General features: G+C 35.7%; 106 protein-coding genes, 4 tRNA genes and 1 riboswitch (1 of these 111 only partly in view). Of the genes, 31 read left to right on the forward strand and 79 right to left on the reverse strand.

Annotated features, from left to right (window positions below):
• Window positions 1–12 precede the first annotated feature (12 nt).
• From FC70_RS04375 to FC70_RS04435, 13 genes are all read right to left on the reverse strand, one after another.
• A tRNA-Gly gene (locus FC70_RS04375) sits at window positions 13–84 on the reverse strand.
• Between the two features lie 202 nt (window positions 85–286).
• Window positions 287–359: transfer RNA gene (locus FC70_RS04380), tRNA-Thr, on the reverse strand.
• A gap of 5 nt (window positions 360–364) precedes the next feature.
• Window positions 365–447: transfer RNA gene (locus FC70_RS04385), tRNA-Leu, on the reverse strand.
• A gap of 40 nt (window positions 448–487) precedes the next feature.
• Window positions 488–560 (reverse strand) — tRNA-Val (locus FC70_RS04390).
• Between the two features lie 120 nt (window positions 561–680).
• Window positions 681–1,322, reverse strand: coding sequence for a deoxynucleoside kinase (locus FC70_RS04395; protein WP_057889788.1), 642 nt, complete (start codon window positions 1,320–1,322; stop codon window positions 681–683).
• A 131-nt stretch (window positions 1,323–1,453) separates the two neighbouring features.
• The gene (locus tag FC70_RS04400; protein ID WP_057889789.1) at window positions 1,454–2,923 is read right to left on the reverse strand and encodes an amino acid permease; all 1,470 of its coding nucleotides are present in this window, start codon (window positions 2,921–2,923) and stop codon (window positions 1,454–1,456) included.
• Between the two features lie 127 nt (window positions 2,924–3,050).
• Window positions 3,051–3,228, reverse strand: a riboswitch (Lysine riboswitch).
• Between the two features lie 47 nt (window positions 3,229–3,275).
• Complete coding sequence (locus FC70_RS04405) at window positions 3,276–3,809, reverse strand: GNAT family N-acetyltransferase (RefSeq protein ID WP_057889790.1); 534 nt, start codon at window positions 3,807–3,809, stop codon at window positions 3,276–3,278.
• 110 nt (window positions 3,810–3,919) lie between these two features.
• Window positions 3,920–4,111, reverse strand: a complete 192-nt coding sequence (locus FC70_RS04410) for a PspC domain-containing protein (protein ID WP_057889791.1) — start codon at window positions 4,109–4,111, stop codon at window positions 3,920–3,922.
• Window positions 4,112–4,185: 74 nt separating this feature from the next.
• A complete protein-coding gene (locus tag FC70_RS04415; RefSeq protein WP_057889792.1) occupies window positions 4,186–4,851 on the reverse strand; it encodes a phosphatase PAP2 family protein in 666 nt (221 codons plus the stop codon).
• A gap of 77 nt (window positions 4,852–4,928) precedes the next feature.
• Window positions 4,929–5,387 (reverse strand): threonine/serine exporter family protein, encoded by a 459-nt coding sequence (locus FC70_RS04420; protein ID WP_057889793.1) that lies wholly within the window; start codon window positions 5,385–5,387, stop codon window positions 4,929–4,931.
• 10 nt (window positions 5,388–5,397) lie between these two features.
• Window positions 5,398–6,147 (reverse strand): threonine/serine exporter family protein, encoded by a 750-nt coding sequence (locus tag FC70_RS04425; RefSeq protein ID WP_057890281.1) that lies wholly within the window; start codon window positions 6,145–6,147, stop codon window positions 5,398–5,400.
• 118 nt (window positions 6,148–6,265) lie between these two features.
• Window positions 6,266–6,466 (reverse strand): cold-shock protein, encoded by a 201-nt coding sequence (locus FC70_RS04430; RefSeq protein WP_057889794.1) that lies wholly within the window; start codon window positions 6,464–6,466, stop codon window positions 6,266–6,268.
• 226 nt (window positions 6,467–6,692) lie between these two features.
• Entirely contained in the window at window positions 6,693–7,340 is a 648-nt protein-coding gene (locus FC70_RS04435) for a metal-dependent transcriptional regulator (RefSeq protein ID WP_057889795.1), read from the reverse strand.
• 201 nt (window positions 7,341–7,541) lie between these two features.
• On the opposite strand from FC70_RS04435, the gene FC70_RS04440 reads away from it, so the two are divergent.
• Window positions 7,542–8,441, forward strand: a complete 900-nt coding sequence (locus tag FC70_RS04440; protein WP_057889796.1) for a cation diffusion facilitator family transporter — start codon at window positions 7,542–7,544, stop codon at window positions 8,439–8,441.
• 90 nt (window positions 8,442–8,531) lie between these two features.
• On the opposite strand, the gene rnjA is transcribed toward FC70_RS04440, so the two are convergent.
• Both rnjA and FC70_RS04450 read right to left on the reverse strand, forming a co-directional pair.
• The gene (gene rnjA, locus FC70_RS04445; protein WP_083478640.1) at window positions 8,532–10,232 is read right to left on the reverse strand and encodes a ribonuclease J1; all 1,701 of its coding nucleotides are present in this window, start codon (window positions 10,230–10,232) and stop codon (window positions 8,532–8,534) included.
• Window positions 10,233–10,497: 265 nt separating this feature from the next.
• Window positions 10,498–10,938 carry a MerR family transcriptional regulator gene (locus FC70_RS04450; protein ID WP_057889797.1) on the reverse strand — a complete coding sequence of 147 codons (441 nt, stop codon included), beginning with the start codon at window positions 10,936–10,938 and terminating at the stop codon, window positions 10,498–10,500.
• A gap of 173 nt (window positions 10,939–11,111) precedes the next feature.
• Here FC70_RS04450 and FC70_RS04455 point away from each other — a divergent pair, with 173 nt between their 5' ends.
• The 5 genes from FC70_RS04455 (at window position 11,112) to FC70_RS04475 (ending at window position 15,532) form a co-directional block, all read left to right on the forward strand.
• Entirely contained in the window at window positions 11,112–12,590 is a 1,479-nt protein-coding gene (locus FC70_RS04455) for an MDR family MFS transporter (RefSeq protein ID WP_057889798.1), read from the forward strand.
• On the forward strand, window positions 12,590–13,318 hold the full coding sequence (locus FC70_RS04460) for a DUF4811 domain-containing protein (protein WP_057889799.1): 729 nt from the start codon (window positions 12,590–12,592) through the stop codon (window positions 13,316–13,318). The genes FC70_RS04455 and FC70_RS04460 overlap by 1 nt, the downstream gene beginning before the upstream one ends.
• Before the next feature lie 106 nt (window positions 13,319–13,424).
• A complete protein-coding gene (locus FC70_RS04465; RefSeq protein WP_057889800.1) occupies window positions 13,425–14,129 on the forward strand; it encodes an AzlC family ABC transporter permease in 705 nt (234 codons plus the stop codon).
• On the forward strand, window positions 14,119–14,454 hold the full coding sequence (locus FC70_RS04470) for an AzlD domain-containing protein (protein ID WP_057889801.1): 336 nt from the start codon (window positions 14,119–14,121) through the stop codon (window positions 14,452–14,454). The genes FC70_RS04465 and FC70_RS04470 overlap by 11 nt, the downstream gene beginning before the upstream one ends.
• A 115-nt stretch (window positions 14,455–14,569) precedes the next feature.
• The gene (locus tag FC70_RS04475; protein ID WP_057889802.1) at window positions 14,570–15,532 is read left to right on the forward strand and encodes a 2-hydroxyacid dehydrogenase family protein; all 963 of its coding nucleotides are present in this window, start codon (window positions 14,570–14,572) and stop codon (window positions 15,530–15,532) included.
• A gap of 50 nt (window positions 15,533–15,582) precedes the next feature.
• On the opposite strand, the gene FC70_RS04480 is transcribed toward FC70_RS04475, so the two are convergent.
• Both FC70_RS04480 and FC70_RS04485 read right to left on the reverse strand, forming a co-directional pair.
• Window positions 15,583–16,464 (reverse strand): RluA family pseudouridine synthase, encoded by an 882-nt coding sequence (locus tag FC70_RS04480; RefSeq protein ID WP_057889803.1) that lies wholly within the window; start codon window positions 16,462–16,464, stop codon window positions 15,583–15,585.
• Window positions 16,465–16,547: 83 nt separating this feature from the next.
• Complete coding sequence (locus FC70_RS04485; protein WP_057889804.1) at window positions 16,548–17,510, reverse strand: alpha/beta hydrolase; 963 nt, start codon at window positions 17,508–17,510, stop codon at window positions 16,548–16,550.
• Window positions 17,511–17,663: 153 nt separating this feature from the next.
• Here FC70_RS04485 and FC70_RS04490 point away from each other — a divergent pair, with 153 nt between their 5' ends.
• Together FC70_RS04490 and FC70_RS04495 are read left to right on the forward strand one after the other, a co-directional pair.
• Window positions 17,664–18,062 (forward strand): fluoride efflux transporter FluC, encoded by a 399-nt coding sequence (locus FC70_RS04490; protein ID WP_057889805.1) that lies wholly within the window; start codon window positions 17,664–17,666, stop codon window positions 18,060–18,062.
• Window positions 18,062–18,409: a FluC/FEX family fluoride channel gene (locus FC70_RS04495; RefSeq protein WP_057889806.1), complete on the forward strand. Its 348-nt coding sequence runs from the start codon at window positions 18,062–18,064 to the stop codon at window positions 18,407–18,409. Before FC70_RS04490 ends, FC70_RS04495 begins: the two co-directional genes overlap by 1 nt.
• A 62-nt stretch (window positions 18,410–18,471) precedes the next feature.
• Here the strand turns inward: FC70_RS04495 and FC70_RS04500 are convergent, their stop codons facing one another.
• From FC70_RS04500 to FC70_RS04570, 15 genes are all read right to left on the reverse strand, one after another.
• Window positions 18,472–26,901: a KxYKxGKxW signal peptide domain-containing protein gene (locus FC70_RS04500; protein ID WP_057889807.1), complete on the reverse strand. Its 8,430-nt coding sequence runs from the start codon at window positions 26,899–26,901 to the stop codon at window positions 18,472–18,474.
• Window positions 26,902–27,070: 169 nt separating this feature from the next.
• Window positions 27,071–27,760: an amino acid ABC transporter permease gene (locus FC70_RS04505; protein ID WP_057889808.1), complete on the reverse strand. Its 690-nt coding sequence runs from the start codon at window positions 27,758–27,760 to the stop codon at window positions 27,071–27,073.
• Window positions 27,761–27,784: 24 nt separating this feature from the next.
• Window positions 27,785–28,615 carry a transporter substrate-binding domain-containing protein gene (locus tag FC70_RS04510; protein WP_420835988.1) on the reverse strand — a complete coding sequence of 277 codons (831 nt, stop codon included), beginning with the start codon at window positions 28,613–28,615 and terminating at the stop codon, window positions 27,785–27,787.
• Between the two features lie 249 nt (window positions 28,616–28,864).
• The gene (locus tag FC70_RS04515) at window positions 28,865–29,812 is read right to left on the reverse strand and encodes a substrate-binding domain-containing protein (RefSeq protein WP_057889810.1); all 948 of its coding nucleotides are present in this window, start codon (window positions 29,810–29,812) and stop codon (window positions 28,865–28,867) included.
• 12 nt (window positions 29,813–29,824) lie between these two features.
• Window positions 29,825–30,793: an ABC transporter permease gene (locus FC70_RS04520; protein ID WP_057889811.1), complete on the reverse strand. Its 969-nt coding sequence runs from the start codon at window positions 30,791–30,793 to the stop codon at window positions 29,825–29,827.
• Window positions 30,786–32,276 carry a sugar ABC transporter ATP-binding protein gene (locus FC70_RS04525; protein ID WP_057889812.1) on the reverse strand — a complete coding sequence of 497 codons (1,491 nt, stop codon included), beginning with the start codon at window positions 32,274–32,276 and terminating at the stop codon, window positions 30,786–30,788. Before FC70_RS04525 ends, FC70_RS04520 begins: the two co-directional genes overlap by 8 nt.
• A gap of 12 nt (window positions 32,277–32,288) precedes the next feature.
• A complete protein-coding gene (rbsD, locus tag FC70_RS04530; RefSeq protein WP_057889813.1) occupies window positions 32,289–32,684 on the reverse strand; it encodes a D-ribose pyranase in 396 nt (131 codons plus the stop codon).
• Between the two features lie 105 nt (window positions 32,685–32,789).
• A complete protein-coding gene (gene rpiA / locus FC70_RS04535) occupies window positions 32,790–33,470 on the reverse strand; it encodes a ribose-5-phosphate isomerase RpiA (RefSeq protein ID WP_057889814.1) in 681 nt (226 codons plus the stop codon).
• A gap of 18 nt (window positions 33,471–33,488) precedes the next feature.
• Window positions 33,489–34,409 carry a ribokinase gene (rbsK, locus tag FC70_RS04540; RefSeq protein ID WP_057889815.1) on the reverse strand — a complete coding sequence of 307 codons (921 nt, stop codon included), beginning with the start codon at window positions 34,407–34,409 and terminating at the stop codon, window positions 33,489–33,491.
• Window positions 34,410–34,506: 97 nt separating this feature from the next.
• Window positions 34,507–35,511, reverse strand: coding sequence for a ribose utilization transcriptional repressor RbsR (gene rbsR, locus FC70_RS04545; RefSeq protein ID WP_057889816.1), 1,005 nt, complete (start codon window positions 35,509–35,511; stop codon window positions 34,507–34,509).
• Window positions 35,512–35,696: 185 nt separating this feature from the next.
• Window positions 35,697–36,281, reverse strand: coding sequence for a peptidylprolyl isomerase (locus FC70_RS04550; RefSeq protein ID WP_057889817.1), 585 nt, complete (start codon window positions 36,279–36,281; stop codon window positions 35,697–35,699).
• 74 nt (window positions 36,282–36,355) lie between these two features.
• The gene (locus tag FC70_RS04555; RefSeq protein ID WP_057889818.1) at window positions 36,356–37,504 is read right to left on the reverse strand and encodes an Mbeg1-like protein; all 1,149 of its coding nucleotides are present in this window, start codon (window positions 37,502–37,504) and stop codon (window positions 36,356–36,358) included.
• A 100-nt stretch (window positions 37,505–37,604) separates the two neighbouring features.
• Complete coding sequence (locus FC70_RS04560) at window positions 37,605–38,510, reverse strand: serine hydrolase (RefSeq protein ID WP_112278648.1); 906 nt, start codon at window positions 38,508–38,510, stop codon at window positions 37,605–37,607.
• A gap of 202 nt (window positions 38,511–38,712) precedes the next feature.
• Entirely contained in the window at window positions 38,713–39,297 is a 585-nt protein-coding gene (locus tag FC70_RS04565) for a uracil-DNA glycosylase family protein (protein ID WP_057889820.1), read from the reverse strand.
• Between the two features lie 11 nt (window positions 39,298–39,308).
• Window positions 39,309–39,926, reverse strand: a complete 618-nt coding sequence (locus tag FC70_RS04570; protein WP_057889821.1) for an HI_0552 family protein — start codon at window positions 39,924–39,926, stop codon at window positions 39,309–39,311.
• Window positions 39,927–40,143: 217 nt separating this feature from the next.
• Here FC70_RS04570 and FC70_RS04575 point away from each other — a divergent pair, with 217 nt between their 5' ends.
• On the forward strand, window positions 40,144–40,998 hold the full coding sequence (locus FC70_RS04575; RefSeq protein ID WP_057890282.1) for an agmatine deiminase family protein: 855 nt from the start codon (window positions 40,144–40,146) through the stop codon (window positions 40,996–40,998).
• A 51-nt stretch (window positions 40,999–41,049) separates the two neighbouring features.
• Here FC70_RS04575 and FC70_RS04580 read toward each other — a convergent pair whose 3' ends face one another.
• From FC70_RS04580 to FC70_RS04595, 4 genes are all read right to left on the reverse strand, one after another.
• Window positions 41,050–42,006, reverse strand: a complete 957-nt coding sequence (locus tag FC70_RS04580) for a DUF5692 family protein (protein WP_057889822.1) — start codon at window positions 42,004–42,006, stop codon at window positions 41,050–41,052.
• A gap of 97 nt (window positions 42,007–42,103) precedes the next feature.
• Window positions 42,104–42,655 (reverse strand): TetR/AcrR family transcriptional regulator, encoded by a 552-nt coding sequence (locus tag FC70_RS04585; RefSeq protein ID WP_235804073.1) that lies wholly within the window; start codon window positions 42,653–42,655, stop codon window positions 42,104–42,106.
• Between the two features lie 91 nt (window positions 42,656–42,746).
• On the reverse strand, window positions 42,747–44,216 hold the full coding sequence (locus tag FC70_RS04590; protein WP_057889823.1) for a family 43 glycosylhydrolase: 1,470 nt from the start codon (window positions 44,214–44,216) through the stop codon (window positions 42,747–42,749).
• A gap of 72 nt (window positions 44,217–44,288) precedes the next feature.
• Window positions 44,289–45,194, reverse strand: coding sequence for a helix-turn-helix domain-containing protein (locus tag FC70_RS04595; protein WP_057889824.1), 906 nt, complete (start codon window positions 45,192–45,194; stop codon window positions 44,289–44,291).
• A 184-nt stretch (window positions 45,195–45,378) separates the two neighbouring features.
• On the opposite strand from FC70_RS04595, the gene FC70_RS04600 reads away from it, so the two are divergent.
• The 3 genes from FC70_RS04600 to FC70_RS04610 all read left to right on the forward strand — a co-directional run bounded on the left by FC70_RS04600 (window position 45,379) and on the right by FC70_RS04610 (window position 49,699).
• Window positions 45,379–46,764 carry an MFS transporter gene (locus tag FC70_RS04600; protein ID WP_112278647.1) on the forward strand — a complete coding sequence of 462 codons (1,386 nt, stop codon included), beginning with the start codon at window positions 45,379–45,381 and terminating at the stop codon, window positions 46,762–46,764.
• Window positions 46,765–46,851: 87 nt separating this feature from the next.
• Window positions 46,852–48,027 (forward strand): glycoside hydrolase family 5 protein, encoded by a 1,176-nt coding sequence (locus tag FC70_RS04605; protein ID WP_057889826.1) that lies wholly within the window; start codon window positions 46,852–46,854, stop codon window positions 48,025–48,027.
• Window positions 48,028–48,046: 19 nt separating this feature from the next.
• On the forward strand, window positions 48,047–49,699 hold the full coding sequence (locus tag FC70_RS04610; protein ID WP_057889827.1) for a glycoside hydrolase family 43 protein: 1,653 nt from the start codon (window positions 48,047–48,049) through the stop codon (window positions 49,697–49,699).
• A gap of 50 nt (window positions 49,700–49,749) precedes the next feature.
• On the opposite strand, the gene FC70_RS04615 is transcribed toward FC70_RS04610, so the two are convergent.
• A complete protein-coding gene (locus tag FC70_RS04615; RefSeq protein WP_057889828.1) occupies window positions 49,750–50,184 on the reverse strand; it encodes a MarR family winged helix-turn-helix transcriptional regulator in 435 nt (144 codons plus the stop codon).
• Between the two features lie 150 nt (window positions 50,185–50,334).
• On the opposite strand from FC70_RS04615, the gene FC70_RS04620 reads away from it, so the two are divergent.
• On the forward strand, window positions 50,335–52,002 hold the full coding sequence (locus tag FC70_RS04620; RefSeq protein WP_083478645.1) for an MFS transporter: 1,668 nt from the start codon (window positions 50,335–50,337) through the stop codon (window positions 52,000–52,002).
• A 62-nt stretch (window positions 52,003–52,064) separates the two neighbouring features.
• Here FC70_RS04620 and FC70_RS04625 read toward each other — a convergent pair whose 3' ends face one another.
• The 9 genes from FC70_RS04625 to FC70_RS04665 all read right to left on the reverse strand — a co-directional run bounded on the left by FC70_RS04625 (window position 52,065) and on the right by FC70_RS04665 (window position 60,068).
• Complete coding sequence (locus FC70_RS04625) at window positions 52,065–52,700, reverse strand: DUF6287 domain-containing protein (RefSeq protein WP_057889829.1); 636 nt, start codon at window positions 52,698–52,700, stop codon at window positions 52,065–52,067.
• A 27-nt stretch (window positions 52,701–52,727) separates the two neighbouring features.
• On the reverse strand, window positions 52,728–53,267 hold the full coding sequence (locus tag FC70_RS04630) for a DUF6287 domain-containing protein (protein ID WP_057889830.1): 540 nt from the start codon (window positions 53,265–53,267) through the stop codon (window positions 52,728–52,730).
• 18 nt (window positions 53,268–53,285) lie between these two features.
• The gene (locus FC70_RS04635; protein WP_057889831.1) at window positions 53,286–55,115 is read right to left on the reverse strand and encodes an acyltransferase family protein; all 1,830 of its coding nucleotides are present in this window, start codon (window positions 55,113–55,115) and stop codon (window positions 53,286–53,288) included.
• Window positions 55,105–55,494, reverse strand: coding sequence for an MORN repeat-containing protein (locus FC70_RS04640; RefSeq protein ID WP_057889832.1), 390 nt, complete (start codon window positions 55,492–55,494; stop codon window positions 55,105–55,107). The genes FC70_RS04635 and FC70_RS04640 overlap by 11 nt, the downstream gene beginning before the upstream one ends.
• Window positions 55,495–55,635: 141 nt before the next feature.
• Window positions 55,636–56,139 (reverse strand): hypothetical protein, encoded by a 504-nt coding sequence (locus FC70_RS04645; protein WP_057889833.1) that lies wholly within the window; start codon window positions 56,137–56,139, stop codon window positions 55,636–55,638.
• 74 nt (window positions 56,140–56,213) lie between these two features.
• Complete coding sequence (locus tag FC70_RS04650) at window positions 56,214–57,056, reverse strand: hypothetical protein (RefSeq protein ID WP_057889834.1); 843 nt, start codon at window positions 57,054–57,056, stop codon at window positions 56,214–56,216.
• Between the two features lie 42 nt (window positions 57,057–57,098).
• Entirely contained in the window at window positions 57,099–57,299 is a 201-nt protein-coding gene (locus tag FC70_RS04655) for a hypothetical protein (RefSeq protein ID WP_057889835.1), read from the reverse strand.
• Window positions 57,300–57,361: 62 nt separating this feature from the next.
• A complete protein-coding gene (locus tag FC70_RS04660; RefSeq protein ID WP_057889836.1) occupies window positions 57,362–59,002 on the reverse strand; it encodes a hypothetical protein in 1,641 nt (546 codons plus the stop codon).
• Window positions 59,003–59,090: 88 nt separating this feature from the next.
• A complete protein-coding gene (locus FC70_RS04665) occupies window positions 59,091–60,068 on the reverse strand; it encodes a LysM peptidoglycan-binding domain-containing protein (RefSeq protein ID WP_057889837.1) in 978 nt (325 codons plus the stop codon).
• Window positions 60,069–60,239: 171 nt separating this feature from the next.
• Here FC70_RS04665 and FC70_RS04670 point away from each other — a divergent pair, with 171 nt between their 5' ends.
• Window positions 60,240–60,566, forward strand: a complete 327-nt coding sequence (locus FC70_RS04670) for a helix-turn-helix domain-containing protein (protein WP_057889838.1) — start codon at window positions 60,240–60,242, stop codon at window positions 60,564–60,566.
• A gap of 48 nt (window positions 60,567–60,614) precedes the next feature.
• Here FC70_RS04670 and guaA read toward each other — a convergent pair whose 3' ends face one another.
• The 4 genes from guaA to helD all read right to left on the reverse strand — a co-directional run bounded on the left by guaA (window position 60,615) and on the right by helD (window position 67,956).
• The gene (gene guaA / locus FC70_RS04675) at window positions 60,615–62,171 is read right to left on the reverse strand and encodes a glutamine-hydrolyzing GMP synthase (RefSeq protein ID WP_057889839.1); all 1,557 of its coding nucleotides are present in this window, start codon (window positions 62,169–62,171) and stop codon (window positions 60,615–60,617) included.
• A gap of 88 nt (window positions 62,172–62,259) precedes the next feature.
• Window positions 62,260–63,180, reverse strand: coding sequence for a type I pantothenate kinase (coaA, locus tag FC70_RS04680; RefSeq protein ID WP_057889840.1), 921 nt, complete (start codon window positions 63,178–63,180; stop codon window positions 62,260–62,262).
• A gap of 130 nt (window positions 63,181–63,310) precedes the next feature.
• Window positions 63,311–65,416: an LTA synthase family protein gene (locus FC70_RS04685; RefSeq protein ID WP_057889841.1), complete on the reverse strand. Its 2,106-nt coding sequence runs from the start codon at window positions 65,414–65,416 to the stop codon at window positions 63,311–63,313.
• A gap of 248 nt (window positions 65,417–65,664) precedes the next feature.
• Window positions 65,665–67,956, reverse strand: coding sequence for an RNA polymerase recycling motor HelD (gene helD, locus FC70_RS04690; protein ID WP_057889842.1), 2,292 nt, complete (start codon window positions 67,954–67,956; stop codon window positions 65,665–65,667).
• 179 nt (window positions 67,957–68,135) lie between these two features.
• Between helD and FC70_RS04695 the strand changes: the two genes are divergently transcribed.
• The 3 genes from FC70_RS04695 (at window position 68,136) to hflX (ending at window position 70,812) form a co-directional block, all read left to right on the forward strand.
• Complete coding sequence (locus tag FC70_RS04695) at window positions 68,136–68,786, forward strand: VTT domain-containing protein (protein WP_057889843.1); 651 nt, start codon at window positions 68,136–68,138, stop codon at window positions 68,784–68,786.
• 72 nt (window positions 68,787–68,858) lie between these two features.
• Window positions 68,859–69,512 carry a histidine phosphatase family protein gene (locus FC70_RS04700; RefSeq protein WP_057889844.1) on the forward strand — a complete coding sequence of 218 codons (654 nt, stop codon included), beginning with the start codon at window positions 68,859–68,861 and terminating at the stop codon, window positions 69,510–69,512.
• 25 nt (window positions 69,513–69,537) lie between these two features.
• On the forward strand, window positions 69,538–70,812 hold the full coding sequence (hflX, locus tag FC70_RS04705; protein ID WP_057889845.1) for a GTPase HflX: 1,275 nt from the start codon (window positions 69,538–69,540) through the stop codon (window positions 70,810–70,812).
• Between the two features lie 38 nt (window positions 70,813–70,850).
• Here hflX and FC70_RS04710 read toward each other — a convergent pair whose 3' ends face one another.
• From FC70_RS04710 to FC70_RS04745, 8 genes are all read right to left on the reverse strand, one after another.
• Window positions 70,851–71,732, reverse strand: coding sequence for a hypothetical protein (locus FC70_RS04710; protein WP_057889846.1), 882 nt, complete (start codon window positions 71,730–71,732; stop codon window positions 70,851–70,853).
• A gap of 127 nt (window positions 71,733–71,859) precedes the next feature.
• Complete coding sequence (locus FC70_RS04715; protein ID WP_057889847.1) at window positions 71,860–72,846, reverse strand: D-2-hydroxyacid dehydrogenase; 987 nt, start codon at window positions 72,844–72,846, stop codon at window positions 71,860–71,862.
• 3 nt (window positions 72,847–72,849) lie between these two features.
• Window positions 72,850–74,022 carry an aminotransferase class I/II-fold pyridoxal phosphate-dependent enzyme gene (locus tag FC70_RS04720; RefSeq protein ID WP_057889848.1) on the reverse strand — a complete coding sequence of 391 codons (1,173 nt, stop codon included), beginning with the start codon at window positions 74,020–74,022 and terminating at the stop codon, window positions 72,850–72,852.
• 174 nt (window positions 74,023–74,196) lie between these two features.
• Window positions 74,197–75,213 carry a DUF4767 domain-containing protein gene (locus FC70_RS04725; protein WP_057889849.1) on the reverse strand — a complete coding sequence of 339 codons (1,017 nt, stop codon included), beginning with the start codon at window positions 75,211–75,213 and terminating at the stop codon, window positions 74,197–74,199.
• A gap of 102 nt (window positions 75,214–75,315) precedes the next feature.
• Window positions 75,316–75,879, reverse strand: coding sequence for a cysteine hydrolase family protein (locus tag FC70_RS04730; protein WP_057889850.1), 564 nt, complete (start codon window positions 75,877–75,879; stop codon window positions 75,316–75,318).
• Window positions 75,880–75,990: 111 nt separating this feature from the next.
• On the reverse strand, window positions 75,991–77,493 hold the full coding sequence (gene xylB / locus FC70_RS04735; RefSeq protein WP_057889851.1) for a xylulokinase: 1,503 nt from the start codon (window positions 77,491–77,493) through the stop codon (window positions 75,991–75,993).
• A 106-nt stretch (window positions 77,494–77,599) separates the two neighbouring features.
• The gene (gene xylA / locus FC70_RS04740) at window positions 77,600–78,937 is read right to left on the reverse strand and encodes a xylose isomerase (RefSeq protein ID WP_057889852.1); all 1,338 of its coding nucleotides are present in this window, start codon (window positions 78,935–78,937) and stop codon (window positions 77,600–77,602) included.
• A gap of 167 nt (window positions 78,938–79,104) precedes the next feature.
• Entirely contained in the window at window positions 79,105–80,280 is a 1,176-nt protein-coding gene (locus FC70_RS04745) for an ROK family transcriptional regulator (RefSeq protein WP_057889853.1), read from the reverse strand.
• Between the two features lie 271 nt (window positions 80,281–80,551).
• Between FC70_RS04745 and FC70_RS04750 the strand changes: the two genes are divergently transcribed.
• Window positions 80,552–81,580, forward strand: a complete 1,029-nt coding sequence (locus FC70_RS04750) for an aldose epimerase family protein (RefSeq protein WP_057889854.1) — start codon at window positions 80,552–80,554, stop codon at window positions 81,578–81,580.
• A gap of 70 nt (window positions 81,581–81,650) precedes the next feature.
• Here FC70_RS04750 and FC70_RS04755 read toward each other — a convergent pair whose 3' ends face one another.
• From FC70_RS04755 to FC70_RS04805, 11 genes are all read right to left on the reverse strand, one after another.
• Window positions 81,651–82,304, reverse strand: coding sequence for an amino acid ABC transporter permease (locus tag FC70_RS04755; RefSeq protein ID WP_057889855.1), 654 nt, complete (start codon window positions 82,302–82,304; stop codon window positions 81,651–81,653).
• Window positions 82,305–82,318: 14 nt separating this feature from the next.
• On the reverse strand, window positions 82,319–82,957 hold the full coding sequence (locus FC70_RS04760) for an amino acid ABC transporter permease (RefSeq protein WP_057889856.1): 639 nt from the start codon (window positions 82,955–82,957) through the stop codon (window positions 82,319–82,321).
• Complete coding sequence (locus tag FC70_RS04765) at window positions 82,957–83,793, reverse strand: transporter substrate-binding domain-containing protein (RefSeq protein WP_057889857.1); 837 nt, start codon at window positions 83,791–83,793, stop codon at window positions 82,957–82,959. Before FC70_RS04765 ends, FC70_RS04760 begins: the two co-directional genes overlap by 1 nt.
• A 16-nt stretch (window positions 83,794–83,809) precedes the next feature.
• Entirely contained in the window at window positions 83,810–84,553 is a 744-nt protein-coding gene (locus FC70_RS04770; RefSeq protein ID WP_057889858.1) for an amino acid ABC transporter ATP-binding protein, read from the reverse strand.
• 207 nt (window positions 84,554–84,760) lie between these two features.
• On the reverse strand, window positions 84,761–85,957 hold the full coding sequence (locus FC70_RS04775) for an aminotransferase class I/II-fold pyridoxal phosphate-dependent enzyme (protein ID WP_057889859.1): 1,197 nt from the start codon (window positions 85,955–85,957) through the stop codon (window positions 84,761–84,763).
• Between the two features lie 177 nt (window positions 85,958–86,134).
• Window positions 86,135–86,950 (reverse strand): DUF6681 family protein, encoded by an 816-nt coding sequence (locus FC70_RS04780; RefSeq protein ID WP_057889860.1) that lies wholly within the window; start codon window positions 86,948–86,950, stop codon window positions 86,135–86,137.
• A 14-nt stretch (window positions 86,951–86,964) separates the two neighbouring features.
• The gene (locus FC70_RS04785) at window positions 86,965–87,351 is read right to left on the reverse strand and encodes a hypothetical protein (RefSeq protein WP_057889861.1); all 387 of its coding nucleotides are present in this window, start codon (window positions 87,349–87,351) and stop codon (window positions 86,965–86,967) included.
• 141 nt (window positions 87,352–87,492) lie between these two features.
• On the reverse strand, window positions 87,493–88,104 hold the full coding sequence (locus FC70_RS04790; RefSeq protein WP_057889862.1) for a hypothetical protein: 612 nt from the start codon (window positions 88,102–88,104) through the stop codon (window positions 87,493–87,495).
• Window positions 88,105–88,133: 29 nt separating this feature from the next.
• Entirely contained in the window at window positions 88,134–88,583 is a 450-nt protein-coding gene (locus tag FC70_RS04795) for a Fur family transcriptional regulator (protein WP_057889863.1), read from the reverse strand.
• An 86-nt stretch (window positions 88,584–88,669) separates the two neighbouring features.
• Window positions 88,670–89,224: a guanylate kinase gene (locus FC70_RS04800; RefSeq protein ID WP_057889864.1), complete on the reverse strand. Its 555-nt coding sequence runs from the start codon at window positions 89,222–89,224 to the stop codon at window positions 88,670–88,672.
• A gap of 9 nt (window positions 89,225–89,233) precedes the next feature.
• Complete coding sequence (locus FC70_RS04805; RefSeq protein ID WP_057889865.1) at window positions 89,234–89,659, reverse strand: bis(5'-nucleosyl)-tetraphosphatase; 426 nt, start codon at window positions 89,657–89,659, stop codon at window positions 89,234–89,236.
• Between the two features lie 118 nt (window positions 89,660–89,777).
• Between FC70_RS04805 and FC70_RS04810 the strand changes: the two genes are divergently transcribed.
• The 4 genes from FC70_RS04810 to FC70_RS04825 all read left to right on the forward strand — a co-directional run bounded on the left by FC70_RS04810 (window position 89,778) and on the right by FC70_RS04825 (window position 94,785).
• The gene (locus tag FC70_RS04810) at window positions 89,778–91,166 is read left to right on the forward strand and encodes an APC family permease (RefSeq protein WP_057889866.1); all 1,389 of its coding nucleotides are present in this window, start codon (window positions 89,778–89,780) and stop codon (window positions 91,164–91,166) included.
• A gap of 115 nt (window positions 91,167–91,281) precedes the next feature.
• Entirely contained in the window at window positions 91,282–91,704 is a 423-nt protein-coding gene (locus FC70_RS04815) for a MarR family winged helix-turn-helix transcriptional regulator (protein WP_057889867.1), read from the forward strand.
• A gap of 9 nt (window positions 91,705–91,713) precedes the next feature.
• Window positions 91,714–93,117: an MFS transporter gene (locus FC70_RS04820; protein ID WP_420835989.1), complete on the forward strand. Its 1,404-nt coding sequence runs from the start codon at window positions 91,714–91,716 to the stop codon at window positions 93,115–93,117.
• Between the two features lie 261 nt (window positions 93,118–93,378).
• Window positions 93,379–94,785 (forward strand): DHA2 family efflux MFS transporter permease subunit, encoded by a 1,407-nt coding sequence (locus FC70_RS04825; protein WP_057889869.1) that lies wholly within the window; start codon window positions 93,379–93,381, stop codon window positions 94,783–94,785.
• A gap of 54 nt (window positions 94,786–94,839) precedes the next feature.
• Here the strand turns inward: FC70_RS04825 and FC70_RS04830 are convergent, their stop codons facing one another.
• The 4 genes from FC70_RS04830 to FC70_RS04845 are packed head-to-tail and all read right to left on the reverse strand — an operon-like array spanning window position 94,840 to window position 98,632.
• Window positions 94,840–95,910, reverse strand: a complete 1,071-nt coding sequence (locus tag FC70_RS04830) for an ABC transporter substrate-binding protein (protein ID WP_057889870.1) — start codon at window positions 95,908–95,910, stop codon at window positions 94,840–94,842.
• Window positions 95,907–96,731: an ABC transporter permease gene (locus tag FC70_RS04835; protein WP_057889871.1), complete on the reverse strand. Its 825-nt coding sequence runs from the start codon at window positions 96,729–96,731 to the stop codon at window positions 95,907–95,909. Before FC70_RS04835 ends, FC70_RS04830 begins: the two co-directional genes overlap by 4 nt.
• Window positions 96,728–97,543, reverse strand: coding sequence for an ABC transporter permease (locus FC70_RS04840; RefSeq protein WP_057890284.1), 816 nt, complete (start codon window positions 97,541–97,543; stop codon window positions 96,728–96,730). Before FC70_RS04840 ends, FC70_RS04835 begins: the two co-directional genes overlap by 4 nt.
• Before the next feature lie 3 nt (window positions 97,544–97,546).
• Entirely contained in the window at window positions 97,547–98,632 is a 1,086-nt protein-coding gene (locus tag FC70_RS04845) for an ABC transporter ATP-binding protein (protein WP_057889872.1), read from the reverse strand.
• A gap of 126 nt (window positions 98,633–98,758) precedes the next feature.
• Here FC70_RS04845 and FC70_RS04850 point away from each other — a divergent pair, with 126 nt between their 5' ends.
• Window positions 98,759–101,191: a Xaa-Pro dipeptidyl-peptidase gene (locus tag FC70_RS04850; RefSeq protein WP_057889873.1), complete on the forward strand. Its 2,433-nt coding sequence runs from the start codon at window positions 98,759–98,761 to the stop codon at window positions 101,189–101,191.
• Here the strand turns inward: FC70_RS04850 and FC70_RS04855 are convergent.
• Both FC70_RS04855 and FC70_RS04860 read right to left on the reverse strand, forming a co-directional pair.
• Window positions 101,154–101,702 carry a biotin transporter BioY gene (locus FC70_RS04855; protein ID WP_057889874.1) on the reverse strand — a complete coding sequence of 183 codons (549 nt, stop codon included), beginning with the start codon at window positions 101,700–101,702 and terminating at the stop codon, window positions 101,154–101,156. The genes FC70_RS04850 and FC70_RS04855 overlap by 38 nt on opposite strands.
• Window positions 101,695–102,669, reverse strand: coding sequence for a biotin--[acetyl-CoA-carboxylase] ligase (locus FC70_RS04860; RefSeq protein ID WP_057889875.1), 975 nt, complete (start codon window positions 102,667–102,669; stop codon window positions 101,695–101,697). The genes FC70_RS04855 and FC70_RS04860 overlap by 8 nt, the downstream gene beginning before the upstream one ends.
• A gap of 114 nt (window positions 102,670–102,783) precedes the next feature.
• Between FC70_RS04860 and FC70_RS04865 the strand changes: the two genes are divergently transcribed.
• The 4 genes from FC70_RS04865 (at window position 102,784) to FC70_RS04880 (ending at window position 107,702) form a co-directional block, all read left to right on the forward strand.
• A complete protein-coding gene (locus tag FC70_RS04865; protein ID WP_057889876.1) occupies window positions 102,784–103,695 on the forward strand; it encodes a proline-specific peptidase family protein in 912 nt (303 codons plus the stop codon).
• Window positions 103,696–103,913: 218 nt separating this feature from the next.
• Window positions 103,914–104,447 carry a TetR/AcrR family transcriptional regulator gene (locus tag FC70_RS04870; protein WP_057889877.1) on the forward strand — a complete coding sequence of 178 codons (534 nt, stop codon included), beginning with the start codon at window positions 103,914–103,916 and terminating at the stop codon, window positions 104,445–104,447.
• A gap of 38 nt (window positions 104,448–104,485) precedes the next feature.
• Window positions 104,486–106,945, forward strand: coding sequence for a YhgE/Pip domain-containing protein (locus tag FC70_RS04875; protein WP_083478675.1), 2,460 nt, complete (start codon window positions 104,486–104,488; stop codon window positions 106,943–106,945).
• Between the two features lie 130 nt (window positions 106,946–107,075).
• Entirely contained in the window at window positions 107,076–107,702 is a 627-nt protein-coding gene (locus tag FC70_RS04880; RefSeq protein WP_057889879.1) for an HAD family hydrolase, read from the forward strand.
• A 45-nt stretch (window positions 107,703–107,747) separates the two neighbouring features.
• Here the strand turns inward: FC70_RS04880 and FC70_RS04885 are convergent, their stop codons facing one another.
• The gene (locus FC70_RS04885; protein WP_057889880.1) at window positions 107,748–109,292 is read right to left on the reverse strand and encodes an ABC-F family ATP-binding cassette domain-containing protein; all 1,545 of its coding nucleotides are present in this window, start codon (window positions 109,290–109,292) and stop codon (window positions 107,748–107,750) included.
• A gap of 119 nt (window positions 109,293–109,411) precedes the next feature.
• Between FC70_RS04885 and FC70_RS04890 the strand changes: the two genes are divergently transcribed.
• Together FC70_RS04890 and FC70_RS04895 are read left to right on the forward strand one after the other, a co-directional pair.
• Window positions 109,412–109,861: a GNAT family N-acetyltransferase gene (locus FC70_RS04890; RefSeq protein ID WP_057889881.1), complete on the forward strand. Its 450-nt coding sequence runs from the start codon at window positions 109,412–109,414 to the stop codon at window positions 109,859–109,861.
• Between the two features lie 27 nt (window positions 109,862–109,888).
• Entirely contained in the window at window positions 109,889–110,269 is a 381-nt protein-coding gene (locus tag FC70_RS04895; protein ID WP_057889882.1) for a VOC family protein, read from the forward strand.
• A gap of 61 nt (window positions 110,270–110,330) precedes the next feature.
• On the opposite strand, the gene thrC is transcribed toward FC70_RS04895, so the two are convergent.
• On the reverse strand, window positions 110,331–111,818 hold the full coding sequence (gene thrC, locus FC70_RS04900; protein ID WP_057889883.1) for a threonine synthase: 1,488 nt from the start codon (window positions 111,816–111,818) through the stop codon (window positions 110,331–110,333).
• Between the two features lie 109 nt (window positions 111,819–111,927).
• Between thrC and FC70_RS04905 the strand changes: the two genes are divergently transcribed.
• Both FC70_RS04905 and thrB read left to right on the forward strand, forming a co-directional pair.
• Window positions 111,928–113,211 (forward strand): homoserine dehydrogenase, encoded by a 1,284-nt coding sequence (locus tag FC70_RS04905; protein WP_057889884.1) that lies wholly within the window; start codon window positions 111,928–111,930, stop codon window positions 113,209–113,211.
• Between the two features lie 40 nt (window positions 113,212–113,251).
• Window positions 113,252–114,118, forward strand: coding sequence for a homoserine kinase (gene thrB, locus FC70_RS04910; protein ID WP_057889885.1), 867 nt, complete (start codon window positions 113,252–113,254; stop codon window positions 114,116–114,118).
• 206 nt (window positions 114,119–114,324) lie between these two features.
• Here the strand turns inward: thrB and FC70_RS04915 are convergent, their stop codons facing one another.
• Both FC70_RS04915 and FC70_RS04920 read right to left on the reverse strand, forming a co-directional pair.
• Entirely contained in the window at window positions 114,325–114,891 is a 567-nt protein-coding gene (locus FC70_RS04915; protein ID WP_057889886.1) for an NAD(P)H-dependent oxidoreductase, read from the reverse strand.
• A gap of 114 nt (window positions 114,892–115,005) precedes the next feature.
• On the reverse strand, window positions 115,006–115,343 hold the 3' portion of the coding sequence (locus tag FC70_RS04920; RefSeq protein WP_057889887.1) for a TetR/AcrR family transcriptional regulator. It continues 262 nt past the right edge of the window; the window shows 338 of its 600 coding nt (coding positions 263–600); its start codon lies beyond the right edge, outside the window — the gene reads right to left on this strand; the stop codon is at window positions 115,006–115,008.

Below are 115,343 nucleotides of genomic sequence, written 5' to 3' on the forward strand. Positions count from 1 at the left end.
AACTATTAACAAAGCGGAAGACGGGATTCGAACCCGCGACCCCCACCATGGCAAGGTGATGTTCTACCACTGAACTACTTCCGCAAATGCTTTGTTATCGGCTATCCGACTTAAAATATATTACGCTATATCCTTAATTATGTCAACGAAATGAGGGAAGTTTATACTAAAAATCTAGTGTTTTAATAATAAACTATCAAAGATATCTACTATATAGCATATTAGGAGAAAAAGAGTAAAAAAAAATGACCATCATAAGATAGTCAATTCCTTTAAAGGCGTAACATGCCGACTAGAGGATTCGAACCTCCGACCCCCTGTTTACAAGACAGGTGCTCTGCCAACTGAGCTAAGTCGGCAATTATGCGGATGAAGGGAATCGAACCCCCACATCTAAAAGATACAAGAACCTAAATCTTGCGCGTCTGCCAGTTCCGCCACATCCGCAAATGTGTATTAAATTATTGCTTTCACTATCCGAGTGAAATGGAGGATACAGGGTTCGAACCTGTGACATCCTGCTTGTAAGGCAGACGCTCTCCCAGCTGAGCTAATCCTCCATTGATCACATCGCCATAAGACAACTATATTACTTTATCATGGTCTAAAATGCTTGTCAACGGTATTTAAACACATTTCTTTGAAAAATTATAGTTTCAACCTGACGATATGAGCAAATATTACTTAATTGCTAATTCTTTAAGCTTTTCGTCAATAACAGCTAACACTGCTACTTCAGCTTCGTGACTTTCCACAAAGTTAAATTTATCGCCATCAATGGACAATTTAGGGCTCTTATCATACTTTTCAAACCATTCTGCATAACGTTCATTCAATGATTTGTAATAATCATACAAGCTTGGATCTTCATCAATTTGCTCATATGAACGCCCGCGTTTTTTAATTCGTTCCAACATCGTATCAAATGAAACTTGAACACAAATTAGTAAATCAGGGTTTTTCTTTTGTGGAACTGATGGTAATTCTTCCATCATATTTTGAACTAATGACTCATGAATTTCAGCTTCAGTAGTCGTTGCACGACCAAGATCAGCATTTAATCTAAATAACAACGGATCTTCAAAAATTGAACGATCTAACACATCAGTTGCGTGTGCCGAAGCATTCTTAATTTCTCCCAATCGTTTGTTTAAAAAATACATCTGTAATAAGAAACCATACTTCTTAGGATCTTTATAAAATAATGGCAAAATTTCATTGTCATCAACTGATTCATAAAAAGCTTGGCTATCTAAATGCTCCGCAATCATTTTCGTTAAACTAGTTTTACCAGCACCAATTGTTCCAGATAATACAATCATTATTAAGTCTCCTTGTTCAAATACGTCCGAATATTATTGTATCATCTTATTTTGTGTTTCGAGATTACCAGAATGTTACAAAACTAAAAACAGTGATTCATCGCATTTTAAACGAAGAATCACTGCAATATTTATTCAGAAATTGATTCTGATTTAGTTTTAGAAGTTAAATCAACATCTTTTAGTGGAATCAAATGTGTTTTATGTCGAATTTTATAATAGAAAAATAAAATTGCAAACAATGGCACACTCATGTAGGTAAACATGATTTTAGTCCAGTCCAGTTTAGCAAAAGCTGTCATATCTTGGCCAACAATTACTAACACACATAGAACTAAAGCTAGAATTGGTCCTAACGGGAACCAAGCAGCATGATACTTTAATTCACTCACTGAATGTCCTTGGGCAATAAAAGCGCGACGGAAACGTAAATGAGAAATTGCAATTCCGAGCCAGGCAATAAACCCAGTCAACCCACTGGCGGCAATCAAAAACTGATAAACTTGATTACCAAATATTCCAGTTAAAAAGGTCAACGCTCCAATCACAGTGGTTGCAACCACGGCATACATTGGAATCCCACGTAAATTAGTCAATCGGAATACTTTGGGTGCATAACCATCAAGTGAAAGTGAATACAACATTCTTGATGATGCATATAACCCTGAATTAGCAGATGAAACCACAGCCGTTAAGATAACGGCATTCATCACACTAGCAGCAGCTGCCAAACCAGCACGTTGGAAAACCAACGTAAAGGGACTCATTGCGATGTCAGTTTCTGATGAACCAAGTAAATTAGAACTAGTGTATGGCAAAATGCATGCAATCACGAAAATTGAAAGAATATAGAAAATTAAAATCCGCCAAAAAGTTGATTTAATTGCTTTAGGAATACTTGTCTGTGGATCATCAGATTCACCAGCAGTAATTCCGACTAGTTCAGTTCCTTGAAATGAAAATCCAGCAACTAAGAAAACTCCCAGTATTGGTCCAAAGCCGCCCACAAACGGAGCGTCTTTAACGGTTAAGTTCGATAATCCAACTGGTTTATCACCACCCAAAATCCCAACAATAATCAGTAATCCCACTACTAAGAAAATCACAACTGTAATAATTTTGACAATTGCCATCCAGAATTCCGCTTCACCAAAAGTGCTAACTGATAAACCATTAATTGCAAAAATAATCACCAGCGTAATTAAACTAAAAATCCAGCTTGGAACGTTGGGTAACCAGAAATTAACAACTACGCCAGCCGTCGTTATTTCGACGGCAATTGTAATCGCCCAATTAAACCAATAGTTCCATCCCATCGCAAATCCTAAAGCTGGATCTACAAATTTAGTGGAGTAGGCTGAAAACGAACCAGTCAGTGGCATATAAGTTGCCATCTCACCTAAACTAGTCATTAAGAAGAATACCATCATCCCCATAATTGCATACGCAACTAGTGCGCCACCTGGACCTGCTTGATGAATCACGGATCCACTGGCAATAAATAAGCCAGTTCCAATTGATCCACCTAACGCGATCATTGATAGATGTCTTGTCTTCAATCCACGCTTAACTTCGCTGTTCCCTGTATCTTGTGCTGCCATTTTAATCTCCTCCTTGCATAAAATGCAATGTGTTTATTTGATATAAAAGAGAGAGAAATGCCAAAAAATAAAAAAAAGATCCTTTTGTTTGTCACGCAAACAAAAAGACCCCTATTATTCCGGTCAAATCGTCGATAGCGCCCCGCAATTATCATTGCGACAGTCCCTGATTTATTAAACCAGGGCCCAACAGAATACTAAAATAAGTAGCCTTCCATTTCGGCATGGCACCCTTTCGATAATCCTCCAACGCTTATTCCGTCTAAGACTACCTAATGATGAGTCATGCAACCTCTTCTTTCGATATTAAAAATAATTATACACTATTTAATTAAAACCTCAATAGATTAAACTATTTTGGTTGTAGTAAACAAAAATAATCTAGTTCCAAATTAAATTGGTTTTCGTTCAAATTATTTGGTAGCTCACAAGGCTCAAATTTCATTCGTTTTAATACCGCTTTCGATGCTAAGTTATTAGTATGAGCCCCTGCATAAAGCACCGTAAACTTAGTTTCATCAAAATAAGCAACTATTAATTGAGTTAGCGCTTCACTCATTAATCCTTGTTGTCGCGATTCACGACGAAGTACAAAGCCAATTTCACATTCTCGGTTTGAATACTGATAATCCACTAAATACATTCGATAAAATACAACTAACCCCACTACTGTTTTCGCTTGTTTATCTCTTAAAATATAAACAACTGAACTGGGTGTTTTGGATAACATTGTTAATGCCAATATCCGTTCCGGATTTGAAGTTGGCAGCTTCAATCCACTAGTGACATTAAGCTCTTGATCTTCAAACATTGCCGAAAGGTCTTCAATATCAGCTAATGAAAATTTAGTAAGTACTAACCGTTCTGTCAGATACGTATCTTCCATAAGATATAAACTCCTAGCTAATAATAATGCCCCATAATTATTAGCTTTAAACTCTAATAATTATGGAGCATTTGTATTTATTTCATTAATTTAAACCAGGTATTACTTAATTAAGCATCTGCTTCTGGCATTACCACTGCGGCAATAATGTAAATTAAACCTAATGGAAAGAACCCAGTAAAGACCATTGCGGCTGCATAGAAGATTCTAATCATCGCTGCATCCCAACCATAGTGTTCTGCAAAGCCACCACAAACGCCTGCTAGTACTTTATCATGAGAACGATGTAATTTGTTATTCATTTCAAGCACCTCCAATTAAGCTAATTTTATTACTATATAAATCATAGCATAACTAGTGTCTACTACCAAATGATTTAAACTTCGGAATTAGCGACAAACTTCCATTTTTTAAGAATTGGCGCTAACCAGACATATAACCATTCAGATACTTGTAACCAAGCATAAGCTAATAAAATTGCCGCAATTGTATCACTTGGGTAATGAGCAAATAGGTACACTCGTGAAATTGCTAATAGAATCAAGAAGATTACCAATATTGCTGATAATAAGAAACGTTTAACACTACTTTGAATCAATGGAACTACAATAATAAATAAAATAGCAATTACTAAAAACATTCCAAATACGTGCCCACTTGGGAAACTATAACCATCATCAGCTTTTAAATGTTGTACTGGACGAGCCCGCTTAACAATTTCCTTTAATAGATAGGCAACAATATCACCACCCGCAACGGTCCCTAAAGCCCATATTGCTGGAATTTTATATTTAAATCCCCAGAGTAGAAATGCTAATATGACTGTATAAACAATCGCTAATTTCGGCTCACCCAGAAACGACACGATCGTCATTAACTTATCGCGAAAGCCAGTTTGTGTGGTTACAAAAAATCCTTGAATCAATGAATCTACTAGTTGAAATACAACTGAATTAAACATTACTAAACACGCAATGATAACTACAAAGATCCCTGACCACAGGAATCGTTTAATTCGATCTTGATCTTGTTCAATAAACATTTTAGTGCCCCCAAATAATTAGTTAGTCTTATCTTAGCATAGGTGACTATAAAATTTTTCTCAACTTTTAGTTAAGATTATATTTTTCGCAAAAAATTAGTCCTAAAATATAGCGAAAATTTATGATATAACTCACCTAACACAAATCCCATTGCCAGTGCACCGGCAATTACGATGACCTGGGCACAAAACGACCAGGCAGTTTGCGTATTCCCAATCGCAAAATTACGTACCATTTGATACGACTGCCCTCCAGGGACAAAGGAAACCAGGCTAGGAATATTAAAAATCATCATTGGCATTTTTTTGTACTTGGCTGCATACAGACTTGCCACACTAATTAAAAAGGCCGCCACCAAATTACCAAACGCAATCCCAACGCCTAAATGACTCATGGCTAAATAAATCCCCCATGATCCAGCGCCAATTAATCCAGCAACGTTAAATGCCTGATGCGGAATATTTAGTATAATACCGAAACAAATTGTGGCAATATAGGCCATAATCAGTTGAAAAATCATATTATCAAGTATCATTGGCTTCCTCCTAAATAAAATTCAACACGCAGACAATGCCACCAGCAATGGCAACGGCAGAAATCAGCGCTTCAAATGCTCGTGCCGGTCCGCTAATCAGATTACCACTAACTAGGTCCCTGACAGCGTTCGTAATTGGTACACCGGGAACTAACGGCATGATACCGCCAATAATAATATTATCAAAATGAACACCGAGACCAATTTTAACAGCAATCGCAGCCAAAATACCGATTATAAATGATGCAAAAAACTCGCTTAAAAATTGAACCTTAAATTTATGATTTAAAAAATAAAAAATAGCAAAGCCAATTCCACCAACGACAAATCCCGCTGGAGCATCAACATATTCATGAGTAAAAATAATTAATAAAACTGCACTCAACATAGCAGCGGCCAAAAACCGAATCCAAAAAGGAAAAGTCGCAGTTTCATTATCGATTCGATCCAACAATCTTACTAATTCTGGTAAATCAATCTCCCGTTGAGCGAATTTTCGCGATAATTCATTAACTCGCGCTACTTTATCTAAATCAATTGTACGATGATCAATACTTGCCACTTGGGCATTCGGATGATTATCAATTGAGATTACAATACCTGTAACCGTTACAAACATTTGAGCATTTTTAACACCAGCATTAAACGCAATGCGCTGCATCGTGTCGATAACTCTGGCCATTTCTGACCCATTTTCGATTAAAATTCTACCTGCTTGTAAACAAGCATTTAAAATATGTGTTTGTTTATCAAAACCCATATCCATGTAATCTCACCACCTTTAATTTGTCATCTTTTATTTTAGCTTAGTTTGTTCAACATGAAAACAAAAAAACTCCCAAAGCCGGACGGCTTTGGGAGTTAAGGATTAATTAAAATTAAGCCTTGTTTACGTTAACTGCTTGTGGTCCACGGTCGCTTTCTTCTACGTCGAAAGTTACTGCTTGGCCTTCATCAAGAGTCTTGAATCCGTCACCTTGGATAGCTGAGAAATGTACGAATACATCATTGCCATCTTCGCGAGTAATAAAACCAAAACCTTTATCTGCGTTAAACCATTTTACTGTTCCTTGTTCCATGTTGAAAATCCTCCTGTGCAATTGCACGTACGTTTTTTTGTAATTCATGTTCCGGTGCAAATTGGGGATATTCCAAACAATGAAACGATCGAACCAAAATTACCTTACTTAAACTACAAGACATAGTATAGCATACCAATTTTTAAAAAGATAGCTGATAACCACGACTTTATTAAGAAAAATGATATTTTTTAAGGTTAGCATGTAAGTTAACTAATTATCAGTCTTATTGAACAAAAATATTATGGGCTGCTTTAAATGAAATATTAATTTGATCACCGTCAACAAGCCGTTTAACAATTATGGGTCCCTCAAATGGTTCATGTTTCAGCACTTCAATTTTGGTATGAGCCATTACGCCAAGATCATGTAAATAAATTAATAAATCATGATTATCAATAATTCTTGCAATTTCAACTGTTTGACCATCCACAACATCTGCTAAAACGGCATTTGAGCTTTCTGGATAATTACCATCCTCATCCGGAATCACACCACCGTGTGGACAAAACTCTGGTTTACCTAAAAAGGTATATAGTGCAGCAGCTAACTTATCACTGGTTTGATGCTCCAATACTTCCGCTTCTGAATGAACGTCAGCAACCTCATACTTTAAATCATCAACCAAGAAGGTCTCCCATAAACGATGTTTTCTCACTAGCTCAATAGCCAATTGATGACCTAATTCAGTCAATGTAATCCCAGCATATGGTTCATGAATCACTAATTTTTCTTCAACCATCTTCGCAACCATTTCAGTAACTGATCCTGCTGCAACATCTAACCCGATGGCGATTTCTTTATTTGAAATCTTTCGTTCCGTCCCACCTAGTTCAAAAATAATTTTGATATAGTCTTCTTTCATCGGTGTCATAAGTTTAATTCGTAATTCTCCTTAGTTGTTCTTATATGATAGAATAAGCATATATATTCAATCGTGTTATTGTATTCAAGTTGCAAATAGCATATCATAATATTTAAGTTAGGACTACCTAAAAATAATTTCAACATAGATAATATTGCGTCATCAGGATAATTTACATAAACAAATCAACTAACTAGTGGAGGCTAAGTTGTGAAAGAGCAAATAACGGGTAAAAGATTTTTATGGGTAACAGTTCTTAATTTAATTATTACTTTTGTTGAAATTATTGGGGGCTTATTTTCCGGTAGTCTAGCATTACTTTCTGATGCTTTCCATAACTTGGGTGATTCGCTATCAATTATGCTTGGTTTCTTTGCTCAATTAATTGGGAAGCGACCTGAAACTGAACGTCAAACTTATGGCTATCGACGAGCTGAAATATTGTCTGCCTTACTTAACGCCCTATTTTTAATTATCGTTTCGGCTTTTCTCCTTATTGAAGCAATTAAACGTTTTTCAAGACCATCAACCATTGATGGTCCAGTGATGTTAACCGTGGCAGTGATTGGATTGCTAGCTAATTTAATTTCAGCCTTACTTCTCCATAAAGGTAGCAAAGGTAGTTTAAATATAAAGGCCACATACTTACACATTCTGAGCGATTCATTATCATCAGTTGGGGTAATTATTGGGGCTATCATCGTCACCATTTGGCACATTGATTGGATTGATCCGCTATTAACGATTGCGGTTGCCATTTTCATTTGCTTTGAAGCTTGGCCAATCATCAAACAAACTGTTACTATCCTAATGCAAGCATCCCCAAAATTAGACTATGATAGCATTAAGCAAGATATCGTTAATATTGAAGATGTTAATTCCGTCCATCACGTTCATGCTTGGATGATTGATGAACATCGAATTATCTTTTCAGCACATATTAACGTTTGTGATTTACCTATTAGTCAGGTAGAACCAATTTATATTAAAATAGAAACCCTGTTAAAAGATAAATATGACATTGGTCATGTCACTATTCAAGCAGAAGTCGGCCGTGGAATCGATGAAACATTATTTAATACTCCCGCTGACAAAAATGAAGATCAATAAATATTAGTTCAAAATTCAAGTTAGAATTTTGAACTATTTTTTCACAAAAAAACAGTACTAACCAAAATACGGTTAATACTGATATAAAATCTAGTCTTCATTATTAATAATCGTTACCATTGGAATAATTACAGGTCGGCGACCAGTTTGAGCATACAATAATTTTTGAAGACGACTAACAATCGTCCGGTTAAGTGCACGTTCATCAATTTTCTTTCGACTCTTGAAAGTATTCAAGATAGCCCAGAAAACTTCATGATTAGCAGCTTTAATTAATTCTTGTGATTCATGCATATACACAAAGCCACGAGAAACAATATCTGGACCAGCTACAATCTGGTGATCTTTAAGGTCAACAACTGCAATTGCAGTAACAACCCCTTCTTCTGACAATAGTCGACGTTCCCGAATTTCAGGATTACCAACACTATCACCAACATCACGACCATCGATGTAAACATCGCCAGCAGTTTCAATATGATCAGCAATTCGTGCAGAGTCCTTAGTTAAGGCTAGCACATCACCATTTTCCATCGTGAAGCGATTTTCTTTAGGAATACCCGTTAATTCAGCTAGTTTTGAATGAACTTCAAGCATTCTAAACTCACCATGAATTGGCATAAAGAATTTAGGCTTCATTAATCGAAGCATCAATTCTTGTTCAAGTTGACCACCATGACCAGAAGCATGAATATTGTTCAAATATCCATGAACTACTTCAGCACCAGCTTCATCCAGTTTATTAATTAATTGGTTAACACTAGTAGTGTTACCAGGAATTGGATTACTTGAAAATACAACTGTATCCCCTGGTTGAATCGTAATCTGACGATGTGTTCCAGCCGCAATTCGGCTAAGCGCAGCCATTGGTTCACCTTGCGATCCAGTACACATAATCAATACCTTTTCAGGTGGGTATGAATTAATCTCATTAGGATCAATCAGAACTTCTTCTGGAATATTTAAATATCCAAGTTCTTGTCCAGCAGCAATAGCATTTTCCATGCTTCGTCCAACGACAGCAATCATCCGTCCTTGACGCATTGCTTCATCAGAAGCTTCACGCAAACGATATACATTAGAAGCAAATGAAGCAAAAATAATCCGACCCTTAATTTTTTCAAATACTCGACGAATATGAACGTCAACCCATTGTTCTGATTTAGAGAACTCTGGTCGTTCAGCATTAGTACTATCAGAAGCTAGTAATAACACACCATTTTCACCGAGGGCGGCCATTTTTTGTAAGTTAGGTGAAGGAAGTCCACCTACTGGAGTCAAATCAAATTTAAAATCTCCAGTTTCAACAATTGTTCCTTGTGGTGTATGAACTGCAACTCCTAATGCATCCGGAATTGAATGAGTGGTTCGGAAGAATGATACTGACATCTTATTGAATTTAAGAATTGTGTCTTCTTGAACTTCAATCAATTCAGCCGTACGGAGTAAGTGTTTTTCTTCTAACTTACCCTTAATCAATGACAACGCAAATGGTCCTGAATAGATAGGAACGTTCACTTGTTGTAAGAAGAATGGCAATCCACCAATGTGATCTTCATGTCCATGGGTAATAACGATGGCTTTGATTTTGTCTTTGTTTTCAACTAAATAAGTATAGTCTTGGATAACATAATCCACACCTAATAGTTCATCTTCGGGAAATAAAACCCCACAATCAATGACAATAATTTCATCTTGAAATTGCACACAATACATGTTTTTACCGATTTCACCCAGTCCACCCAGTGCATAAAACGCAACTTCATTGTTGTTAATATTTAATTTTTGCATATCTACCTTGTTCCTTTTTAAGTTTATTTATATATGTATTTCGTTTTAACACGAATAACTGCTATGTTCCCAATATTAAAATGGTCCCCGCCCTATTTTTAAATGTAAACAATCCTAATAGTGTTCCCAATCAATTTAACCTTGAAAACTTCATTTATTTATCCGTTCGTTCGCTATCATCAAGTATATCATAATGCTTTCTAAAATGATAACCCTAGCGATTTAAAATAAAAAAAGCAATCAATTCAATTAGATTGATTGCTACCTATTGTTCTTCATCAATTAACTGCATTTTGACACCATCTAAGCCAACCATGGCAACGAGCTTTTTATCTGGTATTCCTTCAACTTGTCCCATATTAACAGCACATTTTCCATCAATCTCTTCTATTGAAACAAATCTTTCAACCATTACTTTGCGTAAAACTTCAATTGTTTCTTTTTTTCCATTAGCTTTTTCCACGGAAACGGGCAATGTGTACCCTTCATCAGAAAAATGTTTAATCATATGAACCCGAGCTAATGTTTCCATTGAATATTTACGGTTTTGGCCACTTTGAATTTGAATGGGATGGATGTAGCCTTTACTTTCCCAATAACGTAATTTGCTTTGGGAAACTTGCGTAACTCGTGCTAAATCACCAATTCCAAACTGCATCATTTTTTTATCAAAGACTTCTTTTAACTCTGTAGGAACTGCAATCAACTTTTTACTTCCTTTCGAAAACTAATAGTGGTATTATATCAAAGTTGTTTTCATTTTAATAGCTTATATAAAATTAGTATATATTTCCTAACGTCTTTGTCAAGTTATTTGACAAAGATTGAAAATAAGTTTAAAGTAGCAAACATGCAAATTTAGAAAAGAGGTATTTTACGTTGACAAAAAATGTAGACGTTAACGGAAAGCCTTATAGTCGTGGAGTATTAATCGCTCTTCTATTAGTAGGTGTTTTCTGTACTGTATTGAACCAAACTATTTTAACCACTGCTTTCCCTGCTTTAATGAAAGCTTTTGATATTAGCACCTCAACCGTTCAATGGTTGACGACCGGATTTCTAATGGTCAATGGGATTATGATTCCCGTTAGTGCCTTTTTAAGTTCACGTTTTCCAACTAAATGGTTATACATCATTGCCATGGTTATTTTCGAAATCGGAACTATTATGGCCTGGGTTGCTCCTAGCTTCCAAGTCCTACTCGCTGGACGTTTAGTTCAAGCCGTTGGGGTTGGGATTACAATGCCACTAATGCAAACAATTATGTTAAGCATTTTCCCCGCAAGTAGTCGTGGTTCTGCCATGGGAATGGCTGGAATCGTGGTTGGTCTTGCACCGGCTCTTGGACCTACCCTTTCTGGATGGGTTATTGATAACTTTACTTGGCGTGATTTATTTGGAATGATTGTTCCAATCGTCGCTGTTGTTATTATTTTAAGCTTTTTCTTTATGAGAAATGTTATTAAAACCACTAAGCCAAAATTAGATGTCTTATCATTAATTCTTTCAACTGCTGGATTCGGTAGCTTACTATTTGGATTCTCTTCTGTTGGAACTGATGGATGGACTAGCTTTAAAGTTCTTGGAACAATTATTCTGGGTGTGCTATTAATCGCATTCTTTACTTATCGTCAATTACACGTTAAAAATCCATTCTTGGAACTTCGCGTATTCAAGTCTAAAGAATTTACAATTGCCACCGTTTTAAGTTCTGTTGCCATGGTTGCAATGGTCGGAGCCGAAATGATCTTACCACTATACCTTCAAAATGTTCATGGTATGTCAGCCTTTGACTCTGGTCTTGCGCTCTTACCTGGTGCATTAATGATGGGTGTTATGAGTCCAATCACTGGTAATTTATTTGATAAATATGGTGCTAAACGCTTAGCTATGGTTGGTATGTTCTTACTAACCGTTGCTACAATCCCATTTATCTTCATTACTCCTGATACACCAACGATTTATATCACTATGTTATATGCCGTACGTTTATTCGGGATTTCAATGGTTATGATGCCAACAACTACTGCTGCTATGAACTCATTATCAATGGATATGATTTCTCACGGAACAGCAGTTAATAACACCACTCGTCAAATCGCTAGTTCAATGGGTACAGCTGTGTTAGTTTCAGTTCTTTCGAACGTTACTACTAATAACATGCCTGCTAAGAGCTTACTTAAGATCACCCCATTTGATTATAAAGTTAAAGCAGTTGATGCTGTTATGAACGGTTATTCAGCAGCCTTTATTATCGCCGTTGCCTTTAGTGCAATTGGTTTAATCATCGCTTTCTTCTTAAGCAGCAATAAAAATAGAATTAAAGTAAATATCGATATGAAAGGAGATGCTAAATAATGGTCTTAATCACATTAGTTATCGGTGCAATTGCATTTTTCCTTGCATTCATGTTTACCTTTAAACCTGTTAGTCGAGTAATCGCATTATTGGTTTCTGGGATCATATTAATCGGTTCAATCGTTTTAATGGTTGCCAATTACCAAAATCACTTTGGGATGGAAAAGGAAACGACGACGACTTCAACTGAAATTTACTCAGCATCTAACTCTGATACCATGCCAATGATGCTTTATAAGCAAGTTGGTACTTCAGGTAAGAACAATGTTTATGTTTACAACTTGAAATCAAGTCAAAAAACTCCTAACCATACTAACGCAGATGAATATACTACTAACAAAGTTACAACTACTAGTAGCACCACTGCCAAACTTCAAACTAAAACAACTCGTTGGGTTTGGAAAAGTGACTTTTACAAGAATCTCTACCTATGGTCAGGTATGAATAACACAATTGTTAAACGTGTAAATAACTTTGAATTACCAAAAACTTGGGTAACTGTTTCAACCACCCAAGCTGCTACTTTACAAAAAGCAATGGCCAGCATGACGACTGAACAACAAACTGCTAGCAAAACTGCTGGAACTCAGTATGTTAACCAAGCAGTCACTGCAGCCATGACTAAAAATCCAACCATGTCATCATCTGAACAAGTTGCGATTGCCAAAGAAGCACAAATTGAATATTCATCACAAGTTCTAAAACAAGCACTTGCATCAAGTAAATAATAATTTCTAGAAGAGACTTTAATTAAGTCTCTTTTTTTGTGCTTTTAGTCTGCTGATTTATGTTATAGTTTTAGCTATCGATATTTATTAAGAAAGGCATTTAATTATGAATACAGAGTTAACTTTCCAAGCTGGAATTAAAGATGTAATTCCAACCCTGCTTGGCTATATCGGCGTCGGACTCGCCTATGGAATTGTTGCCCAAACTTCACATTTAAGTCTCTTAACGGTTGCTTTACTATGCTTAATCGTCTATGCGGGAGCTGCACAATTTGCCATTACAACGATGTTGGTTAGTGTTAGTCCCATCACAACCATCATCTTGTCCGTTTTCCTAATTAATTCACGGATGATTCTTATGAGCACCTCAATGGCCCAATATTTCAAACAAGAATCCCTCAAAGCTAATATTGCCATTGGCACGTTGTTAACTGATGAAACCTTTGCTTTAGGTATGAATAAAGCTTCCATTACGAATGGTAAATTAAATTTTAAATGGTTTAATGCCACTAACTTAGTCGCTTATTTTGTCTGGTGTATTGCTTGTTTAATTGGTGTTTTAGCGGGAAATTTAATTACTGATCCACAGGCATTGGGTCTTGATTTTGCAATCATCTCAATGTTTATTGGCTTGCTATATCTCCAAATGATCAGTGATCGTCGCCGAAAATTATCAATTCAATTATCAGTTGTGTTAGTCGTATTAATCTCATTCATCATTTATGGTCGTTTCTTAAATACTGAAATTTCCCTCTTATTATCAGTTTTAACCGCATGTTTAGTTGGGATGGTGCTCGAAGATGAACATTAATACTTATACTCTATTGACCATTCTGGGCTGTGGTTTAGTTACTTGGTTATCAAGAGTTATTCCATTTATTTTAGTTAAAAATTTTACAGTGCCACGACCAGTTATCCGTTTTTTATCTTTTGTCCCGGTCGCAATAATGGCAGCACTATTCATTGAAAGCGTCCTTTCTTTTAAACCAGGTCATTGGGCAACCATTGAATGGCCCCAAATGTTAGCCTCAATTCCAGCATTTGCGACTGCCATTATTACCAAAAGTTTATTAATGATCTGCATAGTTGGAATTATTTCGATGGCCGTAATTCGCTATTTTAATTTAGGAATGTAGTAAGAACTAATTATATTAGTTCTTTTTTTGTCCAAACGATTAGTTTCTTGCACTAACAAAGAAAGCGCTTTATACTTCTGTTGTAAACCTACATTATAATCGAGGAGAAAATATTATGAGCAAAGTTTTTGTATCAGCTAAATTACCAGCAATTACGATTACGAAGCTGGAAAATGCCAATATTAATACCACTGTTTATTCAGGTAATACTTTAATTTCTCAAGCAGAATTATTATCGTCAGTTACCGATATTGATTTTCTAATTACCGCTTTATCAACTAAAGTTGACCAAGAAGTTATCGATAATGCTCCAAATTTAAAAATCATTGCTAACTTTGGTGCTGGTTTTAACAATATCGATATTGAATATGCCAAACAAAAAGGAATTTTGGTCACTAACACCCCTTTAGTATCAACTAATTCAGTTGCTGAAGTCACCATTGGCTTACTACTTGCCTTAAGTCACCGAATCGTTGAAGGTGATGCCTTAATGCGAGCAGATGGTTTCCCTGGCTGGTCACCACTATACTTTTTAGGCCATGAAATTGCTGGTCAACGACTTGGAATTGTGGGTATGGGAAGTATTGGTCGAGACGTTGCTAAAAAAGCTCGTGCAATGTCGATGGACGTTCAATATTGGCAACCACATCAATTATCAGATCCAGAAGAAAGAAGTCTGGGAGTTCATTACGTTTCATTTGAGCAACTAATTAACACTAGTGACTTCATTAGTATTAATGCCCCTCAAACGAAAACCAATTTCCATCAATTCAATCAAGACGTTTTTAAGCAAATGAAATCAACTGCATCAATTATTAATGTTGGGCGTGGTCCCATTATCGATGAAAAGGCCTTATTAAAAGCTCTACAAGATAAAACCATAGCTGGAGCTGCACTTGATGTTTATGAACATGAGCCTAACATTGAAGACGGATTAGCCGATCTTAAAAATGTAATCATTACTCCACATATTGGTAATGCCACCGTTGAAGCCCGTGATGCCATGGGAACAATCGTGGCTGATAATGTAGTGGCGGTTTTCAAAAATGAATTACCAAAATATATTGTTAACAAATAACCATCAAAAAACAGTGATGAGCAAAAATGCTCATCACTGTTTTAATTTAATTAACGATTCAAAATATCACTCATATCTTTTGGTAGTTCAGCTTGAAATTCCATTGGTTGTTGCGTAAATGGATCAACAAAACTTAATGATTTTGCATGTAAGGCTTGTCTTGCAATCAAATCTTGTGGGCCACCATATAATTCATCTCCAAGTAACGGATGACCTATATGAGTTAAATGGACACGAATTTGATGTGTCCGACCCGTATGCAATTTGACTTCTAATTCAGTCCAATCTGCGCCGGTTTGTTTAACCCAGTATTCAGTTTTAGCTTTTTTACCATCAGGTCGCACAACTCGTCTTGGTGAATTTTCGATTTGTCCAATCGAAGCTTCAATTAAATCATGTTCAGGTTCCAGAATTCCACTAACGATTGCAGTATAACGCTTATCAAGTTCATGATTTTCGACTTGATGTGAAATCATACTTTGCGAAACACGATTTTTAGCAATTAACACTAATCCTGAGGTAAATCGATCCAATCGAATAATTAAGGTTGGTCGTAAATCAGGCGCATTATTTGTTACCAAATATCCCTTTACGCGATTCAATAAAGTATCGGTTGAATTCGTTGGCCCGGGAATTGAGCTTAATCCGGCTGGTTTATTAACCACCAACCAATTTGCATCTTCAAAAACAACCTCAATCGGTTCATTACTAATCTCAACTTCTGAATCTTCAGTAACTGGTTTCGTCACTAGAGTCACCACTTCGCCGGGTTCAATGATAGTTGTAATTGGTTCCACCTTCGCATTCATGCGAAACACGCCATCACCATATTTAATGTCAGCTAACAACCGATGACCTAAACCAACCTGTGACATGAATCTTTTAATCGTAACCGGTTTATCACCTTTGTATTGCCATTGATATTCAGCCATATTTTCTCTTTTCTCTCACGTTCAATTATTTAGTCATCTTTAATTATACATAAAGATTCGCTAGATACGAATAATATTTATACTTACTTTTGTTTCGAGTTAACTTCATAGGTTAAATATTTATCTAAGAAGGTCCGAACTTGCTGTTTATATTCAGCCTGATTAATCCAAAAACTTTCAGCGTGTGTAGCATTTGGCACCAGCCATTTTTCTTTAGGCGCTGACGTTGCCGCAAAATTTTCATTCAACATATTTGCTGGTACATACACATCCTTTTCACCATGAATAAAGAAAATCGGCCGTGTATTCTTTTTAAGCTGATCAACTGAAGAAACATTACGCAAATCAAATCCTTGGCGCCGATGATTAATTAAATTAACAGCTGGTACAAATGGATATTTAGGTAAATGGAAGATTCTCTTAAGTAAGTAGCTTAATTCATCACCAATATTAGAATAGCCACAATCAGCAATAATTGCACGTACTTGTTCTGGTAATGGTTCACCACTCACCATTTCGACCGTCGCGCCACCCATTGAAACACCAAATAAGATAATTCGTGAATTTCTTCCATTTTGTTCAATAACCGTATGAATCCAATTTAGGTAATCTAACCGATCAAGCCAACCAAACGTAATATACTTTCCGGCTGACCTACCATGTGCTCGATTATCTGGTAATAGTACGTTATATCCTAACTCATGGAACATCCGAGCGTAACTAGACATTGTCTCCCCATTACCTTTATAACCATGGGCAATAATTACCGTATCAGTTGTCCGAAATGCTGCCGGAACATACGTCGCAGTCAAACGTTTATTTTTATCGTCTTCATTTAATAACCATTGTTCCGTATCTGGTTGATCATTTAGCCAATCTACACCTTCAAAGTAGCTTTCCGCGTACTTTTGTTTATCGGCTGATGTTTCTGGTACCTTATCCACCCGATCAAAAACAAATGAAAATAATTTTTCAGATATTCCCGCAACCCCTGCAGCTACAATAAATGGTGCTGCAATTCTAGTTAACTTTCTCTTTTTCCCCATGATAACTTCCCTAGCCTTAATTTTTATTACATCGATAATTATGTGTTCCAATATTCTACCACAACTATTTTTAAAAGTGCTTAAGAAAGAATTACAGTTTACAATCATCATCAACACTCGTAAACTCAATAGTATCTAATAATCTACGAAAGTGTGATTACAATTAAACGATACATAAATGTTTTTTTATTTGGGATTATCGGTGGCGGCGCACGCTACCTAATTGAACTTTTAGTGATCTCTCCTAATGGCTTTCCATATAGTACTTTAGGGATAAATTTAGTTGGCTGCTTTTTGTTTTCAATTCTCATTGACTATATTCCTGCCCGCTTCTCACTTAGTAATGCCACTGCAACTGGGATGAGTGCTGGTCTAATTGGTTCATTTACCACCTTTTCAACATTTAACTTAGATGCTGTTAAATTAGTTGTCCATCATCAAATTACTTTTTTTATTATCTATTTATTTTGTACCATTTTTGGTAGTTTACTAATGAATTGGACTGGTCAAAGATTTAGTCAAAAGCTACGACGTCAAATGGAGGTTTGGTAATGCTCACACTTTACGTTGGAATTGCATCAGGCCTTGGTGCTTGTCTTCGCCTCTTACTCATGGATTTATTTAAACTAAGTTCATTTTTTAGTAACTTACATTTTCCTGTGGTTACTTTTTTAATTAATATTATTGGTTCAGCACTACTTGGATTATTATTTTGGTATGTTCCTAGTTCGGATTTAAATACCATTCTATCAGTTGGTATTATTGGTGGATTCACTACCCTCTCAACGTTTAACAATGAACTACTCCTACTATGGAAAAAACACAAAATCATCTGTCTTTTGTATGGAACATCGACTTATCTTTTCGGCATTATCGTAGTCTTAATAACAATTAAATAAAAAAAATCCTCAATCTTGGTTAAACCAGATTGAGGATTTTATTTATGTTGAAGATAAATCAATTAAATTTGACTATCATCGTCATCATCTTTATTTCTGCGTTTTACGGCAATGATGATACCCATACCAGCAAGGATCACAAGGATGCTTGCAATTGCAGCGATGTATTCTGCTTCATGACTATCATTAATATCTGTGTTCTTCTTAGAATTAGTTTCTTTCGAATCATTGTCCTTAGTAGAATTTTTGTGCGATTTCTTAGAAGTTTTTGAACTTGAATCGTTAACTGACTCAGCGATTTCACTAGATGCAGTTGTAGCATTACCCAATGATGATACACCATTATTAGTTGATGCTGTGTGAGCTGTTAATAGTGCATTCGCAGTTGCAACACGATTTGCTACTACAATATTATTACTATTCTTTATCGATACAGAACCGCTTAATGACTGCGCAATCGAGTTTGAGTTACTCTTAGAATTTGATTGAACGACATTATCTGATTGTTGCGTTGATTCTGAAACCGAATTCGATACACTCTTAGACTGAGATTGATTTACATTATCTGATAGACTGTTCGACTCTGAATTGCCACTGTCGATTGATTCTGAATCTGATTGTGAAGCTGAAGTTGATTGTGAAGTTACATCAGATATAGAATTTGAATCTGATTGTGAAGCAGAATCTGATTCTGATACAACATTTGAATTAGATGTTTGATCAGAATTATCAGCAGATGTTGACTTACTTTGTGACTCTAAGTCTGATAATGATTCTGAGTCCGATACTGATTCACTTTGCGATGGATTCAATGATGGATTCTTTTCAAGTGATTCACTCTTCGAAATTGATGCTGAATCTGATTGAGAGTAAACCGCTGATAACGAACCTGCCTTAGAAACACTAGCTGAAGTTGATGCTGAGGCTGATGTTGAAAGCGAAGTACTCTTCGATGATGAATCTAGAGCAGAATCACTCTTTGAATTAACTAATGAATCTGATTTAGATGTATTTGCAGAAACTGAATCAGATTTAGATGCAGCATCTGATTCTGAACTTGATTCTGAACTGACATTATTCAATGACTTCGAACGTGATGTTGAATTAGAAGCTGAATCAGAAATTACAATTGACTTCGATTCTGACTTACTTGTTGAAGTAGATTCGGATATAACCTTATTTTCTGAGACTGACACAGAAGTTGATGTTGAGTTACTTCCTGAAACTGATTTTTCTATAGATACAGAAGCTGAACCAGATTTACTTGCAGAATCACTTGCCAACGAGGTTGATGTTGAGGCTGATACTGAAGTACTTTCAGAAGCAACTTCTGACACACTAGCTTCATCACTAGTAGAAGTTTCTACAGATTCTGATGTCGATGCTGACTTACTTTCAGAATTATCAGTTGAAACAGAATCAGATGCTGAAGCAGATTTAGATTGACTGTTTTCACTATCAGTTGACTGACTATCTGAATCTGAAGATGACTTACTTTCAGATTGATTTGAATCAAGTGAATCACTGGTTGAATCACTAGCTGATTTACTTTCTGATGCTTGACCAGAATCGGATTCAGAAGAAGAGTTTTCAGCTGATTCTGATTGTGATTTAGATACTGAATCAGATGTAATAATTGAATCTGAAACTGAATCGGATTCTGATGGTGTCAATGAAGCTCCAATTGATTTCGAAGTCGAGGCTGAATCAGAAGCTGATGTTGAGGCTGACTGTTGTGCTGACTCAGAAATTGATGCTGATTTTGATGCTGATTTCGATACTGAAACACTTGCTGAGTCAGACTTAAGTGTTGAATCACTAACTAAATCAGACTTAGATGCTGATGCTGACTTACTTGCTGACGTTGAAGCTTTAGCTGATGTTGATCCAGAAGCTGATTGTTTAAGTGACGTTGACGTTGATGCTGAATTTGATGTTGAAACTGAGTCAATAGATGACTTAGAACCACTAGCTGACTTACTTGCTGAAACACTTTCACTCATTTGTTTAGAAAGTGATTCTGAAGGGGCAACTGATCCGGTGTCATCACTCTTACTTGCTGATGCTGAATCACTGTCAGACTTAACATCTGATTCTGAAATTGAATTCGATGTTGAGGCTGATTCACTATGGGCTTTTGATTCTGAATCAGCTTTTGATTTGTCTTCTGAAATTGACTTAGAAGCTGAATCACTTACTGATTTCGAAGTTGATGCACTTTGTGAAGTAACCACTGAATCGGAATTTTGATTTGATGTTGAATTACTCTTTGAAGCACTACCAGATTCAGAATCTGATGTGTTGGTTGAGTTTGAGTCAGAATCTGAAGCTGAACCAGATTTACTGTTTTCACTATCAGTCGATTGACTATCGGAATTTGAAACTGACTTACTTTCTGAATTGTTTGAATCCAGTGAATCGCTGCTTGAATCACTTGACGAATCACTCAGTGATCCTTGACCTGATTCCGATTCAGATTTTGATTGTTCTGCGGAAACAGATTCTGATTTTGACTTTGAATCAGATTCAATTGTTGAATTTGAAACTGAGTCAGATTCTGAAGGCGTCAATGAGGTCCCAATTGATTTCGAAATCGAAGCTGAATCAGAGGCTGATGTTGATGCTGATTGTTGTGCTGATTCCGAAATTGATGCTGAATCTGAAGCTGATGTTGATGCTGAAACACTCGCTGAATCAGACTTAAGCGTTGAATCACTTGCTAGATCAGACTTAGAAGTTGAAGCTGACTTACTTGCCGACTTCGAAACTGATGCTGATTTTGAGTTTGAAGCAGAAATTTCAAGTGATTTTGATTTAGAATCTGAGGCTGAATCCGAGTTTGATTCAATTGCTGAATCCGAATTATCAGCTGACTTACTTGAAGATTCACTATCACTAATTGATTCTGATGGTGTCATTGAACCACTGTTATTACTCTTACTAGTTGAAACTGACGTGCTTTCAGATTTAACTTCTGATTTCGAAGTCGATGTTGATGTTGAGGCTGATTCACTATGGGCTTTTGATTCTGAATCAGCTTTTGATTTGTCTTCTGAAATTGAATCATAAACTGAATCACTTACTGATTTAGAAGTTGATGCACTTTGTGAAGTAACCACTGAATCGGAATTTTGATTTGATGTTGAATTACTCTTTGAAGCACTACCAGATTCAGAATCTGATGTGTTGGTTGAGTTTGAGTCAGAATCTGAAGCTGAACCAGATTTACTGTTTTCACTATCAGTCGATTGACTATCGGAATTTGAAACTGACTTACTTTCTGAATTGTTTGAATCCAGTGAATCGCTGCTTGAATCACTTGACGAATCACTCAGTGATCCTTGACCTGATTCCGATTCAGATTTTGATTGTTCTGCGGAAACAGATTCTGATTTCGACTTTGAGTCAGATTCAATAGTTGAATTTGAGGCTGATGTTGAGGCAGAAGGATTTTCTGACGTAATAAGTGATTTAGAAGTTGATAGCGATACCGAAGTTGATGCTGATATCGATGCCGATTGTTGTGCTGATTCAGAATTTGATGTCGATGTCTTAACCGATGTTGATTCTGAAACACTAACTGCATCTGATAAGCTAGTAGATTCACTTGCTAAATCTGAAGCTGATGTTGAAGTTGACTTACTTAATGATTTCGAAGCTGCTGCTGATTTAGAAGCCGATCCTGAAACTTCAAGTGATTTTGATTTAGAATCTGAGCCTGAAAATGAGTTTGAGTCGATTGCTGAATCTGAATTATCAACTGACTTACTTGCAGACTCACTATCGCTAATTGATTCTGATGGCGTCATTGATCCACTATTATTGCTCTTACTAGTTGAAACTGATGTACTTTCAGATTTAACTTCTGATTTTGATGTTGAAGTTGAAGTCGAAGCTGATTCACTATGAGCTTTTGACTCAGAATTAGCTTTAGATTTATCTTCTGAAATTGACTTAGAAGCCGACTTACTTAACGAATCAGCTGTTGATTTACTTAATGAATCAACTGTTGAATCTGATGTTTGAGTAGAATTTGATGTACTCTTTGATGCACTTCCCGATTCTGAGTCAGAATTATTAGTTGAATTAGAGGTACTATTCGATGCACTACCAGACCCTGAGTTTGAGTTATCTGTTGAAGTTGAATCCGAATCTGAAACAGATTTTGACTGACTAGTTTCACTATCAGTTGAATCACTATCTGAAGTCGAGCCAGATTTACTTACTGAATCATTTGAATTTTGCGAATCAACATTCGATTCACTCGATGACTTACTGTTTGATTCTTGAGTTGATTCTGAGTCTGAGTTAGATTGATCCACTGATTCTGATTGTGATTTAGATTTTGAATCAGATTCGATTGTCGAATTTGATAATGATTCAGATTCTGAAGGATTCAATGAAGTCCCAGCAGATTTTGAATTTACAACTGAAGTTGATGCTGATTCTGAAGCCGACTGTTGCGCCGATTTAGAATCAGATTTTGATGATTCAATTGAAGTTGAATTAGCTTTACTTCCATTATCTGAATTCATTTTGGAAGTACTTACTGATTCTGAAGCTGATCTTGATGCTGACATACTTGATGATTTAGAATCGGATGTTGATGTTGATTCTGATTCTGAAATCTCCAATGAGCTAGATTTAGAATTCAAATTAGAAGTTGACGTTGAACCAATTGACGACTTAGATTCTGAAATTGATTTACTAATTGAATCACTTTCACTAGTTGATTCAGCTGGTGTCATTGAGCCGCTATTAGAGTTCTTACTTGTTGATGCAGACAAGCTATCTGACTTAGCTTCAGATTTAGATAATGATGTTGATTTTGAAGCTGATTCACTTTGTAACTTCGAATCTGAATCTGATGTTGATTTGTCTTCTGAAACTGAAGTTGAGTCCGATTCCAAGTCTGAAGTTGAACTTGAATCACTCTTAGAAGCTGACTCAGAGGATAAAGAATCATTTGAAGTTGAAGTACTATTTGAAACGCTTCCCTTGTCAGAATCAGAATTAATTTCTGATTCTGAATCTGATGATGAAGCGCTCCCTGAAGTACTATTTTCTGAGTTTTCTGACTTACTCTTAGAAATAGATTCGGAATCACTTTCACTTTGAACTAGCGATTCTGATTCTGAATTAGAGTTAACAACTGATTCTGATTTTGAATTTTCAATATCTTTTGAATCAGATGAAGATGTTATTGCTGATTCTGAATCACTAACTGAAGCTGAATTACTTTCATCTGTAGATTTAGAAGCTGAGTCTGATTCTTCTGGTGTTGTTGAACCATTAGTAGATTTTGAAGCTGAAACAGATGTTGATGCAGATTCACTATCAGATTTTTGCATTGATGCAGAATTACTTACTGATTCAGAAATTGAAATTGATTTTGATACAGATGAAATTTCTGAGTTATCTTTTGAAGTGCTTTCAGACAATGATTTACTATCAGAATTTGAATCTTTCAGATCATCGCTTGTCGAAATTGAATCTGAAATACTTTCTGACTTACTTGACGAAGCAATGATCGAATCACTCTTAGAGGTACTTGCTGAATCAGAAGTTGATTTATGTGCCGACTCAGATTCAGAAGTTGATTTACTTGCTGAAACCACAGTTGACTTCGAAGCGGAGTCAGATTCTTCTGGTAATAAAGAAATCCCCTCAGATTTTGATGTTGAAATTGATTCAGAACTTGAGTCTGAAAGTGACTTATTATCTGAAACAGATGTTGAAACTGAAATTGATGATGAATCAGATAATGATTCATCAGTTGAAACTGATTTACTTTCACTTTTTGAAGTTGCTTCAGACAAATCCGAATTAATTGATTTTGAAGTTGATACTGATTTAGAAGCTACTTCGGATTTACTTGCTTGTTCGGAAATTGATTCAGATTCAGAAACGCTATTTGAATCTGATTTAGAACCATTTTCTGATTTAGAAGCAGAATTATTTGTAGAAATTGATTCACTCTTTTGACTATCAGTTGATCTACTATCAGAAGTTGATGCTGATTTAGAAGTTGACTCCACAGCTGATTTTGAATCATCAGTTGATGTTGAAGCACTATCCGAATTAGATGTAACAGAATCAATTAAATTAGATTTCGAATTAGATGCTGATACAGAATTTTCATCAGACATTGATTTTGAATCTGCAATTGATTTTGATGCAGAAGCTAAATCAGACGGATTTAATGAAATTGATTCTGATAATGATTTACTTACTGAGTTTGAAGCTGATTCACTAAAACTATCCACTACAGATTTTGATGTAACATCAGAACTTGAAGCAGATACTGACGTTGAATCAGAAATAGCTTCTGACTTTTCTTTAGAAGCTGATGCCGAAGTTGATGCCGACTTAGAATTATCTGTAGAAGTTATGATTGATTTTGATGCAGATTCACTTAATAACTTAGATGCAGAATTTGATTCATCAATTACATTTGAGTTAGATATCGACTCTGATTTATTTGAAGAATCCGATAATGAACTAGACGTGCTTCTTGAAAGAGATGTCGATGTTGACTTAGATAATGATTCAGTTGGTGTCATCGAATCACTATCTGATGATGTCGATGTTGAAGCAGACTTCGACTCTGAATTAGCTTCTGACAGTGATAATGATTTTGATGATGAAGCTGATTCTGAAACAACTTTAGAGGTTGATTTAGATTCAGACATTGATTTTGATGATGATTCTGAAAGATCAGTATTTTTAGATTCAGAAGTTTCTTTTGAAGTCGATGCTGAATCTGAAGCTAATGAATCAATATTCTTAGAATCACTATCTGATGTTGAAGCGCTATCTGATGTTTTACTTTCGGATTTTAATGAATCTGAAGCTGATTCAGAGGCTATCTTACTTGCTTCTGAAGTTGATTCTGAATTTGTCTTTGAAGCTGAGTTAGAAAGGCTGTCAGTAATTGCTTGTGATTCAGTAGTTGATTCATCAGCACTATCAGATTGTGAAACTGAATTTTCTGTAGACGTTGACGTTGAGTCAAGATCAGATTTACTTTTAGATGTTGCCTTGTTTTCAGAATCAAATTTAGATGTTGAGGCTGAATTAGATAATGAGTTGTATTCATTTTCAGATAAAAGGCCTGAATCATTAGCTGATTTACTATTACTAATGCTATCAGCTGTTGATGCAGCATCTGAAACAGAAGCCGATGTATTTTTAGACAAGCTATCGGCAATAGAAGTAACCAGTGACTTAGAAGCAGACTCTATCGCTTCTGAACTTATAAGTGGGTTTTTAGATTTAGAAACTGATAATGAAACAATTGCCGAAAGAGATTGTGAAACTACTCCCGAAGCTGAAGCGACTTTAGAAACCGAATCAAGAATCGACTTAGAACTAGCAATACTATCTGAAGCCTCAGTTGACTTACTAATTGATAACATATCACTATTAGAAGCGGACAATGATAATGCATCAGATAACGAAGATGACATCGAGTCTGACGCTGAATAAGTTAAAGATGCCGAATCAGATAATGAAGCTGATAACGATTTTGATTTTTCAATTGATAACGATTCAACCATCGATTGTGAGGCAGAAGCTGCCGCATTTTTAGACTTAGAAACTGATCCAGTATAATCTAATGATTCACTATCTGATGCTTGAACTTTACTATTAGAAGTCGAAACTGACAATTGTGCATTTTGGGATGCTGAAGCAACTCCAGATATTATCTTAGATGAGACTTCTGATTCAACAATTGCTTGTGATTTTGAAGTAGAAATTGCAATGGATTCAGAATTGTTTGCAACTAGTGAATCAATTCTTGAAGTTGAAGCGGAAGTTGATGCTGAAATTGCCGTTGATTCTGAAATACTGTAGTCAACAATCGATTTTGAGGCGCTATCAGAGGTAACAATTGATTGTGAAGCTGAAAGACTAACAGAATCATCAACATAAACAGTGGCCATTCCAGATTTTGGCTTTGTGTCACCACTGAAGGTATAATCAGCAGTAATATGATATGTACCCTTTTTGGTATTATCAAAACCATCATCTGACCTAATTGTAACTACAGCATTGGGATCTATAACGCTATTAGCAGCATCAGTTTTAACATCAAACAAATCTTGAAAGTCTATCTCTTCACCAAGTTGAATGGTTACAGTTTTCCCACTAACCATAGATTTTGCTAAATCCCCTCGATTAGAAGTTGATTGTGAGTTTGATTGAATACTACTTTGTGAATCAGTTAATGAACTTGATGGTATCGTTGCGCTAGTATTAGTAGCCAATAAATCACCAGTGGTTGTTTTAGATACACTATTATCTGTGTCTGCTTTAACAGTTGACGTTGAAGCAATTGATCCACCCAAGATACTACCTAAACCTAAAACAATCCCACTAAGGGTTGTTGTTCCGGCAACAAGCCAGTTTTTACCTGCCTTATACATTCTAAACCGTTCTTTACCATTGTTTTTAAATAACTCTGACGAGTCCTTTGAATTATATTTCACGTGATTTCCTCCCAAAAATTGCGTTTATTTAATTTCACATATCCCACGAGTTTAACATAGATTAATTCAAAGACAAATAATATAAGCCGAAAAAAGAGTCCATATTTTTACTAAAATTTAGCAAAATAATGAACTCTATAATCACAACTTTTTTATAAATAATTTAGGTTTAACTAGTTGATCGAATATATTTATTACCCATATGCTTTTCTACATATGACATTCCAAGTGACATAATTCCGGTTAATACAAAATAGATAACAGCTGCCACAATTAGTGGTGGTACAAAGTCGTATAAAGTTCCACCAACGCCTAAAGCCTGAGCTGTAACTTCTTGAACTCCAATATAGAATAAAACGGATGATTCCTTAATCAAAGTAATAAACTCATTTCCCAATGATGGTAAAATGTTGCGAATTGCTTGTGGTAACACAATCGAAAACATGGTTTGATTATTATTCATCCCCAATGACATTCCAGCTTCCGTCTGTCCCCGATGAACTGAGATAATTCCTGAACGGAAAATTTCTGATACATAGGCTCCCGAATTAATTCCTAAAGCAATAGAACCTGGGATAATTCGATCTAGTCCCGATCCTAAAAACTCAACTTGTGGAATTGGTAAAACTTTTGACAATACATAATAAGTTAACATTACTTGAATCATTGACGGTGTCCCACGCACAATCGCTACATAAATTTTTGCGATCCATTGAAATAACTTAACTTTTGACAATCGTAACAATACAATCAGCAGCCCCAAGGCAATCCCAATTAGGACACCAATAATGGAAATAATAATTGTTAATGCAGTGCCATCAAGAAACACTGGATAGTAGTGCCCTAAAAAATCAAACATTTAAATCACCCCTAATCAATAAGTTTATTTACCATATTTAGCTTGTAAATTTTGAGCCTTGGCTAAAAAAGTATCCATTTTACCATTACTCTTTAATTCCTTAACCGACTTGTTAACTTGCTTCAATAATTTCTTATCATCCTTACGAACAGCAATATTAATATGTTGTTGTGATTCAGGAGTGCTCAATTTAACATTTTTGGCAATTGCATATTTTTCTGGATATTGTTTTACATAATTATCAGCAATTTCATTTTCTAACACGACACCAGCTAATTTTCCTTGTGTTAATTCAGTCGTTAAACTATTAGCGTTAGCTTCGGTCACCGTTGTGGCATTCTTAATTTGTTTCTTCGCAATTTGTTCTTGAGTCGTTGTTTGTTGTGCCCCAACTTGTAATCCCTTTAAATCAGAAATTGAATTATATTTATTTTCATCAGCTTTATTAACTAATAGGACGTTTTCAACTTTATAGTAGCTATCTGAAAATGAAACTTGTTTTTTACGTTCATCAGTTGATACCATTCCAGCTAACACAATATCAACTTTTTTATTCTTTAAATCTGTAATCAATGATGGAAATTCAGTATTTGTAATTTTTAACTTAACACCCATGTCCTTCGCAATTTGTTGAGCAATAAATATATCGTAACCAGTAACGGTTTTCTTTCCATTTTTTACAATTGGAAATTCAAATGGTGCATAATCAGCCGATGTTCCCATGACTAGAGTGCCTTTGTCTTTAATATTTTTAACACTATTGTCTGAAGAATTACTGCATCCAGCCAACCCAATCGTAAGTAATGCCAACCCCGCTACAACCACTAAACCTTTTTTTAAATTTTTCATTTCCATTCCTCCTAAATAAATATCCAGTATTATGATTAATATATGTATAAAAATCATCTTTTTTAATAATGTAATTATAATATTACATCTTAATACAAAAATCAAGTTAAAAATGAATATTTATTACAAATAAATTGATATTTTTGCATTTTATTAGATTTTTCAGTGGATAATCAGCTTATTTATACATCTATATACGAAAAAATACCTATCAGCTCGAAAGCCGATAGGTATCTGATCAAAATATTTTAATAATTATTGTGCATTAGGCGATTTAACTAAGTGAATTGGTGAGGCAATATGTTTAGATATTTTTTCACCACGATAATGTTTGTATGCAGCTTTCACTGCTAACTCACCTTCAGTTTTAGGTTGTTGAGCAACAATTCCTGTAATTGTTCCTTTTTTAACAGCAGCTAAACCATCTGGCGTACCATCAATTGACACAATTTTAATGTCTTGTCCTTGAACTGCTTTCACAGCACCTAAGGCCATTTCATCATTTTGTGCAAAGATACCTTTAACATCTGAATGTGCTTGTAACATATTTTGGGTAGTATTTAATCCCTTTGCACGATCAAAGTTCGCACTTTGTTTAGCAACTAAATCTAAGTTACCTTTAATTTGGTTATCAAATCCTTTTCCACGTTGTACAGCAGCATCGGCACCCGGTGTTCCTTCAAGTTCAGCAACCTTAGCATTTGTTCCAACTTGTTCTTCCAAGAATTCAGCAGCCATCTTACCAGCTTTAACGTTATCTGAAGCTACGGTAGTTAATAATACCCCACCATTTGAACCACGATCACAGGCAATTACTGGAATTCCAGCTTGATTAGCCTTCTTAATTGAAGGTACAATTGCATCTGAATCAACCGGGTTAACAATAATTACATCAACATCTTTAGTAATTAAATCTGAAATTTGGTTATTTTGTTTTGAACTATCATTTTGAGCATCAAAAGTTTCAACCTTTGAATTATTCTTTTTAGCTTCACTATCAATTCCTTTTTTCAAATTAACGAAGAAGGGATTACTAAGCGTTGAAACAGAAACACCAATTTTAACATCTTTGGCAGCTTTCTTTTCGATTTTAGTCGTACTCGTTGGTCGCCCAATTGTTGCATATTGGCAACCCGATGCAACCATTAAAAATACTGCAAAGACTGTAAATAAACCAATTAATTTCTTCATACCAATTTTCATCAACTTATCCTCCTATGCTTTTGCTTGCTTACGGTCTAATAACACCGCAATCAAGATCACGATACCCTTAACGATTTGTTGATAGAAACTTGAAATTCCAAGTAAGTTCATCCCGTTATTCAAGACCCCGATAATCAACGCACCAATTAAAGTACCAAACATCTTACCTTTACCACCGGCTAGTGAAGTTCCACCCAAGACAACAGCGGCAATGGCATCCATTTCATATCCAGTCCCAGCATCAGGTTGAGCTGATGAAAGTTGTGAAGTTAAAATCATTCCGGCAACTGATGATAAGAATCCAGCAATAATATAAATCCAAATCGTAATCTTTTTAGTATTAACTCCAGCAACAAAGGCCGCTTTTTCATTACCACCAACAGCATAAGTTTTACGACCAAATGTTGTTTTATGAAGTAGTAAGTAAGCAAGTGCATACAAGACAACCATGACATAAACTTGGAATGGAACCCCAAACAAGTATCCTTGACCTAAGAATAAGAATGAGAAATCATTATTCATTGTCTTACCCGTGATTGGGTTACCATTAGTTAACACATAAGTTGCCCCACGGAAGATGGCAGACGTAGCTAAGGTAGCAATAAATGGTGCTGCCTTACCATACGCAATCAAGACCCCATTAACAGCACCAAAGATGGCACCAGTAATCATCCCAATAGCAAAGGCAAAGATTGGTGGGCAACCCATCAAAATTAATTGGGCCATAAAGGCACCACTCAATGCTAAGATTGATCCAACCGATAAATCAATTCCGGCTGTTAAAATAACAAACTGCATCCCGAACGCAATCAAGGCGTTAATCGAAATTTGTTGTAACAAGTTCATGATGTTATTAATATTTAAAAACGAACTGTTTAAAACGCTTACAAAAATTACTAGAACTAACAATGCTACTAATGGACCTAACTTCGAATAAAAATTACCAATACTAAACTTCTTTTTCGTTTCCGCGTTATTCATTTATTTCTCCTCCAGTTGCAAGCGTCATAACTTTATCTTGTGTGGCATCTTTGGTTGCAATTTCGCCTTGAATTTTACCTTCATAGACAACAACGATATTATCGCTAAATCCAAGAACTTCATCGAGATCACTTGAGACCATGATAATCGCTGTTCCACGATCAGTTAATTCATTCATCAAATCATAAATTTCCCGTTTGGCACCAACATCCACTCCACGCGTTGGTTCATCCAAAATCAAAATTTGGGCTCCTGAACCAACCCATTTAGCTAATACGACTTTTTGTTGATTACCACCAGATAAGCTTGATGCTAAATCTTGTGAGCTTTGAGCTTTAACACCCAAGCGTTTCATCAACATATCAACAAAATCTTTGTCAGCCTTTTCATCAATAAAGCCTTTTTTAGTAAAACCATCAATACTTGGTAAATCAATATTTTCAGATAAAGTACCGTCTAAAATTAGTCCTTCATCTTTACGATTTTCAGTTAAAAAGCCAATGTTATGTTTAATCGCTTGTTCCGGTGTTTTAATTTCTACCTTTTCACCATCAACAAAGATTTCACCACTATCTAGCTTATCAACACCGAAAATACCACGCATGATTTCAGTACGTCCGGCACCCATCAAACCTGAGAAAGCTAAAATTTCACCTGATTTAACTGAGAAATCAATATCTTTAAACGTGTCTCCACTATTTAGACCTTTGACACTTAGTAATTCCTTACCAAACTCAGGTTTACGCTCGGGATAAAAATCACCCATATCACGACCAACCATGTCATGAACAATTTGTTTAACATCGGTTTCCGATGTTTCATAAGTATTAATCGTGAGTCCATCACGCATGACCGTTAAGCGATTACTAATTTCAAATATTTCTTCCATTCGGTGAGAAATATATATAATAGCAACACCTTGTTCTCTAAGTGAATCAATAATTTTAAATAATTTAGCAATTTCGTTTTCACTTAACGCTGCGGTTGGTTCATCCATGATTAGTACTTGGGTCTTGTTCATTAATGATTTAGCAATTTCAATCGTTTGTTGACGACCGACACTCAATGATCCAACAAGCGTATCAACCGAAATATCAACCCCTAATCGATCTAGCGCCGTTTTCGCCTGTTCTTTCATCGCCTTCGTGTCTAACACCCCGAAGCCTTTTTTTAATTCACGATTCAAGAACATGTTTTCAACCACTGACATATCAGCAAAGTTATTCATTTCTTGATGAATAAATGCAATCCCATGTTGTTCAGCATCTAGTGCATTTTTAAATGTCGTCTTCTTACCATCAACAGTAATTTCACCACCATCTGCATTAAGCAAACCGGTTAAAATGTTCATCATTGTTGACTTACCAGCTCCATTTTCACCCATCAGCGCATGAACCTCGCCACTGTGAATTGAAAAGTTAATATCTCGAAGAACTTTGTTATTTCCAAATGATTTCGAGATGTGCTTCATTTCAATTTCCATGATATTCCTCCTTTAAAATGTTACGCCACTCACCAAAATAATATTCGAGAACGGACTCATTTCCCCCGTACGAACAAATGCTTTAGCATCCACTAAATCATGCTTCATTTGTTCATGTGGGATAAATGAAATCTTAATTTCTGGAAATAAATTTTGAATTGCCGTTAGTTGTTGGGGATTATTGGTCCGGATTTCGTTGGCTAAAATGATTTCTTGGACTTCTAACTCCGTAATAATATTGCTAACAACATCGATAAAACTTGGTAGATCTCGGGTGACTGCCAAGTCAATCTTTTCGGTTGTTGCTGGGACAGGCATCCCCGCATCCCCAACAGCAAGCGTATCAAAATGACCCATTTGGCTAATTACTCGTGATAAATCTGAATTAATAACTGTTGTTTTCTTCATAACTAATTTCTCCTTTGTAATTTCATAAAACGTTTTACTCTTTAAATGAAAGCAGATTATTTTAGTAACCGCTTTCAAATTGATGTAAGATAAAAAGTTCTTTATCTATTTTTCTAAGACTTTCGGTCCATTTTGCGTACCCACAATCACCTTGTCACAGATATTCAAGAATAGTCCATGTTCAACTACACCGACAATACTGTCTAAGATTTGTGCTAGCGCAAATGGATCTTCGATTTTTTGAAGATGTAAGTCGATGATATAGTTACTTTCATCAGTCATGACATGTTGTTTATTTTCATCAAATCTAAACGTAGGAGCATATCCCAACTTGTCAAGTTTTTCCAAAACATGCGTCGAACCAAATGGAATTACTTCTAATGGTAATGGGAATACACCTAATTGATGAACTAACTTACTTTCATCAACAATCCACATATTCTTGTCAGAATTAATGGCCACAATTTTTTCCCATAGATGAGCGGCTCCACCACCTTTGATCCCTTGAAAATCATCACTAATTTCATCGGCACCATCAATCGTTAAGTCAATCCGATCAACATCATCTAAATTTTTAACTTCAATTCCAAGATTAGCGGCTTGATTAGCGGTGAACTTTGAAGTTGCAACTGCTGTAATGTGCAATCCTTCTTCAGCCACGCGCTTACCTAATGCATCAACCATATATCTGATCGTTGATCCTGAACCTAGTCCAACAATCATGCCATCTTCAATATACTTAACTGCTTCATTACCAACTAATTGTTTCAGTTCGTTTTGTTCCATTATTAAGCCTCCAATTGGTTACTTACTTGCTGCTTCAATTTCAGCTTTCGTTGGAATTGATGGCATTGCGCCTAATCGTTGAACGGTGATTGAGCTTGCACGTTGAGCAAAAGTTAAAGCTTCCTTGATATTACTCAAGTCGGTCTTTAATTGTGAGCTAAGTGCTCCAATAAATGTATCGCCAGCTGCGGTAGTATCAATTGCTTTTACCTTAAATGCAGGAACAAAATCATGACGACCATCTTCAGTTGAGTAAAAAGCCCCTTTACTACCAACTGTGATAATCAAGTTTTTAACGCCCATCTTTTCAAATGCAGCAGCGTTAGCCATCATCGATGCTTCATCAGTCACTTCAATACCAGTTAAACTAGCACTTTCAGTTTCATTAGGAACCACAATATCTGATAATTCTAATAATTCTGGTAACATTTCTGACGCTGGGGCTGGATTTAAAATCGTCATTGCGCCGGCTTCTTTGGCTAATTTAAAAGCTTCAATTGCTGCAAGTTGTGGCGTTTCAAATTGCGTTACCACAAAATCTGCATGCTTAATTTGTTCGGCACCATTATGCACTTCAGTAGCAGTTACTTTTTGGTTAGCACCACCGTAAACTAAAATACTATTTTGACCGTTTTCATCTAAGAAAATATAAGCTGAACCAGTTCCAGAACCGGAGTCAACATTAATCCCAGAAGTATCAACTTGATCATCTTTTAATGACTCAATCATAAACTTACCAGCATCGTCATTACCAACTTGGCCAATAAAACTAGTTTCAGCTCCAGCACGAGCAGCCGCAACAGCTTGGTTCGCACCTTTTCCACCAGCAGCGCTACTACGATCATTCATTTGTAAAGTTTCGCCTGGTTGTGGCACACGTTTAATTCTCAAAATTGTATCTACATTCAAACTACCCAAGATAACTACTTTATTAGCCATAATCAAATCTCTCTTTCTGTGATTAACCCATTTTTAAGTAAAACCTTTTACTATTCTTCTACCATATTTTATCACGCCGTGAAAGCCTTTTCAAGAACTATTTTCTAATTCTTTGTGTACTCTCTCGAACTACTAGTTCCACCGGTAAGTTAACGGTTTGTTTTTTTACCTTAGGATTATTAATGCGATTAAGTAACACTTCAGCCGACTTTTTACCCATTTCAACAATTGGTTGCTTAATAGTGGTTAATTTAGGTGAGATATACTCACCCCATTCAATGCCATCATACCCAATTAATGAAAAGTCTTCTGGAATTTTAAGATTACGTTCCCACAAGCCACGATAAACCCCAACTGCCATTTCATCATTAATAGTAAAAATGGCAGTAACTCCTGATAAATTAACTAAGTCAGCCACGGCTTCATAGCCACCTTTTTTTGTCATTGGGGCTTCAATTTGAAAAATTTCTGTCTTGTTTTTAAGGCAACTATCTTTAAAGCCTTCCAATCGACGACGTAGATTGTTTGTTAAATCATCTGAAATCATCATTGCAATTTTTTGATGACCCAAATCAATTAAATGTTGCGCAGCTAATTGACCACCATAATAATCATCAGTCTCTACCGTATCGCCGGTTTCCACTGTATTTTCATCAATTAACAAATACTGAATATTATTTGGCTTTAAAATTTCATCAATTACTTCTGAGGTACTAGCCGAACTAGCAATAATCAATCCACTCACTGATCGTTCAACTAACTTTTCAATATAGTATTTTTCTAATTCTGCATCATGATTCGAGCTAAAAATGATTGGAATGAATTGATTCTCACGGGCAATGGCTTGAATTCCCTTAATCAATTCGCTAAAGAATGGATTCCCAACGTTAGGCACTAATACACCAATGGTTTGTGCAGATTTCATAATCAAGTTACGCGCATTAAAATCGGGAACATAATTCATTTCAACTTTTAAATTAAGGACTCGTTTCCGGGTGTCTGAACTAAATCGATCACCTTTACCATTTAAAATTTGTGACACGGTGGTTACCGATGTCCCCGCCGCCTGAGCTAAATCATTAATTGTTACTTTTCGTACCATATATGCCACTTCCCAATAAATATTTATGTTTACAGCGTATCTGGAGCTTCATTTTCGCTTAATTAATATCTATCTTACTATATAAGTTTTAAAATGTGCACTATTTCCTAAAACCATTTACTAAATTATAATGCAAAAAAACCAGCTACATTTTCTTGAAATAAGAAGTTGCATCTGGTTTTTAATTATTTAGAGATTTCAACAGTTTCCATAACAACATCTTTTAATGGCTTGTCAGATGCATCACGATCAACTGATTCAATTTTATTAATCACGTCTTGACCATCAATTACTTGACCAAAAACAGTATGACGGAAATCTAACCATGGAGTTCCACCGTTCATGTATGGTTTGATAATTTCTTCTGGATATCCAGCTTCTTTCATTTGAACATCAGATCCTGGTTGAACATTCTTATTTGAAACGATAAAGAATTGGCTACCATTAGTATTAGGACCAGCATTGGCCATTGATAGGGCACCATTAAGGTTAAATAATTCACGTGAAAATTCATCTTCAAATGAGCTACCAAAGGCACTTTCGCCACCCATACCAGTTCCAGTAGGATCACCACCTTGAATCATAAAATCAGAAATTACACGATGGAAAATAACCCCATCATAGTAACCTGATTCTGCTAATTTAGTGAAGTTTTCAACCGTTTTAGGTGCTTGTTCAGGGAATAATTGAACCGTAATATCACCCAAGTTAGTTTTGATAGTTGCTTTTGGTCCCTTAGCATTTGCTAAGTCAAGTTGAGGTAAAGTCATTTGAAATCTCCTTAATAATTACATTTTAAATATCGAAGTCTATTATATCTGATTATACCTTGACTTGAAACTAATTAATTCAAGTGATCAGACTTTTTTTGATATCGACTAATAATTGATGTGGCTGCATCTGGTTTCGATAAGACTGATGTTCTTGAAAAACGTTGTGACAATCGTTCTTTAGCCTCTTGTTTCATGATGACCCGCAATTTATTGCTAACCGCTTTCCAGCGTTTTCGCGTATCTTCATCTGTTGCAAAAACTGCACTTAAAATGATTTTTAAATTGGCTGGCCAATTAGCAGCTAGCTCACCCAAATTATCAACATTAGCTGCTTTAATGACTGCAAATACTGAATCCAAAAATTCACCTTTAGTGGCTTCATCCAAGCTTTCTAACCATTTAGCAATCGACACTTGGGTATATTGTGAAAAAGTCGACGTGGTTGCGGTTAATATAAATTCATTTCCGCGTGTTTGCCAAGAATGCGGATCATGTTGATTAAAGCCAAAGGCATCTGATTTAACCACTTTGTAATTGGTATCTGGTTCAAGTAGTAATCCAATTACAGAAGATTCTGGAATAATTTTACGAATTTGTTTTAGGTTTGTTGCCGGAATCTGATCATTTAACCCGGGGCCATCAATACTATATGCCGCCACAACAGACTTTTGATCATTAATTTGACTATGAACCAAGGTATAAATCGCTAAATTTCCCCCTTTAGAGTGACCGCCTAAATAGTAATTGCCTGGTGCAACTTGTTGCCTTTTTTTATAATATTTTAATGCTGCGACTTGAGAAGGAATTTTAGTCATAAAAGTCATGTTAAAATCTTCTTTCCAATCTGTTAGTGTCGCAGTTGTTCCTCGATATGAAATAAATCTGGTCTCTTGATTTAATTCAAAAGTAACTGCACTGAACTGTTCTTCAGCTTCAATATTCTTTGACTCCACCCAATCATGCCAACTAACCGAATTAAATCGTGCACTCCGTTTCATCGCATATAGCAATTCAGCATTTTGTTGGGCCTTCCAAGTCGCTTCCACAGCAATTTGAATTTGTTGGGTACTCAAATCATCAATTTTTGTAACGCCTTCACGTTGCAGATAACCAAAATCAAGGTACGCTAGTTGAGACAAAATCGTGGCATCAATATCATTTAGCTCACTATCTTCAAATGAATGCTCACCAAACTCGATTACATAATCAATCATGGTCATGATCCGTCACCTTTCATTCGTACATATCTTTGTACTATTTAATTGAATTATATTACACGAACTATCGCAATTCAATTGAACGAAAGTTGTTTGAACCTAATTAATCGGTATACGTTTCGACCTTAGTTCCAGCATCATCGCCATAAACAATTTGTTGAACTTTTTTAGCGATTTTGGCAATCTTAGGAAAACCACTGAAGCCAGTTTGACTATGTCCATGTGTCATAATGACTAAAATATATTTTTGCCCATTTGGCATCGTAACAATTGCGGCATCATTATTAGTATCATCTAAAAAGCCCACTTTATCGGTTACTGTAGTTCCTTTATCAGCTTCAGCAACCCCAGTCGGAATTCCAGTTCGATAGATTTGTTTACCCATTAATTTTAGAATTTTAGCTTGATCACTCGCATTAGTAAATGAACCCGTCCCTTCTGCCAAGTCCTGTAGCAATAATTGCAAACTATAACTTGTCGTTTGCGCGGAAACACCGTCTTGGAAAACTGGTGAATACCAACCTTGTTTAGTAATAAAAGCGTTCAGTTTATCCATTCCATAGCTAGCTAATTGCTCTTCTGCGTAATCATTTTCACTGTTAACAATCATCCGGTAAAACCCATCTTCATTGGTCGTGTTCCACGTAAAATTACCATTTAATTTTTGTTCCATTAAGTAAGCGGTAATGAACAACTTATAGGTGCTCGCTGCCGTTTGGGCAGTATGCGCATTTGATTCAACTTCTAATTCACCTTTTTGATAAACATCCGCATACTTGCTTTTAGCGGCGGTACTTCCACTTGTTGCTCCCAAATTGTAGAAGCTAACACTCACAGTGCCATCATCTGTGACCGTTTTTAAATAGTTAGTCAAATTTTCTTTAATAATTTTTTGCCGTTTGGCAACTTCAGTATTTTTTTGTTTGGTCTCATCACTAGTTGTTTGTGCATTGGTCGTATGCACATAGGTATAGCCAGCAATGACAATTAACCCAAGACCAACTAGCATTATGATAAGTTTTATAAATTTCCGCTCTGTCTTTTTCATAACGCATATCGTATCAAAGATAATATGGATTAATCGGTACAAAAAAACCATAATTTCAGGAAGAAATTATGACTTTTTTATGGTTATCTGTATATCACAAGCGTTGATCATATACATAATAATCTTTTTAGTGTATAAGTATGGAAACTTTGGGTTATTCAGTTTATTTATTTAAAATCATTGCCACGCGCTCTTTTAAATCTGGGACAACCGATTCTTCATACCACGGATTCTTCTTCAACCAGCGATAATTAAGTGGTGACGGATGAACAATTGGAAAGAAGTATGGTAAATACTTTTGATAGTCTTTAACCGTTTGAGTTAATGTATCTTTAGAATTTAGCTCTAAATAATAGCGTTGTGCATAATTACCTACCAAAATGGTTAATTCAATATTTGGCATTAAGTCTAGTAATGGTTGATGCCATTTTTCAGCAAAGCCTTTACGCGGTGGTAAATCACCACTCTTACCTTTACCGGGATAGTAAAAATCTAGTGGGATAACCGCAATTTTACCGGAATGATAAAATACATCATCCGACACTCCCATCCAATCACGTAATCTCACACCACTGGCATCGTTCCAAAAAATTTTAGTGTCTTGTGCTTTTCGCCCTGGTGCTTGTCCAATAATATTAATTCGGGCATTTTCGCCCGCATAGTATAACGGTTCAATTCCTTGTTCAGTAAAGGGTTGATTCTGTTCATCCTGTTTAATATTTTCAAATATTTGATCAAATTGATTCATAATTAGACTCCTTACAATTGATACTCTGCTAAAACAGCTTGATAAAGTGGTAATAGTTCCTTGATTGCTTTAGAAACTTCAGTCTGATAATCAAAGCTATCGGCTATCGGAAATTGCCATATTTTACCAATCATAACGGTTTCGTCATCACGCTGTTTTAAATAATCAGCTAACTTTGGATGTAGTTTAAATTCATCATCAGTATTATGCCAAACAAAATAATCTGGTTTATTAACACTGGCACTCCATTTCGATAAGCCAGATTGCAGCGCAGCTTGATATTCAGTTTCAGTGATTGATCGCGTTTCACTCTTATAATTTTGATACATCAAATATACTTGTAGTTGTTGGCGATTCACTAAGATTCCAATACATGGATTCACATCACCTATTCGATAACAGGTCCAAAAATGATCCCGAATCTTCCAGCCATTCGTCCAGCTTTCAATCTTGGGCTTGCCTAAGTCTAAACTCAATGCCGTTTGTAGATTAACCGTTTTCCAGTCATTCCAAACTTGTTTGTATTGTAATTTAATTTCATCAATTTCGTTCGATGTTAACTCTTGTTTCAGAACTTTGAATGAAAAAACATCACGTTGAAAAATTAATGGCCATTGATTAATCTTCAATACTCTCACCTGATTTCGTTAATAGGAAAAGTATAACAAAAATTAATTAATAATTATAACTAACTCTGTCAATCCCCAATTTATCCCACAACCACCGCTTTATATTTTTTATATATTATTATAAAAAAAGCGTCATCTATAATGACATAGACCACAGAAAGGAGTGAACGTTATTAAAAAATTAGTTATCATTTTAATGATGTTAAGTGGACTGATCATGATATTTTCAAAAAATAACCATGCCGATGGAAAGATTTATACCGGAATACCAAATGCTAATGATGATTACTATCAACCATTTAAGTTTGATATTAAAAAGTTACAGTTTAGTTTAAAAAGTCAGGTAGTCCCTTATGGTGATATTTGGATTCGAGATGTAGCACCCGTTGCGACAAGCAGGTTAGTTAAATTCAAATATTCACCTGACTATTTACCCAACCGTCAAAGTCATAAAATCGATGCTGAATTTAGGAAGTGGTTAGATAGTAACCAATTTAACTACACTACTTCAAACATCGTTTTAGATGGTGGTAATTTTATTTACAATGGTGAAGATACCGTCATTATGACTACTAAAGTTTTATCTGAAAATCCAAAATATACAAAAGCCGACCTTATCGATGAACTAAAGTCAGTTCTACAGGTATCAAAAATAATTTTAATTAATCCAGAACCGGGTGATGTTCTAGGTCACGCAGATGGACAAGTTCATTTTATTCAGCCGAACGTATTATTCATGGGCAATTTTGAAGGGAACATTGCGGTTAAAAAACAAATTAAAGTCGCTATGCCACAAGTAAAAATTCTTGATTTAATTTCTAATTATCAAGAGTCGGGACAATATGACGAACAAATCCCATCTGCCAAAGGTTTGTATATTAATATGATGGAAACAAAACATGCTATTTATGTACCTCAATATGGATTGAGACAAGATAAAGATGCCCTCAAACTTGTCCGTCAATATACTGATAAGCAGATACATCCAGTTAACGTAAGTAAACTATCAACTTTAGGTGGTTCCGTTAATTGTTTAACCTGGTATTGTCCGAAAGAATTATTGCCTAAATAAAAAAACGATTGTTAACTCAATTTATGAGCTATGCAATCGTCTTTAGTTATGTTATTTTTTTAAGTTTAAATCAGTTGGTTGTTGCTCAATTGGGGTATTATCCGCAATTACTTGATCATGAGCCACGGTTCCAGCATAAATGTCGTCAGTTAAAACATTACGACGATATTTAACGGTGCGGTAAATGTGTAGAACCAATACTGCGACGTTAATTAAGAGCGCAATGCTACTAACCGTCATCAACGCTGCACTACTATGACTACTCTTAACCGCAAAGGCTGAATCAGTCACAAAGGTTGGATAGCTCATAGTGAACATCATCCAAAATGCCAATGTTTGCGCACGGGCTTGAAGCCAGCTTCCTTTTTTAACGAAGAATGCTGCCAAAGTACATGACACCAATAAAGCAGCTCCCGCATAGAATGAATGATCGCCAACACAATTATATACATAGGCAAAGTTCCAAACATCATATGCGATAATCCAAGGCCAAATTTGGTCAGGCCAAATCATATCTTTTTGTTTATCATGACTAATCATGATACCAAACCAACCAGAAATCGTGATGATATTGATGATTCCGGCAATTCCGTTCATAATATTCCAAGCGCCACCATTCATGACCACACCATCAACTAAACCGTGTAATCCTGACACTTGGAAGTCCCGAATTACGGCTTCCATAATGTTAAATGCTAAAATAGCTGGTGGGAAAATCAACGCCCACTTGTTGGCTTGTAATTTTGGAATGAAACGCAATGCCAAAAAGCCAAGACAACCTGCTAAAGCAGAATACACTTTGACCCAGTGGAACCATGTCCCGGTACTACTATCCGGTCCCGCTGTGGTTGGCCAAATAAAGAACGTTAAAATAATTGGTACTCCAATAAATAAAATCAACGCTACCCATTTGTTAGCTCGCGCTGCTTCATTTAATAACATCAATGCTGCGACAACTAATATCCACATTAACCAATCCATTGCTGAAATCTGTTGAAATAAAAACATCCTACTCGCCTCCTAGAATAATTGCAGTTCACCTACAACTACAATATACCTGTATTCTAGTTCACAAACTATGGACACTTCGACGCATTTGTCCAAATTATTCAGCGTTTTGATGTAAGACTTGTAAAATTGTGCCGTTCAACATTCGTTGCATTCTCTGATAAAATTCCTGCTTAGGTTCTTCCAGATTAGTCACCAACCACTGGGTCATCTGCGTAGTTAATGACCACCCATAAAAATTAGCGATTTCATCTTTTAAAGTTGGTGAACAGTCAGCTTTTAAATCAGTTACAACTCCGGCTACCATGTTAAAAGCTACTCGATATAAAAAGCGACTCAATAGATCACGATTGATGGAATGAAAGGTATTTAAACAAAAGTGACGATTAGTTTCAATGTAGGTCACCAATAAATCTAAGCCATCAAGCCAGTCCTGACCTTGTCGATATGCGTCTAATTGCGTAACAATTTCACGATTATAAATCCAGGCCACTAGTTCGTTAATATCGGCAAAATGATAATAAAAAGTATTGCGGGCCACATTGGCTTGAGTGGTTAATTGATTAACCGTAATCTGATCGACTGGCGTCGTGTCCATTAAATTTTTGAGCGTATTCGCTAAATGCTGTTTTGTAGCGATGTTAGTCACCTCGTCTTAATCTATAACATCATCCTACCATGTTCAAACAAAAAAGTTGATACTTTAATGATTTAAAATCATCATGCATCAACTAGTTCATTTATTTTAATGTAAAGCCACGGAATTCAATCGTTTCATCACCTTGATATTCAAAATACAAAGGTTTTACACCTTCAATAAGTTGATCAAAGCTTGCTTGTTCATTATGCCAATCTTCCTTGGCAGATAATGAAATTTCCGCAACTGATGCTCCGGTTTCACTCGTTCTAACAAGCATTTTGCCGGTACCATTACCACGGACTTCAACTTCAATTGTGGTTGGTGATACCAAATCAAAATATTTGAATCCGGCAACCGAGCCTGCCTGCAGATTAGTAATATACTGATCGGCATGACCTTCTCGATCTTCGCCACTTTGCGTAATACAAGGGTGATCTTCGGTGCCACCAAAGAACGTTAAATCAAATGCTTTGGCAGCCCCCGTTTTACTCCAAAGATTACAAGCAATTCCAGCATCATAATAACCGGTTCCTCTTAATGGACCATCATTTAAACCACAACTAGTTAATTCTGCCATATCAAACAGGCCATCTGCTCGACGCTCAATTTTTTCGGCAACACCTTGGCGAGAATACTCTGTATAGCCAGTTTGACGATGACCAAAGATATAATATTGTCCTTTAACATTAACCAGCGAACCATGATTATTTCCCCAGTAGGTTTTAGCTTCAGTATTACCCTTATAACCAATGTCTCCATTTGAATGCAAGATACCCGCATAAACAAAGCCGTGATCTGGATAATCACTGACGGCATAACATAATTCATGGTTATTTTTAGATGAGTAAATAAAATAATAACGATCGTCGATTTTTCTAATCGAACTGGCTTCAAAAAATTCATGATTTTCATAGCCAGTTCCTTCACTATTTACCCAACCGGGAACTAATTTTTTGGATTCTGAAATAACCGTCTTCATGTCGTCGGCTAGTTCTAATACGTTGCTCCCTTGACCATTGAAATTTGTTTTCAAATTATCAAAATGGGCGGTCACATAATCGATAAAATTACTATCCGGTGAAAATCCGGTATATAACCATATCTTATTATCGTCGACTAATACACCGGGATCAAAATGATATTCATCCCCATCACGATCGCCAATTGGAGTGCCATCTTCATAACTAACCGCTCCATAATATTCAAACTTACCAGCTGGTTCATCACAAACTGCAACTGAAACATGGTTAATAAAATCGCCTAGTCCATAATAAAGATAGTATCGTCCATCTTTACCTTGGACTACATCAGGTGCATACATCGAATGTATTTTATCTGCATCAGCATTTAAAGGTTCTTGGCTTTTTTGATAAATATAGCCATCAAAACGCCACTGTGAAAGATCATCTAGTGGGGCAGAATAACAAGCATAATCATTCATACAATAATCTTTGGAGCCGAAACGATCATGACTGCCATAAACGTAGAGTCGATCACCGAAAACGCGAGGTTCGCCATCTGGAATGTATTCATACAACGGTAAATACGGGTTGAAAACTTGATTTTTCATAAAGAAGTTTCTCCTTTTACTTCATTCCACTTAAAAAGATAGTTTGCAAATTAACTAACTGCAAACATAGTATTACATCATTTTTTCAAATGCAAGCGCTTCCCATATTTTTTCTTTTTCTTGTCGATACTGAGATGGATTCATCCCGCTCCAGAGTTTAAATTGGCGACTGAAGTGCGAAATATTTTTATAACCACATCGATTGGCGATTTGTAAAATCGATAAATCTTTACGTTTTAACAATGCCTTGGCCTCGTCAAACTTCAAAGATATCAAATATTCCTGTGGTGAAATATCATAAACTTTTTTAAAAATTTCCAATCCATGACCAGGGCTAATCCCTAAGTTACCGATTAATTTTTGAATGCGGATTGGATTAATCATTTCGTCATTCTCTAATGAATATCGTTTAAATTCCCATTTGATTGCACTGGAAATTTCACGAGCATACGTAATTTCAGTGTTACTTAAATCGTTCGAATCTTTTTCAGAATCCAGCATCTCTGCAAAAGTCTTCAATAACTCTAATACATAGATTTGTGCTTGTAATTTTTCAACAATTGAAAAGGATTCGTACTTAAGTAACGATCTTATTTGGTCCATTTTAAAAGTTAATTCATCATAATAAATCGAGCCTTTTTGATAAATAGTCTTAACATTTCGCATCATTTTAGCACGTAATAACGGTTCATTAATATCAATGTGCATGCAAAAATAAGTCAATACACCCGAGCCAATATTTTCATTAGTATGCCGAATCCCTGGTGGAATCACTAAAAATGATCCTGCTTCACAATCCATATGTTCCCCACCAATTACGGTGCGTTGCTTACCTTTCAAAACATAATTTATTTCAAAAGCATGATGAGCTTCTTCTTTATAACGCCACTTTGAAGGAACTGTTTGAACATGGACACCAAAAAAATGAATATTAGAATCCACAATTGGTAACTGTTTAATTTCAATTAGTTCACTCATTTTGCGATCTCCTTGGATTATGGTAAATTTTCGTGTGTTTAGGCCATTCATTTCCGGAATTGTAAGCGCTATAATATTTTTTGTAATAGAAAGGGCTTTCATTGCTACTTTTAGTTATTATACATCATTATTTATTTTGAATAACAATTGAAGCCTTACAAAATTTATTTAAGGAGAATTGATTATGGATAGTCAAAAAGTTCAAGCAACTGAGGATTTAGAAGTTACTCTAGCCTTCAAAGAACGTATGGGTATCGGAATAGCCGGTTTTGCTACCAACTTAGTATGGAGTTCTATGAGTTCTTACATCTTATTTTACTATACGGATGTTATTGGTCTCTCTGCCGCACTCTTAAGTACCATGATGTTATTTGTCCGCCTTTTAGATGGTGGAGCCGATATTGGAATGGGAATGGTCGTTGACCGTACGCATTCCAAATATGGTAAAGCTCGACCTTGGGTAAAATGGTTAGCTATTCCATTTGGAATAAGTTCTATGCTTTTATTCTCGGTGCCAGATTTAGGTGCAACTGGTTCATTTATCTACGCAACAGTTACTTACGTTATTGTTAACTTGATTTATACAGCACTTAATATTCCATTAAGTACATTGAGTGCCTTGGTAACAAAAAGTCAATATGAACGTTCGGTGCTACAAATATTTAACACCATTCTTTCTACTATCTGTACATTATTAGTTATGAACGTTGTATTACCAATGGTTAAAATATTTGGAAATGGCCGCATGGGTTGGTTCATTACATTTACAATCTTTGGTGTTATTGCAACAATCTTATTCTTCTACACTTTCTATTCAACTAAGGAACGGGTTACTGAAGCAACCGTAAAAAAAGAAGAAGTTCCTTTTAAAATAGGCTTTAAGGCTCTTTTCACCAATAAATATTGGGTTATTATCGTCTTATTACTTGTAACTGCCTTCTTAAACATGGGAATCGGTGGAAGTGTTGCCTTATACTTCACGACTTATATCATGAAAAATGCCGAATTCCTTGGAATTATCTCAATCGCATCGCGGATTCCAAGTGTCCTGGTGCTTGCGGTTGTCTGTGCTCCACTTGTAAAACGATACGGTAAAAAGAATGTCGTAATGGCTGGTTCGATTATCTCTGTAATCGGTAAATTAGTAATGGTCATTGATATGACCAGTCCAATTGTTGTATTAATTGCCAGTGTCATTCTTGGTGTCGGTGGTGGTATGTTAGGTGCTGGATCATTTGCCTTCTTAGCCGATACAGTTGAATATGGTGAATGGAAATCTGGTGTGCGTACCGAAGGCCTAATTTTCAGTGCTGCTAGCTTTGGCTTAAAAGTTGGTACTGGATTAGCAACTGCCATTGTTGGTTGGGGACTTGCATACTTTGGCTATCACAGTGGTGCCGTTACCCAAACAGCTCACGCAATACAAGGAATTGAATTCCTATATATCTGGCTTCCATTAGGATTAAGTATCGTTCAAGTTATCTTACTTTGCTTCTACGATTTAGATAAAATTTATCCACAAATCATGAAAGACTTAAATGAACGTAATCGAGCTAAAAACGCGGAATAATTAAAAAAGCTCTTCTAACGAAGAGCCTTTTTTAATAGAGATTGTCTTTTATATGAAAACAAATTAAATGTAACAGGAGATTTAATCATGAAAATTAATGGTGTTAATTTAGGTAACTGGTTAGTTTTAGAAAAATGGATGAACCCAACGATTTTTGAAGGGACTGAAGCTGAGGATGAATACTACTTAGCTCATGACTTAGAAAAAACTGCTTATAAAGAACGGATGAGAATTCACCGGGCTGAATACATTACTGAACGCGATTTCATGCAAATGGCGTCATGGAATATCAATACCGTCCGGATTCCCATTCCATATTTTATTTTTGGTGATCGTGAACCGTTCATTGGTTGCATCAATGAACTAGACAACGCATTTGGTTGGGCTGAAAAATACGGTATCAAAATTTTAATTGATTTGCACACTGTGCCTTTCAGTCAAAATGGATTAGACAATGGTGGGCTTTCTGGTGTCTGTAAGTGGTCAACGATGCCAGACGAAGTCGATTTTGTCCTATCCGTCCTCGAACGTTTAGCTGATCGTTATGGTCACAGAACTGGATTATTTGGGATTGAGGTTATCAACGAACCAATGACCACTCGCGTTTGGGAATTACTTAATATCCAAGAACGTTATCCAGCTCGTGATGCTGAAATGGCAGCTGGTAGTCAACCGATGTCACTCGAATTTCTATTCGACTTCTACGATCGCGCTTATGATGTTATCAAGCCAAAGTTAGCAGATGACAAATATATTGTTTATCATGATGGCTTTGAAATTTTAGAGTTTGAAAAATTCATCGCTCGTCGGCAATACGATAATATTATTTTAGACACCCACCAATATTTAATGGTTGGTGAAGCCTTTGGAATTGAACAAAGTGTTGAAGGTTATCGTGGTTATATTGAAGATACCCTGCTTCCCAAAATTAAAAAAGCCAAAGCAAACGTGCCAGTTGTGACTGGTGAGTGGTCACTGTTTAACTCATTGGCTGCTGGTGGCGATACCAATGGTGGACAAAACGTTCTTCAAACTGGACAAACTGAAGTCAAGGAACTAAGTAAAGAAAAAGCTAAAGAAATTTATCAAGCTCTTTCAGAAATTCAAATGAATGCTTGGAATCAATTAGATGGTCATTTCTACTGGAACTATAAAACATTGATCGATACCGCTAATGAACAAGGTTGGTACGGTTGGGATTGTTGGGATCTTGGACGCGCTATTTCTCAAGATTGGTTCCCCACTGAACTATTAAAAAAATAATTCAAAATGGAGTTTAACTATGATTACAAACCCTGTCTTACGTGGATTTAATCCAGATCCATCTGTGGTCAGAAAAGGTGAGGACTATTATGTCGCCGTTTCAACCTTTGAATGGTTGCCCGGAATTCCTATCTATCACTCAAAGGATTTACAAAATTGGGAACTTTATACCCATGTTTTAACTGAAACAAATGCTCCGGATTTAAAGAAGCTGCCCTCAGCAAAGGGAATTTGGGCCCCTTGCCTTACTTATTCCGAAGCTGATAATCGTTTCTTTGTAGTCTATGGCGTTATGAATTCCATGAATGCTCGTTATTTCGATGTCGACAATTACATTATTTCTGCTGAAAATATCAACGGTCCTTGGAGTGAGCCAGTTTATCTTCATTCATCCGGATTTGATGCCTCACTTTTGAATGACGATGATGATAAAAAATATATCGTTTCGCTTGAATGGGAAAATCGCGACGGCTATGAAAAGCCAGGATTTATTTCCGTTGCTGAATATGATTCTCACACGCAAAAAATGATTGGCTATCCTCAAAAAATCTGGTCTGGCGGGACTAATCGTGGTTGCATCGAAGCCCCACATTTAACCAAGAAAAATGGCTATTACTATTTAATGTGTGCAGAAGGCGGGACTGGCTACGGTCATTCCGTCACCATGGCCCGCTCTAAAAACGTCTTTGGTCCTTACGAAGGCGATCCTAAAAATCCAATCGTGACTTCTTCTCCGGGTGATTTTAATGAACGTAAAGATTCCGATCACTTAAAACCTAAGTATTATAATCCTGAATCGGTCCTGCAAAAATCAGGTCACGGTAGCTATGTTGATCTTCCTAACGGCGAAACTTACCTGTTCCATCTAACCGGTCGGCCTTTTACTCCAGAACTTCGTTGTACTTTAGGTAGAGAAACCGCCATCCAACAAATGGAATGGACCGCAGATGGTTGGTTACGGATGAAAGATGGCAGTAACTTTGCAAAAGTTTCGGTTACACCACCTTCGCTAGTTGAACATCCTTTCACTACCCCAACTACGCGAGATAATTTTGATAAGGACCTCCGAATTTATTATTACGCTCCTCGCATGATGCCGTCGAGTTTTGCTACAGTTCATAATCAGCAACACGAATTAATTCTTAGAGGCCAAGAATCGCTTTCGTCACTCAATAAAGTCTCGCTTTTAGCACAAAAAATGACTTCAATCACTGGGACCGCAACTACTCGGATGAAATTTGATCCAGAAATTTATCAACACAGCGCCGGGCTTGTTGTTTACTATGACAATATGAACTATGTATCACTACGTAAATACTATAGTGAAACCTTGCAATCACCAGCCATTTCCATTATTCAGCTTGAAAATGGTGATCGTCATGAGATGCTAGATACTCGTACGGCTTGTGATGGTGATGTGACGCTTCGTGTCCAAATTAATAACCGTCACTTATACTTTGAGTATGCTTCAGATGATCAAAATTTCACCCGCATTGGGCCTGATTTTGATTTATCTAAATATTCCGATGAGTACTGTAAATTCGGTGAATTCACCGGGGCATTTATTGGTTTGTTTGCTTGCGATACAATGTATCATAACCATGAAGCCCGTTTTGATTACTTCGATTATCAAACGGATATCCAACAAGAAGATTTTAATGCACCCTTCTAAATGTTAAAAAGCTTATCACTTCTGTTTATAGAAGTAATAAGCTTTTTTATTTAATCATCTAATTCCACAGCTAGGTTAGCCGCAACTAGTAACAATCGTTTAAAATCATCACGTCCACTGGTTGTCATCGTTTCGGTCATTCGTTGAAAACAGATATCGACTTCTTTTTTAACCGAGGGATAGACTGCCAAAGCTTTATTGGTTGGTTGAATATCATAAGTTCGCTTATCCTTAGCGTTTTTGGTGCGGGTCATATAACCGGTTTCTTCTAATTTTAAAACCGTTTTAGCTACAACACTTTTATCTAAACCCAGTCGTTTAGTAATTCCATCTTGCGTCAACATCCCAAAATCACAAACGATTGAAATAACTAATGCTTGAGCGGCAGTCAATGAATACTGAGCACAGCCTTCATTCAACCAAATGTGTGATTTGCGATATAAGATTGAAATGGCTTTAAAGCCACTATCCATAATATTTGGCATGTCTATCTACCTCCTTATCATTTACATTTATTCTATCGAAAGATAGTGGCTCTTGCAACTAGTTCTTGACGACTCAAAATTCATATGTTAAATTATTTTAGTGGCAATTGCCACCTTATTAATTTAAAGAATTAGAGGAATCAGATATTTATGGAAACAACTACCAAAATTTGGAACAAAAAATTTATTTTACTTTTTATCACTAACTTACTAATGATGGCCGCTTTTTACGCTTCAATCCCCATTATCCCGATTTATTGTCAACAACATGGGATTACCGGTATGAAAGTCGGGATTGTCCTCACAGCAATGTCAATTGCCACCATTATTTTTAGACCGATTGCAGGTTATCTATTAGATAACTTTAATCGTTACCACGTCTATTTATTATTTCTTGGTCTTTTCTGTCTCGCATTTCCAAGCTTCATTCTCTTTCCCACCTTTGGAGCACTAGTTCTTGTCCGCTTATACATGGGAATTGTTTATTCCGTTTGTGGATCAGCAACCATGACCCTAGCTGGTGATGTGTTGCCACGTGCGAATATCACTGCTGGTATCAGCCGCTTTGCTTTAACCATTTCAATCGGAATGGCCTTTGGTCCCTATATCGGGATTCAAGTTCAAAACTACGTTAATAGTAAAACGGCCTTTTTAATTATTTTCGCCATGACAGTGGTCGCTTTTATCTGTGTTTGTGCCTGTCAGATTAAATATCCAAAAGTTACACGACAAAAGTTTGCGTTTAAAGATACGATTCATAAACCAGCACTACCATTTATGTTAAATATGATGTTCTTAATGGTGCCATTTGGAGCCGTAATCGCGTACTCTTCATTGTTCGCACAGGAAATGAATCTGACTGCGACTATTCCCTACTTTTATATATGTTTAGTACTTGGAATGTTATTATCAAAATTTTCAACGCAAAAAATGATTGATAATGGTCGTCACCGTAGTTTAGTTTATCTAAGCTTGGCTCTCCTGATGTTAACCATGGCCAGTTATGCTTTTCTAACGACTAGCGTTCATCTCTTAGTTGCTGGCTTCTTATTTGGACTTGGTTACGGAATTCTGCAACCACTCTTCCAATCATTTGTGACCGGAACCACTCCGGCCCCTAAACGTGGCGTTGCCAATGCAACTTACATGTTATCTTATGATATTGGTATCGGTATTGGCTCGTTCCTAATGGGGAGTATCCAAACTTCACTTGGGCTTGCCAATGGTTTTGCCTTAACCGCAATATCGTTTGTAATTGGTGGCATTATCTATGCCGTTTACGTTGATCGCTACTACCTTAAGTTAAAGAATCAACTAGGTAGCACAACAACGACTGATCATGTTTTACAAACCCAAATGGAACGAAATGTGTATACATTACCTGAAACTGCCAACATTCAAGATGCCTTAATTTACTTTTCAAACCACCATATTAGTGGTGCGCCAATTGTTGATGCAGCTGGACATCCACTCGGCTTTATTAGTGATGGCGATATTTTACGCTACCTTCGAACTTCTGAATATCCAGAAGTTGCTCCTGATGGAACTGATTTATTCACTGCCCTGTGGCAAGCTGATGCTGATTTCAATCAAAAATTAACTACACTCACCTCAATTAGTGCTTTGGAAATTAGTACTCGCCAATCCATTACCATTGATGCCAATTCATCATTTGAAAGTGTCTGTAAACTACTCAGTTCCGTTAAAATTAAAAAAGTACCAGTTGTCGCCAACCAGCAAATTGTCGGAATTATTACCCGTTCCAATATTACTGATTACCTGACCCAACGGTACCTAAAAAACGCAACTACTGTGTAAATAAGTTAATCATACAAAAAAGATGTTCTAGGTAGCCAAAAGCTACTTAGGACATCTATTTTTTAACGTTCAAAAACTTCTGTATGAGCCATATTACTTGTCCATATAAAAATTCGATCCTTATTAATATCGATAGACGTTGGTACATCATCACCCCAATTATCATTTGGAACTCCTTTAGGATAAAAATGTATTGACCAATTAATTGCCCCCGTTTGTCCACCAATACTTAAATAACCGTCTTCAACTTTCACATTGCCAATACCAGTTTCACCATTACTAATCAAATTAGTTCCTTGCATTGTAAGATCAGAATTAGAAATTTGTGAAGATGTAACATCCAAACGTTCTGTGCCATATGGTGTATCCCAAGTGCTCCCCTTACCATCATAATGATTAAGGGAAGTAGCCGCTATCTTCCAATTACCAAGTAAACTACTATAATTACCACTACTAATTTCGTCAAAGTTCATGGCTGTAGCTGTGCTTGTACTAGTAGTACTTTCTGACACACTGCTTTCACTGGTTTGTTCAGACTGTATAGATGATGATGTCTTTTTAGCTTTTACTTTACTTGAACTATGTTTCTTGGTAGATGATGTTGAATTTGAATCCTTTGCTGATTCTTTTTGATTACCACAACCACCAATCAATAATAGTGCCATCATAATCAAACCAATTAATTTAAACTTTTTCATATTACCATCTCCATATTTACTTAAATTCTATTCTGCTACTCGATAATATATTTTATTTACTTCTATATCAGTAAGATCATTCTGTGTCCCTTCCGCGATGATTCTATCTTTTGTACTATCACCATTATTTAAATCTTTATTCTTACCACTAGGCATGAATAGTACTTCATAGTTAGCACTACCTGGCCCATACGGACTAATAATGGCTCCTCGTATAATTGTTTTTCCATCTTCAGATAATACTCGTAAATTTTGTTTATACCTACTATCACTCATTGAAGGTACGTTCATATTTAATTTTGTAATGGTTCCTGGAGCTTTTGAGTCACTCATATCAAAATCACTAAACTTCATTTGATAATCATTAACCTTGATTGTTTCTCCATTACCATTTTTCCAAGTACCATTTAGACTTTTATAATCTCCATTTGCAATTTCATTTACATTCATTTTGATATTTATATTTCGGTTATCATTACTTTTTTCACTTTCCTTTTGTTGATTATTACAACCACTAATAAATAGTAATAACATCATCATTAAACCAATTAATTTAAACTTTTTCATTTAATTGTTATCCCTTTTTTATTTTTTTACTTCAGTTTTTTTAGCATCTAATAATCCTGTATTAATAACCTTAGCGTATAATTCATCCCCACTTAATCGACCACCAAAATGAACACCATCTGTCCCAGCAAATACTTCTGGATTTTGACCTGCGACTTGATCCCAATTAGCAATGGTAATGAAGTTAAACTTTTCCGGTAACTTTTTCTCTAACACAGTTAACTTAGATGAATTCCAATCTGATTCTGCCTTGGAATTATACGGAGTCATAAAAATCAACTTATGCCCAGGATTAAGGTCTTTAACAATCTTCATCATTTGTAATTCATAATCGTCCAATGAGTTGGTACCAATGCAGATTATAACTTCTTTTCGCAATAAATTTGATCGTTGTTTACTCATCATAATATCGTATGCTTTGTCCATTGTTCGTTCGCCTTCTGCATCAATATCACTATTAGCTACATGTTCACTCAAATATTGCCGAGTTCCTAACGTAACACTATCTCCAATAATAGTTACCCCTTTAGGAATATCACTTACATTTTGTCCATCTTTTGATTGACTATCGGCTAATATTTGTCCATGCAAATTATCAATTTTATCTACACTTTGATAAATTCCACTCACCCATAAATTTTGCTCCAACGTAGTTAATTTAGGCGCATTTTTAATTTGAACACCTGTAACAACTGCTAATATTAATGTTGACCCAGCGAATAGTAAACGTAAAGGACTCCATCTCAAAGAATCATAAAATAGATGTACATTTTTACCTGCAATTAAAGGCTCTAATACATAATAAGACAACGCTGAAAATATAATCGAAAGTATCGTGGTCAATAATGCCGCTTGCCAATTTTTCATTAACTGTGAAAAAATAACGTACAATGGCCAATGAAACAAATAAACACTATAACTAACATCTGCTAAAAAGGTAATCCATCTTGGTTCTGCAATATTTGTTGTTTGATCATGTAAAATACGTGCCCCAATAATCATTACTCCGGCAATAATAGAAGCAATAAGTAAACCACCTTGATAAACTTGAACTTGATCAAATTTTAGTGTGTAACTTAAATACAACAAATAAAGAGCACAAATCGTCATCAATGAAATTGCCAGATAACGATTGATATATCTGGTAATTTTTTTAAATAAAGTAGGTTGATATTTAATCCCACCCATAGTTCCAAATAGACAACCAACAAAAAAAGGAAAACTATGCGTAGTACTAGAAAAATATATTTTTGAAAAATCAGTTAACCCTTTTGTACCAAAATCCATCATCAAGAAACTAAGCGCTGCTAATACAACTGCAGTAATTCCAAGTGTGATTCTAAAATTCGGTAATGCACGTTTGGTTGAAAATCTACGACAAGTTTTTGCAATAAAAAAGACAATTATGCCCCAAATAATGTAGAAATGCATTTCAACTGCTAATGACCATGTATGTACAAATAGGTGTGGAACAAACTTACTTTCATAACTTCCACCATTTGCAATCTCAAAATAATTAGTTGTAAAACCTAGTGCTGCTACAATTTGACCACCAATATTAGTAGTAAATTGACGATTAATTAAAAAGGTAAATGGAATCACCAGTAAAATTGAAATTAGTAATGGTGGAACAATCCGATAAAATCGTCTCCGATAAAATGAAATTAATTCAAATCTGTTTGAACGTCCAAATTCATCAACCATTAACGCAGTAATTAAGAATCCTGAAAACGTAAAAAAAACATCGACTCCGATAAATCCCCCAGTTAATTTTGTCTGAAAAAAATGATACGTCAGTACCAAAATCAACCCAGTAATGCGGATAAGACTGAACCATTTAATTCGCATACGTTAAACTACCATCCTTTACTACTCCATTGAAAAAGTTTTTACCCTTATTAGACATTTTTTCATTACCATTTGGTTCACCCTTTTCAAAATTACCAGTAAGTATCCATTTTTCATGTGATACGAACTTACCACTGCCATCAAATTCACCATTTTTAAAATTCCCAACATAATAATCATGGTTTTTAAAAATTAATTTTCCTTCTCCTGAAAATTTATTATCAATCATTCCACCTGAATATATTAACTTACCATTATTCAATTTAAGATATGCATTATGATTGGCAGAAGGCATCATACTAATAATTGCAAAAATTAAAATAACAACAATACTAATAGCTTCAAAATAGCTACGTTTTAGACCTTTAACAATGAACATAACTCCTCCAATTACCTTTTAAAATATTATTTACAATTCTTAGTTTAAATTCAAAGCTATATTTTGACATAAAAAAGCGACCTCTAAAAGTTATATTTTTATTCTAACTTTTGGGGGTCATTACAAATTTTAGTTTTTTATTCAACTACCAAATTTTTCAATATTAATTTTTTGTGGTTGTAATACTGGATTACCCATCTGTTGAGTGACAGTTCCATCACTTAAAATAATCAAAGCACCTTCAGCACTTTTACTTGGATCATCATTATTAACTTCAAATGTAATACGATATGAATCATTTCCCTGATCAAAATCATTAGGTTTATAAAGTTGAATGTCACTTTCATAATATCCATAAAATTGTAGATAATCTTCAGCATACCATTCAGCATTTACTGCTGTAACTTTAGATTCGTTTAAATAACTGCTACTTGACGAACTAATAGATTTTACAGATGAACTTGAATATGTCGATTTGCTTGTCTGTTTAGAAGATACTGCTTTTTTAGCTTTTAACTTACTTGAACTATATTTCTTGGTAGATGCTGTTGAACTTGAATCCTTTGCTGAATCTTTTTGATTTCCACAACCACCAATCAATAATAATGCCATCACAATTAAACCAATTAATTTAAACTTCTTCATTTAATATTATCCTCTGCTCTATTCTTTATATATTCAAAATGTAATTAGAGGTATGATGCATCGATTATCATTTTTTAATTATCTAACGTAATTTTTGTTACAGGTGGAATTGTAGCTCCATAAACACGTTCTACTGTAACAAGACCATCTTTATCAATATGGACGTGACCAGACCTGTCATCCCCCAAAAATCCATTTTCTGGATAAAATCCAACACGAAATGTTCCATCTGCTTGTTCAGTATTTGATACTTGCATATATACTATGTCATCCCATCCAACCACTGTCTTAAAGTACTTGTCCAAGTATTCAAGAAAATTACCGGTTGTTACTGTTTCAGTATTTGAAGAACTAACATCAGTTGTATCACTAGTTAACGAACTGGATTCAACATTTTCAGATGATGATTCTGAACTTAAACTTGAAATTTGATTTGTATACTTATCATTTAGGCTATTTGCAAAACTCAATAGTTTGTTCATTTCATTTTTGGAATATACAATTTCATTTTCTTTTTTTACATTACTCATATATTTTTTAATTAATTTTGACTTCGTATTTAATTTTTCTTTTGAAGTATTTTCTATTTGTTCTTCACTTAAGGTATTATCTTTAAGAACTTTTTTATCTTTATTTATGAAATAGCTTTTTTCTTTTTTTACATAAGTCGAGTATTTATCTGAACTTTTGCTATCTTTAGAATAATTTTCTGATTCTGACTTCAATTTTTTTAAATAACTTAATTTCTTATTATCAGTTTTAGCAGACTTAAACTTATTAAATGATTTTTTCAACGTTGAATTATAACTATCTTGTTTATTATTATTTGTTTTATTTGAACAACCCGTTAATAATCCGCCACTAACAAAAATGACTGAAATGACAATAATCATACATGCTTTATTTAATTTAATCATACCAAGCCTACCCATCATTTATATATTCACTAAATGTTACTGTTATCTTTTACCAAATATATTTTTAATTAAATCTATTGCATCATCAATTTTCCATTTCGCTGCAAAAAACATTCCTAAAAATACCGAAACTCCAGCAATGACATATAGCAAATTTTGTAATAGACCGTTCACCATAAATGACAACACGGTAGCAACTATAAATATAGCAAATCCAATCCAACTCTTAAACTGATCATCCATGTCTTAATTCCTCCTTATAATTAAATGTGTAAAGTTTTTTATCCAACATCACTACTCTATAACTAACTTTTTTTCCATCTATCTTCAACTTCTCGGTTATGTCTTTCCGTTTCATACGTCATATTTTCAGCAGCCTGTGCACTTCGTTCGTCTGTTCTAATTTTTGCTTCAGCAGCTTCTTTCTGAAGCCATAACGCCTCTCTGTTAGCTTGTTCAGTTGACCGTTGAGTTGCCTCCTCAGCTTCACTTCTACGACGTGCCTCAACTTCAAGACTCTCTCTATGTTTCTGATTTTCTAAAATTTCATATGCTTCTTTAAAATCATCTGCTCTACCGTTTCTAATAATACCTATTAATTCAACAATATCGTTACGATTATTAAATTTTTCATAAACAAGATTTTTATAACTTAGTTCATTTTCGTTTTTATCGCTAAATTTTTTGTATTCTTCATCAAGTTCTTCGACCAATTGCTCATGATTTTTCTTTTTATTATTTTCTAAATTATCAATTTTATTTTGTTTTACTGCCTTAAACACTTTTAATTTGTTACTGAATTTAAAATTGTATACAATTTTTGAAATTAAAGCTATCCAGAAAATTAAATATGTGAAGTGTGATATTGTACTAATTTTACGTCGTATAACCCAAGGATTAGCAAGTGAATTATTAGCATATTTATTATTGATATACATAAATAAAAACATTATTACTATGAACAATATTGGCCAGAACCACCAACGAAACCATTCCAGTGGGTTATTCAAAACATTATTATTCTCTTGGTCAATTTTCATTTCAGAATCTTCATCAACTACATTAATTTGTTTTTTATATCTTTTCTTTATTTCTTCTCCTTCATCATATTTTTCAACAAATAGTTTTAATTTATTAATTTTTAATTGAGTTTCGTCTAGTTCCTGAATTAGAGATTCACTTTCGCTTGTAGCAATTTCATGTAGAATATTCCACATCTGTTCTCCACGACTTTTGACAATTTCCATGACCGCTTTTACATATTCTTCAAAATTTTCTGCAGTGGATAATCCTACGACAAAATATTCCTCGGATCCATCTTCATTTACCCCAACTTCAATAAAATCATTTAATCCATTAACTTCAAGGAAATTATCAATTCCATTGAACGCTTCAAAATATTCTCGTTGTTGAAAAATTGCTGTAGTAAGTTTATCTGTCTTTTCCAAACTATCAGCGTAAAAATCTCCAATAACAAGTAAATATCTATCAAAAAAATCATAATATGGTGCTTGTGCCCTCGCTGGATTTATTCCACCGCTTATTGGTAAAATTCCAAAATTACCCAACTGATAATTATTTGATAGTTGATAATACTTATTTCCGTTATTATCTATATCTTCAAACTCAAATAAAAATCCTTCATCATGATCTGTATTACGTTTAATAATATCGAGAATTTCTAATTGTTTGTCTCTGTCTAAAAATCTATAATATTTACCATAAAAGTGTTTAACAGCTATACGGTAAGTATTTAAGGTATCCCCTGCATGCTTCTCTGAAGCATACCAAGGAAAAATTTCATTATAAATTGAATTAGTTAATTTAGTTCTATCAGGTTCATCTCCTTGTGTTAAAAAATCAAAATTTAATGCTTGTTTCTGATCAAGCTTCATAAACTCCTCTAGCGTTATTTTTTTTGAATGCATATATTCTTCAATTTTCAAATTTAAGCTCCTATTTAATCAATAAATATAAATTTTATTTCCAATAAAAAGCACTCACTCCACTTGAAGTAAGTGTTAATTTAAATTATTAGTAATTATCACCATCAAAAGGTGAACCAACGGCTGGATCATAGTAATAAGGAACACCTATACCCCAGCTAATACCAGATGATTCCGGATTATCTAAGTCATTTGAACCCCAAGTCCTAACATCCGGAACTCCAAATATCACTGTTGGATCACTCATAGCTTTTATAATATTATCTTTTGCGATACCAATAAAATATAAATTAGCCATATCTTCATCGCTCTTAACTTCTGAATTATATCCACCAGCACCACCGATTGACGTTTCAATCCAAGCTCCACCTGATGGGGATGAGCCTGATGGTTTTCCCCAAGCATTACTGTAGCCAGCAGAAGTGATCTTATTCATAATAAGTTGTTGAATATTTGCAATATTGGGTACATATCGATGATCCCCTGTACTACCGGGATTTGTCGGTGTAGTTGTTACTGTATCATTTCCGTTATTAGAATTTGAATTACTGTTATTTGAACTACTATTGCTGGAATTACTATTAACTGTTGTATTTGAATTATTACTTGTTGAACTATTACTTGTTGCATTATTATTTACAATTGTTTTATTTGAATTCGTATTATAGGTAGCGGTTGAACCATTTTCTTCAGTCACAGTCATTGTGGCATCAACACCCTTACCATCGAAAGAAATTTTATTGCCAGCATAAATTAGATCAATATTAGAAATATTATTAATTTCTGCTAAACGTGTCATTGAAATCTTAACACCATTATTATTTGCAGCTTCAGTAATCGTTGAAAGTGTATCGCCCCACTTAATCGTGTAAGCTGATGTCCCACTTGTTTTTAAAGATGCTTGAATTGATTTAACTGAATTGGCTTTCCATGTAGCAGCTTCAACATTATTTGTATTAATTACTGTTAGGCCAATCCCCATACTTAACGCAATTGCACCCGTTGTAACGATTTTTTTAGTTCTATCATTACATTTCACATTTCTAATTTGCTTTCTTGTTAACATATTTCTTCCTCCAAAAGTTTATGAATAAATAAGAACAAATTTATCTTATCATAAATCAAGCGTCAACGCTTTGTTTATTTTTAAACAAATGCGTTTGCGCTCTTTTGAAATGGCTTATTTCTCTATATTGTTAAAGATATTATAATTAATTTATTAAAAGTAGGTACAAAAATGTCAAAAATATCTGAACGATTAAAGAAACAACGAGAAGCATTAAATATGTCAATATCCCAAACTGCTGAAGCTGCAGGGCTAAGCGATAGTTCACTTTCACGATTTGAACGTGGCGTATTTAAAAGCATTAGTGTGGAACACTTAGAAGCTTGGGCATCTGCATTAAATATGGATATGGCTGAATTATTTGACGATCAAAAGCCATTTATTACTCGTGGAAAAAATACAACAGAGTTAATTAAATGGTTAGATGAACTAACCCCTGAAAAAAGAGAATATACTTCAAAATTACTATTAGAACTACTAAGAGATAATGACAAATAAATATAAACAAAAAAAGCTTACTAATTTAAAATTAGTAAGCTTTTATATTTATTCCCACTCAATTGTCGAAGGTGGCTTGCTCGTAACGTCGTACACGATACGGTTTACCTGCTTCACTTCGTTCACAATTCGAACTGAGATATCTTGTAAAACATCCCATGGAATGCGGGCGAAATCAGATGTCATACCATCAATGGAAGTGACAGCACGGATACCAACGGTGTAATCGTAAGTCCGACCATCACCCATGACACCAACACTCTTGATCCCTGGTAAAACAGTAAAGTATTGCCAGATTTCTTTATCAAGGCCAGCTTTTTTGATTTCTTCACGTAAAATATAATCACTTTCACGAACAATCTCAAGCTTTTCATCGGTAATTTCACCAATGACACGAATTCCAAGACCAGGCCCTGGGAATGGTTGACGCCATACTAATTCGTAAGGCATCCCCATCTTTTCACCCAATTCACGGGCTTCATCCTTGAACAAACTACGCAATGGTTCAATCAAACTAAATTGCATATCTTCTGGAAGGCCACCAACATTATGATGAGATTTAATTGTTTGTGCTGTATCAGTTCCACTTTCAATCACATCAGTATATAAAGTACCTTGAGCCAAGAAATCAATACCCTTTAACTTGCTAGCTTCATCGTTAAAGACTTGGATAAATTCATTACCAATAATCTTACGTTTTTGTTCTGGATCACTAACCCCAGTCAATTTGCTCAAGAAACGTTCTTGTGCATCGACTTTAATAATGTTCAAACCAAACTTACCAGCTAGGCTATCCATTACTTCTTGGGCTTCATTCTTACGGAGTAAACCATGATCAACAAAGATACATGTTAATTGATCACCAATCGCTTTATTCAATAGCACACCAACAACACTAGAATCTACTCCACCAGAAAGGCCAAGTAAGACTTTACTGTCACCAACTTTTTCACGAATGTCAGCAATTTGTGCATCAATGAAATCATCCATTGACCAGTTAGCTTCGGCTTCACAAACATCAAACGCAAAGTGACGTAAGATATCAGTCCCAAATTCAGTATTTTGAACTTCAGTATGGAATTGAAGACCATAAAATTTACGGTCATCATCAGCCATTGAAGTGATTGGGCAATTAGCACTAGTTGCCACGGTTTTAAAACCATTTGGCACCTTCGTTACTAAATCGCCATGACTCATCCAGACGTATTGCTTTTTAGGTGTACCAGCAAACATAACCGCATTTTCATCAGTTACTTCAATATCAGCATGACCATATTCAGAGTTATCAGCTTTTTCAACTGCTCCACCTTCAAGACTAGCTGCCATTAATTGCATTCCGTAACAAATTCCCAAAACAGGAATTCCTAAGTTGAAAATTTCAGGATCAACTGAGAATGCACCATCATCATAGACACTATTAGGCCCACCAGAGAAAACAATTCCCTTAGGATTTAGTTTCTTTAGCTCTTCAGCCGTTGTCTTATGTGACATTAATTCTGAGTAAATACCAAAATCACGAATTCGTCTGGTAATTAGTTGGTTGTATTGACTACCGAAGTCAAGTACAACGATTTTATCGAACGCATCAAGATTTATATTTGCCACTAATTGCCACCCCTTATTTTTAATTTAACAATGAATTTATTTTACGTGTTTTATCGCATTGGGTCAATCGTTATGCGAATTAATTTGTTTATTTTCGTAAATAGATATCATCAATTTTATGATGCTTGGTTTTGTGTAAAATTACATCGGCGCGATTACGCGTTGGTAAGATGAATTCACGTAGATTGGTGTAGTCAATTTCACGCCAAATTTTCTTGGCATGTTCAAACGCCACGTTCCGGTCACCCGTTGCTAATGAATAGTAATAGTTGGTTGGATCCTTAAAGGCTGAGTCCAACAACATTCCAAACCGTTCCAAAAACCACTGCTCAATCAAACGTGGATTAGCATCGACGTACAGCGAAAAATCAAAGAAGTCACTGATATATAGCATTTCGTTACTAGGCAATTGTAAAGTATTAATTCCCTCAACAATTAAAATATCCGGCTTTTCCAATATTTGCGTTTCATCTGGCACAATGTCATAAATTTGATGCGAATAGACAGGGAGTTCTACAGCGTCTGCGCCCGCCTTCAAATCATTCAAGAAGGTCAACATTTTTTCCATATCGTAAGATTCTGGAAAACCTTTACGGTTCATAATTTCTTTTTGTTGCAGTACCCGATTAGGATATAAGAATCCATCGGTCGTAATCAAATCAACTTTGGCATCCGGTAAAAATTTTTCTAATAACTTAGCCAGTAATCGTGCCGAAGTACTTTTTCCCACCGCCACCGAACCAGCAATTCCTAAAATAAACGGCACCCGCTTTTGAGGTAACTGTAAAAAGTCGGTTTTTTCTTCTTGCCAACTAAGATACTCATTATAGCGTAGCTTGATTAACTTCGTTAGTGGTAGAAAGACTTCATCCACGTCTAACACAGAAATCCGGTCACTAAATGCCTTTATTTGGTTCAAGCTATTTTGACTAATTTCAATTTTTTCATTTGAATAAAATTGTCGCCACTGATCACGTTCAAAGTGATAGTAGTTCATTAACTCTTCCATGCTTGGCCTCTTCATGATGTATTTAACTCTATCATAATATCATAATTCGTTATTTTTATGTTTAATTAGCATCAATAACAAGAAAAAATGACATCATTCTATCAATTAGAATAATGTCATTTCACTTTTTTTAATTTGAAGCTGATGGGAAAGTATACTCACCAATATTTTTACCATTTAATTCTGGCGCATCCGTCGTGTACTCTGACAAGGTTGAACCACCGTTTTCGGTTTCAATACTAGTTTTCTTTTCCTTTTGTGCTTTAGCTAAGTTTTGGAGTGATTTTTCAAGATTATAAGTGTAGTTCTTTTTATTAACCTTGGTAAATCCTTCTGGATGGAAGAATCGTAATAAATCACCATTAACGACTTTATCCGACATATTCAATTCAGTCGTCACATACTTCTGAATTTTATTGATTGCAACAGTTTGTTTCTTGGTTGGATTCTTAATCTCTTTTCCAGTGGTCGTATCATAAGTTTTATTCCCATACTTAGTATACGTTGGACTGACAAAGTCACCATCACGGAAGGAAACAATTTGATTACGATCCGTCGATAACAAGTCCTGGCCAAATTGAACAAAGCGATTCGAATCAATACCTAACAAGTTTTCAATCGTTGGTAAGACGTCGATTTCACCACCATAAGTGTGGTTAATCCCACCCTTTAAACCGGTCATTTCAATCATAAATGGTACTTTTTGGAACATCGCTAAATCAAAGTTATCAACACTATCTTTACCTAAGATTTGGGCAATGGCTGACTTATGATTATCCGAGATCCCGTAATGATCACCATACAAGACAATCATACTATTGTCACGTAAGCCGGTCTTATCAAGATAACTATAGAATTCTTTAATCGATTCATCTAAATAATGAGCGGTTTGAACGTATGGATCAACCGTATCATCCCCAGTTTTCAAGGCACTAATTGATTTGTTCTTCGTGTCCAGAATGTATGGATAATGGTTCGTTACCGTAATTAGTTTGGCATAGAATGGTTGTGGTAATTGTTGAATATAATTCATCGAACTAGCCATAAAGATTTTATCTTTAATTCCATAACCAGCATCATAATCATCAATTTCTGGGAAGTATGACTTACTGAAGTAGTAGTCATAACCCCATGATTTATACGTGTTGTCTCGGTTCCAGAAACTAGGCACATCCCCATGGAATGCAGCTGATGTATATCCTTGCTCTTGGGCTAAGATTGCGGGGGCTGCTTGGAAGGTATTACTAGTTCCATCAACACTCATTGCTGAGCCTTCAGGTAACCCAAATAATGAAGTTTCCAACATTAATTCAGCATCGGATGTTTTTCCTTGACCCACCTGATGGAAGAAGTTATCAAAGGCCAGCGTGTCACTTGAATGATAAATACTATTGATAAATGGTGTAACTTCCTCACCATTCACTTTGTAATCAATTACCCATTGTTGCAAACTTTCAAGATGCACAATAAAGACATTCTTACCTTTAGCAACACCAGAGTATTCAATATTGCCATTAACCCGATTCGACTTCAAAAAGTTTAAGACCGGCGTTAAATCTTTGGTATTTGCATTTGCTTTAATCGCACTATTCTTAGTTGTTTTAACCCCATCAATTACTGTATATGCTTGTAAGCCCAGATATTTAACTAAGTAATTGTTATCAAATGTTCGCGTAATTAAACCAGAACGATCTGCTTCTGCCATCCCTAAGTTAACCCCGAACAACAATACCCCTAACGTGGTAATGATTACGGCATAGCGACGCTTGAAATAACGCGTATCAATTCTAATCACATGAAAGGCTAACACGAGAATAATGATAACCACATCTAAAAAGACAAATAAATCAGTTGGATTAAAAATTCCAACGATACTTTTACCTAAGTTATTCGATGCTGATCCCGAACTTTTAATCGTCGTAAACGTGATAAAATCAGAAAATTCACGATAATAGAGGATATTGGCAAAGAGCCACATTGATAGTAAGCCATTAATAATTGACATTAACCAATAGGCTAATCGGCCACGGAAATACAACGCAATTCCTAGAAAAATTAACGCACCTGGAATGGTATTAAACGCTAATAGAAATTGTTGCATTCCTCCCGTTGCACCGAGTGTAAATTTAGTTTGATACGCCCAGTAACTCTTAACTGCAAATAAAATTACTGTGAGCGTGAAAAAGCCTAATCTTGTGTTTAGAACAGATTTAAATCGATGTAACACACTGCTCATGATATTTCCTCCATCTTGTCTTAAAATCACCATATTTTATATTACGCTATTCCCAATAGATGACAATTAATTCTCGAAATATTTCCGAAATGTTTACCTTTTGTTCATATATTCGACAAAGTAATTTTATTAGTTACTAAATTATACCTTAAACTATTTAGAACACCAAAAGTTTCAAATATAAATCATCAAACCAACATCAATTCCACAAAAAAACACCACGAATTCGTAGTGTTTTAACTTATTTATTAAATTGAATCATATAAATCAGTTGGAACTTGATCAAGTAGTGGTGTCATTGTTTGCACGCCAATCACTGACAATGCATGCATTGCTCGTGAACAAATCGTGTACAACAATTGTCGCTCATCTTCTTGCGCATACTTTTCCGCATTGGCATCCCAGATAATTACGGAATCAAACTCTAATCCCTTCGCTAAGAACGATGGAATCACTAAGGTTCCGTTAGCCAACCGTTGATTTTCAGTCCGAATTAACGTGGTTTTAATCCCACGTGCAGCTAGTTGATCATGAATTCGTTCACTATCAGCCAATGTCTTACCAATAATTGCACTGGCATCGTCGTCTGACTGCACATCATTCAACACGTCAATCAAGCTTGATACGGCTTGCTCTTCTGTGGCTTCAATCAACACTCGTGGCTTAGCACCCGTTCGTTCAAATGGTTCAATTGCTTCACCATTAGCCAAAATAGCCCGTGTAAATTCAGTAATTTCCTTGGTTGACCGATATGACTTCGTTAACTGCACAACTTCAGTTTTGTCAGGATCAAACATCGTATTCAACTGTGCCAATAATGTCCGACTATTTTCCTTGGTAAAGATGGCTTGATTTAAATCACCTAGCAAGGTAAAGCGTGCCCGTGGAAAACTAAACTTCAAATAAGCTAATTGGAACGCATCGTAGTCTTGCACTTCATCAACAAAAACATAACGAATATCACGTTCACCTTTTTTACCCGTAATTAAATCATATAGGTAGAGATAAACCGTCACGTCATTAGCTGACAAATTGCGTTCTTTTAATTGATCGTAATTAACTGCCAAATGATCTTCCCAATTATCCTTAGTTAAATCATATTTATCTAAGTTAATTAGATGTGGGGCCACCCGTTTAAAATTAATAAACTGGGCATTGATATTCAACCAGCGATTATGGTCAATCGCTTTTTTTATTGGTTTAAAGGCTTTCAAAACTAGTTGACGAGCTAAGAATTTAAATTCTTTGTCGGCAGAATCAAACTCACGTGGTTGGTCACCGAACAAACCATCAAGTTCTTGTTTCGTTAGATTTTGTACTTCTTCTTCAACCCATTTAGACTGGATTTCTGCACTCACCCGATGATTTAGCATCCGGACTAACTCTTCTTTGGTTGCATCTAAGCGGTTAGACAAATGATAGTTTTGATTAAATGAGTAATAAATTTCTTCAATTTTTTCGCGACTAAAGAACGGCTTACCGTTAAACATAATGTTACGGAATTTCATATCTTCTTTTTCAAGATGATGTGCATAGCGTTTCGTAGCATTAAAGAATTCTAAGCTGGTTTCCAAACGGGTAATATTTGAATCAACTTTGGTTTGGTCATTTTCAAAACGTTGTTGTAAGGTTTGCACCTGCATATTTGGTAAACGACGATTAGCAAATTGAAAATACGTCATTTGAACCATGTTATGTTCACCTAATTCAGGTAACACTTGATTAATATAATCATTGAATAGTTGGTTAGGTGAGAACAAAATAACTTGTCCCGCATTCAAATTACCTCGGTAACGATAGAGTAGCCAAGCAATTCGTTGCAGTACAGCCGCTGTTTTACCTGAACCGGCAGCTCCCTGAACAAAGAGTAAATCAGCACTGGTATTACGAATGATTTTATTTTGAGCTTGTTGAATAGTAGTAACAATACTCTTCATTTTAGTATTAGAATGCGTCCCCAACGCTTCTAATAACATCTGATCGCCAACGGTTTCATCGGTATCATAGACTGTGACAATTACGCCGTCAGCAATTTGGAATTGACGCTTCAACTTCACATCAACCTCTTGTGGACCATCTGGTGTTTGGTAACTAATATTACCCAAACCACCATCATAATAAATACTTGAAATTGGTGCGCGCCAATCATAAACCAGAAAATGATCTGGTCGATCAGTAAATGATGCTAACCCAATATAAATAGTTTCATCATTTGCTTCGCCATTTTCATGGAAATCAATCCGTGCAAAATAAGGGGTTTCTTTTAATTTAGTTAATGTTTCTAAATTACGTTCAGCATGTGAGCGACTAGTTTCACGTTGTTCCAACATTTGTTGTTGTTGACGCACTGACATCGCGGTTTCAACCATTCCGCTGTAAGTCGTACCATTAATTTTAATATCGTTAAATTGATTACCAATATCTTTAACATCTTTATTGGCATCGTTAATGTTTTGCTCAACTTTTTGAGTAGCGGCATCTATTTTACCAATTACCTCATCGAGATGTTCTTGTTCATATTTTTGAATTGAATCAGCCAACTATCTCTGCCTCCCAGGGTTTTTAATTGTACAATTATAGCATTTAAACTACACCGCTTTCAAATAATTATTAAAGATTATCCAAAGATAACTAAAGTTAACTCAAAAAAAGGTAAAAATAGTAGTTTTTTTGATCATAGAAACTTAAAATATAAGTAAATATCTGATGGAGGATTGGCATGGATCAAATTATATATGGAATTACCCACATTGAAGACATCATCATGTCAATCATCACTTGGCTTGGGCCATGGAGTTATATCGTGTTATTCACTTCAACCTTTATGGAAACTGGCTTAGTTATCTTTCCTTGGTTACCAGGTGAATCATTGATTTTTGTTACAAGTACCTTAGCTGCCTTACCAAATACCCCGTTAGAAATTGTTCCTTTAGCCGCGACTTTCTTTGTCGCTGCCGTCTGCGGTGACATCGTTAATTATCATATTGGTAAAACCCTGATGAAATGGAGCTTCTTTCGTCGGCGAATTATTGGCCCTAACGTCCAAAAAGCCGAACTATTTTTTAATACGCATGGTGGCAAGGCCATTATCTTTGGCCGCTTCATCCCCGTCATTCGAACTTTCGTCCCCTTAGTCGCGGGAACTTCTAAATTTAACTTCAAAAAATTCATGCTCGCTAATTTAGCCGGGGTTAGTCTTTGGGTGGCGATTGCTAGTATCTTAGGCTACTTCTTTGGCACGATTCCATTTGTTAAAGACCATCTTTCATTTGTAATTATCAGCATTGCCCTAATTACAATGCTACCGGCACTAGTTTTATGGATTACTAAGTTTATTCGTCGAAAAATTATTGACCGAAACATGCAGTAACGCCACTTCAAACCTGTCATTGTGGTACACTTACTATGTAATATAAATGACAAAATAAAGGGGTATTTTCTTATGGCAATCAATGTTTACTTTGTTCGACATGGACAAACATATCTCAATAAATATGATCGATTACAAGGTTGGTCGGACGCCCCACTAACCGAAAAAGGGCTTACTGACGGCACTCATGCTGGCCAAGCCCTATCAACTATTAACTTTGACTATGCTTTTAGTAGTGATTTAGCTCGGACTATTACCACTGCTAAATTAATTTTAGCGGAGAATCCCTCACCAATCACTGAACCTACACCAAGTAGTTTCTTCCGTGAAGAATTCTTTGGTTACTTTGAAGGTGCAGATGGTCCATCAACTTGGAACTATCTTGGTCGTCCTTACGGCTATAATAGTTTCTCTGAAATGATTGCTGGTTTAACCATTGAAAAAACTCGTGACATCATTGCTGCTGCTGATACTTTTGGTGATGCTGAAGATGACGCCACTTTCCAAGCACGGATGGATCAAGGCCTCGCATTGCTTCGCCAACAACCAGATAACACGAATGTTTTAGTAGTTTCTCATGGGACAACCATTCGCTCATTAGTGAGTCGATTTGCCCCTGAATACAATCCAACTAGTTCACCTGTTAATGGAAGTATTACTAAATTTAGTCTTACACCTACTGAAACCAAGGTCGACTTTTTCAATCTAGTTTCCTTACCAAAATAAATCGAAAACCGAGGAATAATTATACATGGATACAATGCCGCCAATTGAATCAGTAATTATCGCTGGCTTGAATAATAGCCAAACAAGCTTTGAATACTCGATGAATGAATTAGCTGAACTAGTTAAAGCAAATAACATGGAAGTTAAAGACAAACTAGTTCAAAACTTAGATCGCCCGAATGCCGCTACTTACTTTGGTAAAGGTAAGGTTGAGGAATTGGCCGAAGCAGCTCGTGCTGCTGATGTTCACACCATCGTTACTAACGATGAGTTAAGTCCCAGCCAAATTCGTAACCTTGAAGCAGCAACTGGCGCTCGTTTGTTAGATCGCACTGCCTTAATTCTTGAAATTTTTGCCAAACGTGCTCAATCTAAAGAAGCCAAATTACAAGTTGAAATTGCCCAATTAAAGTACCGTTTACCACGTTTAAGAACTAGTGCTAACCAAAGCCTTGATCAACAAACTGGTGCCGGTGGTGGTAGTTTTACCAACCGTGGTTCTGGTGAAACTAAACTTGAAATGAATCGTCGAACCATTGAAAATTCAATCGCTCACTTACGTGGTGAACTCGATGAAATCAATAAATCAGCGGTCACTCGTCGCCAACAACGAATTAAAAATGAAATGCCAATGGTCGCCTTAGTTGGTTATACTAATGCTGGTAAGTCAACGGTTATGAACGGTTTAGTTCGTAATTACGGTGTTGATGAGGATAAGCAAGTCTTTGAAAAAGATATGTTATTCGCAACTCTAGACACTAGTGTTCGTCGACTAACTTTACCTGATCAAAAAGAATTCTTGTTAAGTGATACAGTTGGGTTTGTTAGCAAGTTACCTCATAACTTAGTTGAATCATTTAAGTCAACCTTAGCTGAAGCTTCCCAAGCCGATTTATTACTGCAAGTTATCGACTACTCAGATCCGCATCATCAAGAAATGATGAAAACAACTGCTGACACACTTGAAGCAATTGGCATTAAAGATATTCCGATGATTAATATCTTTAACAAAGCAGATAAAATGGAAATTAGCTATCCAACCATGGAAGGCGAAAATCAGATTATTATGTCTGCTATTCAACCTGAATCTTTGGATATGTTAACTGATTTAATCAAAAAAATTATCTTTAAAGATTTTGTCACGACTACCCTATTGATTCCATTTACAGAAGGTAATGTTGTCGCTTATCTTAATGAAAAAGCTAACGTCATTAACACGGATTATGTTGCTAATGGTACCCAAATTGAAGTTGAATTATCAACCAATGACTATAAACGTTACGCTAAATATGAACTATAATAAAAATTCGCTTAGCAGCTGCTGAGCGAATTTTTTGACTATTTAATTATTTTTTCAGTTACCTTTGCGGAACGCCATAGTTGATATGCTGTCCAAAAACTAATCGCAACAATCAGCCAACCGAGCATTTCTATTGATAAGCCTTTAACCAAAGTTGCGGCAATCACAACGCCCACAATCCCACCAAAGATAAACCCAATAATGCCTTTTAATGAATATCGATTACTGCGCATAAAGTTAACACTGGTAACCGGCATTAAAATTGCACACGATAGCATCATAATTGGAAAGGCAGCAATTGGTTTTAAACCTAAGAAGTATACTAAAACCATACATGGTGCATATAAGCCAACTCCAGCCGACATCAGCATCCCCAATATAAAGTTACCGATTATCCCGATTACTAAGGCTCCACCAGTCAAACCAACCGCATTATTATGAACCGCAATAATTGAAATTAAGCCCATTTTATTAATTGCCATTAAAATTGCCGTTGCAACTAACGCGGTAGCCATAATTTTCTGAATCATCGCTTGATTTAAACGAACAACTACTTCACTTCCAATCAGCGAACCAATTACTGCAGCCAAGACCATTGAAATTAACGTAGTAATTTCCACATTAACCGCCGTCACAAAAAATAATGCTTCAACTACGGTTGGGATAGCGTGTCCCATATACATCGTTCCCGGTAAATTACGCTTATCATCCAGATAGTTAGTCCATTGAAAAAGTGTGGTTGTCGTCACAAAACTACCAACACCTAGAGTATCTAAAAAATCGGTAAGCATTCCAATTCCAAAGCCTAATGCCTGATCACCTGCATTAAAAGACACTCGCTGTTTAATTATTTGGGATACAATTAATGCACCTAAAATGATTGCACAAGCAATCAACACGATTATAATCGCTGTTATCATTTATTTTCTCCTTGTTATTCGTCCAAATAACATTATAAGAAATCTTGACTAAGATTACCATCTCTTTTAATCCATATAAAAATACCATCAATGAATTTACTTCATCAATGGCATCTATACATATTAATTAGTTTAAGGCATTATGGCTTTTGCCGCCGTTAACTAACGTAACTACATCGTTTAATCCAATTTCAACAATATTTTTAATTGCGGTATTCGTAAAGAAAGCTGAATGTGGTGTAATCATTACATTAGGCATTGCCTGTAAGGCTTTGTAGTCCTGCGGTAAAGTAGCAGGATCAACTTGTTGTTCAAAATAATCAGTTTCATCTGCCAAAGTATCTAAAGCTGCTCCCGCAATTTCGCCTTTTTGAAGTGCATCAATCAAGGCCTTCGTATCAACCAAACCACCACGCGCCATATTAATAAAATAAGCTGAAGATTTCATTTGTTTCAATGATTTTTCGTTAATAATGTTAATCGTATCAGCCTGTAATGGCGTGTGAATACTAACAATATCTGCTTGGGCCAGCACTGATTTTAAGTCAGTATATTCTAAGTATGGTTCTAATTCCACATTATAAACTGGATCAACCGCGATTACTTTTGCCCCCAAAGCAGCATAAATTTGTGCACTAGCACCCCCAATATGCCCGGCTCCAATAATTCCAACGGTTAAATTGTGAATTTCTTGACTAATCAAGCCATTCCACAAGAAGTTCCCTTGCGCCATTTGCTGATCAAAATATCCCAATTGTCGAATCAACCGCATTGCCTGCGTGACCCCTAATTCAGCAATTGCGCGTGGTGAGTACGCGGCAATATTCGTCACCGTTAAGCCGTTTTGTGTTGCTGCCTCCAAATTAATAATTTCAAACCCCACCATTCGTGCCGTCAGTTGTTTCAATCCATAACTAGCTAATTTTTCATAGATTACTGGTTCATGAATTGCGGTCGCTTGTTGAATATCAATTCCGTCGTAACCCTTGGCTAACACCACCGTCTCAGTTGAAAGACTGACATCTAACATCGTTACTTCATTACCAGTTTTTTGCGACCACGCTTTAATATACGGTTTTTCTTCAGGTAAAACACTATACATAATAATTTTCATAATTTACTCCTTAAAATCATCTATCTGCAACGTTTTAATCTTAGCTAATGCTTTTTTTATTACAGCTAATGGCTGTGTAGCTGCAATTCGGATAAAGCCTTCACCTGACTGACCAAATGCTAAGCCTGGGATTACAATGATCCCCGTCTTCTTTAATAACGCAGCCGCAAAGTCAACTGAATTCAAGCCAGTTTTCCGAATGTCAGCAAAGGCATAAATACCACCTTGGATTGGAATTATTTCCATCCAATCAATTGTCTGAACTACTTTTTCAATAAATTCGAGTCGTGTTCTAAATTCTTTCGCAAATATTGGAGCAAATTCATCAGCGTGCTGCAAAGCATAAATAGCAGCTTCTTGCGATAAAATCGGTGCCGAATAAGTAATTCCTTCATTCACTAATCTCGTGACGTCTGCAACGTATTCTGGAGCAATTAAATAGCCAATTCGCCAACCGGTCATCGCAAAACTCTTGGACATACTACCAAACGTAATTGTATTTGCAGGAGCAAACTTTGCCAGTGGTGTGAAATGTTGGCCTGGCATTAAGAAATCGCCATACACTTCGTCAGTCAAAATAAAAATATCATTTTGAATAGCTAACTCAGCAATTTGTTGTGCTGTTTCATCACTCATGACGTTTCCTGTTGGATTGTTGGGGGAATTTAATAAAATTGCTTTTGTTTTAGGCGTAATTAGTGCTGCCACTTCTGCTGTCTGAACAGCAAATTTATTTTCTGGCTTAGTACTTAAGATAACGGGCACTCCACCAGTTGCAACCACTTCATCTTCATAGGGTGAAAAACATGGCTGGGCGATAATCACTTCATCTCCCGCTTCCGGTGTTAAAATCGCAGCTAATGTAATATACAAAGCATGTGATGCTCCGACCGTTACCCGAATTTGTGGAATTTTAAAATCTAACTGATAATTATCATGATAGTAGGCTTTAATTGTTTCTCTTAGTTCAGGTAACCCACTTGCCTCTGTATAATGTGTCTGACCAGCTAATGCTTTTTCATATGCATAATCAATAATGGCCTTGGGTGTCGTAAAATCTGGATCACCAATCGATAAATCAATTGTATCTTTGGTTGTTGCAGCTAACGTGCTAATTTCTGCTAAAATATTAGGTTCTGGATGTTGATAACGTTGATTTAAATTAGAATTATCCATTAGTGTCCTCCTAGAAATATAAAGTATAAATTGTTAGGTATACTATACACCATTTATAAGCAAATTATCAATTAAATTAATAATTATTCATAAATATCCAGTTTTATTGTTAATATATACAAAAAAACAGGCTGAGCAATTTCACTCAACCTGTTACATATTTTAAACTTCTAACTATTCACGATAATAAGCTTCTGATGCAAAACCAGCCTGACCGCCACCAGAAATTAATCGATCACGACTGATATCTGAATCATCATACCCATTAGCTATAGCACTAGATCCATCTACCCCAGCAGGAATAATGCTCAGTGGTTGGAAAGTACCATATGATTTCATATTAAAAGTTCCGATTGAACCCCTCATATATCCATCTTCGATATTCCCAGATCCAATAACTTCTTGATAGCCATTGTAATCATTCTTTCCATCAATAACTGCTCCCACAGTAATTGATACACTACTACCACTAGGTCTATCCATTGTTTTATCGGTGACAACTAAAGAATCACCAGTAGTTTCATTTTTCCAAGTTCCGACTAAACTAGAAAAATCATTAGTTGCTAATTGCGTTAAATCAAGTCTACTTTTAGCTTCTTTAACCTCATCCTTGGTCTGACTTGTATTATTCGAACTTGATTCTGATTCTAATGATGGTATTTTACCATCAATTACCTTTTCAAAATTATCAATTAGATCAGCATCATGTACAACGGTTACCGTTGGTTTGGAAGACGTACTAGTGTTCTGTAAAATTGTGGGGGCATTATTATGAATAGCAAACAAATACAATTTAGCATTATCAGTATCGTTTTCTGCATTAGTATAAGCCGCCACAATTTCATAATCTTGATTACCAACCCCAGTCGTTGACCACTCACCGGTTACGGTCTTCTCACCGATTTTCATCTTAATGTTTTTTAAATCACTTGGTAATGACATTTGATTAAACTTCAATTTATTATTCTTAGTTGCTTGTTCATAGGTGTCATCAAAATCATTCATAAATGATTTCAACTTATTATCTTTATTATCATTCCAATATTTTTTAGCATTCGACGTCGATTTATTCTTCGTATTACTCGTATTTACGGCAGTATCATTAGCATAAAATAGTTCATACCCACAAAATCCAACCGCAATCACTGCCACAACTCCCAGCATCCAAATAGCTTTTTTACTACTTAACAATATAATTACCTCCAATGATTATATTCAGTATTAGTAATATACCAATTGAGTTGGTCACAATTTGGCCAAAAATACGCATATATAATATGCGCATTCCCAATTTTATTCAGCTATTTCTGCTCCTAGTGCACCTTTAAAATGATTAAGTCCCCATTGTTGACCAGCATCATTTAGGGCTGCTACCGCCGATTGTGGTACCGTAATTTGATAATTCAAGTTATACGCATCGACTGCCGTATGCAATACGCAAATATCGGTACAAACACCCGTTAAAATCACATGGTTAATCTGACGAGCACGTAAATCAATATCTAAACTGGTTCCCGCAAACGAACTATACCGCGTTTTGTCCATCACCCCAACTTTAGGATGACTTTTATTATTCTCATACCATACTTTTAATGGACCATAGAATTCTCGTCCCCATGTATTTCTAACATTATGGATTGGAAATAACTTAGTCTCAGGATGATATGGATCATTAGGTGTATGAACATCGGTTGGTAACATTACCCAGCCATCATTCGCTAAAGTTTGGTCAGCTAATTGAACAATCCGATTCACAATTTCTTGGCCTGGTTTTCCACATGTCAGTGTCCCTTGGTCGTCAACAAAGTCGTTCGTATAATCGATAATTAATAATGCGTCTTGCTTACTCAAATTCATCACCTCATTGTTTTAGTTGGCTAAATTTTATCATTATCAACTACTAGTGTCATTTATTTAGCAAAAAAGGATTAAAACTCTTCCGTTAGGTAGAATTTCAATCCTTTTAAATTAATATTTACGACGATAGTCAAGTAATTGATGACTAATGTCAGCAGTTGCACCATAAACCTGTTTGTAGATTTTATGCATTGCTTGATACTTTTCAACATTTTCCGCATTTGGTGTATAAACTTTACCAAAGTGAACGAATTCCGCGGCACAATCTTGAACCGTATCGAACCATCCCAAACCAACAGCAGCTAACATGGCAGCTCCCATTCCTGGTCCTTGTTCATTTTCAAGACTAACAACCTTCTTATTGAAAATGTCAGCTTGAATTTGGAGCCAAAGTGGACTCTTTGATCCGCCACCAATCGATACAACCGTATCGAATTTTTGACCATTTTCATCAAAGATATCCATAATATCTGCGAATGAATAGATGATTCCTTCAAGAACTGCACGGACAAAATCGGCCCGAGTATCAGTTCCGTCAATCCCAATAAAGCTCCCGCGAATATCAGCATCAGCATATGGTGTCCGTTCACCAACAATATATGGTGTAAAGACTAACCCATTAGCTCCTACTTTTGATTCAGCAGCACTGGATACAAATTCAGTGAAATCATCAGTTGGTCCAAAAGTCTTCTTCAACCAACTCAAGCTATAACCAGCTGCTAAAGTTACTCCCATGGTATAGAATTTATCGGGAATTGCATGATTAAAGAAATGTAGTTTACCTTTGTAATCAACATTGGCATTATCATCATACTTCAAGACAACACCTGAAGTACCAATACTAGCCATCACCATGTTAGGTGCTAAAATACCTGATCCCACTGCCCCAGCAGCATTATCGGCAGCCCCACCAAACACTTTAGTAGTTTGCAATAGCCCAGAGAATAATGAATAGCTTTCCGAAATATTGCCAGCAAAGCCAATTGATTCGATCAATGGTGGACACATATCCATTGAAATACCGAATTTATCAGCAACGGTTTTACTCCATTCTTTCTTAGCAACATCGAGTAATACGGTTCCGGCAGCATCAGAATATTCCATCGCAATTTCGCCAGTCATGCGGTAACGCAAGTAGTCTTTAGGTAATAAGAATGTCTTTGCTTTAGCAAAAATATTAGGTTCATTTTCTTTAACCCATAAAATCTTAGGTAACGTAAATCCTTCAAGAGGTTGATTACGAGTAATATCAATAAATTCATCACCCATTACTTCAAGAATTTCTTCACGTTGTTTAGTGGTTCGAGTGTCGTTCCATAAAATTGCTGGACGCAAGACTTGTTTATTTTCATCAAGTAAAACTAGTCCATGCATCTGACCAGAATAACTAATTCCTTCAATTTCTTCAGGCTTAATTCCATCCTTCAAAATCAAACGAACAATTGAAACTGTAGTAGCAGAAACCCAGTCTTCTGGGTTTTGTTCACTATATCCTGGTTTGGGATTACTTAATTCATAATCAAAGCTTTCTTGTGCAACAATTTTACCGCTACGATCAACGGCTGAAACTTTAACTGCGCTAGTTCCTAAATCAACACCAAGTACATAACTCATCGTCGATTCCTCGCTTTCATTTTATAAAATAAAGTGGAGGGTGGAATAATTATTCCATCCTCCACTTATGATTTACCTATATTAACTTGTCATTAAGAAACTTTGATTACTTCAAAGCGTCAATAATGTAGTGGTTAATTGTATCTTTAACTTGTTCAAGATGATCTGAATGTGTAGCATCACGAACGTCTTTTTGAGTCTTATCAATTGAATAAGCTTCAAGTTCTGCTAGTCCTGCTTTACCACTTTCAATATCAGCACCAATACCCTTATCGTATGAAGAATAACGATCAGCGACAACGTTATCAAGAACCTTGTCTTCCTTCATCTTCAAGGCAACACGTAATCCGGCAGCAAATGTATCCATACCAACAATATGTGAGTAGAATAGGTCATTTGCTTCGAATGATGAACGACGTGGTTTAGAATCAAAGTTCAATCCACCATGAGGTCCAATTTGTCCTTCTTCAACAACTTCAGTCATAGCTGCAACTGATTCATAAAGGTTTGATGGGAATTCATCGATATCCCATCCGATTAGCTTGTCACCTTCGTTAGCATCTAATGATCCTAACATACCGGCTTCACGAGCAACACGGATTTCATGTTGATAAGTATGACCAGCTAAGTTAGCATGGTTACCTTCAAGGTTCAACTTGAAGTCTTTATCAAGATCGTATTCCTTTAAGAAGTTCATTGTTGTAGCAGCATCAAAGTCATATTGATGAGTCATTGGTTCCTTTGGTTTTGGTTCAAGCATGAATTGTGCGTCGAAACCAATTTCATTAGCATAATCTTTAGCCATATGGAATAACTTAGCAGCATGAGATTGTTCTAACTTCATATCAGTGTTCCAAAGTGATTCGTAACCTTCACGTCCACCCCAGAATACATAGTTTTCAGAACCTACGCGCTTACCAACTTCCAAGCTATGCTTGATTTGAGCAGCTGAATATGCGAATACGTCAGCAAATGGTGAAGTTGCAGCACCAGATACGAAACGAGGGTTTGAGAACATGTTTGAAGTATTCCAAAGAACTTTTTTACCTGTTGTTTTTTGGTATTCAACAATGCGATCAACAACTTTGTCTAAGTTTGCGTTAGTTTCACGAAGTGTGTCGCCTTCTGGGGCAAGATCACGGTCGTGGAATGCAAAGAAGTCAACGCCTAATTTATCATAAAATTCAAATGCGTAGTCAACCTTAGCAAGTGCCAAATCCATTGGATCTGAATACTTGTCATAAGGACGAACAGCAGTTCCGTCACCAAAGTTATCAATTAAACGTTGGTCAAATGTGTGCCAGTATGCAACTGAGAAACGCAACCAGTCACGCATTTTCTTTCCGCCGATAACTTCATCCGCGTTGTAATAATGAAATCCTAAACCTGATTCTAATTTATCTGTGCCCACGTAAGGGACTTTGTCTACGTTCCAATATGCCATGATTAAAAGTGCCTCCTGAATTTAGTTTGTTGTTTCAACCAACTTACAAGAATAGTATAACGCTTACATTTTATATTGCAACCCCTTTCACCAAAAAAATCGATAAAAATTCCCCGAATAATTAGTTTAAAGTCCTAACTATCCGAGGAACGTTATTTTATTCAAGCTTACAATATTTTTTCGAGGTCAGAATTAAACTTTAAGTCCATTCCATCCATTGCTAATGCTTTATGGGTAATTGCCGAGCATCCACCTAATAATGATGAATATCGGGCTCCTGGCATGTCAAAAATTTCAATTAGGTTATTACCTGACATGACCTTATACTTTGCATTCAAAACTGGAATCAATTCTGGAATATTTTCAACTAAATCTGAACTAATATAGATTGATTCAGGATTTAATTCCATCGCCGTATTATAAATAATCAACGTTAAATAACTACAAAAATCATCAACAGCTTTCACCACTTGCTCATTTTGCTTGTAATATAACTTAGCCATACCTGCAAAATCTAAACTAGGTTGACTTAAACTATCACGAATGGTTTCAATAATTGCATCTTGTGAGGCAAAGTCTTCAATCTTAATCAAATTAGTTGGATCACTAAAATCGGTTAAATAAACCGATCGACCAACTTCACCCGCTTCACCATATTCACCACGATAAATTTCATGGTCAATAATAATACCCGCACCAATTCCTTTATGAATACTAAATACAACAATATTATGTAATCGTTTATCTGATAATTTAGAAAAATCACGTTGTGCCATCGCAACTAAGTTAGCTTCATTTTCAAGTACAACTGGGACGTTAAATTCATCTTTTAAAACTTGATATAAATCAACATCTTGCATATCAATAAATGGCGAAGATTGAATCTTAGTATTTAACACAATTCCATGGATTGCAACCGAGATTCCCATTAAGCCAACACGAGTAGCATTTAAGCGTCTTACTTCATCTTTAAACATTTCGACTATTTCATAAATGTCTTTGCCAACTGTATAAATTCGATCATAAAAAAATGGCGTTCCTTCTATATAATTAGCCATGATATCTAAATGATTAAACCCTAAATCAAAATTAATCGTATACCCGTAGTCTTTATTGACTTTAATCATCACTGGTTTACGCCCACCGACTTCAGAACTATCACCTTGGCCAGTTTCAACGACTAGTTTTTTTTCTTTTAAGTCGTTATATATCGCTGATACTGTAGACTTATTAAGACCCAAATTACGAGAAATCTGAATTCTAGAGATTGGTTCATCGATAAAAATCTGTTGTAAAACTGATTTTTCATTATTACTTCTGATTTCTTCTTTTCTAAGCGTCATAATTACTCCTTGTTTATTACTTGATATATTTTATATTATCATAACCTCCAGTTAGTTTGAATAAAATAAATTGTATCAATTTTTAATTAGTTTGTTTTTTTACACAACCAACAACTGACTCTGATTATACAAGCGCTTTCATTAATATGCAATTGCTTTTAAATGTTTTATATATTTTAATTAATCTTCACTATTTAGATTATTGTTAAGTAGTGATAGAATGTATTTAATCGCTTACATTACAAACCTAATTAATACGGAGGAACCACTTATGAATATTGAAAAAGCCCCATTTGGAAAAATTAACTCACAAGATGTCGAAAAGTACACTTTAACTAATGATAACGGTGTTAGCATTTCCGTTCTTACGTTTGCTGCTCTCTGGCAAGCATTCAACGTTCCGGCTGATAAAGGAACTGTTAACTTGCTACTAAGTTCTGACAACCTTGAAAATTATACTAACAACCCCTTTTACGCTGGACGAATTGTTGGACGAATCGGTGGCCGTTTAAAAGGTGGCCAATTTGAAATTGATGGAACAACTTACCAAGTTGATCAAAATGAAGGTAATAACAGTCTTCATGGTGGCTCAAATGGTTTTGCTAATCAAGTATGGCAAGCTACAACTAACCAAACTGCTGACAGTGTTTCAGTTACACTTAGCTTTACCTTTACTCCAGCCATTGATAAATTCCCTGGTAATTTAGATGCTAAGGTAACTTATACATTACACAAGGATAATTCAGTAACCATTGACTTTGAAGGTACAACTGATGCTAATACATTATTTAACCCAACAAGTCATGCATACTGGAACTTGTCAGAAACTTATAATATTCTTAACCATACTTTCCAAGCAAATTCTGGATCACATCTTGAATTCGATGATGAAAAGATTGCAACTGGTAACTTATTGGTTAATGCCAATACACCATTTGACTTCAATCAACCTACACTATTCAAAGACGCAATCGATGGTATGTCAAATACTGATGAAAAGGGATTTGATGACATTTTAGTGGTTGACCCTGATAGTGATGAAGCCGCTGCTACCTTAAAAGATCAAGATAGTGGTCGCTCAATTAAATTATATTCAGATCGTAATGGTTTAGTTGTCTTCACCGCTAACTCATTTAATGACGTGGCTACCTATACTAACGGTCCTGCTCATCCATACCAAGCCGTTGCATTAGAAGCTCAAACTTTATCTGATACCCCACATCATCCTAACTTTGGTGATGTAACCTTGAAGGCTAACGAAACTAAGAACTATCAAATTAAAATTGTACCTGAATTTTAAGATATATATTTAAACCAAAAATAATCTCATCACTTTTACAGTGATGAGATTATTTTTTTACACTATTTACTTAAGCTAACCGACGTTCAAAATATTTTCCAACTAATGAAAGTGCGTAACATACAATAAAGTAAAGTACAGCTAAGGCAACAAACATTGGAATAATATAATTTGTGTTTTGACCATAAATAATTTGGGCATGATACATCATTTCAGGAAGAACAATAATCGTTCCCAATGAAGTATCCTTGATCAAAGAAATAAATTGGCTAACTAGTGCTGGAACCATGTTTTTCATTGCTTGAGGTAATACCACAATTCTTAACGCAGTCCAATAACCAATCCCATTTGATTGAGCACCTTCCATTTGACCCTTATCAATCGCAATAATTCCTGAACGAACAATTTCAGCAATCATCATTGATTCAAAGACGGTCATGGCAATAATTGCCGCGGCAATTACTGGTGGCTTAAATCCAAGATTAGGTAATCCAAAGTAAGTAAAGAAGATAATCAACAATAATGGTAAGTTACGAATTAGATCAATTACAAACCCAACAATTGCTGAAAAATACTTAATTTCAGAATAACGAATAACCCCTAAAATAGTCCCTAAAATAAAACTAAGAATAACTGAAATGACTGAAACTTCAACAGTAACCCACAAACCTTGTAGAAGGTAGCGTAGGTTTAACCATGAATATGCATCAATAAATGTTTGCATTTTCGACTACCTCCTTAGGCTAATTTTTTTTCTAGATGGCGCATGTAATAACTCAATGGCATCGTAATAATTAGGTACAAGATTCCAACAGCAAAGAACGTTGACATCGTTTGTAATGTGTCATTGGCAATCATATTACCTTGATACATCAAATCAAATCCCGCAACGAATGCCAAAACTGATGAGTTTTTAACTAGGTTAATAAATTGATTACCCAATGGTGGAATCACAATTTTGAAAGCTTGCGGTAAAATAATGTGCCGCATAGCTTGCCAAAAAGATAATCCATTAGACTGGGCCCCTTCCATTTGACCGCCATCAACGGACTGAATTCCTGCCCGCACGGTTTCAGCAATAAATGCTGAGGTGTAAATGGTTAATCCAATAGTTCCAGCAGCAAATCCACTAATTTTTACAACGTAAAGTGGAATAACTACAAAGAAGAACATAGTGATAACCAATAATGGAATATTACGGAAAACTTCAACGTAAATATTACCGATAACTCGCATTGCTTTATTAGGCATAATTTCAAAAATAGCAAACATAGTTCCAATGATCAAACTGAAGAATAGCGCAATAATACTACACAACAACGTTTGTCCGAAACCTTGTAATAACGGTTGCCATTCAGTTGCAAAAATATGAATCATTATCGCTTCATCTCCTCATAATTGAATCCTTGGACATTTCCAAACCATTTCATCAGTATCTTATTGTAAGTACCATCTTTTTCAATCGCTGTTAAGGCTTTATTAATTCGGTTTTTAAAGTTAGTCTGTCCTTTGTTAACAGCAATCCCATATGGTTCTTGAGTGAATGACCCACCAACAACCACATAACCAGGATTATCTGCTGACATTCCGTACAAAATACCATTATCAGTTGTCAACGCATCCCCTTGGCCTGACTTCAATGCCGTTAAGGCTTGTGCATAATCAGACATTTGTAGCAGTTTCGCCTTGGGAGCAAACTTACCAATATTTTGAACTGAGTTTGACCCTACTACTCCAATTACCACTTTACCTTTTTTATTCAAATCCTTAACACTTTTAATTGAACTGCCTTTTTTTACTAAAATCGATTGTCCTGCATTAAAGTATGAACGAGTAAAATCAACTTGCTTAGCTCGTTCTGGTGTAATTGTCATTGTTGCAATAATAGCATCTATATTGCCATTTCTAAGTAATGGCACCCGGGTTGAACTAGTAATTGGTACGAAAATTGCTTTACCATCCTTACCAAGAATTTCTTTAGTTAACGCCTTAGCGATATCTACTTCAAACCCTTGATCAATACTAGTTTTAATGTTCATTAAACCGAATAATTTTGTATCAGCTTTAACACCCCAGGTAATCGTGTTTGCGTTTGTATCAACTTTTAAAACATCTTGTTTTGATAGAGCTTTGCTTGACCCACAAGCTGTCATTGTGACTAGCAATAACGCAAGAGCAGCAAACAAGCCCATGAAACGACCAACCTTTTTCATGGCTGTTTCCCCCTTCTTACTTGTGTACAATAATTTTACTTAAGAATTGACGAGCACGTTCATTACTTGGTTCACCATCGAAGAATTGTTCTTTAGTATCGTCCTCAAGAATTTCACCATCAGCCATAAAAATAACCCGATCTCCCACTTCACGAGCAAAGCCCATTTCATGAGTTACCACGATCATTCCCATGCTAGAATCACGTGCGATATCTTTCATAACGTTTAGAACATCATCAATCATTTCAGGATCTAGGGCAGAAGTTGGTTCATCAAATAGAATCAACTTAGGACTCATAGCCAAACTACGTGCAATCGCAATTCGTTGTTGTTGTCCACCAGAAAGTTGACGTGGATAATTATTAGCTTTACTTTCAAGACCAACCTTTTTAAGTAAACTTAAGGCTAATTCTTTATTTTCTTTTTCATCACGTTTAAGAACAATTCGTGGTGCTAACATGATATTTTCAATCACTGTTTTATTCGCGTACAAATTGAAATGTTGGAAAACCATCCCAACATTCTTACGAATCTTATTTGCATCAGTTTTTTTATCGGCTAAATCAAAGCCATCAACAATTAGACGACCTTCTTGAATTGGTTCAAGGCCGTTAATTGTTCGGATTAAAGTACTCTTTCCAGAGCCTGAAGGTCCGATTAAAACAACCGTTTCACCGGCTTCCACCGTTAAATTGATATCCTTTAAGGCATGGAAATCGCCGTAATACTTTTGGACATCGTGAAATTCGACCATTGACATATGAAAATCCTCCACTCTTTCGCACGGTTTCTAATCAAAACCTAACGCCGATTTAAATTAACGCTAGGTAGAATTTTATACCATAACGGGGGTGTCGTCAAAGAATTGTTAACATTATCGTTGTAAAAAATTCACAAGTTTATCAATTTTGGTAAAAAAATATATAAAAAAACACGATTATTAACTTCTAATCGTGTCTTTCACTCATTAGTTACCGATATTTTTAAAATTATTTTCAATAAATTTACTAATTCGTTTCATTGCTTCTTGTAAGTTTGCCATTGATGAAGCATAACTAATTCGAATGTAGCCCTCGCCGCCAGGACCAAATGGTGACCCAGCCACTAGTGCAACTTTTTGTTCAACTAATAATTGACGGCAAAAGTCCCAGTCAGAGATTTCCCATGAAGCCGGAATCTTACAAAATGAATAAAATGCTCCTTGCGGTTTCGTGGCTTTAAACCCAAAACTAGTCATTTGTTCATGCACAAATTCACCACGTTTTTGATAATCTTTACACATTTCAAGACCATCATCAAAACCATTAGTAAGAGCTTCTTCAGCAGCATCTTGAGCCACATAAGTCGCCGTGGTTACAGAAAATTGATGCATTTTAAATAACTCTTTTTGAATATCTGCTTGTGCAGCCATAATTCCAATGCGCCAACCGGTCATTGCGTGTGACTTAGAGACACCATTAATTAAAATTGTTTGTTCAGGAAGGTATTCAGCAATCGAAACATGCTTTTCACCATATGTTAATTCACTATAAATTTCATCTGCAATGACGAATACATTCCGATCAGATAACACATCCGCGATTGCTTTAGTATCTTTACGACGATAAGTGACTCCGGTTGGATTTGAAGGAAAATTCAATACCACCGCTTTAATTTTATCACCATGTTCATCTAAGGTTGCTTTTAACTTTGCAGGACTAAGTACAAAATCTTCTTCCGCCGTATTGATATAGACGGGCACAACTCCATGAGCCTTCAGAATCGAAATATACATTGGCCAAATTGGTGTTGGCACGATAATCTCATCACCAGGATTGGTCACCGACAAAACAGCTGTAGCAATTGCTTCAGTCGCTCCAACCGTAACAATCATATTGTCTGCAGTGTAATTGAGATTATATTTTTTATCGAGAAAATCTGCGGCAGCAGCGCGTAACCCTGGTGTCCCAGCAGATTGTGGATAATGAGAGTGGTTGTTTTCAATGCTCTTAATCGCAGCTTGCTTAATATGCTCTGGGGTATTGAAATCTGGTTCACCCAAAGTTAATTTAATGACTCCCGGAATTTTTGATGCTTCCTGGTCAAACGCTCGTATACTTGATGGTTTAACGTCTGCTAATTCATCATGCATTCGGCCTAACAATTGTTGTACCTTTTCGCTCATGTCCATCCCTCAATTCTATTAATTAAAAACTGACTATAATATAGCAACCACCAGGGATTGTGTCAAAGTTAATTTGTGAACATGACTTATTTTGTACTCTTAAAATAAAAAAGGCATATCACAAGTAATCCACTTGTAATACGCCAGTTAGTAACGTTTTAATCCTATTGCGTAATTTTACTTATCATCTTTGCCTTTATAAGCAACCTTAACATTCAACTCGTACGGACGATCATGTTCGATTGTGGCATCGCTTCGACCCGCAAACTTTTCTGGTCCACCGGTAATAAATACATTCGCAAGGAAAATATGATAATCTTCCTGTGCTGATTTAATATCAGTTAATCCGACACTAGTTAAATGCCCCACTGCTAGCCGTTCCATCCGATTTAAACCAATGAAGATTTCTAAGCGACCACCCGTTGGTACTAATTCGAAATAAGGTACCGTTTGATTTTCAACTAATTTTTGCGTTGATTCATCTTCTTTACGACTTCGCTTCACAATTTCTTTTTCCGTGCGATGTCCGTAATCAGCTTGCAAAATATTTTCTCGAATCAGTTGTTTAACCACCCGTTTCAAATTAGCTTGTTCATGATCATTAATCGCAACATCTGCCGGTAGAATTTGGTCATTAACAAAGAGTCCATTGGCGGGTACATTCATATTGCCTTGTTGATGAGCTAAACGTTCTGCTTCAGTTAGTTTTGGACCACCCAATAACTTTTCAATTTTAGGTGAAATATCAAATTTAGCTTTTTTATCTGTAAAATAATAAATAAAATTCAACACCACAAAGTACATTAACGCAGCAAAGGCCAGCATAAACAGCAAACCTCGAACATAAGCCTGATTTTTTAATAAGCGAAACGCAACATAGAATAAATAAAACTCACCAAAGAAACCTACAACCACGTAAGCTTGATTTTTTAATTTAGTATTTACATTAAAGTAACTTAATGAACGGTTAATCATATCTAAAATCGTTAACATATTATTTTCTCCTATTAACTTGTTGCATTGGCTGCCGTAGTTGTTGTTGTGCTTGAACTTGTTGTGGTATCAGTTGCCGAATCAGTAGTAGCGTCAGCAGATGAATCAGCCGTTGAATCAGCCGCTGTATCAGCAGTCGTATCTGTATCAGCGGTCGTAGTTGTTGCTGCCTTTGACTCCTCAGTGCTTGAGCTAGATGCTGAGCTGCTTTCTTTAGGCACACTTGACGAACTCGAAGACACTGCAGAGCTAGAACTAACACTTACGCTGGAACTTGAACTCGTTGGTGCTCCTTCACTAGTATGCGTCGTTGTATTCACAACCACATTGGTGGCGCTTAATGCCAACACAAGTGAAACAATTGCAAACGGCGTGATAAATGGTGGGGTTCGATATGCCATAGTTTATTTCTCCTTTAATAGCTTTGAATACATTTTAAATCAAAATTCCGATTTTATGCTGATTTTATTGTTAAAGATTCTATAAGTTTGTCTTAACCGTTTCTGCTAAAAATGACAGTAAAATTATCTTTCACTATCGATCTAATTATTTTTATCTTTTGAAGGATATCTTACATATGTAGCAGGTTTCTTATCGTCATCTTTACCAATGTTTAAAAACACGTTTTTATTTAAAATGTAATCCATTGGAAAGACTAATAAAAAGATTGACCATCCTAGAACTCCTGTCCACACAATATCTCTCATGATTGACTGTTTTCTAATCGAATATAAATCTTTCGGATTCCATTCAATTTTAACCTTATCGCCCTTATCCAAAAAACCATCAAGCTTAGTTTCTGGTGAAAAAGGAATCATGGCTTGCTTTTCTGGACTGTAAAACTCAACATTAGCCCTCGTATGATTCTGATAAAAGCCGCCACGTCCACTATGCGTTGTATAATGTTCTTCAATTCCAACAACTGTTGCAGTGGCGTGCTCATACGTAATCTCATCATATAAATAGATAGACGAAAAAATCATCAAAATTATCGCAAAACAAATATCAACGATATTGCCTTTCATAATCCGATGATTAACATTAATTACTTTTTTCTTCTTTTTACTAATCTTATTTAGCTTAGCTACCTTATTACCATAAGCAATAATATTTAAAAATCTTATTGTTTTCCCGATTTTTCTGAATAAACTCATTTATTAATCCCCAATAATAAGTAAGTAATTTATGCGTTCAAATTTTGTTGCTTTTTACATTCAGCACATAGACCATATAATTCAAATCGATGGCCATCAATTTCAGCACCCGGTAATTGTTGATCAAAAAAAGTCATATCAATTGGGCACATTTCAATTTCTTGAACTAATCCACAATTTGAACAAACAAAGTGATGATGATGCATATGTTTATAATCGCACTGAAATTTAACTTGCATCTGATCATTTTTCACGTGCATTTCGACAATGCCAATTTCCTCGAACTCTTTTAAGTTACGATAAATCGTGTTATGACTCATCCCCGGATACAGTTGTCGTAAATATTCATCGACTTTCGTAACATCGACATACCTTTGTTGATGTTCAGCTAAATAATCAACCAACGATTTACGTTGCTTAGTTAATTTATACTTTTCATCTTTTAAAATTTTAAGTGCTTGACCTACTTCTACAGCCATTTTATTCCCCCGCTAAATAATAACGATTACGCTTTAAATATTTTAGCATAGATAAACTGATAACTACAAATTACTAACTCCGCAATCTAATCTTTAAGTTCCGTAACAATTCGATCAAGCTCTTGCTTAGTTTGATTCCAATTATCGTTCACAATCACTTTAGATTGACCATCAAGCTGTTTAGGAATTTTCAAATCACGATGATATTCGGCACTCTTAATCCGTTGAATTAACGCAATCTTTTCGTCGCCGCGATTAGCTAACCGCTCCTTTAATGCATCCGGTTCTGAAACCGTTAAGAAAATCACAACCGCTTGATCTCCCAAAACTTCTTTATAGGTAGTTGCACCCTTTGAGTCAAGCACAATAGTCACTAAATCAGCCTTTTCCCAAGCTTGGTCTAAACCTTCCATTGATGAACCATACTGATTAAAATCATAGGTCACCTGTTCTAACAACGTTAATTTGCGCATGCTCTCATGAGTCTCAAAATAATAATCAAACCCATCGGCTTCTCCCTCACGTGGCTTACGGGTAGTATGCGTAATTACCTTGGGTAGATGATGTTTGCTTTGTAAATACTTACTAACCGTTGTTTTTCCAGAACCTGTTGCCCCCGTAATTACCAATACTCGCTTCATTTCGTTACCCTACTCTTCATTTTGTTTTTCAAGATACTGATTAACTTGATCTAATAGTTCTTTTAAATTATCATACGTTAATTTTTCACGTGCTGCCACATAATTTAACCATTGCGACCCATCAATTTCAATTGTTTGTAGTTCAATCGGAGTTTCTTCACTGACTTTCGCCGTAAATAAATTCATTTCTTTATGATTACCATTTGGTAAATCATATTCAGTTTTAACGCCAAAAGCTTGGTCAATTGGTAAATCTAATTTAGTTTCTTCATATATTTCACGATGAGCCGTGGTGACTAAATCTTCCCCGATTTCAACATGTCCTTTAGGGAAGCCCCAAAAATGTCCCTGATTACCACTTTTTAATAATAGGTACTGAATCTCATTATTTTTTAATCGATATACAATGGCTCCACTTGTGATTTCTAAGCTCATTTTTCATCATCCTTTATTAATTATTATGTTTTTAATTTTAACGTTATTTTAATTTTAATCAACTTATGGTAGAATCTATTTTATCTTGTTTTTAAAATTTAAAGAGGTGGTGTATTAGATGTTCACAAAATTTTTACGTAAAGAAAGTTTGGACCGATACTTAGAAAGTGATCGCCATTTTGCGAAGACCCTATCAGCGTTTGATCTAATCGCCCTTGGGGTCGGAGCCGTAATTGGTACTGGGATTTTTATTCTCCCAGGAACTGTGGCCGCTACAACTAGTGGTCCTGGTATTATTCTATCATTTTTATTCTCAGCCATTGTTTGTGCACTTGCTGCAATGTGCTATGCCGAATTTTCTTCTGCCTTGCCTGTTGCCGGTAGTGCCTACTCTTATGGTAACCTTGTTATGGGTGAAATTGTTGGTTGGATTATTGGTTGGGCGTTAATTCTTGAATACATGCTAGCCGTGGCCGCCGTTTCTACCGGTTGGGCTGCATACTTCAATTCATTTATTCAAGGCTTTGGTTTAAGCATTCCTAAAGCCATTTCCGGACCTTTTGATCCAGCCCATGGCACATATATCAACTTAGTTGCGATTATTATTATCCTTGCAATCGGTGCTATGCTTTCTCGTGGAATGAGCACGTCAATGCGGATTAATAACTGGGCAGTAATTATCAAAGTTGCTATCATTTTTATTTTTATTTTAGTTGGAATTTTCTTTGTTAAGCCTCAAAATTGGCATCCGTTCTTACCATATAAAATGAACGGGGTGTTCCAAGGAGCGGCAGTTGTCTTCTTTGCTTATCTTGGCTTTGACGCTGTTTCATCATCAGCTGCCGAAGTTAAAAATCCAAAAAAGAATATGCCAATTGGGATTATCGGAACCTTACTAATTGCGACTATCCTATATATTGCGGTGTCGATTGTCCTAACTGGAATGGTAAAATATACTGATCTTGATGTTGCTAACCCTGTTTCATTTGCTCTTCAAGTAGCTAATCAAAGTTGGGCTGCTGGAATCATTTCAATTGGTGCCTTAATTGGTATGTTCACAATGATGGTTACAATGATCTACTCAAGCTCACGTTTAGTTTATTCAATTGGTCGTGATGGTTTACTTCCAACATTTTTAAGTAAAATTAGTGATAAAAATAAAATACCACAAAATGCATTAATTGCGGTTACCATTATCATCGCCTTTATGGGTGGGTTCGTACCACTAGATGAATTAACTAGTTTGGTTAATATTGGAACCTTGCTTGCCTTTACTTTTGTTTCATTTGGAATTATTCCACTTCGTCGTCGTAAGGACATAAAAAATGAAGGTGGCTTCCGCGTTCCTTGGTATCCCGCACTTCCAATTATCTCAGGAATTGCTTGTTTAGCCATGTTGACTCGGCTTCAATTACAGACTTGGTTAGCTGCTGGTATCTGGTTCTTAGTTGGATTAATCATTTATCTGACTTATGGATTTAAGCACAGCAAAATTAATACAAAATAGTTTATCAAGCATTTGTTGAACGATAGCAAATGCTTTTTTATTTGCACTAAATTAAATAAACGCGTATAGTATTAATTCGTTAGCTTACTAACGAATTAATTTAAAAGAGGTAATCATGGAACAAAACATCGCACGACTCATAAAAAAGACCGGTAATCAGATGACCCGTAAATTTGATAAATTCGCACGCCAATTCGATTTAACTAGTACTCAAATATCAGTAATTGATTACATGTCTCAAAATAAAAACGTTGAAATTCAACAAAGAAACGTGGAACACGAATTTAACATTCAACGTTCTACTGCAACGGTTCTACTACAAAAAATGGAACAAAAAGATTTAATAGAACGTTCAACTTCCAAAAGTGACGCTCGCCAAAAATCACTGAAATTAACTACTAAAGCTAATTCTTTAGCCATTGATATTGCAGCATACAGTGATCGTCAGCAAACTACCATCACTCAACAATTCTCTGAAACAGATATTAAAAAATTCAAAGATATTCTCGAATACATTACTGAAATTAACAAGGAGTAAACAAATATTATGCAATCAGAACAAAAAATTTCCTATCAAGTAATCATGGCAATTATTGCCACTGGTATCATGTCGTTTTGCGGGGTCGTTGTTGAAACTGCCATGAATATTACTTTTCCTACTTTAATGAAACAATTTAATGTATCCACCAGTACTGTCCAATGGATGACTACAATCTATTTACTTGTAGTTGCAATTATTGTACCTTTATCAGCAACTTTTAAACAAAATTTTAAAACCAAACAATTATTTATTTTCGCTAATATAATGTTCATTCTTGGTGTATTCATTGACACTATCGCACCAAGTTTCACCATTTTACTTATTGGGCGTGCCATTCAAGGAATTGGAACCGGTATCGCACTGCCGTTAATGTTCAACATCATTTTAGAACAAGTTCCCATGAGTAAAATCGGTATGATGATGGGAATTGGTACATTAATCACTGCCGTTGCTCCTGCGGTTGGACCAACCTTTGGTGGTGCAGTCGTTAGTTCCATCGGTTGGCGTTATATCTTTATTTTCTTAATTCCACTATTAGTAATTTCACTTTTTTTGGGTGTATTCAATATTCAACAAAAAAGTGAAATCAAGCATTCCCGTTTTGATATTATCGGGTTCATTTTTATCACGTTAGGTCTATCTGGATTAATTTTTGGATTTAGTAATCTAGGTAACACTAGCTTCATAGATTTAAAAGTTGGTGGAGCAATTACGATAGGTATCATCAGTATTTTGATGTTCATATGGCGATCATCACAAATTAAGAATCCAATTATCAATGTTAAAGTTTTAGGAAATCTGAATTTTAGTGGTCATGTCTTTGCCTTCTTTATTTTCCAACTAGTTTCACTTGGACTATCGTTCCTGCTACCAAATTATATTCAACTTGTTAATCACAGTTCAGCTGTATTAGCAGGATTAATTGTTTTACCTGGCGCTTTAATTGGTGCAGTTTTTGCACCATTAGGAGGTCGGATTCTTGATACGATTGGTCCTAAGGGGCCACTAACTATGGGTTCTGGAATAGCTTTAATAGTCTTATTAATCTTTGTATTTAATGGGACTTCATTATCAAATCTACTAATTGGTTGCCTATACTTCTTCTTTATGATTGGAATCGGTTTAAGCTTTGGTAACTTAATGACTAACGGACTTAAGCAACTTGATAGCAATCTGCATAGCCACGGGAATGCTATTTTAACAACTATGCAACAATTTTCCGGTGCCGTCGGGACTTCATTAACCGCAGCCTTTGTTGCTACTAAACAAACAACACAAGTCACTCTGAGTCAAGGTACCGCAGCTGGCTCACATTCAGCTCTGATATTTTTAATTACAGCAATGTTAATCGAATTCATTGTATTAGTTAAAGTGGTTGATTTCCCATTCAAAAGCCAAAAAAATAAATAATTCAATTTTTCTAAATCCGCTTAATAAATTATGTTAAGCGGATTTTTAATGTAATTATTTTTACTAAAGGCAGCGATTATAGTATTACAGATTTCTTCTTTCATGAAGCCCCAAAAGCGAGTATAATTAGAACTCGTTACCTTTATAAAACTATTTTAAATCATAATTTGTTGTTAATCGTATCAACATTAGAATATTACTATATGAACGCTGAAAAATATTCTCGGGTACATTTTTATACAACCAGAAGGAGTATTTATCATGGATACATCGAATCAAAAAATCTCATCTCACGTTCTTTTAGCAATTATCGCTACTGGAATTATGTCATTTTGTGGGGTTGTCGTTGAAACGGCAATGAATATCACTTTTCCTACCTTAATGACCCAGTTCAACATTTCAACCAACACTGTTCAATGGATGACAACCATCTATCTACTAATTGTTGCCATCATCGTTCCTTTATCCGCAACCTTACAACACACCTTTAAAACAAAATCATTATTTTTATTTGCTAATATTATGTTTATTATTGGCGTTGTCCTTGACTCAGTTGCACCGACATTTCCCCTATTAATCCTTGGTCGGATGATTCAAGGAGTTGGAACCGGGATTGCCTTACCATTAATGTTCAATATTATTTTAGAACAAGTTCCAATCCATAAAATTGGAACAATGATGGGAATTGGTACGCTTATCACTTCTGTTGCCCCAGCTATTGGGCCAACTTTTGGTGGTAGTGTCGTTAGCTCAATTGGTTGGCGTTATATTTTCATCTCGCTCTTACCATTGCTAGTTATCTCCCTAATTCTTGGTATCTTTAATATCGAACAAAAAAGTAAACTTACCCACCAAAAATTTGATTTTATTAGTTTTATTTTTATCATTATCGGACTAACCGGATTAATTTTCGGAACGAGTAATTTAGGCAATAGCCCCTTTATTTCGATTAACATTGCTGGTGCTTTTGCGATTGGATTAGTTGGTATCATATTATTTGTTTGGCGCTCTTCTAAAATTGACAATCCGATTATTGATGTTGCCATTTTCAAAAATTTAAATTTCAGTGGCCACGTCATTGCCTTCTTTGCAATTCAAATGGTTTTACTAGGATTGGCATTCTTACTACCCAACTACATTCAACTCGTTAATCATGGTACTGCCATTTTAGCTGGATTAGTTATTCTCCCAGCTGCATTAATTGGTGCTTTATTTGCTCCATTAGGTGGTCGAATTTTAGATCGTTATGGGGCTAAATTCCCATTAATTTTTGGTTCAAGCGTTATCCTCCTTGCCTTGCTTATCCTCTTCCTTAGCGGAACCAAGCTAAGCGATTTAGCAATTGGTTCACTTCACTTCCTCTTCATGATTGGAATTGGCTTAAACTTAGGTAACATCATGACGAATGGTCTAAAACAAGTTGATAATTCATTAAACGCCCACGGAAATGCTGTTTTAAACACTATTCAACAATTTGCTGGTGCGGTTGGAACTTCAGCTTCAGCGGCTTTAGTTGCTAGCAAACAAACTAGTGACGTGACCTTGGCTCATGGAACGGCACTTGGTACCCACCTAGCTTTCACCTTTTTATTAGTTGGTATCGTCATTGAATTAATCGTCATCATTAAAGTCGTTGTCTTTCCCTTCAAAAATAAAGAAACTAAATAAACACAAAAAAGTTCAATCCTCATTTAACTAAGGATTGAACTTTTTTAGTACAGATTATTTACTCATCTTAAAACCTAAAAATAAATCATTATAATTACCAATCACTTTGAGTGGCAAGTCTTGATAAACTTCCAGATGAGCAACTGTCGATTCAGTTGGATAAAACTGTTTATCCTGTTGAACACTCGTTGGTAAATATTTCATTGCGGCCTTATTAGGCGTCGAGTAACCAATATATTCCGCATTTTGAGCCGCGTTTTTTGGTGACAACATAAAGTTAATAAAGGCATACGCTGCGACTTTATGTTTGGCAGTTTTAGGAATTACCATATTATCAAACCACATGTTACTGCCTTCCGTTGGTACTACATAATGCAGATGATGATTATACGACATCATTTCAGCTGCTTCACCAGAATAGGTGACGGCAATTTTAGCTTCATTTTGTTTCATATACATTTTAATTTCATCAGCAACAATGGCTTTCACATTAGGCATCAATTGTTTTAATTTTGTCTGCGCATTTTTCAAATCTGTTTCATCAGTATCATTCATTCCGTGACCTTGGGTAATTAAAGCAATTCCCAACATATCACGGGCACTATCCGTCAACATTATGCTTTGCTTAAATGCTGGATTCCATAACTGTTCCCAATGCTGAACTTGACTAGCTTTAACATATTGATCATTATAGACAATTCCTAAGGTTCCCCAAAAATAAGGAACTGAATAATCATTGTTTGGATCAAATGACAGATTTAAAAATCGTGAATCCAAATTATGATAGTTACTTAGTTTTGTTTTATCAATTTTAGCAACTAGACCACTCTTTATCATTCGTTGGACTGTATAATCGCTCGGAACCGCTAAATCATAACTGGTTCCACCTTGCTTAATTTTAGTTAACATAGCTTCATTGCTATCAAAGGTCTCATATACGACATGATAACCAGTTTCTTTTTCAAATTTTGTTATTAAAGCCGGGTCAATATAATCACCCCAGTTATAAATATTCAAAACTTTCTTTTCATTAGCAGTAGTTTTCGCATTCATTTGGTAATTAATTCCAGTAATAACCGCACAAACGACCAAAATGCCAACAAAGATCGCGATTAACTTTTTCATTGCGCATTCGGTCCTTTCATCATTTTGTTGCGATTAATTTTCCGCGTATGACCATACTTTTCCAAGAGATAATAGCCAACTACCAATAATAAGGAAACTAAAAACATCAGTGTCGATAATGCATTAACTTCGAGGTCAACGCCTTGTCGGGCTCGTGAATAGATTTCAATTGATAACGTTGAAAAGCCATTTCCGGTTACAAAGAATGTGACTGCAAAATCATCTAATGAATAAGTAAAGGCCATAAAATAGCCTGCAAAAATTCCTGGCGTAATCGATGGTAAAATCACGCGCGATAACGTTTGCCATTTGGTTGCTCCTAAATCATATGCGGCATCAAGCATTGTTTTTGGCATTTCATTAATCTTTGGCAACACCATTAAGACCACAATAGGGATTGAAAAAGCAATATGACTCAATAGCACCGAGGTAAATCCCAATTTAAAGCCTAAAAACGAGAATAAAATTAAGAAACTTGCCCCAATAATGACATCTGGTGAAACCATTAATACGTTGTTTACGGATAGTACTGCATTCTTCATTGTTCGTTGCTTTAATTGATTAATCCACAATGCCCCTAAAGTTCCAATCACAGTGGCCAATAATGCAGATAATAATGCAATTACCACCGTATTAAGGACAATCGATATCATCCGTGTATCCGATAATAACGTTGCATAATGCTTCATTGAAAAGCCAGTAAACCGATCCATCGTATCTCCGGTATTAAATGAATAAAAAATTAAATAAGCAATTGGTAAGTAAATAATCACAAACACCAACGTTAGATACAAGTTACTTAACTTTAGTTTTGATTTCATCGTGATTGACCTCCTTTACCCTTACGTTCTCGAGTTAAGAACATCACTACGAACATCGCAATAATTAAGATTACGCCAATTGTTGAACCCATGCCCCAATTTTGGGTCACTAAAAAATGCTCTTCAATCGCAGTTCCCAACGTAATTACCCGATTCCCACCAATTAATCTCGTAATCATAAATAGCGATAACGATGGGATAAATACAGCTTGAAAGCCAGATTTAACGCCAGGCATCGTTAAAGGTGCAATCACCCGTCGGAAAGTTTGCCACGTATTGGCACCTAAATCACGACTGGCATTCACCAATGATGGATTAATTTCATCCAGTGCATTAAAAATTGGCAAAATCATAAATGGAATTTCAATATATGACGCTACGAAGATAAAGCTAAAATCAGTAAATAAAATTTGATGTGAGCCGGCTCCAACAAATCTTAAAAAATCATTCACTGAGCCATTTTGACTAAATAAACCAATAAATGCGTATGTTTTAAGGAGGAGGTTAATCCAAGTTGGCAAAATAATTAACAGTAGCCATAACCGCTTATTTTTTAATTGATTCAACAAATAAGCAGTTGGATAACTAATCACCAAGGTTACCATCGTAATTAAAAAGGCATACCAAACTGAATTAAAGGTCATTTTTAAATAAGTAGCTGATTCCAAATAATCAGTATAGTTGCCTAATGTAAAGTGACCGGTAATATCAAATAATGACTGATAGACAATTAATGCCATCGGAGCCACTACAAATAACGCGATCCATAATAAATATGGGATTACGAAAAATGATTTTTTTTGAGTTCCCATCATTTACTCCTCATAACTATCTAGCCGGGCATCAAAAGTTTCTTCATCTTCACCAAATCGCATAATATGAATATCTTCTGGGTCAAAAATAAGCCCGACATTGGCACCAACGGTTGTTTGATGAATTGAATTAATTGTCCATTCATGATTATCACTGTCATGGCCCGTAATTTGATAGTCAACCCCACGAAACAGCTGTGAATCAACGGTAACTTGTAATTTACCATGGTCCAAATCAGTAATATCCAGATCCTCAGGCCGAATCACAATTTCTACTGGTTCATCCGCCCGCATCCCCGCATCAACACATTCAAAATCTTTGTGGTCAAAGTGAACCAGATAATCAGCCGTCATCGTCCCTGGGATAATATTACTTTCACCAATAAAATCAGCAACAAAGTGATTAATTGGTTCATCATAAATATCAACTGGAGTCCCGCTTTGCAAAATCCGGCCATCATTCATTACAAAAATTTGATCACTAAGTGCCAACGCTTCTTCTTGATCATGGGTTACAAAAATAAAGGTAATCCCCAGTCGCTGTTGAAGCGCGCGTAATTCGACTTGCATTTCTTTACGTAATTTATGATCTAATGCCGACAATGGCTCATCTAATAGCAGGACTTTAGGTTCATTAGCAATTGCCCGCGCAATCGCAATTCGTTGTTTTTGACCACCAGATAAGGCGGTAATTTCACGGTTCTCATAGCCGCTTAATTGCACCATTCGCAGTGATTCCGCTACTTTGGCTTTAATGTCGGCTTTATTCATTTTTTTCAATTCCAAGCCAAAAGCAATATTTTGACTAACGTTTAAATGTGGAAATAATGCATAATCTTGAAAGATCGTATTAATTGGTCGCTGATTAGCGGGCGTTAAATCAATGCGGTGTCCTTCAAATTCAATCTCACCGCTCGTTGGGTCTTCGAACCCAGCAATCATCCGTAAAATCGTCGTTTTACCACTTCCTGAAGGTCCTAGTAAGGTATAAAACTTACCTGATTCAATTTCAAAATCAATTTTTTTCAATACTGGATTATCATCATATTTTTTACTAATATTTTTAAATTCAATGATTGGATTTGCCAATTTCTTCCTCCATTTCAGTGAACTGTTACCTATCGTAATCCAGCTCTCTCTGTTAAACTTGTCCTAATTCATTATACGAGATTTGTCACATGACACCAATACTTTCACTCAATTTTAGGAGCTATTATGAAAAATAATCAATTTGCCATTATTGACCGTACCCATGACCAAAAAATTGCCGAGCTTACCACTATCGGCTTCTTAACTACCCAGCCAATTACAACGGCTACTAGCTTATGGTACCAACTTTTAACATATTCATTTCCAGAAACAAATGATCCAGCCGCTATTCAAACTGCCTTAACAAACATTTTAGCCACACCAACCCAAAATTTATTATCATACATCCAAGACGATAAACCCATTACCACCGATGTCTTTTATTTAGTAGCTTTACAATTACTTCAATTTGAAGCAGGCCTTGATTTTGATTTGCTCCACCCACTTACAGCAATCAAAAAAATCCAACTTCCTTTTATTGATGAACTCATCTTAGATAAAAACACTTTAATTGATGCGTGGTATTTGCTACTTAATACCCATACCAAAAATGGTCAAACATACCTTGATTTACTAACTTCAAGAGGTTTACTAACGCCACTGTATGACTTACCTGCAGCTCAAAAGCCTGTTTTCTTTAATGGAAAAGCACTAGCTGTTTTTAATCCGGCGACTTTAATCCGTGAAGTTGTCTATGTGGAAGCCCCGCTAGATACCGATAATGATGGTCAGGCTGATTTATTAAAAGTTGAAATTTTACGACCTAGCGAGACCAATGATAGTTTGCAAGTCCCCACAATTTATACGGCTAGTCCTTATAATCAAGGTACTAATGATCACTGGGGTGAGCATATCACTCATGATGTTACGGTACCCATTAAACATAAATCATCACAACCTGAGATATCAGGCGAACAACCATTCAACAATCACTTCACCACTAAAATTTCAACGAGTGAAACAAAATACGCGACTGAATCATTTAGTCGGGAAGCCTCTTATACCCTCAACGATTATTTGGCCGTTCGTGGTTTTGCGGTTGCCTATGCCGCTGGGATTGGAACCAAAGATTCAGATGGAATTCAAACTTGTGGCTCTCCAGAGCAAACCATTGCTACCATTGCGGTGATTGAATGGTTAACGGGTAAACGAAAGGCCTATACAACTCGTACGGGAACCACTGAAATTAAAGCTTGGTGGTCAAATGGTAAAGCAGCCATGACTGGTCGTTCTTATTTGGGAACTTTAGCTACAGCCGCTGCAACAACGGGTGTCGAAGGACTTGAAGCAATTGTCAGCGAAGCCGCCATCTCTAGTTGGTATGATTACTACCGCGAAAATGGTTTAGTAATGGCACCCCATGGATTTCAAGGTGAAGATGCTGATGTTCTAGCGGCTGAAACCTTTAGTCGCACTATAAATCTCGCGGAATATCAAAATATTCGGGACTATTTTGATAACTATTTAACTACCCTTCAAACCTCAATGGATCGAATTACCGGTAACTATAATGGCTTTTGGGCAGCTAGAAACTACCGGCCTAATATCAAAAATATCAAAGCTGATATCATGATGGTCCATGGTTTAAATGACTGGAACGTTAAACCCAATCAAGTCAAAGCACTTTGGGATGAACTAGCCGATGTCGACGTTGAACGAAAACTAATTTTACATCAAGGTGAACATATTTATATCAACGCTTTCCGTTCAATTGATTACACCGATATGATTAATTTATGGCTGTCTAATAAACTCTATAATTTAGCTAATACCGCTGAACAATTACCAGCTATCATTGCTCAAGATAATGTCACACCTGAAACTTGGCATGAATATCCAGATTGGAATTCAGATAATCAGGCTGAATTTTTCTTAAACGACCAAAACAATCTGGCAACTGACCGGAATCAAAATTCAAGTTTCGTTTCATTTACTGATACATCTACTCCTGCCGAATTCAAAAAATTTAAACAGGAACCAAAAAAATGGCAAGCAGCTTTAATGCAACCAAACGATCTGCTTCAACAAGCTAATCCCACTAAATTACAATTCATGTCGCTTCCGATTACTGAAGATTTATTATTACGTGGTACACCGACTGTGAAGTTATCAGTTTCATCTTCAAATGATCATGGTTTAATCAGTGCCGAATTAATTGATTTTGGTATTCAAAAGCGTTTCAATATTAGCCCCACAATTATACAAAAAAAGGGTCTTCCACTTGGTCATCACTGGCGTGAAGATGACTTACGTGAATTTACCCTTTCAGCAAATGAGACTAATAGTAAAATGATTTCTTTTGGTCACATTAATTTACAAAATCAAGTTTCTGCAGCGCACGTCAACGAATTAACGCCCAACCAGTTCATTGATATTGAATTTAATTTACAACCGATTTTTCATCATTTACCAGCTAATCATCAAGTTGGTCTAATTATTTATGGTACTGATTTTGCAATGACTCAAATTGATAACTCAGAAGGTATTAAATATACAATTAATACTACTGAATCATCATTGATTATTCCAAGTCTTGCCCCATATTCAACGGAATCTTAATTTTACTAAGGACTGCCTTGGCAACTACACTGGCTAAAACCGCTTTAATAACAGCTGGAATTAAAAATGGTACTACTCCCGCAATCATTGCTGCCGGCCATGGCATTTGATTAAATGTTTTTAACCAGATTGTTCCTAATAATAATTGAACTAAGGCCCCCATTAAATTACCGGCAACTAAGTAAAATAATGTATTCTTATGACGCATTGCGATTACAATCCACGCTTGAACGAAGAAGGCCAAGATATAACCACCAGTTGGGCCAAAAACGATCCCAATTCCACTAGTCCCACTGGCAAAAACTGGGATGCCAATTAACCCTAGTAAAACATAACCAAGCAAGGTCCAATTAGCGATTCGATAATCAACCAATGATGCCAATAATCCAACCGCAAAAGTTTGCCCAGTTAATGGAACTAATGGTAATGGAATCACTACTTGTGAACAAAGTGCCAAAAAAATCACTAATTCAGCTGACCAAATTAAACCTCTTAATTTCCGTTTATCCATGGTAATTACCCTCTTGCAAATTTAACTTAGTAATTTCACCCGCATCAACCGTAATCGTTTCTGAGTCCGTCTTTAATATCAATGCACCATCATCATTAATCGTTTCAACAAGACCAGTTAAAATACGATTACCAATTTTGACTTCAACTTGCTTTCCGATTACTATGCTTCGAATTCGATATTCTTCCATTAAGTTACCTGATTCAAACGTTAATAACATTTTCTCAAAAGCTTCAATAATTTCACTGGCAACCTGATTTCGATCAAGTTGCTTTTTTTGTTTAATTAATGCGCCAACTTTAGGTTTCAAACTTTCATCGAGTAAATCATTTTCCATTAGGTTAATCCCAATTCCAACTACAACATCTGCAATCGTTCCCGTTTCAAAATCAGTGACGGCTTCTGATAAAATCCCAGTAACCTTATGATCATTAACAATCAAATCATTAACCCATTTAATTGAAACTTTAACGTTAAATAGTTTCTCTAATGTTTGCGCAACAACAACTGCGGTGGCAGTTGTCATTCGTCCTGGATTAATTTGCTTTGTGAGCGGTAATAAAAAACTTAGATAAATTCCCGTTTCACTTGGTGAAAAAAAGTCCCGTCCAAAGCGGCCATAACCGTCAGTCTGTTCATTCGCAATAATGACAATTTTTTCGCCCTGGTTGGAGGCTGCTAATTGCTTAGCTTGAATATTGGTTGAATTAACTTGGTCATATACCTTTACTTGCCAATTAGAACTAATTGTCGCTTCAATAATCGCCCGGCTCAACATTCCGCCACGCGCATAGCGATAACCTTTTCCAGATTGACTCTCAATCTTTTGACCATTATTTTGCAATTGCTGAATTGCTTTCCAGATTGCCGTTCTCGAAACTTCAAGTTGCTTAACCAGTTCGGAACTAGTCACCCATTGATTAGCATTTTCATTTAGATAAGCTAATACTGTTGATTTTGTATTCATTCTATTCTCCGTTAACCATATTTTTATTAAGGTTAACAGGTTGATAGGTAATTGGCAATCTTTTTTTAAATGCGCTACACTAGTTTCATCAATATTAGGAAAAGGTGATTATTTATGAAGCAAGGGACAACAATTTTAACATTAGATAACGGATACCATTTATGGACAAATACTCAAGGAACAGGTGATATTCATCTCTTGGCTCTTCATGGCGGACCTGGTGGAACTCATGAATACTGGGAAGACACTGCCAAACAATTAAAAGCTCAAGGACTTGACGTAACTGTTCATACGTATGATCAACTTGGTTCATTTTATTCCGACCAACCAGATTACTCAGACAAAGCTATTGCTGATAAATATTTAACCTACGATTATTTTTTAGATGAAGTTGAAGAAGTCCGTACCAAGTTAGGTATCGATCAATTTTACTTAATCGGTCAAAGCTGGGGTGGCGCTCTAGTTCAAATGTATGCTTTGAAATACGGCGAACATTTAAAAGGTGCTATCATTTCATCAATGACTGATAACATTGACGAATACGTTGTTAATATTAACAAGGTCCGTGAAGATGCACTTTCTGCTGAAGCGGTTGCTTATATGAAGGAATGTGAAGCTAAAAATGATTATGATAATGATCGTTACCAAGGTTATGTCGACATTTTAAACGAAGGTTACGTTGATCGTAAACAACCAGCCGCTATTTCTCATTTAGCAAGTACAATGGCCACTGATGTTTATGGTGTCTTCCAAGGTGATAACGAATTCGTTGTTACTGGTAAGTTAAAAGAATGGGATGTGCGTGATCAAATTAAAAATATCACGGTGCCTACATTAGTTACTTTCGGTGAACATGAAACTATGCCGATTGCTACCGCTAAACGAATGGCCGAACAAATTCCTCATGCCCGTTTAGCAACTACACCCAATGGTGGACATCATCACATGATCGATAACGCACCAGTTTACTATGATCACCTAGCAACTTTCATGCGTGATGTTGAAGCTAATAATTTTAACGATTAATCAGTTTTCATTTAAAAAGCATCAAAATAAATCGAATAATTCACAAAAGAATCTCATTTTTGAGATTCTTTTTTTGCAATTTATGAAACACTTTGAGATAATTGTCTCATTATGAAACAATCGTTTTATTTTGAACCTTTTGTTTTAGAATCAGACAGTATATGATGATTCATGTTGTTTCAGTTCTATTCTTTGCATTAGTCTTATGGAGGAAAATCATGAAAGCGAACCGAACTACACGAGATTTCGAAAACGCCTTATGGGAAATCCTTGACATAACGCCATTTGCAGAGGTAACCGTGGATCAAATATGTAGTGCTGCATTGATTCATCGAAGTAGTTTCTATCGTTATTTTGATGATAAAGTTGATTTATTAAAACAAACTTTATCAACTATGTTACGAAGAAATTTAAATGCAAGTAGTAATCCTGACTTAGTAGACCAGATTGTCAGTTTTATCATTGATAATCGGACTGCTTTTAGGAATATCTCAATCATCGGTGGCAATAATAGTATTAACTTAGATTTGTTAACTCTAATTGGAAAAATCATTTTAGAGCGACCTGATTCAGGTACTAATAATCTAATTGATGCTCTCCACCGCAGTAAGAATCCTGATATGATGTCTTACATCTTGGCAGGGGCGTTAACCGGGGTCTTCGTTTATTGTGACGAGTACAATTATGATATTCCAAGAAAAGATGTTGTTGAACTCTTCAATAGTGTTATTCAGCATGTAACAACCCATTAATTTTAGAATTAGGTATGGAGGAAAGTTTTATGTGGGAAATGATTAAAAATGAGTTTAAATTTATCGGTAAAAATCGATTAATTGCTTTGTCGGTTTTTGCGATTTGTTTTATTCCATTATTGTATAGTGTGTTCTTCCTAAAATCAGTTTGGGATCCATATGGTGATACTCAAAATTTACCAATCGCGGTCGTTAATAAAGACCAAGCGGTTAAGTATAATGGAAAAACTTTACAAGTTGGTGACGATACCGTTACTAAATTAAAGAAAAACGACTCATTGGGTTGGCGATTTGTTTCAGCCCAAAAAGCTAAGGAAGGCCTTAAGGATCGTAAATACTATACAGTTGTTACAATCCCAAAGAACTTTTCTAAAAATGCAGCTAGTGTTTTAGATTCACACCCTAAAAAAATGAATCTAACCTATGAAACCAATGATTCATTAAACTATATTGGTGAAGTTATTAGTAGCGTGGGAGTAACGACCCTTGATAAGTCAATCAGAACTGCCGTTACTAACGCCTATGCCAGCACCATGCTCAGCGAAGTTAAAACTATGGGTAAAGGTATGAAAACTGCGGCTACTGGTGCCGTTCAATTGGATGATGGTTTAGTAACGATGACTGATGGTGTTAAGCAATACACAATCGCCGTTTCTCAAGTTAACGATGGTGTGCAAACACTTAAAACTTCTGTTACACCGTTATCTTCAGCCGCTTCACAATTAGCTACTGGATCTAACAGTCTTACTTCCGGTTTAAGTCAATACACTGCTGGAGTTTCTTCAGCTAATTCAGGAGCTGGTCAATTAGCAGCTGGTACTAGTACTTTAAATAGTACGGTTACTAGTTCAATGAGTGCCCTTACTAGTTCAAGTTTGTTTACTACATTAAATAGTACTAATTTAAATAAGATACAAACTGAAGGAACTGATATTGCAAATACGCTTAACAGTCCAGATACCCAAAATGCATTTGCACTATTAACAAGTAATGATACACAAAATGCTTTGGCAAAACTTTCTAGTTTAGCTTCAAGCATGTCAGGTATGCAAAGTGAGTTGACTGCTGTCAACACTGCATTAACTCAGTATCTAACTAAAATTGGTGCTAACTCAACAACTTCTGCCCAAGATGCTGCAGCGGTATTACAAGCTAATCCAAACTTAGATGCTGATTCACAAGCTAAGCTACAAGAAATTGTCACTTTACAAAAGGACAATGGTACTCAAATTACAAAAGTTCAAGGAACGATGACTGCTCTAAACACAGAGTTATCTGGTGTAACAACTACTGTAAATGAAATCAGTCCTCAATTAACTAAACTTCAAGCATTGCAATCTCAACTTCCCCAATTGCAGAAAACATTGACTGAAGCCAAATCATTAATGACTGACATTACCCCAATTATGTCAGCACTCAATGATCCAACTACCCAAGCAACACTTAACAGTCTACCAACTCAAATTACTCAATTACAAACCGGTATCAGTACACTTAATAACGGTGCACAACAATTATATGCTGGTACAACTACCCTCAATAACAACTCAAGTACTTTAAATTCAGGTGCTAACACATTATCAACGGCACTTGGCCAATTAAATACTCAAGTACCAACGCTAGTTTCTGGTGTTAATCAATTAGCTGATGGTACAAGTACCTTAAATGGTAAGTCAGCTGAACTAGTCAGCGGTGCTGATAAACTTAGTTCTGGTTCAGGAACACTAGCTAAAGCTCTTAAGTCAGGTAGCGATACCGTTAATGGTATTCATACTTCAAAGAGTACCGCTAAGATGTTTGCTGATCCTACGAAACTAACTAACAAAAAGTACAGTACTGTTCCTAATTATGGACATGCTTTAGCTCCTTATGTACTCTCAGTTGCCTTATATGTTGGTGCAATCGTCTTCAACTTTGCCTTCCCAATTCGGAAAGTTGCAATGCGTGGCAAATCAGCAACCGCTTGGTTTACAAGTAAGGTTGCCATTGGTGCCTTTGTTGCCATTGCTTCAGCCGTAATTGAAGCAACCTTGATTATCGCCTTTGGATTAAACGTTGATCATATCGGAACGTTCTATCTAACCACAACGATTTTCTCACTAACATCGATGTATCTAGTCATGTTCTTAGCAATGGCCTTTGATAACCCTGGTCGTTTAGTTTCAATGGTTATCTTGATGCTACAACTTGGTGGATCTGGTGGTACCTTCCCAATGGAAGTTACTAACTCCTTCTTCAATGCTATTCATCCATACCTACCAATGACTTACTCAATTCTTGGGTTACGCCAAGCAATCACATCAGGACTTGGAAATGGAATTGTGACACAATCAATTCTTATCTTAATCTTGATTGGAATAATCTCACTTGCGCTTCTATGGTTATCAATGTACCTACTTCAACAAAAGTGGCACGCAATGTCATGGAAAGATGGTGAAGACCACGAAGGATCATCTGCACTAGATGATAATCAAAAACTACAAGATATTGAAAAATAATTACTAAATTAAAATGGATATCTCATTAACGAGATATCCATTTTTTGTTTATAAACCCTTAGTAAACAGTTGCTGATCTGGTTATTTCTGTTATTATTAAGGTAATCAAATACTGATAGGAGAACCTCACATGAAAAATTTCATCTTTGATCTTGACGGTACATTAATTGATACAATGGATATGTATATGATTCCCATGCAAACGGTTTTAGCTAACCATGGCATCAATTTAACCCATGAAGAAACAAAACCATTTTTTGGAATCACCGCTGCCGATGCACTAAGTCAAATTGGTGTACCAGAAAAAGATCGTCAGGCAATTGAAGATGAATGGTATCAAGTGGTCTATCAACAACACGTTGACATCCATACCTTTGCAGGTGTTGATGATACTTTAGCTAAACTTACCCAAGCAGCTGAAGTAAAATTAATTGTCGCTACTTCTAAAGTTCGCGATGAATATGAAACTGAATTCATCCCCAAATTTGAAATTGCCAAATACTTCAGTGGTGCAGTTACTGCTTCAGATACTAAATTACACAAACCCAATCCAGATCCAATTTTAGCTGGAATTAAGCTTGGTAATAACGTTCCGGCTGATTCAGTCTATGTTGGTGATACTATCAATGATATGACGGCTGCTCATGCAGCTGGCATTAAATTTGCGGGGGCAATGTGGGGTGCCGCAATGCCCGAAAAACTAGCCGAAGCTGACTACCAACTACAACATCCATCCGATCTATTAAAACTAATTTAATCATCAACCAACAAAAAGCCACTCAATAATTGAGTGGCTTTATTTTTACTTCTTCAAACTTAATGCTTCAACATTTAAAATTTTATCCGCTAAGCCATCATAAAAGCCCTCCTCATGACTAACTAAAATTAAATTACCACGAAAGTTTTGTAAAGCTCGCTTTAAGGCATTCTTCGTTTCATCATCCAAATGGTTCGTTGGTTCATCCATGATCAAAAAATTACTTGGCGTTAATTCCAGAATAGCCAATTTAACTTTGGTCTGTTCTCCACCCGATAGCAAACTCATTGGTTTCATCGTATTAGCAGCATTAATTCCTGCCCGCGCTAACCGTGTTCGAATCGTTTTAGGTAACATTGTTGGGTACAGTTCTTGAATCGTCTCTAACGGCGTTAATTCGTCATTTTCCCAATCTAAATCTTGATTGAAATAATTTACAATTGCTGATGGTGAAAATTCAGATGAACCACCCTTCGCTTCGATTTTTCCTATAATTGACTTAATTAAAGTTGATTTACCAACCCCATTAAATCCTTTAAACACTAATTTTTCACCACTACTCATTGAAAAAGTTACTGGTGCTAATAGTGGCTTATTATAACCAACTGATAAAGCCTCTACATGTAAAGCATTTTGTGATCCCGTATCTTCATATGGAAACTTAAAGCTTGCCACGACGTTGTCTGATGGTGGATCAATTCGTTCCATTCTTGCTAACATTTTTTCACGAGACTTAGCCATCGTTGATTTTGAGCCCGCCTTATTTTTCTTAATAAACTTTTCAGCTTTTTCAATTTCAACTTGTTGCTTTTCATATTCTTTTAATTGGGACTCTTTACGCTCTTCTTTTTGGCGCATAGCCTTTTTAAAGCTACCACGATACTTCGTAATTTTACCAAACGAAACATCACAAATAGTATTAGTAACTTGTTCGAGAAAATCATAATCATGAGAAATAATCATCGCTGCCCCGGTAAAACTATTCAAATAGTTAATCAGCCAGTCAATGTGAGCAGTATCTAAATAATTGGTTGGTTCATCAAGTAAAATAACATCTGGACTTTGTAACAATAGTTTAGCCAAAATAATTTTTGACCGTTGCCCACCACTCATTTCAGATACCACATGGTCTAAGCCAATTGAATCTAGACCTAATCCTGAAATCACTCGATCAATTTCAGTTTCGATATCATAAAAATTACGTGCATCCAGCTGTTCTTGAAAACGACCAGCACGAGCTAATAACTTATCATTCAAAGTTTCAGCGTATTCGGCATAAGCCTGATTCATTTGATTATTAATCTCAAATAAATCATCAAACGCCGTATGTAAAAATTGTTGTAATGTGGTCCCAGCAGGAATATCCGCATATTGATCTAGATAGCCAATACTCGTATTATTTTGCCATTTAATACTACCTTCAACGGCTAATATTTTCCCCGTAATAATCTTGATTAACGTACTCTTTCCAGCGCCGTTTTGACCAACAATTCCCATATGGTCAGACTGATTCAACTGAAAACTAGCCTCATCATATAATTTTTTATCCGCAAAACTCATACTTAAGTCTTGCACATCCAATAAACTCATCTCTTATATTACCTTTCGTTCTAACGTGTACAATCAAAGTCCAATTGTACTCTTGTCGACATTGATTTTCAAAGTTACAATTGATGAATACGTTTTTCATTAATCATTAGGAGATAACCATGATAACTAAACTGAATAATCCAACTACTGAACAACTAGATGAAATTTTAACTATTTGGTTAACCGCCAATTTAGATGCCCATGATTTCGTTGAACCTGAATATTGGCAAGAAAATTTTGACCTAGTTAAACAAACTTTACCTGACGCTGAATTATATGTCGCTACAGAAGATCATCAAATTGTTGCCTTCTTAGGCCTCGCTGAAAATTATATTGCTGGTTTGTTTGTGAACAAACAATATCGAAGTCGTGGACTAGGTACTGACTTGTTAAATTCCGTAAAAGAGCAGCAACAATTCTTACAGCTATCCGTTTATGAAAAAAATTCACGCGCCATAAACTTTTATTTGAATAATGGCTTCACGCCCAAAACTAGCGATGTTGATTTCAAAACTAATGAAGTCGAATACCTCATGACCTGGCAGAAGCCTAACCTAGATATGCTATAATTTGGTTAATTGAAGGAGATCGTTAATATGAAAATTAGAGATATTGATCACGTAACTATGTACGTAACTAATTTAGATCAAACTACCCGCTTTTATCACGAAACATTTGACATGCCCGTCTTAGAAGAAGACGACCAGCATGCTTTGATGCTTTGTGGTAAACAAGCCCTTGACTTTAAATTGATTACTACAGCAAACACAATTGAAGCTAAACAAAAAGCAACAGGAGCCACTGCGTTTTGTTTTATCGTTAAGGAACAATTATCAGATGTCGAAAATCACCTACGAAGTTATTACATTCCAATTATTGACGGTCCAAGTATCCATCAAGGTGCGCATGGTAAACTCACTTCATTATTTATTAATGATCCCGATGGCAACCTATTAGAAATCGCCGTAGATGCCTAATTAAATTATCTTATTAATCAAAAAAACTCCGTTAAAAAATTTAACGGGGTTTTTGATTACCTTATTTTACAATCTTTAAAATGAATTCTTCCATTTTTTCCGGTTTCACAACCACTTGCTTATGTGGTTCCAGTTCAAATAACGTTTTAATTGGTGCTGGAACAAGATCACCAGTGATATCAAATAACTGACCTACAGCTGCATAACCTGGTTCAACGACTTGTTTACCAGTAATACCTTCATACACTGTTTCTGGGAATTTATATGGACTAGCGGTTGCTACAACAACCATTGGTGTCTTATCACCCGTGCGTTGTTGATATTCACGAGCCACTGCTGAGGCTACCGCTGTATGCGGATCAATGGTGTATTTAGCAGTTTCATAAACCCGTTTAATTTCAGCCTTAATTGCAGTTTCTGATGCAAATCCAGCATCAAAATTTGTATCTAAGCGTGTCTTCATATCATCAGAAATTGTGTACTGACCATCATTGGTTAACTCATTCATCAACTTTTTAATTTGATTGCTATCTTCATTAGCTAAATCAAACAATAATCGTTCTAAATTGCTTGAAACAACAATATCCATCGATGGTGAATTAGTTAAATAAAAATCGCGATTTTTATTATACGTACCAGTTGTAAAGAAATCTGTTAAGACATTGTTTTGGTTAGAAGCACAAATTAATTTATTAATAGGTAAACCCATCTTTTTAGCATAATAGCCAGCCAGAATATCACCGAAGTTACCCGTTGGAACTGTAAAATTGATTGCATTACCGAGCTTGACTGTTCCATCACGGACTAACTTTCCATACGTATAGAAATAGTAGGCGACTTGTGGCATTAAGCGTCCAATATTCATTGAGTTAGCTGATGAAAATTGACTACCACTTAATTTCAAGTTTTTTTCTAGTTCAGAATCATTAAAAATTCGTTTAACTTCCGTTTGTGCTTGGTCGAAATTACCATCAATCGCTACAACTTCAAGATTATCACCTTGCTGAGTTAACATTTGTTGTAATTGAACTGGACTTACACCACCATTTGGATAAAAAACAATTACTTGGGTACCATCAACATCACGGAAACCATTCATTGAAGCAGTTCCAGTATCACCAGAGGTTGCTGTTAGAATTACGATTTTGCGATTAACATTAGTTAGCTTCACGGCATTAACCATTAAATGTGGCAACATCTGTAAGGCAATATCTTTAAAGGCTAAGGTTGGTCCATGAAATAATTCCATATAATGACTACCAGCAGTCTCTTTCGTTACTGGTACAATTTCGTCATCATCAAATTGAGACCCATAGGCAGCACGAATACTTTCATCTAATTGTTCATCAGAGTAATCATTAAAGAACCAGCTTAAGACTAACTTAGCGGTTTCTTTATATGTAAGTTTTGATATTTCGGCTAGATTAATCGTTGGCGTTGGAAAATTAACCGGTACATACAAGCCGCCATCTGGGGCGAGTCCTTGAATAACTGCCTCGGCTGAATTTAAAGAATCTGAACGAGAACCTCGAGTACTACGATAATCCATTATGTGCCTCCGAATTTGTGAATTTATGCAATTATAACCTATCATATACTAATTAGGCTATGGTAAAATGGACCTAATTATGTGAATTTGATTGTGAGGCGGTTAAAATATGGAAAAAATTAATATTGGTTTAATAGGCTTAGGAACAGTTGGTTCTGGTGTCTTAGAAATGATTTCAAACAACCAAGATAAGATTTCAAACATCACTGGACGTGAGTTAATTATTAAAACAATTGTTGTCCGAAATGTTGCAAAGCATCGCGAGGAAGTCGCTGATGACATTTTGTTAACCGATGATGTTAATGACGTTATCAATGACCCCGACATTAAAATTGCAGTCGAAGTGATGGGTGGAATTAATCCTGCCAAGCAAATAATAACTGATTTATTAAATGCCCACAAACATGTCGTAACGGCGAACAAGGATTTAATTGCCTCACATGGTGATGAATTAGCCAAAATTGCCCATAAAAATACTGCTGACCTAGTTTACGAAGCTAGTGTTGCTGGTGGAATTCCAATTCTACGAACCATTGTTAATAGCTTTGCGGCGGATGAAATTCTTGAAGTTAAAGGAATTGTCAATGGGACAACTAATTACATTCTTACCCAAATGCAACAAAAGAGCTGGAGCTATGAAGATGCCCTCAAGAAAGCCCAAGAACTTGGCTTTGCTGAATCTGATCCAACTAATGATGTTGCCGGTATCGATGCAACTTATAAAATGATTATTTTAAGTCAATTTTCATTTGGTTCACACATCGCCCTCGAAGATATTAACATTGAAGGTATTCAAAATATCAAGTTAGAGGATGTAACTCAAGCAGCCAAATTTGGTTACACAATTAAGTTACTCGGTATCGCTACCCGCGTTGGCAACGGAATTTTTGCTGAAGTTGCACCAGTATTGGTCCCTTCAGACCACCCACTAGCCACAATCCATAATGAAAATAATGCAGTGATGGTGACTGGTCAAGCAGTTGGTGAAACGTTATTTTATGGTCCTGGTGCTGGTGGCTTGCCTACTGCCAACAGTGTTCTAAGTGATATTGTTTCGGTAACTAAAAATATTGTCCTTGGTACTACTGGTAATACTTTCAATAATTACCAACACGAAAGCGAACCAATTGATAAGTCAAACGTCATCTATCCATATTATCTTTCACTCCAAATGAAAGATATTCCGGGACAAATCTTGAAGGTAACTAAGTTAATGACCGAACTTGGTGCTAGCTTTAGTCAGATCGTTCAAACTAAGGCAAATGACACTGAGGCGCGAGTTATTTTCATCACCCATTCAATGTCAAAAGATCAACTGAAAACTTTAAAAGAAGAAATCGCTAAGTTTGATAGTATCAGTCTGAATGCAGCCTATAAAGTCCTTGAAAACTAAGATGATTAGCTTTTGATAAAAATGAAAAGAGGAAATCACATTGATCATCAAAGTTCCCGCAACTAGTGCCAATCTTGGGCCTGGATTTGATTCAATTGGCGTAGCTGTATCACTTTACTTAACGATTGAAGTTATTGGAACTGCCCATGAATGGCACGTATTTCATAATTTAGGTCATGGCCTCGCTAGTAGTGAAAAAAATCTAATTGTGAAAACGGCCTTAAAAATTGCTCCTAATTTAGCACCCCATGAATTAAAAATGACTTCTGACATCCCCGTTACCCGCGGACTTGGCAGTAGCTCGTCGGCGATTGTGGCTGGAATTGAATTGGCTAATCAATTAGCTCATCTTGAATTAACTGATGAACAAAAAGTTGCCTATGCTGCTAAAATTGAAGGTCATCCCGATAACGTTGCTCCGGCAATTTATGGTGATTTAGTCATTGGATCCAATGTTGATGACCAATTTGTGGCGATTCAAGCACCGTTCCCTGATTTATCACTAGTCGCCTATATTCCCGCTTATGATCTTAAAACCAGTGATAGTCGTGATGTCTTACCAACCAATATTCCGTTTTTAGCAGCAACGCATGCTAGTGCCATCGGTAATACCTTTGTGGCTGCTATCTTCACTAATAATTTTCCAGCCTTGGGTAAATTAATTGAAGCTGACCAATTTCATGAACCATATCGTCAAAAATTAATTCCTGAATTCTTACCAATTCGTAAAATTGCCCATGAATCTGGTGCGTTAGCCACCTACTTAAGTGGCGCTGGCCCAACCGTCATGACCATTATTGATAATAAAAAAATTAAAAACTTTAAAGACGCTTTAATTAGTGCCGGCTTCAAAGATCAAGTTGTTCCACTTACAATTGATAAACAAGGTGTTACCGTATCAAATTAAAAAATCACAAACAGTTAACTTGCAAAAATCCCTTTATAATTGACGGGTGAAATTTATATTATTTCACAGGTTAATTATAAAGGGACTTTTGTATTCTAAAAAGTAAATTGTATTACGTTACAAATTTTTAAGCATTGTTTAATTTTATATCAAAATAAAGCTCAAAAGTATAATTATTTTATATCATTTTCTTTAATTACGTGTTCTTATAATCTGATATTACTTAAATATTGTTCTCTTTTTAGATTATCACTCTTACTTATTTGACCAAAATTATTCCATTTTACATTTCTTATTCCAACCTGTTGTAGAGTTGATTTGATAAATACTGATTTAATTGCGTTACCTGCAAATAACTTTATGTACCAGTTTGGTGACTTAGATGTTGTAAATATATTAACTTGATTGATATTTGTTAATAACCCCTTAACACCATGATTACCATCAACATATGCAAAATTCATTTTAAAAACTTTATCTACAAATCCCTTTACCATCCCAGGCAAATCATTCCACCAAATTGGGAAAATAAAAATAAGTTGGTCAGCATCTTTTAATGCTTTTTGATAACCCTTTACCAAAGAATCACTAGTTTTACCGGAATTAAATAAATTTAACTCCTCAGTAGAATATATTGGGTCAAATTTATCTTGATATAAATCAATAACTTTAAAATCCCTATTTTTTTCCAGTAATTGTCCTTCAACTTTTTTTAAAATTGCATGGTTAAAGCTTCCTTGATATGGATGTGCATAAATAATCGTAGTTAACATTAGTTTCTCCTTTTTATATGAACAATTATTATATTTTTTATATCTCAGTTTTCAATAATTGAACTATTGAAATAAATTAAAATCTCTTTTAGTTAATAAAAAAACCTAATTTTATTACTCCTTTTGGTTACCAACTATATAAGTCTTTATCATTTGACTTATAACTTTTTTTATCCAATCTGATTTAACATCAACAACATCTTTTTTACCTACAATTAGTGCAAACCCAACAATAAAGCTCCATAGTTGTACAACCTCAATATCTTCTTCTATTGATATATTATTATCACTTGAAACTTTTTGTACAATTGATTTAAATTCTTCAAAACCTGGTAAATATTCATCTGCGCTCAATTTATTATTTTTTACCTTCGTATGAGCTATATAATCACCCAGAAACAAGACATCAAAATAGTTAGGAAAATTATTAGCAAAATCAACAAAATTAAGCC

The sequence above is a fragment of the Paucilactobacillus oligofermentans DSM 15707 = LMG 22743 genome, from assembly GCF_001434315.1.
Taxonomy (GTDB): domain Bacteria; phylum Bacillota; class Bacilli; order Lactobacillales; family Lactobacillaceae; genus Paucilactobacillus; species Paucilactobacillus oligofermentans.

Bases quoted from the DNA above. Each gene is read 5' to 3' on its own strand.
- FC70_RS04860 (WP_057889875.1), bottom strand. From the start codon at position 102,669: ATGAATACAAAATCAACAGTATTAGCTTATCTAAATGAAAATGCTAAT.
- FC70_RS04825 (WP_057889869.1), top strand. From the start codon at position 93,379: ATGGATACATCGAATCAAAAAATCTCATCTCACGTTCTTTTAGCAATT.
- FC70_RS04870 (WP_057889877.1), top strand. From the start codon at position 103,914: ATGAAAGCGAACCGAACTACACGAGATTTCGAAAACGCCTTATGGGAA.
- FC70_RS04580 (WP_057889822.1), bottom strand. From the start codon at position 42,006: ATGTTTTTATTTCAACAGATTTCAGCAATGGATTGGTTAATGTGGATA.
- FC70_RS04395 (WP_057889788.1), bottom strand. From the start codon at position 1,322: ATGATTGTATTATCTGGAACAATTGGTGCTGGTAAAACTAGTTTAACG.
- thrC (WP_057889883.1), bottom strand. From the start codon at position 111,818: ATGGATTATCGTAGTACTCGAGGTTCTCGTTCAGATTCTTTAAATTCA.
- FC70_RS04480 (WP_057889803.1), bottom strand. From the start codon at position 16,464: ATGGCTGAATATCAATGGCAATACAAAGGTGATAAACCGGTTACGATT.
- FC70_RS04415 (WP_057889792.1), bottom strand. From the start codon at position 4,851: ATGTTTATTGAACAAGATCAAGATCGAATTAAACGATTCCTGTGGTCA.
- FC70_RS04700 (WP_057889844.1), top strand. From the start codon at position 68,859: ATGGCAATCAATGTTTACTTTGTTCGACATGGACAAACATATCTCAAT.
- FC70_RS04400 (WP_057889789.1), bottom strand. From the start codon at position 2,923: ATGGCAGCACAAGATACAGGGAACAGCGAAGTTAAGCGTGGATTGAAG.
- FC70_RS04780 (WP_057889860.1), bottom strand. From the start codon at position 86,950: ATGTTAACGATTTTAGATATGATTAACCGTTCATTAAGTTACTTTAAT.
- FC70_RS04670 (WP_057889838.1), top strand. From the start codon at position 60,240: ATGTCAAAAATATCTGAACGATTAAAGAAACAACGAGAAGCATTAAAT.
- FC70_RS04605 (WP_057889826.1), top strand. From the start codon at position 46,852: ATGAAAATTAATGGTGTTAATTTAGGTAACTGGTTAGTTTTAGAAAAA.
- FC70_RS04840 (WP_057890284.1), bottom strand. From the start codon at position 97,543: ATGGGAACTCAAAAAAAATCATTTTTCGTAATCCCATATTTATTATGG.
- FC70_RS04715 (WP_057889847.1), bottom strand. From the start codon at position 72,846: ATGAAAATTATTATGTATAGTGTTTTACCTGAAGAAAAACCGTATATT.
- FC70_RS04815 (WP_057889867.1), top strand. From the start codon at position 91,282: ATGGAACAAAACATCGCACGACTCATAAAAAAGACCGGTAATCAGATG.
- FC70_RS04645 (WP_057889833.1), bottom strand. From the start codon at position 56,139: ATGAAGAAGTTTAAATTAATTGGTTTAATTGTGATGGCATTATTATTG.
- FC70_RS04515 (WP_057889810.1), bottom strand. From the start codon at position 29,812: ATGAAAATTGGTATGAAGAAATTAATTGGTTTATTTACAGTCTTTGCA.
- FC70_RS04790 (WP_057889862.1), bottom strand. From the start codon at position 88,104: ATGAGTTTATTCAGAAAAATCGGGAAAACAATAAGATTTTTAAATATT.
- FC70_RS04730 (WP_057889850.1), bottom strand. From the start codon at position 75,879: ATGAATTTGAGTAAGCAAGACGCATTATTAATTATCGATTATACGAAC.
- FC70_RS04805 (WP_057889865.1), bottom strand. From the start codon at position 89,659: ATGAGCTTAGAAATCACAAGTGGAGCCATTGTATATCGATTAAAAAAT.
- FC70_RS04640 (WP_057889832.1), bottom strand. From the start codon at position 55,494: ATGTTCATTGTTAAAGGTCTAAAACGTAGCTATTTTGAAGCTATTAGT.
- FC70_RS04720 (WP_057889848.1), bottom strand. From the start codon at position 74,022: ATGGATAATTCTAATTTAAATCAACGTTATCAACATCCAGAACCTAAT.
- FC70_RS04435 (WP_057889795.1), bottom strand. From the start codon at position 7,340: ATGACACCGATGAAAGAAGACTATATCAAAATTATTTTTGAACTAGGT.
- rpiA (WP_057889814.1), bottom strand. From the start codon at position 33,470: ATGGAACAAAACGAACTGAAACAATTAGTTGGTAATGAAGCAGTTAAG.
- FC70_RS04750 (WP_057889854.1), top strand. From the start codon at position 80,552: ATGAATATTGAAAAAGCCCCATTTGGAAAAATTAACTCACAAGATGTC.
- rbsK (WP_057889815.1), bottom strand. From the start codon at position 34,409: ATGGCTAATAAAGTAGTTATCTTGGGTAGTTTGAATGTAGATACAATT.
- FC70_RS04765 (WP_057889857.1), bottom strand. From the start codon at position 83,793: ATGAAAAAGGTTGGTCGTTTCATGGGCTTGTTTGCTGCTCTTGCGTTA.
- FC70_RS04555 (WP_057889818.1), bottom strand. From the start codon at position 37,504: ATGACCATGATTGATTATGTAATCGAGTTTGGTGAGCATTCATTTGAA.
- FC70_RS04520 (WP_057889811.1), bottom strand. From the start codon at position 30,793: ATGAATAACGCGGAAACGAAAAAGAAGTTTAGTATTGGTAATTTTTAT.
- FC70_RS04615 (WP_057889828.1), bottom strand. From the start codon at position 50,184: ATGCCAAATATTATGGATAGTGGCTTTAAAGCCATTTCAATCTTATAT.
- FC70_RS04595 (WP_057889824.1), bottom strand. From the start codon at position 45,194: ATGAGTGAACTAATTGAAATTAAACAGTTACCAATTGTGGATTCTAAT.
- FC70_RS04630 (WP_057889830.1), bottom strand. From the start codon at position 53,267: ATGAAAAAGTTTAAATTAATTGGTTTAATGATGATGTTATTACTATTT.
- FC70_RS04625 (WP_057889829.1), bottom strand. From the start codon at position 52,700: ATGAAAAAGTTTAAATTAATTGGTTTGATTATGATGGCACTATTATTG.
- FC70_RS04465 (WP_057889800.1), top strand. From the start codon at position 13,425: ATGAATACAGAGTTAACTTTCCAAGCTGGAATTAAAGATGTAATTCCA.
- FC70_RS04820 (WP_420835989.1), top strand. From the start codon at position 91,714: ATGCAATCAGAACAAAAAATTTCCTATCAAGTAATCATGGCAATTATT.
- FC70_RS04905 (WP_057889884.1), top strand. From the start codon at position 111,928: ATGGAAAAAATTAATATTGGTTTAATAGGCTTAGGAACAGTTGGTTCT.
- FC70_RS04635 (WP_057889831.1), bottom strand. From the start codon at position 55,115: ATGCGAATTAAATGGTTCAGTCTTATCCGCATTACTGGGTTGATTTTG.
- FC70_RS04475 (WP_057889802.1), top strand. From the start codon at position 14,570: ATGAGCAAAGTTTTTGTATCAGCTAAATTACCAGCAATTACGATTACG.
- FC70_RS04600 (WP_112278647.1), top strand. From the start codon at position 45,379: ATGGATAGTCAAAAAGTTCAAGCAACTGAGGATTTAGAAGTTACTCTA.
- FC70_RS04505 (WP_057889808.1), bottom strand. From the start codon at position 27,760: ATGTTTGATTTTTTAGGGCACTACTATCCAGTGTTTCTTGATGGCACT.
- FC70_RS04745 (WP_057889853.1), bottom strand. From the start codon at position 80,280: ATGACGCTTAGAAAAGAAGAAATCAGAAGTAATAATGAAAAATCAGTT.
- FC70_RS04550 (WP_057889817.1), bottom strand. From the start codon at position 36,281: ATGACTTTACCTCAACTTGACTTAGCAAATGCTAAGGGACCAAAAGCA.
- FC70_RS04485 (WP_057889804.1), bottom strand. From the start codon at position 17,510: ATGGGGAAAAAGAGAAAGTTAACTAGAATTGCAGCACCATTTATTGTA.
- FC70_RS04855 (WP_057889874.1), bottom strand. From the start codon at position 101,702: ATGGATAAACGGAAATTAAGAGGTTTAATTTGGTCAGCTGAATTAGTG.
- FC70_RS04620 (WP_083478645.1), top strand. From the start codon at position 50,335: ATGGAAACAACTACCAAAATTTGGAACAAAAAATTTATTTTACTTTTT.
- FC70_RS04880 (WP_057889879.1), top strand. From the start codon at position 107,076: ATGAAAAATTTCATCTTTGATCTTGACGGTACATTAATTGATACAATG.
- coaA (WP_057889840.1), bottom strand. From the start codon at position 63,180: ATGGAAGAGTTAATGAACTACTATCACTTTGAACGTGATCAGTGGCGA.
- FC70_RS04770 (WP_057889858.1), bottom strand. From the start codon at position 84,553: ATGTCAATGGTCGAATTTCACGATGTCCAAAAGTATTACGGCGATTTC.
- FC70_RS04775 (WP_057889859.1), bottom strand. From the start codon at position 85,957: ATGAGCGAAAAGGTACAACAATTGTTAGGCCGAATGCATGATGAATTA.
- FC70_RS04795 (WP_057889863.1), bottom strand. From the start codon at position 88,583: ATGGCTGTAGAAGTAGGTCAAGCACTTAAAATTTTAAAAGATGAAAAG.
- rnjA (WP_083478640.1), bottom strand. From the start codon at position 10,232: ATGCAAAAATTAAATATTAACAACAATGAAGTTGCGTTTTATGCACTG.
- FC70_RS04865 (WP_057889876.1), top strand. From the start codon at position 102,784: ATGAAGCAAGGGACAACAATTTTAACATTAGATAACGGATACCATTTA.
- FC70_RS04810 (WP_057889866.1), top strand. From the start codon at position 89,778: ATGTTCACAAAATTTTTACGTAAAGAAAGTTTGGACCGATACTTAGAA.
- FC70_RS04590 (WP_057889823.1), bottom strand. From the start codon at position 44,216: ATGAAAAATCAAGTTTTCAACCCGTATTTACCGTTGTATGAATACATT.
- rbsR (WP_057889816.1), bottom strand. From the start codon at position 35,511: ATGGTACGAAAAGTAACAATTAATGATTTAGCTCAGGCGGCGGGGACA.
- FC70_RS04835 (WP_057889871.1), bottom strand. From the start codon at position 96,731: ATGAAATCAAAACTAAAGTTAAGTAACTTGTATCTAACGTTGGTGTTT.
- FC70_RS04565 (WP_057889820.1), bottom strand. From the start codon at position 39,297: ATGAATCAATTTGATCAAATATTTGAAAATATTAAACAGGATGAACAG.
- FC70_RS04785 (WP_057889861.1), bottom strand. From the start codon at position 87,351: ATGGCATATCGAACCCCACCATTTATCACGCCGTTTGCAATTGTTTCA.
- FC70_RS04525 (WP_057889812.1), bottom strand. From the start codon at position 32,276: ATGGAAATTGAAATGAAGCACATCTCGAAATCATTTGGAAATAACAAA.
- FC70_RS04710 (WP_057889846.1), bottom strand. From the start codon at position 71,732: ATGATAACAGCGATTATAATCGTGTTGATTGCTTGTGCAATCATTTTA.
- FC70_RS04650 (WP_057889834.1), bottom strand. From the start codon at position 57,056: ATGATTAAATTAAATAAAGCATGTATGATTATTGTCATTTCAGTCATT.
- FC70_RS04425 (WP_057890281.1), bottom strand. From the start codon at position 6,147: ATGGGTTTTGATAAACAAACACATATTTTAAATGCTTGTTTACAAGCA.
- FC70_RS04405 (WP_057889790.1), bottom strand. From the start codon at position 3,809: ATGGAAGATACGTATCTGACAGAACGGTTAGTACTTACTAAATTTTCA.
- FC70_RS04915 (WP_057889886.1), bottom strand. From the start codon at position 114,891: ATGTTAACTACGATTATTTATGCACATCCATATCAAGGAAGCTTTAAC.
- FC70_RS04575 (WP_057890282.1), top strand. From the start codon at position 40,144: ATGATATTTTCAAAAAATAACCATGCCGATGGAAAGATTTATACCGGA.
- xylB (WP_057889851.1), bottom strand. From the start codon at position 77,493: ATGAGTTATGTACTTGGTGTTGATTTAGGAACTAGCGCAGTTAAAGTT.
- FC70_RS04830 (WP_057889870.1), bottom strand. From the start codon at position 95,910: ATGAAAAAGTTAATCGCGATCTTTGTTGGCATTTTGGTCGTTTGTGCG.
- hflX (WP_057889845.1), top strand. From the start codon at position 69,538: ATGGATACAATGCCGCCAATTGAATCAGTAATTATCGCTGGCTTGAAT.
- FC70_RS04800 (WP_057889864.1), bottom strand. From the start codon at position 89,224: ATGAAGCGAGTATTGGTAATTACGGGGGCAACAGGTTCTGGAAAAACA.
- rbsD (WP_057889813.1), bottom strand. From the start codon at position 32,684: ATGAAGAAAACAACAGTTATTAATTCAGATTTATCACGAGTAATTAGC.
- FC70_RS04685 (WP_057889841.1), bottom strand. From the start codon at position 65,416: ATGAGCAGTGTGTTACATCGATTTAAATCTGTTCTAAACACAAGATTA.
- FC70_RS04610 (WP_057889827.1), top strand. From the start codon at position 48,047: ATGATTACAAACCCTGTCTTACGTGGATTTAATCCAGATCCATCTGTG.
- FC70_RS04560 (WP_112278648.1), bottom strand. From the start codon at position 38,510: ATGCTAGTTGGTCTTGGGTTAATTGTCATTGCTGGCTATACCTATGTG.
- FC70_RS04875 (WP_083478675.1), top strand. From the start codon at position 104,486: ATGATTAAAAATGAGTTTAAATTTATCGGTAAAAATCGATTAATTGCT.
- FC70_RS04410 (WP_057889791.1), bottom strand. From the start codon at position 4,111: ATGAATAACAAATTACATCGTTCTCATGATAAAGTACTAGCAGGCGTT.
- FC70_RS04665 (WP_057889837.1), bottom strand. From the start codon at position 60,068: ATGTTAACAAGAAAGCAAATTAGAAATGTGAAATGTAATGATAGAACT.
- xylA (WP_057889852.1), bottom strand. From the start codon at position 78,937: ATGGCATATTGGAACGTAGACAAAGTCCCTTACGTGGGCACAGATAAA.
- FC70_RS04430 (WP_057889794.1), bottom strand. From the start codon at position 6,466: ATGGAACAAGGAACAGTAAAATGGTTTAACGCAGATAAAGGTTTTGGT.
- FC70_RS04495 (WP_057889806.1), top strand. From the start codon at position 18,062: ATGCTCACACTTTACGTTGGAATTGCATCAGGCCTTGGTGCTTGTCTT.
- FC70_RS04655 (WP_057889835.1), bottom strand. From the start codon at position 57,299: ATGGATGATCAGTTTAAGAGTTGGATTGGATTTGCTATATTTATAGTT.
- FC70_RS04460 (WP_057889799.1), top strand. From the start codon at position 12,590: ATGGTCTTAATCACATTAGTTATCGGTGCAATTGCATTTTTCCTTGCA.
- FC70_RS04510 (WP_420835988.1), bottom strand. From the start codon at position 28,615: ATGGAAATGAAAAATTTAAAAAAAGGTTTAGTGGTTGTAGCGGGGTTG.
- FC70_RS04850 (WP_057889873.1), top strand. From the start codon at position 98,759: ATGAAAAATAATCAATTTGCCATTATTGACCGTACCCATGACCAAAAA.
- FC70_RS04420 (WP_057889793.1), bottom strand. From the start codon at position 5,387: ATGATACTTGATAATATGATTTTTCAACTGATTATGGCCTATATTGCC.
- FC70_RS04755 (WP_057889855.1), bottom strand. From the start codon at position 82,304: ATGCAAACATTTATTGATGCATATTCATGGTTAAACCTACGCTACCTT.
- FC70_RS04885 (WP_057889880.1), bottom strand. From the start codon at position 109,292: ATGAGTTTATTGGATGTGCAAGACTTAAGTATGAGTTTTGCGGATAAA.
- FC70_RS04695 (WP_057889843.1), top strand. From the start codon at position 68,136: ATGGATCAAATTATATATGGAATTACCCACATTGAAGACATCATCATG.
- FC70_RS04760 (WP_057889856.1), bottom strand. From the start codon at position 82,957: ATGATTCATATTTTTGCAACTGAATGGCAACCGTTATTACAAGGTTTC.
- FC70_RS04470 (WP_057889801.1), top strand. From the start codon at position 14,119: ATGAACATTAATACTTATACTCTATTGACCATTCTGGGCTGTGGTTTA.
- FC70_RS04890 (WP_057889881.1), top strand. From the start codon at position 109,412: ATGATAACTAAACTGAATAATCCAACTACTGAACAACTAGATGAAATT.
- FC70_RS04895 (WP_057889882.1), top strand. From the start codon at position 109,889: ATGAAAATTAGAGATATTGATCACGTAACTATGTACGTAACTAATTTA.